100 protein-coding genes, 1 tRNA gene, 1 other RNA gene and 3 pseudogenes (1 of these 105 running past the window's edge) are annotated in these 115,343 nt (G+C 36.7%); 85 read left to right on the top strand and 20 right to left on the bottom strand.

What is annotated here, in order from left to right; genetic code table 11:
• Both ACVRZD_RS04680 and ACVRZD_RS04685 read left to right on the top strand, forming a co-directional pair.
• Positions 1-108 (top strand): annotated as a pseudogene (locus ACVRZD_RS04680) (IS30 family transposase); the annotation flags it as partial.
• A gap of 56 nt (positions 109-164) precedes the next feature.
• Positions 165-1,223, top strand: a complete 1,059-nt coding sequence (locus ACVRZD_RS04685) for an acyltransferase (RefSeq protein WP_447450311.1) — start codon at positions 165-167, stop codon at positions 1,221-1,223.
• A gap of 29 nt (positions 1,224-1,252) precedes the next feature.
• Here ACVRZD_RS04685 and ACVRZD_RS04690 read toward each other — a convergent pair whose 3' ends face one another.
• From ACVRZD_RS04690 to ACVRZD_RS04710, 5 genes are all read right to left on the bottom strand, one after another.
• Complete coding sequence (locus ACVRZD_RS04690) at positions 1,253-1,615, bottom strand: DUF956 family protein (protein WP_037625700.1); 363 nt, start codon at positions 1,613-1,615, stop codon at positions 1,253-1,255.
• A gap of 112 nt (positions 1,616-1,727) precedes the next feature.
• A complete protein-coding gene (locus ACVRZD_RS04695) occupies positions 1,728-2,639 on the bottom strand; it encodes a PTS system mannose/fructose/sorbose family transporter subunit IID (protein WP_037625698.1) in 912 nt (303 codons plus the stop codon).
• Positions 2,640-2,653: 14 nt separating this feature from the next.
• A complete protein-coding gene (locus ACVRZD_RS04700; RefSeq protein ID WP_447450334.1) occupies positions 2,654-3,463 on the bottom strand; it encodes a PTS mannose/fructose/sorbose transporter subunit IIC in 810 nt (269 codons plus the stop codon).
• A gap of 108 nt (positions 3,464-3,571) precedes the next feature.
• Positions 3,572-4,561 (bottom strand): PTS sugar transporter subunit IIB, encoded by a 990-nt coding sequence (locus ACVRZD_RS04705; RefSeq protein WP_037625696.1) that lies wholly within the window; start codon positions 4,559-4,561, stop codon positions 3,572-3,574.
• Positions 4,562-4,927: 366 nt separating this feature from the next.
• The gene (locus ACVRZD_RS04710) at positions 4,928-5,740 is read right to left on the bottom strand and encodes an HAD family hydrolase (protein ID WP_037625694.1); all 813 of its coding nucleotides are present in this window, start codon (positions 5,738-5,740) and stop codon (positions 4,928-4,930) included.
• Positions 5,741-5,962: 222 nt separating this feature from the next.
• Here ACVRZD_RS04710 and ACVRZD_RS04715 point away from each other — a divergent pair, with 222 nt between their 5' ends.
• The 4 genes from ACVRZD_RS04715 (at position 5,963) to lytR (ending at position 9,754) form a co-directional block, all read left to right on the top strand.
• Entirely contained in the window at positions 5,963-7,423 is a 1,461-nt protein-coding gene (locus ACVRZD_RS04715) for an NCS2 family permease (RefSeq protein WP_037625693.1), read from the top strand.
• An 87-nt stretch (positions 7,424-7,510) separates the two neighbouring features.
• On the top strand, positions 7,511-7,960 hold the full coding sequence (tsaE, locus tag ACVRZD_RS04720; protein WP_037625690.1) for a tRNA (adenosine(37)-N6)-threonylcarbamoyltransferase complex ATPase subunit type 1 TsaE: 450 nt from the start codon (positions 7,511-7,513) through the stop codon (positions 7,958-7,960).
• A complete protein-coding gene (locus ACVRZD_RS04725; protein WP_447450312.1) occupies positions 7,947-8,471 on the top strand; it encodes a GNAT family N-acetyltransferase in 525 nt (174 codons plus the stop codon). Before tsaE ends, ACVRZD_RS04725 begins: the two co-directional genes overlap by 14 nt.
• Positions 8,472-8,479: 8 nt before the next feature.
• Positions 8,480-9,754, top strand: a complete 1,275-nt coding sequence (lytR, locus tag ACVRZD_RS04730) for a glycopolymer--peptidoglycan transferase LytR (protein WP_037625688.1) — start codon at positions 8,480-8,482, stop codon at positions 9,752-9,754.
• A 31-nt stretch (positions 9,755-9,785) separates the two neighbouring features.
• Here the strand turns inward: lytR and ACVRZD_RS04735 are convergent, their stop codons facing one another.
• Both ACVRZD_RS04735 and ACVRZD_RS04740 read right to left on the bottom strand, forming a co-directional pair.
• Complete coding sequence (locus ACVRZD_RS04735) at positions 9,786-10,088, bottom strand: hypothetical protein (RefSeq protein ID WP_037625687.1); 303 nt, start codon at positions 10,086-10,088, stop codon at positions 9,786-9,788.
• Positions 10,085-10,504, bottom strand: a complete 420-nt coding sequence (locus ACVRZD_RS04740; protein ID WP_037625685.1) for an HIT family protein — start codon at positions 10,502-10,504, stop codon at positions 10,085-10,087. The genes ACVRZD_RS04735 and ACVRZD_RS04740 overlap by 4 nt, the downstream gene beginning before the upstream one ends.
• 252 nt (positions 10,505-10,756) lie before the next feature.
• Here ACVRZD_RS04740 and ACVRZD_RS04745 point away from each other — a divergent pair, with 252 nt between their 5' ends.
• The 11 genes from ACVRZD_RS04745 (at position 10,757) to rbfA (ending at position 20,037) form a co-directional block, all read left to right on the top strand.
• A complete protein-coding gene (locus ACVRZD_RS04745) occupies positions 10,757-11,482 on the top strand; it encodes an ABC transporter ATP-binding protein (protein ID WP_037625683.1) in 726 nt (241 codons plus the stop codon).
• A gap of 2 nt (positions 11,483-11,484) precedes the next feature.
• Positions 11,485-12,519: an ABC transporter permease gene (locus ACVRZD_RS04750; protein WP_037625681.1), complete on the top strand. Its 1,035-nt coding sequence runs from the start codon at positions 11,485-11,487 to the stop codon at positions 12,517-12,519.
• A 59-nt stretch (positions 12,520-12,578) separates the two neighbouring features.
• Positions 12,579-13,370 carry a cell cycle regulator CcrZ gene (gene ccrZ / locus ACVRZD_RS04755; RefSeq protein ID WP_447450313.1) on the top strand — a complete coding sequence of 264 codons (792 nt, stop codon included), beginning with the start codon at positions 12,579-12,581 and terminating at the stop codon, positions 13,368-13,370.
• Positions 13,370-14,005 carry a tRNA (guanosine(46)-N7)-methyltransferase TrmB gene (trmB, locus tag ACVRZD_RS04760; protein WP_037625680.1) on the top strand — a complete coding sequence of 212 codons (636 nt, stop codon included), beginning with the start codon at positions 13,370-13,372 and terminating at the stop codon, positions 14,003-14,005. Before ccrZ ends, trmB begins: the two co-directional genes overlap by 1 nt.
• A 42-nt stretch (positions 14,006-14,047) precedes the next feature.
• A tRNA-Ser gene (locus ACVRZD_RS04765) sits at positions 14,048-14,134 on the top strand.
• Between the two features lie 282 nt (positions 14,135-14,416).
• A complete protein-coding gene (gene rimP, locus ACVRZD_RS04770; RefSeq protein ID WP_037625679.1) occupies positions 14,417-14,899 on the top strand; it encodes a ribosome maturation factor RimP in 483 nt (160 codons plus the stop codon).
• 89 nt (positions 14,900-14,988) lie between these two features.
• Positions 14,989-16,143 (top strand): transcription termination factor NusA, encoded by a 1,155-nt coding sequence (gene nusA, locus ACVRZD_RS04775; protein ID WP_037625677.1) that lies wholly within the window; start codon positions 14,989-14,991, stop codon positions 16,141-16,143.
• 15 nt (positions 16,144-16,158) lie between these two features.
• Positions 16,159-16,455 (top strand): RNase P modulator RnpM, encoded by a 297-nt coding sequence (gene rnpM / locus ACVRZD_RS04780; protein ID WP_447450314.1) that lies wholly within the window; start codon positions 16,159-16,161, stop codon positions 16,453-16,455.
• Positions 16,448-16,750: a YlxQ-related RNA-binding protein gene (locus ACVRZD_RS04785; RefSeq protein WP_037625673.1), complete on the top strand. Its 303-nt coding sequence runs from the start codon at positions 16,448-16,450 to the stop codon at positions 16,748-16,750. The genes rnpM and ACVRZD_RS04785 overlap by 8 nt, the downstream gene beginning before the upstream one ends.
• Before the next feature lie 19 nt (positions 16,751-16,769).
• On the top strand, positions 16,770-19,628 hold the full coding sequence (gene infB, locus ACVRZD_RS04790) for a translation initiation factor IF-2 (protein WP_447450315.1): 2,859 nt from the start codon (positions 16,770-16,772) through the stop codon (positions 19,626-19,628).
• A gap of 58 nt (positions 19,629-19,686) precedes the next feature.
• Positions 19,687-20,037: a 30S ribosome-binding factor RbfA gene (rbfA, locus tag ACVRZD_RS04795; protein ID WP_037625671.1), complete on the top strand. Its 351-nt coding sequence runs from the start codon at positions 19,687-19,689 to the stop codon at positions 20,035-20,037.
• A 44-nt stretch (positions 20,038-20,081) separates the two neighbouring features.
• On the opposite strand, the gene ACVRZD_RS04800 is transcribed toward rbfA, so the two are convergent.
• Positions 20,082-21,083, bottom strand: coding sequence for an alpha/beta hydrolase (locus ACVRZD_RS04800; protein WP_037625669.1), 1,002 nt, complete (start codon positions 21,081-21,083; stop codon positions 20,082-20,084).
• Positions 21,084-21,281: 198 nt separating this feature from the next.
• Here ACVRZD_RS04800 and ACVRZD_RS04805 point away from each other — a divergent pair, with 198 nt between their 5' ends.
• Genes ACVRZD_RS04805 through ACVRZD_RS04815 form a run of 3 tightly spaced genes read left to right on the top strand, consistent with a single transcriptional unit; the run spans position 21,282 to position 24,155 of the window.
• On the top strand, positions 21,282-21,722 hold the full coding sequence (locus tag ACVRZD_RS04805) for a CopY/TcrY family copper transport repressor (RefSeq protein ID WP_037625667.1): 441 nt from the start codon (positions 21,282-21,284) through the stop codon (positions 21,720-21,722).
• The gene (locus ACVRZD_RS04810) at positions 21,719-23,950 is read left to right on the top strand and encodes a heavy metal translocating P-type ATPase (RefSeq protein ID WP_447450316.1); all 2,232 of its coding nucleotides are present in this window, start codon (positions 21,719-21,721) and stop codon (positions 23,948-23,950) included. The genes ACVRZD_RS04805 and ACVRZD_RS04810 overlap by 4 nt, the downstream gene beginning before the upstream one ends.
• 10 nt (positions 23,951-23,960) lie before the next feature.
• Positions 23,961-24,155, top strand: a complete 195-nt coding sequence (locus ACVRZD_RS04815) for a heavy-metal-associated domain-containing protein (protein WP_037625665.1) — start codon at positions 23,961-23,963, stop codon at positions 24,153-24,155.
• A 102-nt stretch (positions 24,156-24,257) separates the two neighbouring features.
• Here the strand turns inward: ACVRZD_RS04815 and ACVRZD_RS04820 are convergent, their stop codons facing one another.
• Complete coding sequence (locus ACVRZD_RS04820; protein WP_037625663.1) at positions 24,258-25,025, bottom strand: DeoR/GlpR family DNA-binding transcription regulator; 768 nt, start codon at positions 25,023-25,025, stop codon at positions 24,258-24,260.
• Positions 25,026-25,236: 211 nt separating this feature from the next.
• Between ACVRZD_RS04820 and ACVRZD_RS04825 the strand changes: the two genes are divergently transcribed.
• The 14 genes from ACVRZD_RS04825 (at position 25,237) to ACVRZD_RS04890 (ending at position 46,902) form a co-directional block, all read left to right on the top strand.
• A complete protein-coding gene (locus ACVRZD_RS04825; RefSeq protein WP_037625661.1) occupies positions 25,237-25,710 on the top strand; it encodes a PTS sugar transporter subunit IIA in 474 nt (157 codons plus the stop codon).
• Positions 25,703-26,008 carry a PTS sugar transporter subunit IIB gene (locus ACVRZD_RS04830; RefSeq protein ID WP_037625658.1) on the top strand — a complete coding sequence of 102 codons (306 nt, stop codon included), beginning with the start codon at positions 25,703-25,705 and terminating at the stop codon, positions 26,006-26,008. Before ACVRZD_RS04825 ends, ACVRZD_RS04830 begins: the two co-directional genes overlap by 8 nt.
• 9 nt (positions 26,009-26,017) lie before the next feature.
• Positions 26,018-27,469 carry a PTS transporter subunit IIC gene (locus ACVRZD_RS04835; protein ID WP_447450335.1) on the top strand — a complete coding sequence of 484 codons (1,452 nt, stop codon included), beginning with the start codon at positions 26,018-26,020 and terminating at the stop codon, positions 27,467-27,469.
• Between the two features lie 444 nt (positions 27,470-27,913).
• The gene (locus ACVRZD_RS04840; protein WP_037625655.1) at positions 27,914-37,438 is read left to right on the top strand and encodes a discoidin domain-containing protein; all 9,525 of its coding nucleotides are present in this window, start codon (positions 27,914-27,916) and stop codon (positions 37,436-37,438) included.
• Between the two features lie 232 nt (positions 37,439-37,670).
• A complete protein-coding gene (lacA, locus tag ACVRZD_RS04845) occupies positions 37,671-38,096 on the top strand; it encodes a galactose-6-phosphate isomerase subunit LacA (protein ID WP_037625653.1) in 426 nt (141 codons plus the stop codon).
• A gap of 15 nt (positions 38,097-38,111) precedes the next feature.
• Positions 38,112-38,627: a galactose-6-phosphate isomerase subunit LacB gene (gene lacB / locus ACVRZD_RS04850; RefSeq protein WP_037625651.1), complete on the top strand. Its 516-nt coding sequence runs from the start codon at positions 38,112-38,114 to the stop codon at positions 38,625-38,627.
• Positions 38,628-38,635: 8 nt separating this feature from the next.
• On the top strand, positions 38,636-39,595 hold the full coding sequence (locus ACVRZD_RS04855) for a tagatose-6-phosphate kinase (RefSeq protein ID WP_037625650.1): 960 nt from the start codon (positions 38,636-38,638) through the stop codon (positions 39,593-39,595).
• A complete protein-coding gene (gene lacD / locus ACVRZD_RS04860; protein WP_447450317.1) occupies positions 39,570-40,547 on the top strand; it encodes a tagatose-bisphosphate aldolase in 978 nt (325 codons plus the stop codon). The genes ACVRZD_RS04855 and lacD overlap by 26 nt, the downstream gene beginning before the upstream one ends.
• Before the next feature lie 11 nt (positions 40,548-40,558).
• A complete protein-coding gene (locus ACVRZD_RS04865) occupies positions 40,559-41,467 on the top strand; it encodes an aldose 1-epimerase family protein (RefSeq protein ID WP_037625648.1) in 909 nt (302 codons plus the stop codon).
• Positions 41,468-41,630: 163 nt separating this feature from the next.
• Positions 41,631-42,479, top strand: a complete 849-nt coding sequence (locus tag ACVRZD_RS04870) for a PRD domain-containing protein (protein ID WP_037625646.1) — start codon at positions 41,631-41,633, stop codon at positions 42,477-42,479.
• 1 nt (position 42,480) lies between these two features.
• Positions 42,481-42,792: a PTS lactose/cellobiose transporter subunit IIA gene (locus ACVRZD_RS04875; RefSeq protein WP_037625644.1), complete on the top strand. Its 312-nt coding sequence runs from the start codon at positions 42,481-42,483 to the stop codon at positions 42,790-42,792.
• A 1-nt stretch (position 42,793) separates the two neighbouring features.
• Positions 42,794-44,497, top strand: a complete 1,704-nt coding sequence (locus ACVRZD_RS04880; RefSeq protein WP_037625642.1) for a lactose-specific PTS transporter subunit EIIC — start codon at positions 42,794-42,796, stop codon at positions 44,495-44,497.
• A 62-nt stretch (positions 44,498-44,559) separates the two neighbouring features.
• Entirely contained in the window at positions 44,560-45,963 is a 1,404-nt protein-coding gene (lacG, locus tag ACVRZD_RS04885) for a 6-phospho-beta-galactosidase (protein WP_037625640.1), read from the top strand.
• A 123-nt stretch (positions 45,964-46,086) separates the two neighbouring features.
• Positions 46,087-46,902 carry a Cof-type HAD-IIB family hydrolase gene (locus ACVRZD_RS04890; RefSeq protein ID WP_037625638.1) on the top strand — a complete coding sequence of 272 codons (816 nt, stop codon included), beginning with the start codon at positions 46,087-46,089 and terminating at the stop codon, positions 46,900-46,902.
• A 54-nt stretch (positions 46,903-46,956) separates the two neighbouring features.
• Here ACVRZD_RS04890 and ACVRZD_RS04895 read toward each other — a convergent pair whose 3' ends face one another.
• Complete coding sequence (locus ACVRZD_RS04895; RefSeq protein WP_447450318.1) at positions 46,957-47,514, bottom strand: TetR/AcrR family transcriptional regulator; 558 nt, start codon at positions 47,512-47,514, stop codon at positions 46,957-46,959.
• Positions 47,515-47,645: 131 nt separating this feature from the next.
• On the opposite strand from ACVRZD_RS04895, the gene ACVRZD_RS04900 reads away from it, so the two are divergent.
• Complete coding sequence (locus tag ACVRZD_RS04900) at positions 47,646-48,491, top strand: DegV family protein (protein ID WP_037625635.1); 846 nt, start codon at positions 47,646-47,648, stop codon at positions 48,489-48,491.
• Between the two features lie 39 nt (positions 48,492-48,530).
• Here the strand turns inward: ACVRZD_RS04900 and ACVRZD_RS04905 are convergent, their stop codons facing one another.
• Positions 48,531-49,181, bottom strand: a complete 651-nt coding sequence (locus tag ACVRZD_RS04905; protein ID WP_037625634.1) for an LUC7 domain-containing protein — start codon at positions 49,179-49,181, stop codon at positions 48,531-48,533.
• Positions 49,182-49,390: 209 nt separating this feature from the next.
• On the opposite strand from ACVRZD_RS04905, the gene nagA reads away from it, so the two are divergent.
• The 35 genes from nagA to pepC all read left to right on the top strand — a co-directional run bounded on the left by nagA (position 49,391) and on the right by pepC (position 88,843).
• A complete protein-coding gene (gene nagA / locus ACVRZD_RS04910; protein ID WP_037625631.1) occupies positions 49,391-50,539 on the top strand; it encodes an N-acetylglucosamine-6-phosphate deacetylase in 1,149 nt (382 codons plus the stop codon).
• Positions 50,540-50,801: 262 nt separating this feature from the next.
• Positions 50,802-52,010: a hypothetical protein gene (locus tag ACVRZD_RS04915; RefSeq protein WP_052128125.1), complete on the top strand. Its 1,209-nt coding sequence runs from the start codon at positions 50,802-50,804 to the stop codon at positions 52,008-52,010.
• Positions 52,007-52,852, top strand: coding sequence for an alpha/beta hydrolase (locus ACVRZD_RS04920; protein WP_447450319.1), 846 nt, complete (start codon positions 52,007-52,009; stop codon positions 52,850-52,852). The genes ACVRZD_RS04915 and ACVRZD_RS04920 overlap by 4 nt, the downstream gene beginning before the upstream one ends.
• 82 nt (positions 52,853-52,934) lie before the next feature.
• Positions 52,935-53,774 (top strand): aldo/keto reductase, encoded by an 840-nt coding sequence (locus ACVRZD_RS04925; RefSeq protein ID WP_037625629.1) that lies wholly within the window; start codon positions 52,935-52,937, stop codon positions 53,772-53,774.
• Positions 53,775-53,967: 193 nt separating this feature from the next.
• Positions 53,968-54,480, top strand: a complete 513-nt coding sequence (locus ACVRZD_RS04930; protein WP_198777468.1) for an isoprenylcysteine carboxyl methyltransferase family protein — start codon at positions 53,968-53,970, stop codon at positions 54,478-54,480.
• Between the two features lie 335 nt (positions 54,481-54,815).
• Positions 54,816-55,733, top strand: a complete 918-nt coding sequence (gene glyQ, locus ACVRZD_RS04935; protein WP_037625622.1) for a glycine--tRNA ligase subunit alpha — start codon at positions 54,816-54,818, stop codon at positions 55,731-55,733.
• Positions 55,733-57,772 carry a glycine--tRNA ligase subunit beta gene (gene glyS, locus ACVRZD_RS04940; protein WP_447450320.1) on the top strand — a complete coding sequence of 680 codons (2,040 nt, stop codon included), beginning with the start codon at positions 55,733-55,735 and terminating at the stop codon, positions 57,770-57,772. Before glyQ ends, glyS begins: the two co-directional genes overlap by 1 nt.
• Before the next feature lie 19 nt (positions 57,773-57,791).
• On the top strand, positions 57,792-58,049 hold the full coding sequence (locus tag ACVRZD_RS04945) for a DUF896 family protein (RefSeq protein ID WP_037625620.1): 258 nt from the start codon (positions 57,792-57,794) through the stop codon (positions 58,047-58,049).
• A 154-nt stretch (positions 58,050-58,203) separates the two neighbouring features.
• The gene (locus tag ACVRZD_RS04950; protein WP_037625619.1) at positions 58,204-58,554 is read left to right on the top strand and encodes a PepSY domain-containing protein; all 351 of its coding nucleotides are present in this window, start codon (positions 58,204-58,206) and stop codon (positions 58,552-58,554) included.
• 147 nt (positions 58,555-58,701) lie between these two features.
• Complete coding sequence (gene glpK, locus ACVRZD_RS04955; protein ID WP_037625617.1) at positions 58,702-60,213, top strand: glycerol kinase GlpK; 1,512 nt, start codon at positions 58,702-58,704, stop codon at positions 60,211-60,213.
• Between the two features lie 11 nt (positions 60,214-60,224).
• The gene (glpO, locus tag ACVRZD_RS04960) at positions 60,225-62,054 is read left to right on the top strand and encodes a type 1 glycerol-3-phosphate oxidase (protein ID WP_037625614.1); all 1,830 of its coding nucleotides are present in this window, start codon (positions 60,225-60,227) and stop codon (positions 62,052-62,054) included.
• Positions 62,055-62,066: 12 nt separating this feature from the next.
• Positions 62,067-62,768 carry an MIP/aquaporin family protein gene (locus tag ACVRZD_RS04965; RefSeq protein ID WP_037625612.1) on the top strand — a complete coding sequence of 234 codons (702 nt, stop codon included), beginning with the start codon at positions 62,067-62,069 and terminating at the stop codon, positions 62,766-62,768.
• A gap of 92 nt (positions 62,769-62,860) precedes the next feature.
• Entirely contained in the window at positions 62,861-64,204 is a 1,344-nt protein-coding gene (locus ACVRZD_RS04970) for an NAD(P)/FAD-dependent oxidoreductase (RefSeq protein WP_037625610.1), read from the top strand.
• Positions 64,201-65,658: an AcpB/EbpR/MafR family transcriptional regulator gene (locus tag ACVRZD_RS04975; RefSeq protein WP_037625608.1), complete on the top strand. Its 1,458-nt coding sequence runs from the start codon at positions 64,201-64,203 to the stop codon at positions 65,656-65,658. Before ACVRZD_RS04970 ends, ACVRZD_RS04975 begins: the two co-directional genes overlap by 4 nt.
• Positions 65,659-65,810: 152 nt before the next feature.
• Positions 65,811-66,455 carry a fructose-6-phosphate aldolase gene (fsa, locus tag ACVRZD_RS04980; protein ID WP_447450321.1) on the top strand — a complete coding sequence of 215 codons (645 nt, stop codon included), beginning with the start codon at positions 65,811-65,813 and terminating at the stop codon, positions 66,453-66,455.
• Positions 66,456-66,621: 166 nt separating this feature from the next.
• Positions 66,622-68,607, top strand: coding sequence for a transketolase (gene tkt, locus ACVRZD_RS04985; RefSeq protein WP_447450322.1), 1,986 nt, complete (start codon positions 66,622-66,624; stop codon positions 68,605-68,607).
• Between the two features lie 141 nt (positions 68,608-68,748).
• Positions 68,749-68,997: a bacteriocin immunity protein gene (locus ACVRZD_RS04990; RefSeq protein WP_037625607.1), complete on the top strand. Its 249-nt coding sequence runs from the start codon at positions 68,749-68,751 to the stop codon at positions 68,995-68,997.
• Between the two features lie 45 nt (positions 68,998-69,042).
• On the top strand, positions 69,043-69,777 hold the full coding sequence (locus ACVRZD_RS04995; RefSeq protein ID WP_037625606.1) for an ABC transporter ATP-binding protein: 735 nt from the start codon (positions 69,043-69,045) through the stop codon (positions 69,775-69,777).
• 2 nt (positions 69,778-69,779) lie between these two features.
• A complete protein-coding gene (locus ACVRZD_RS05000; RefSeq protein ID WP_037625605.1) occupies positions 69,780-71,411 on the top strand; it encodes an ABC transporter permease in 1,632 nt (543 codons plus the stop codon).
• A 54-nt stretch (positions 71,412-71,465) separates the two neighbouring features.
• On the top strand, positions 71,466-72,269 hold the full coding sequence (gene proB, locus ACVRZD_RS05005; protein ID WP_447450323.1) for a glutamate 5-kinase: 804 nt from the start codon (positions 71,466-71,468) through the stop codon (positions 72,267-72,269).
• Between the two features lie 11 nt (positions 72,270-72,280).
• On the top strand, positions 72,281-73,531 hold the full coding sequence (locus ACVRZD_RS05010) for a glutamate-5-semialdehyde dehydrogenase (protein ID WP_037625602.1): 1,251 nt from the start codon (positions 72,281-72,283) through the stop codon (positions 73,529-73,531).
• A 78-nt stretch (positions 73,532-73,609) separates the two neighbouring features.
• Positions 73,610-74,560 carry a 16S rRNA (cytosine(1402)-N(4))-methyltransferase RsmH gene (gene rsmH / locus ACVRZD_RS05015; protein ID WP_037625600.1) on the top strand — a complete coding sequence of 317 codons (951 nt, stop codon included), beginning with the start codon at positions 73,610-73,612 and terminating at the stop codon, positions 74,558-74,560.
• Positions 74,561-74,563: 3 nt separating this feature from the next.
• Positions 74,564-74,887 (top strand): cell division protein FtsL, encoded by a 324-nt coding sequence (gene ftsL, locus ACVRZD_RS05020; RefSeq protein WP_037625599.1) that lies wholly within the window; start codon positions 74,564-74,566, stop codon positions 74,885-74,887.
• Between the two features lie 3 nt (positions 74,888-74,890).
• Positions 74,891-77,140, top strand: coding sequence for a penicillin-binding protein PBP2X (gene pbp2x, locus ACVRZD_RS05025; RefSeq protein ID WP_037625597.1), 2,250 nt, complete (start codon positions 74,891-74,893; stop codon positions 77,138-77,140).
• A 1-nt stretch (position 77,141) separates the two neighbouring features.
• Positions 77,142-78,149: a phospho-N-acetylmuramoyl-pentapeptide-transferase gene (mraY, locus tag ACVRZD_RS05030; protein WP_447450324.1), complete on the top strand. Its 1,008-nt coding sequence runs from the start codon at positions 77,142-77,144 to the stop codon at positions 78,147-78,149.
• An 82-nt stretch (positions 78,150-78,231) separates the two neighbouring features.
• Positions 78,232-79,575, top strand: a complete 1,344-nt coding sequence (locus ACVRZD_RS05035; protein WP_037625593.1) for a DEAD/DEAH box helicase — start codon at positions 78,232-78,234, stop codon at positions 79,573-79,575.
• Positions 79,576-79,707: 132 nt separating this feature from the next.
• On the top strand, positions 79,708-80,523 hold the full coding sequence (locus ACVRZD_RS05040) for a transporter substrate-binding domain-containing protein (RefSeq protein ID WP_037625591.1): 816 nt from the start codon (positions 79,708-79,710) through the stop codon (positions 80,521-80,523).
• Between the two features lie 119 nt (positions 80,524-80,642).
• Entirely contained in the window at positions 80,643-81,446 is an 804-nt protein-coding gene (locus tag ACVRZD_RS05045) for an amino acid ABC transporter permease (RefSeq protein WP_037625589.1), read from the top strand.
• Complete coding sequence (locus ACVRZD_RS05050) at positions 81,446-82,189, top strand: amino acid ABC transporter ATP-binding protein (RefSeq protein ID WP_037625588.1); 744 nt, start codon at positions 81,446-81,448, stop codon at positions 82,187-82,189. Before ACVRZD_RS05045 ends, ACVRZD_RS05050 begins: the two co-directional genes overlap by 1 nt.
• Positions 82,190-82,304: 115 nt before the next feature.
• Positions 82,305-82,529 carry a DUF4059 family protein gene (locus ACVRZD_RS05055; RefSeq protein WP_037625586.1) on the top strand — a complete coding sequence of 75 codons (225 nt, stop codon included), beginning with the start codon at positions 82,305-82,307 and terminating at the stop codon, positions 82,527-82,529.
• A gap of 64 nt (positions 82,530-82,593) precedes the next feature.
• On the top strand, positions 82,594-83,517 hold the full coding sequence (trxB, locus tag ACVRZD_RS05060; protein ID WP_037625584.1) for a thioredoxin-disulfide reductase: 924 nt from the start codon (positions 82,594-82,596) through the stop codon (positions 83,515-83,517).
• A 117-nt stretch (positions 83,518-83,634) separates the two neighbouring features.
• Positions 83,635-85,017, top strand: a complete 1,383-nt coding sequence (locus ACVRZD_RS05065; RefSeq protein ID WP_037625582.1) for an amino acid permease — start codon at positions 83,635-83,637, stop codon at positions 85,015-85,017.
• 118 nt (positions 85,018-85,135) lie between these two features.
• Positions 85,136-86,596, top strand: coding sequence for a nicotinate phosphoribosyltransferase (locus ACVRZD_RS05070; RefSeq protein ID WP_447450325.1), 1,461 nt, complete (start codon positions 85,136-85,138; stop codon positions 86,594-86,596).
• On the top strand, positions 86,593-87,417 hold the full coding sequence (gene nadE, locus ACVRZD_RS05075; RefSeq protein WP_037625579.1) for an NAD(+) synthase: 825 nt from the start codon (positions 86,593-86,595) through the stop codon (positions 87,415-87,417). The genes ACVRZD_RS05070 and nadE overlap by 4 nt, the downstream gene beginning before the upstream one ends.
• A gap of 91 nt (positions 87,418-87,508) precedes the next feature.
• Entirely contained in the window at positions 87,509-88,843 is a 1,335-nt protein-coding gene (gene pepC, locus ACVRZD_RS05080) for an aminopeptidase C (protein ID WP_037625577.1), read from the top strand.
• 34 nt (positions 88,844-88,877) lie between these two features.
• Here the strand turns inward: pepC and pbp1a are convergent, their stop codons facing one another.
• Both pbp1a and recU read right to left on the bottom strand, forming a co-directional pair.
• Complete coding sequence (gene pbp1a, locus ACVRZD_RS05085) at positions 88,878-91,100, bottom strand: penicillin-binding protein PBP1A (protein WP_447450326.1); 2,223 nt, start codon at positions 91,098-91,100, stop codon at positions 88,878-88,880.
• Positions 91,072-91,695 carry a Holliday junction resolvase RecU gene (recU, locus tag ACVRZD_RS05090; RefSeq protein WP_037625574.1) on the bottom strand — a complete coding sequence of 208 codons (624 nt, stop codon included), beginning with the start codon at positions 91,693-91,695 and terminating at the stop codon, positions 91,072-91,074. The genes pbp1a and recU overlap by 29 nt, the downstream gene beginning before the upstream one ends.
• 78 nt (positions 91,696-91,773) lie before the next feature.
• On the opposite strand from recU, the gene ACVRZD_RS05095 reads away from it, so the two are divergent.
• The 6 genes and pseudogenes from ACVRZD_RS05095 (at position 91,774) to ACVRZD_RS05120 (ending at position 96,333) form a co-directional block, all read left to right on the top strand.
• Positions 91,774-92,289 (top strand): SLOG family protein, encoded by a 516-nt coding sequence (locus ACVRZD_RS05095; protein ID WP_037625572.1) that lies wholly within the window; start codon positions 91,774-91,776, stop codon positions 92,287-92,289.
• A 122-nt stretch (positions 92,290-92,411) separates the two neighbouring features.
• Complete coding sequence (gpsB, locus tag ACVRZD_RS05100) at positions 92,412-92,735, top strand: cell division regulator GpsB (protein ID WP_037625570.1); 324 nt, start codon at positions 92,412-92,414, stop codon at positions 92,733-92,735.
• A 14-nt stretch (positions 92,736-92,749) separates the two neighbouring features.
• Positions 92,750-93,118: RNase P RNA component class B (rnpB, locus tag ACVRZD_RS05105), an RNA gene on the top strand.
• 64 nt (positions 93,119-93,182) lie between these two features.
• On the top strand, positions 93,183-94,343 hold the full coding sequence (locus ACVRZD_RS05110) for a THUMP domain-containing class I SAM-dependent RNA methyltransferase (protein WP_447450327.1): 1,161 nt from the start codon (positions 93,183-93,185) through the stop codon (positions 94,341-94,343).
• Positions 94,344-94,347: 4 nt separating this feature from the next.
• Entirely contained in the window at positions 94,348-95,862 is a 1,515-nt protein-coding gene (locus tag ACVRZD_RS05115; protein ID WP_037625568.1) for a cell division site-positioning protein MapZ family protein, read from the top strand.
• A 153-nt stretch (positions 95,863-96,015) separates the two neighbouring features.
• Positions 96,016-96,333, top strand: a pseudogene (locus tag ACVRZD_RS05120) (hypothetical protein).
• 280 nt (positions 96,334-96,613) lie between these two features.
• Here the strand turns inward: ACVRZD_RS05120 and ACVRZD_RS05125 are convergent.
• The 5 genes from ACVRZD_RS05125 to ACVRZD_RS05145 all read right to left on the bottom strand — a co-directional run bounded on the left by ACVRZD_RS05125 (position 96,614) and on the right by ACVRZD_RS05145 (position 100,693).
• Positions 96,614-97,096, bottom strand: coding sequence for an S-ribosylhomocysteine lyase (locus ACVRZD_RS05125; RefSeq protein ID WP_037625565.1), 483 nt, complete (start codon positions 97,094-97,096; stop codon positions 96,614-96,616).
• Between the two features lie 94 nt (positions 97,097-97,190).
• Positions 97,191-98,519, bottom strand: a complete 1,329-nt coding sequence (locus ACVRZD_RS05130) for a GntP family permease (RefSeq protein ID WP_447450328.1) — start codon at positions 98,517-98,519, stop codon at positions 97,191-97,193.
• Positions 98,520-98,573: 54 nt separating this feature from the next.
• Positions 98,574-99,353, bottom strand: coding sequence for a 3-hydroxybutyrate dehydrogenase (locus ACVRZD_RS05135; protein WP_037625563.1), 780 nt, complete (start codon positions 99,351-99,353; stop codon positions 98,574-98,576).
• 12 nt (positions 99,354-99,365) lie between these two features.
• Complete coding sequence (locus ACVRZD_RS05140) at positions 99,366-100,040, bottom strand: 3-oxoacid CoA-transferase subunit B (RefSeq protein WP_037625561.1); 675 nt, start codon at positions 100,038-100,040, stop codon at positions 99,366-99,368.
• Between the two features lie 2 nt (positions 100,041-100,042).
• Positions 100,043-100,693 (bottom strand): CoA transferase subunit A, encoded by a 651-nt coding sequence (locus tag ACVRZD_RS05145; RefSeq protein WP_037625559.1) that lies wholly within the window; start codon positions 100,691-100,693, stop codon positions 100,043-100,045.
• A gap of 306 nt (positions 100,694-100,999) precedes the next feature.
• Between ACVRZD_RS05145 and ACVRZD_RS05150 the strand changes: the two genes are divergently transcribed.
• The 3 genes and pseudogenes from ACVRZD_RS05150 to ACVRZD_RS05160 all read left to right on the top strand — a co-directional run bounded on the left by ACVRZD_RS05150 (position 101,000) and on the right by ACVRZD_RS05160 (position 105,128).
• The gene (locus tag ACVRZD_RS05150; RefSeq protein WP_037625557.1) at positions 101,000-101,899 is read left to right on the top strand and encodes a LysR family transcriptional regulator; all 900 of its coding nucleotides are present in this window, start codon (positions 101,000-101,002) and stop codon (positions 101,897-101,899) included.
• 130 nt (positions 101,900-102,029) lie between these two features.
• Positions 102,030-103,637 carry a ribonuclease Y gene (locus ACVRZD_RS05155; protein ID WP_037625555.1) on the top strand — a complete coding sequence of 536 codons (1,608 nt, stop codon included), beginning with the start codon at positions 102,030-102,032 and terminating at the stop codon, positions 103,635-103,637.
• A gap of 112 nt (positions 103,638-103,749) precedes the next feature.
• A pseudogene (locus ACVRZD_RS05160) lies at positions 103,750-105,128 on the top strand (IS1182 family transposase).
• Positions 105,129-105,282: 154 nt separating this feature from the next.
• Here the strand turns inward: ACVRZD_RS05160 and ACVRZD_RS05165 are convergent.
• Both ACVRZD_RS05165 and ACVRZD_RS05170 read right to left on the bottom strand, forming a co-directional pair.
• Complete coding sequence (locus ACVRZD_RS05165) at positions 105,283-105,594, bottom strand: hypothetical protein (RefSeq protein ID WP_447450329.1); 312 nt, start codon at positions 105,592-105,594, stop codon at positions 105,283-105,285.
• A 445-nt stretch (positions 105,595-106,039) separates the two neighbouring features.
• Positions 106,040-107,566 carry a helix-turn-helix domain-containing protein gene (locus tag ACVRZD_RS05170; RefSeq protein WP_037627225.1) on the bottom strand — a complete coding sequence of 509 codons (1,527 nt, stop codon included), beginning with the start codon at positions 107,564-107,566 and terminating at the stop codon, positions 106,040-106,042.
• A gap of 346 nt (positions 107,567-107,912) precedes the next feature.
• On the opposite strand from ACVRZD_RS05170, the gene ACVRZD_RS05175 reads away from it, so the two are divergent.
• The 6 genes from ACVRZD_RS05175 to rpoZ all read left to right on the top strand — a co-directional run.
• Positions 107,913-110,960 (top strand): DUF7604 domain-containing protein, encoded by a 3,048-nt coding sequence (locus ACVRZD_RS05175; protein WP_447450330.1) that lies wholly within the window; start codon positions 107,913-107,915, stop codon positions 110,958-110,960.
• A 44-nt stretch (positions 110,961-111,004) separates the two neighbouring features.
• On the top strand, positions 111,005-112,651 hold the full coding sequence (locus ACVRZD_RS05180; protein WP_447450331.1) for a SpaA isopeptide-forming pilin-related protein: 1,647 nt from the start codon (positions 111,005-111,007) through the stop codon (positions 112,649-112,651).
• A 74-nt stretch (positions 112,652-112,725) separates the two neighbouring features.
• On the top strand, positions 112,726-113,583 hold the full coding sequence (locus tag ACVRZD_RS05185) for a class C sortase (protein ID WP_447450332.1): 858 nt from the start codon (positions 112,726-112,728) through the stop codon (positions 113,581-113,583).
• 215 nt (positions 113,584-113,798) lie between these two features.
• Positions 113,799-114,002, top strand: a complete 204-nt coding sequence (locus ACVRZD_RS05190; protein ID WP_230588975.1) for a hypothetical protein — start codon at positions 113,799-113,801, stop codon at positions 114,000-114,002.
• Positions 114,003-114,590: 588 nt separating this feature from the next.
• Entirely contained in the window at positions 114,591-115,217 is a 627-nt protein-coding gene (gene gmk / locus ACVRZD_RS05195) for a guanylate kinase (protein ID WP_037627226.1), read from the top strand.
• Between the two features lie 23 nt (positions 115,218-115,240).
• Positions 115,241-115,343: the start of a DNA-directed RNA polymerase subunit omega gene (gene rpoZ, locus ACVRZD_RS05200; protein ID WP_037627228.1), read on the top strand. Its footprint extends 215 nt past the window's final position; 103 of the gene's 318 nt are visible here — the first part of the coding sequence; it begins with the start codon at positions 115,241-115,243; its stop codon lies beyond the right edge, outside the window.

A 115,343-nucleotide genomic window follows, 5' to 3' on the forward strand; every position in this document is an offset into this window, starting at 1 on the left:
AAGAATGCGACCCTAAAACAGGTCGCATTCATTGAAAATTGGATAAATAACTATCCTAAAAAAATACTAGATTATAAATCTCCTAAAGAGTTTTTACTAAATGGCTAACTTGAACTTGTAATTTGCCAATAGAATAATTATATAACTTGTGATAAACTTGTTTCATGACAACTACACGACAAAAAGAGCACCATTATGGTCTCGATTTATTACGCATTATTTCAATGTTCATGATTGTGGTGACACATGTGTTAGGTAAAGGTGGCCTTCGTTCAAGTGTTTCAGGCGAACCGGATTCATATTTTATTGTAACTTGGATTATTCAGGTTTTGGTTTATGGGGCTGTTAACTGTTACGCCTTAATTTCCGGTTACGTAGGTGCTCGCTCTACCTATAAGTATTCAAAATTACTAAATATTTGGTTACAAGTCTTCTTTTACACTTTTACGATGACACTTATTTTTGCTTTATTTGGCTTTAATGTGACTTTAGAAGATTGGCGTCACGCCTTCTTTCCGATTGTTAGTGGCGAGTATTGGTACATGACGGCTTATTTTGGACTCTTAATCTTTATGCCGATGATAAACGGGGGGCTAAAATCAATGACGGATACTCAGTTGCGAAACTTAGTTATCCTGATGGCTGTTTTCTTCTCATTTTTACCAGCTTTTATGAACAATCAGGTTACTGAATTTTCACTTAGTAAAGGGTTTGAAATGACATGGTTAATCATACTTTATATTGTTGGTGCCTATTTGTATCGTATTGATTTGACAAAATATAGTTTGAAAAAATTAATCACGATTTATGCAGTTTGTATGGTGTTTACTTACAGTATGAAATTTATTGTTGGTAATATTTGGTATTGGTATGTTTCACCAACGTTAACAATGGGTGCTATTTCCTTGTTTATTGTCTTTGCGAAGATGAAAAAACCCAAAAGTAAAGCGGTGTTGACCTTTATTACAATTGTTTCTCCAACAACATTAGGTGTCTATTTAGCCCACCTTCATCCTTTACTGGTAAGATTTGTGATTAGAGATTTTGCAGAACCATTTATCAAAGCACCTATTTTACTCTATCCTTTTTTAATTTTAGGAGTCAGTATCATTATTTACCTACTTGCATTTTTGGTCGAAAAATTACGACTCAAAATCTTCAAATTAGCTCAAGTGGCACGAATCGGCAACTGGCTAGACGATAAATTTCCATATACAGAATGATAAAAAACTGCTAGGTCTACCTAGCAGTTTTAGTTTCTTTTAAACCATTTTTTGATCATCATTTGAATCAGTGTTGGCAGTTTAACAACTTTTTCATTGCCGATATTTTCTCGCGCCAGTTTAAGGATTTTTCCTGAATCTTTTGAAGCGAACAAGAATTTGCCTTGATCGGTAAAAATCTCAAAGTGTCGACTGACTTTTTTTCCTGAAACATTTGCACCGATTGTATTGATCGAAGTCCAAGGTATTTGGATATAGTCTTCTATATTTTTATCATTGTAAAATTCAATAGCTTGATCACCAACTAGGAATTTTCCTACTTTTCCACCCATGCCTAAATAAGATACACCTGTGGTCTGAAACGCTACTTTTTTATTTAAAGATTGTGCCATAGTGATTCCTTTTTATGTTTATTTTGCTATTATAACATATCAAAAAGACTTAAGAAAGCGCCTATCATTGAAAATAATAAAACCTGAGATATGAGTCTCAGGTTTTGTAGTCTTACATGATTCCAGCAACACGAGCAAGGATACCAACTGCAAACAAAGCGATAATGATTGTAATTGGAGAAACTTTTTTCTTAAGCAACCACATACATAAGAATGTAAGTAGAAGTCCCATTAGACCAGGGATAAGTGAGTTTAATTGACCTTGTAATGTTTGTGCTTGATATTTATCAAGACTCATACCACCAATTGCGTTGCCAAGGATTCCTTTAAGTTCAGGACCTGTTACAGGACCTTTAGGGAATTCAACGTATGCACCTTTTGAAAGAAGTTTAGCAGGTAGATCAATAGTGAAGCTAATAGAAACCCAACGCTCAACTAATACAGCAAGGATAAACATACCAAGGATTGAAGCACCTTTTGTAATATCTTGAAGAATACCACCTGACATGTCTTTAGTAATTTCAGATCCAGCTTTATAGCCAAACTCTTGAGTATACCATAAGAATGCCATACGGATAAGGTTCCATCCGACGAAGAATAATAATGGTCCAACAATGTTACCAGTAGTAGCAAGTGAAGCACCAAGTGCACCAAGGATAGGACGTACAGTAAACCAGAATACTGGATCTCCGATACCTGCAAGAGGTCCCATCATACCAATTTTAACCCCTTGGATAGCAGCGTCATCAATGTCAGTACCATTTGCTTTTTCTTCTTCAAGGGCTAAAGTAACACCGATGATTGGGGCAGCAACATATGGGTGAGTATTAAAGAACTCTAAGTGACGAGAAAGCGCAGCTGCACGATCTTCTTCAGTTGTATACAATTTTTTAATTGCAGGGATTAATGCATATGCCCAACCTAAGTTTTGCATACGTTCATAGTTCCAAGAACCTTGTAAGAATTGTGAACGCCACCAAACTTTTTGGCGATCAGCTTTTGTTAATTGAATTTGTTCAGTCATTTTTAGGCCCCTTTCTAGTAGTCTTCAAGGATATCGCCGATTGGATCGTTAGATCCACCAGTTCCACCACCGTTACCACCTTGTTTTGAAAGGTTTAGGTAAATGAAAGCAATTGCGACACCGATTGTACCAAGAGCGATAAGTGTAAGGTCGCTTAAGGCTGCGAAAGCAAAACCAAGAGCGAAGAATGGCCAAACTTCACGAGTAGCCATCATGTTGATAACCATAGCATAACCAACGGCAACAACCATACCACCACCGACAGCCATACCACCGTTTAGCCAATCTGGCATCATGCCTAGGGCATCTTTAACGGCATGTGCAGGGATAGCAATAAGTAGGGCTGCAGGAATGGCAATACGAAGACCTTGTAAAAGAAGGGCTATGAAGTGAGCACGTTCAACTGCTTTAAAGTTACCAGATTTAGCAGCATTGTCAGCAGTATGTACCAAGGCAACTGAAACAGTACGAACAATCATTGTTAAGAAAAGTCCAGCAACTGCAAGAGGGATAGCTGTTGCTGTTGCAACTGCGATACCTTGAGTAGAGAAGTTACCACCTTTGATCATGATAATTGCAGCAGCAACTGAAGCTAATGCAGCATCTGGAGCAACAGCAGCACCGATATTTGCCCAACCAAGAGCGATCATTTGAAGTGAGCCACCAAGCATAACCCCAGCTTCTAAATTACCAGTAACTAAACCGATTAATGTACAAGCAACAAGTGGTTGATGGAATTGGAATTGGTCAAGGATACCTTCAAGACCAGCGAAGAAGGCAACGATAACGACCAAAACTGCAGAAATAATTGAAATATCTGACATTTTGTAATCCTTTCGAAGTAGATAATGATTTCCAATAATACTTGAAGTATAAGACGTAACAACATACTTCGTTATTAAAAATCCCATTTAGAAAATCAGTCAAGATGACTATTTAACGTTTGCTTTTTTGATTAGTTCAAATAAGTTTTTCTTTGAATCATTTGGAACTTTACGAACGTCAAACTTAACGCCAAGTTCTTGTAATTTTTCAAAGGCTGCAACGTCATCTTTATCCATTGATAATACGTTGTTAACCATTGTTTTACCAGTTGAGTGAGCCATTGAACCAACATTAAGTTCGTCGATTTGTACGCCACCTTCAACTGCGCGAAGTGCATCTTGAACAGTTTCAAAGAGGATAAGAGCTTGGGTATTACCAAAGCGAGGGTCTTTAGAAACGTCAATTAATTTGCTGATTGGCACAACGTTTGCTTTAATGCCACCAGGAGCAGCTTGTTTAATCAATTGCTTACGCAAGTCATCTTTAGCAACTGTGTCAGAAGCAACGATGATACGGTTAGCTTTTGAAGCTGGAGTCCATGCTGTTGCAACTTGTCCGTGTAAAAGACGCGTATCAATACGAGCAAGGTTGATCTTAAGTTTGCCATCTCCAATAACTGTTCCTTCTGGAATAGCACCTTGAATAGCAGGAGCAGCAGCGGCTGCAGGTGCAACCTCAACTGGGTTAAGTTCTTCAGGAAGTGCTTTAACACCATCCTTAGACTCTTTAATAATGTTTGCTGCAACTTTTTCAACGCCTGCTTCAGCATCCATAAGACGCTCAGTGTAAGCTTGAATAAGCATAGGCAAGTTTAGACCTGTGATGATTGCCATTTTACGTTCTGGATTTTCTCCCATTACGCGACTAGCTTGGTTAAATGGAGATCCACTCCAAAGGTCAGCCAGTACAAGGACTTCATCATCAGCATCAAATTGTTGGATAGCATTGTTGAAGTGTCCATATAAATCATCAGGTCCTTCGTTTGGCATAAAAGTTACAACTTGAACTTTTTCTTGTTCGCCAAAAATCATTGAACCAGATTGATGAATACCTTCAGCAAATTTGCCGTGGCTGGCAATAATAATACCGATACCCATTCTTGTTCTTCCTCCTTATTATAAAAATATTTTTCGCTAACTTGAAGAAGAATAATCTCCTTCCAAATTAAATTTGGCAATTCTTTTTCAAAAAAACGAAATTCAAGAACGTCTTTATTTTAAAACGTTTTCAATGAAAAAGCAATACCTTTTTCAAAAATTTTATAGAACATGAAAAATTTTTCAGTATTTAGTAGAATATAATCAGCTTCCGCTATAGAATAATATTATCTAATGATTTTATACATCAAGCTTTTATTGCTATGACATATAAATTCAATAGGTTTTCAGAAAATCAAATCGAATTTTGAAAAATGATTCAAAGAAAAAACCACTTAATAGCAAAAATAGTGGTTTCGTTTCAACTTATAAGAAAAGCTCTTCTAGTTTTTTTGCAACGCCATCTTCCTCATTAGAAAGTGTCAGCTGATGATCAGCATAGGGTAGAAGTACAGGACTTGCATTTTTCATAGCATAACCTGTACCAGCAAAGCTTAACATTTCTGTATCGTTATGCTCATCGCCAAAGGCAATGACATCTTTTTTGTCTTTATTGAAAATAGTGAGCAAGTAATTGAGGGCATAAGCCTTATTGATATTCTTAGAGGATACTTCCAGAATATTAAGCGGCCCTCCCCAAGAATCCACTTGGATTTCCTTATTAAAGAAGCTTTCCATTTCTTTAGCTAATGCGTATTTATCTTCATGGTGAGTCTGTGTTAATAAGGCATTGGGATTACGAGTAATTTTACTTATTTCCAGAGACATATCATTAGTGATTTCTTCAACTCCAAATAATTGAGGGTCAATTTTATCAGGATTATCCATTGTAATATAGAAGTTTTTTCGGTATTCACTAGCAATAAAGTCCATTTTAAAATCATCTTTATGTTTGAGGATATCCAATAAATAATTCTTTCCTAATGTTACATTGTGTTCGTATTTCCATTTTTGCTCTGGCATGTGTGTTAGAGCACCATTGAATGTAATCATAGGGGTCTTTAAATTGAGTTGGAGGTAGTAATCTAAGGCCATACGATAGGGTCGACCTGTTGAAATAACGACGTGATGCCCTTTATCTTGTACTTTGTTAATAATATCTTTTGTGTAATTTGAAATAGTACTATCCTGATGAAGGAGTGTGCCATCTAAATCAATTGCAATAATCTTTTTTCTCATAGCTAAATTATATCAGAAAATACGCTTATATAAAGGAAAAAATTATTTTTTCTTCATTCACAAAAATAAAACCGATAAATAATTATTGAAAATTGAACGTTTTAGTGTTATAATTGTTTTATCGTTCGTAAAACGATAAAAAATAACCACTTGAGGAAGCCCATCCGTAGTGATGATGCTTTTTTTGATTCAAGTTTATATTTTTAAGGAGATTCCATTATTATGGAGAAATTTTTTAATTTAAAAGAAAATGGGACAACTGTTTCAACTGAAATTGTTGCAGGTTTAACAACTTTCTTTGCCATGTCTTACATTTTATTTGTCAACCCAAGCATCCTTGGTGCAGCGGGTATGCCTACTAAAGCGGTGTTTCTGGCAACTATTATAGCTGCAGCTATATCGACACTTATCATGGGCTTGTTCGCCAATGTACCTTATGCACTAGCACCAGGTATGGGATTAAATGCCTTCTTTACCTATACAGTTGTCTTTGGATTAGGATTTACTTGGCAAGAAGCACTCGGAATGGTTTTCATTTGTGGATTATTTAATATCTTTATCACCGTTACAAAATTCCGTAAGAGTATCATTAAAGCTATCCCACTTAGTTTACAGCATGCCATTGGTGGTGGGATTGGAGTATTTGTTGCTTACCTTGGTTTCAAAAATGCAAATATTATTGATTTCTCATTATCAGCACAAAATATTGTTGCCGTAAATGGCGTTGACCCAGCTAAAGCAACAGCAAAAACGTTTGCTCATGGTATCTATTCTGTCAACGCAAATGGTGGCGTTGTTCCGGCCATTTCAACCTTCACAGATCCAAGTGTACTCCTAGCAATCTTTGGTTTGCTCTTGATGGCTGTACTTGTTATCAGAAATGTTCGCGGAGCCATTTTAATTGGTATCATTGTAACAACTTTGGTAGGTATTCCGATAGGTGTTGTTGACCTGTCAGCAGTTAACTTTGGGGTAAACCATATTGGTCAAGCTTTCAATGAACTTGGTACAACTTTCTTGGCAGCATTTGGTGGTATGGGATCTCTCTTTAAAGACTCAAGCCGTCTTCCATTAGTACTTATGACAATCTTTGCTTTCAGTTTATCAGATACATTCGACACAATTGGAACATTTATTGGTACCGGCCGTCGCACAGGAATCTTCTCCGAAGCTGACGAAGAAGCACTTGAAAATAGTACAGGTTTTAGTTCAAAAATGGACCGTGCACTTTTTGCGGATGCGATTGGTACATCTATTGGTGCTTTATTCGGAACATCAAATACAACCACTTATGTTGAATCTGCAGCAGGTATTGCTGAAGGGGGACGTACTGGATTAACAGCTGTTTCAACTGCTGTCTGTTTCTTACTTTCAACCTTGCTCTTGCCGTTAGTTGGGATTGTTCCAGCTGCCGCAACTGCACCAGCACTCATTATTGTCGGGGTCATGATGGTTTCATCATTCCTAGACGTTGACTGGAGTAACTTTGAAGATGCGCTTCCCGCATTCTTTGCAGCCTTCTTTATGGCTTTGTGTTATTCTATTTCTTATGGAATCGCTGGCGCATTTATATTCTATTGCTTAGTGAAAATTGTTAAAGGAAAAGCTAAGGAAGTTCATCCAATTCTTTGGGGTGCAACATTCTTATTCATCCTAAACTTTGTTATCTTAGCCATTTTATAATTAACGGGAGAGATGCTTAGGCTTCTCTTTTTTTCTGTCTCTCAAATTCTGCTTGGAAGAAAAAATGATTAGTGCTATAATAGCTTTATGTTTTATAGTAAGAATGAAAATGAGCTCATGTCATTTGGTAACACATTAGGACTGGCTCTCCAAAAAGGAGATGTCATTGTTTTAAGTGGTGACTTAGGTTCTGGAAAAACAACCTTTACTAAAGGTATCGCCAAAAGTCTTGGGATCACTCAAATGGTTAAGAGCCCAACTTATACAATTGTCCGAGAATATGAGGGGCGATTACCCTTATATCATCTAGACGTTTACCGTATTGGTGATGATCCAGATTCAATTGATTTAGATGATTTTATTTATGGGCAAGGTGTAACTGTCATTGAGTGGGGAGAATTGCTTGATAGCTCTCTTTTTAATGATTACTTAGCCATTACTATAGATAAAGTTGATTCTGGCCGTTCGCTATCACTTAGATCACATGGAAATCGTTCAGATGCGTTAGCTAAGAGGTTTTTAGATGCCAACTTATGAACTTAAAATTGAGGAAGCTCAACCTAGTGATGCGCAAGCTATTCAAGAACTCCTAAGATCAATCAGTTTGGAGTCTCATTTTTTGTCTGAAATGCAGGCTATTCTTGATATTGATGCTAAAGAACTTGGTCAATCATTGGAACGGTTAGCTCAAAGGAGTGACTCTATCTGCTTGCTAGCAAAGGTAAACAATCAATTGATTGGGTTGGTAAATATGTCAACTGGGCCATATGATGATACTAATCATATTAGTGAACTTTTTATTGCAGTTGATAAAAGGTTTAGAGGACAAGGTCTTGGCAAAGAATTGATGGCACTTGGGCTTGATTGGGCTCAACAAACGGAATCAATTAGGAAAATTGAATTAGAGGTTCAAGTTGCCAACAAAGCGGCTATCAAACTTTATCAGTCTTTTGATTTTGTAATTGAAGGACAACGTCGATTCGCAGTCAAATCTATTAATGGCAATTATTCAGATGCCTATTTAATGGGTAAATTATTAAATAAGTAAGGAAACGAATGAAAATAGGAAAAAAAATTATCCTCATGCTCTCTGCTATTTTAATAACAACAGTAGTGGCCTTAGGGGTTTATGCGACAAGTGCTTATCATTATTCAACAAATGAATTATCAAAAACCTTTAAAGATTTTTCAACCTCTGGGAAGAAAAGTACGGCAATAAAACAAACAAAGCCCTTCTCAATTTTGTTAATGGGAGTGGATACAGGGTCGTCAGAAAGAAAGTCAAAATGGGATGGCAATAGCGATTCAATGATTTTAGTGACCATCAATCCAGAAACGAAAAAAACAACAATGACCAGTTTAGAGCGTGATATCCTCATTAAACTATCTGGGCCAAAATCTAATTCAATGGACGGCGTAGAAGCAAAACTAAATGCCGCTTATGCTGCCGGTGGCGCTCAGATGGCCATTATGACAGTTCAAGACTTACTTAATATTAAGATTGACAATTATGTTCGGATTAATATGCAAGGCTTAGTTGATTTGGTTGATGCTGTCGGAGGCATTACAGTTACAAATGAATTTAATTTTCCGATTTCTATTTCAGAACATGAGCCAGAATTCAAATCAACAGTAGCTCCTGGAACCCATAAAATTAATGGGGAACAGGCACTTGTTTATGCTCGTATGCGATATGATGATCCAGAAGGAGACTATGGACGGCAAAAACGCCAAAGAATAGTCATTCAAAAAGTACTACAAAAAATCTTAGCCCTAGGTAGTGTGAGTTCTTATCGCAAAATTTTGCGTGCAGTAAGTAGCAATATGCAAACAAATATTGAAATTTCTTCGGATACTATTCCAAATCTACTAGCTTATTCGGATGCTTTGAAAAAAATTAAGGCACACCAGCTAAAAGGAGAAGATGCCACTTTAGCTGATGGTGGTTCGTATCAAATTGTTACGGAAGAGCATTTATTGACTATTCAAAATCAAATCCGTAAACAGCTAGGTCTCGCTCAGGTTACTGAGTTAAAAACAAGTGCAGTGACTTATGAGGAATTGAATGGAACGAGTCAAATTGGTAAAATTCAAGATCAATCTTCGGTTCCAAGTTCTGTAGATAATTACTCGAATTATTCAGATACTACTAATCAAGGAACATACAGTTCGGTTCCAAATAACACGACGCCCGTAGTTCCATCTGACAGTAGTGTCCCTGTTCAGACTTATCCATCAAGTTCAGCGTCGACAGCAAATAGTTCAATTCCAGCGCTGACAACACCCGTAGTTCCAAATGATGGCTCTACGTCAGTAATACCATCACAATAAAAAAAGAGATTCTTTTTGAAAAGAATCTCTTTTACTTGTCTTCAGAAGGTGTTTGGTATTTTTCCATACGCTCTTTAATCTGTAGAATTATCGGTTCGGTTTCTTTGTTAAACCTTCTCAATTTGTAGGTCAGCTCTTGGTTGATGGCTTGAATGTTAGCTGTCTCGGATTTAATCACAGCTAAATTTGCTTTAATACGGTCAAGGTCTGATTGAATGGCATTCTTGGCTTCTACAGATTCTTTAAAACTGGACTTAATTTTGTCACGATTTTCATAAGCCTTAAACGATGTATAAGCGGCTAAGCCAAAAGTTATCAGTGAATTCATTCTCATTCAACAATCTCCTTCTGGATTTTTTGGGCTAATAAAGCTAGTGCTTCAAAGTCAGGTTCGTGCGTAGTGTATGAAATAGCTATCCCATCTTCAGCACTGTAGCGCGGAATCAAGTGAATGTGGGCATGGAATACAGTTTGACCGGCAACTTCTTCATTATTGTTGATAATGTTCATAGCAGGCGCGTCGGTCGCTTTTTGTAGAGCACGCGCAATTTTTGGTAAACGTGAAAAAGTTTCACTAGCTAAATCAGCATCCATATCAAGGACGTGTCGCACATGTTTTTTGGGAACAAGTAAAGTATGTCCTGGAGTTGTTTGAGTGATATCTAAGAAGGCTAAAACCTGTTCATCCTCATAAACTTTAGAAGATGGAATCTCACCGGAGATAATTTTACAAAAAATACAATTGTCCATATTTTGTCACCTACGCTTCAAATTTGATAAATGTAACTGTTATTAGTATATCAAAATCTAGTCATAAACTGTACTATTTATATGGGAGGTTGGCATCACGTATTTTGACCTCGAATCACATTTTTTTGAAATTACAAAAAAGTGACCATGAAAACGTGTTTAATTATTACTGGTCTGGCTAATCTTTCTGTCACTATCTCGGGCTGATTTTGTTATAATGGGAGTTAGACGAAAACATTAGAAAGAGTAATTATGCTAAAAATTGAAAATCTAACAGGTGGCTATATTAATATTCCTGTTTTAAAAGACATTTCCTTTTCTGTAGAAGATGGGCAATTGGTTGGTTTAATTGGATTAAACGGTGCAGGAAAATCAACCACTATTAATGAAATTATTGGTTTATTGAGACCTTATAAAGGTAAGATTACAATTGATGGGATCTCACTTGAAGAAGATCGGGTAGCCTATCGCAAAAAAATTGGTTTTATTCCAGAAACACCAAGTCTTTATGAAGAATTAACATTGGCTGAACATATTGAGACTATTGCAATGGCTTATGATTTGTCAATTGACCAAGCACATGACAGAGCTAAACCTTTATTGAAGACTTACCGACTAGAAGACAAATTGGATTGGTATCCGATTCATTTTTCGAAAGGGATGAAGCAAAAAGTAATGATTATCTGTGCTTTTATTATAGACCCAAGCTTATTTATCCTTGACGAACCATTTCTTGGGCTCGACCCCTTGGCAATCGCAGATTTAATTGCCTATTTGGAAGAGGAAAAAAAGAAGGGCAAGTCCATTTTAATGAGCACACACGTTTTAGACTCGGCAGAGAAAATGTGTGATCAATTCGTTATCTTGCACCATGGACAGATTCGTGCTCAAGGGACATTAGAAGATTTGCGCTCTTCCTTTGGTGATGCCAAGGCTAGTCTTAACGATATTTACTTAGCCTTAACAAAAGAGGGTTAGTTATGACAGAATTGTTTAAGAAACGAAAGCAAAATTTTCAAAAACACCATCGCAAATATCTTCCCTATGTTTTTAATGATCACTTTGTCCTTGTCTTAGTCTTCCTACTGGGTTACATTCTTTATCAGTACAGTCAACTTTTACAGCATTTTCCTAAAAAAACGTGGCCGATTATGATTTGCTTATTCTTGCTAACCGTTTTCTTATTGCAGACAGGAGCGGTTGCGACTTATATTGAAGAGGCCGATCAACAGTTCTTGCTAGCCAAAGAAGATAAGCTGATCGACCACATCAAAACTGCAGGACGTCAGTCTTTCATTACTGGTGTTTTGTTCCAATCGCTTTGTTTAACCATACTATTTCCTATTTATGCAAGGCTTGGTCTATCGCTTGTGCTTTTTTTCCTCATGCTTTTAGGATTAGCAATCATCAAGTGGTTTATACAAGCAAAAAAAGTTGCTGCGCTTATGACTGAAGATAGATTAAACTGGACTGTAAGTATCAACAGTGAGAATCGACGGAAACAAAAAATCTTAAAATTTTATTCCTTATTTGTAAGTGTTAAAGGAATTACAAGTGGTGTTAAAAAAAGAACATACTTGAATCCCATTTTACAACTTGTTAGTAAAAAATCAGGTTCCCATTGGCTAAATCTTTATGCGCGTGCTTTCTTAAGAAGTTCAGATTACTTGGGATTATTTTTTAGATTAACCGTATTAGCACTCTTATCATTGATTTTTATAAGTAATACATACTTATCCTTGATGCTAGCCTCAATTTTTAATTACCTTCTTTTATTTCAATTGTTATCACTCTATCATCATTTTGATTATCATTATCTGACGCATTTATACCCTGGAGAAAATAGTCAGAAAAAGAAGGATTTATTGATATTGTTACGTGCAATTTCGGCAGTTTTGTTAGCGATTGAAATAGGTTTCTCAGGGACTCTTGTTAACGCATTGGAAATGGTTGCCTTCTTTTTAGTGATGACAGTAATCTATTTGCCTTATAAGTTAAAGAACATAATTGACTAAGTTGAGTAAAACAAGTAAAATAGGAATAAGTGATTAGAAAAGAAAAGGAGGGCGATTGCTTGACAACTACAGATCAGGACTTGACATTAACGCCCTTGAAAGGGAAGAGCGGTAAGGCCTATAAAGGAAGCTATCCTAATGGTGATAATGTTTTTATTAAATTAAATACAACACCAATCTTACCTGCCCTGGCTAAAGAACAAATTGCTCCTCAATTATTATGGGCAAAACGCCTAGGTAATGGGGATATGATGAGTGCGCAAGAATGGTTAGATGGCCGAATTTTAAATCGTGAAGATATGAACAGTAAGCAGATTGTTCAAATTTTAAGTCGCCTTCATAAATCAAAACAGTTAGTTAATCAGCTCTTGCAATTAAATTATAAAATTGAAAATCCATATGATTTATTAATTGATTTTGAACAAAATGCGCCACTGCAAATTCAGCAAAACTCTTACTTACAGGATATAGTTAAAGAGTTGAAAAAGAGTTTACCAGCTTTCAGAGCTGAAGTAGCAACAATTGTTCATGGCGATATTAAGCATAGCAACTGGGTTATTACGACTAGTGGTATGATTTACTTGTGCGATTGGGATTCTGTTCGATTGACTGATAGGATGTATGATGTAGCTTACTTGTTAAGTCATTATATTCCGCAATCCCGTTGGCCAGAGTGGTTAGCCTATTATGGTTATAAAAATAACGATAAAGTGATGAGTAAGATTGCTTGGTATGGTCAGTTATCTTATCTGACACAAATTTTGAAATGTTTTGATCAAAGAGATATGGAACATGTCAACCAAGAAATTTATGCACTCCGTCGATTTAGAGAACTGTTTAGAAAGAAATAATGCGAGTTAGAAAACGAAAAGGTGCCGAAGAGCATCTCGAAAATTATCCTAATTATGTCCTCTTGACACCAGAAGAGTCTAAGGGGCGGTGGAAGGAAGTTTTTGGAAATGATAACCCTATACATGTTGAAGTAGGTTCTGGTAAAGGTGGCTTTGTAACCGGCATGGCCCAACAAAACCCAGATATTAATTATATCGGTATTGATATCCAACTTTCTGTACTTAGTTATGCATTGGATAAAGTTATAGAGTCTGGAGTTTCCAATGTTAAGTTGTTGCGTGTTGATGGCTCAAGTTTGACCAACTATTTTGAAAATGGTGAGATTGATCTTCTTTATCTCAATTTTTCAGATCCGTGGCCAAAAACGAAACATGAGAAACGTCGCTTAACTTACAAAGAGTTTTTAGCAACATACAAGGAAATTTTACCAGAAAATGGTCAAATCCACTTTAAAACTGATAATCGTGGCCTATTTGAATATAGTTTGGCAAGTATGTCCCAGTTTGGTATGACTCTTAATCAGGTTTGGCTTGATTTACATGCCAGTGATTACCAAGGTAATGTTATGACAGAGTACGAAGCGAAATTTTCAAGTAAAGGTCAAGTTATCTACCGTTTAGAGGCGCAATTTTAATCAGTTAGTTTATGGAGTTGTTATGCTTAACAACTTCGATATGGAGAGGTCGCATAGTGGCCGAGTGCGCACGCTTGGAAAGCGTGTAGTCCTTAACCGGGCTCGGGGGTTCGAATCCCCTCCTCTCCTTTTATCCTATTGATATAATAAGGTTTTTAAGAGGTTCACCCGTTTTTCACCCGTCAAAAACTACTATATATAAACAATCTTTTCGATGAGAGGATTGTTTAGTAAATTAAGATTGACTGAAAATTACGAGGTAGAAGTGGGTTATTACTTGCGTTTTTATCATTTTATGATATAATGCTAATAACTAATACAGAAAGGTGGTGAGAAAATTCTCGCCACTTTTGTATTGAAATTAAAAAACGAGGGAGAAATCCTAAGTCCTAGAGAGTTGAAAAGGAGGTCATTACAATAGCTAATCAATCTATTATTGATACCGTTACAGAGGCGGTTGCCCCAAGCATTCAAACACCTTTTGAATTGGTTGATGTTGAATATGAAAAAATGGGAAGTGATTACGTTTTAAGTATTCTTGTTGATAAAGAGGGAGGAATTACTGTAGAAGATACTAGTTTTTTAACAGAGATTATCAGTCCTATTCTCGATCAGATTACACCTGATCCTTTTCCGGAACAGTACATGCTTGAAGTATCTAGTCCGGGTTTAGAAAGACCATTGAAAACAGTAGATAGTATAACAAATGCTATAGGTTCTTATATTAATGTTAGCCTTTATAAAGCTATCAATAAGAATAAGGTCTATCAAGGGGATTTGATCGCATTTGATGGCCAAACCTTGACAATTAACTATTTGGATAAAACGCGTCAAAAAACTGTTGAAATCCCTTATCAATCTGTCGCAAAAGCACGGTTAGCAGTTAAATTATAAAATAAACTGTTAGAATCGGTTTTTGAGAGATTTACAATTTATCTCAGAAAGGAAATTTGTTCTGTGTCTTATGACAGAACGTAAACATTATGAGCAAAGAAATGCTAGAAGCCTTCCGTATTTTGGAAGAAGAAAAACATATTAACAAAAGCGACATTATTGAGGCAGTTACAGAGTCACTAAAATCTGCTTATAAACGTCGCTATGGTCAATCAGAGTCTTGTGTTATTGAATTTAATGAAAAAACGGGAGATTTTCAAGTCTTCACAGTTCGTGAAGTTGTTGAGGAAGTCTTTGATAGCCGTTTAGAGATTGGTTTGAAAGATGCTTTAGCCATTAGTTCAGCTTATGAACTAGGTGATAAGATTCGTTTTGAAGAATCTGTTACAGAGTTTGGCCGAGTTGCTGCGCAATCTGCAAAACAAACTATTATGGAAAAGATGCGTCGTCAGATGCGTGAAGTGACATTCAATGAGTACAAAGAACATGAGGGTGAAATCATGACAGGTACTGTTGAACGTTTTGATCAACGTTTTATCTATGTTAATTTGGGATCGCTTGAAGCTCAATTATCTCACCAAGATCAAATTCCTGGTGAAACCTTTAAATCACATGATCGTATTGAGGTTTATGTTTACAAAGTAGAAAACAATCCTAAAGGTGTTAACGTATTTGTAAGTCGTAGCCATCCGGAGTTCATCAAACGCATTATGGAACAAGAAATTCCAGAGGTTTTTGATGGAACAGTGGAAATCATGAGTGTTTCTCGTGAGGCAGGTGATCGTACAAAAGTTGCAGTACGCAGTCATAATTCAAATGTTGATGCTATTGGTACCATTGTTGGACGCGGTGGAAGTAACATTAAAAAAGTTATCAGTAAATTCCATCCAAAACGTTTTGATCAAAAAACTGGCATCGAAATCCCTGTCGAAGAAAACATTGATGTTATTCAATGGGTAGAAGACCCTGCTGAATTTATTTACAATGCCATTGCACCAGCTGAGGTTGACATGGTCTTGTTTGATGAAACGGATTCAAAACGTGCAACGGTTGTTGTACCAGATAGTAAATTGTCACTTGCTATTGGTCGTCGTGGACAAAACGTTCGCCTTGCTGCACACTTAACTGGTTACCGTATTGATATCAAATCTGCTAGTGACTATGAACGTATGGAAGCTGAGCAAGAAAATCAATTAGCCGAAGTTGTAGAAGAAATAGCAACTCCTACAAACGAGGTAGAATAAGAAAAGAGGTGTTTTATGCCTAAAGAAAAAAAAATACCTTTACGCAAATCACTTGTTTCAGGAGAAACAATAGATAAACGTGATTTGCTTCGTATTGTTAAGACAAAAGAAGGGGATATTTTTATTGATCCAACTGGGAAGAAAAATGGGCGTGGTGCCTATATTAAGCTTGACAATGATGAGGCAAAACAGGCAAAGAAAAAACAGGTCTTTAATCGTAGCTTCTCAATGGAAGTCTCAGAGAGTTTTTACGATGAATTGATTGCTTATGTTGATCACAAAGTCAAAAGAAGAGAGTTAGGTCTTGAATAACTTACAGAGATTGTCAAATCTAATTGGTCTTGCGCAAAGAGCGGGGAAAATTATTTCTGGGGAAGAATTAGTTGTTAAAGCTATTCAGCAAGAAGCAGTTAAGTTAGTTTTCTTAGCAAATGATGCAGGACCAAATGTGACGAAAAAAGTAACTGATAAAAGTAAATATTATAATGTAGAAGTCTCCACAGTGTTTAGCGCACTGGAATTAAGTGCTGCACTAGGTAAACCACGTAAAGTAGTTGCAGTTGCAGACGCTGGATTTTCAAAGAAAATGAGGACTCTTATGGAATAGACGAATAGGAGGACACAAATTGTCAAAAAGAAGATTACATGAAATTGCCAAAGAAATTGGTAAAACAAGTAAAGAAGTTGTGGACCACGCCAAAAACTTAGGTTTAGACGTTAAAAGTCATGCATCAAGTGTTGAAGATAATGATGCTCAAAAAATCATTTCAAGTTTTTCAACACCAACACCAAAAGTTGAAAAAGCAGAACCAAAAGTGACTGTTAGTCAAAAAGAAACACTTTCACAGCCAGCTAAAGTTGATGGTTCAAAAGAACAAGAAGCTAAAAAGCAAGCAGTAGAAGTACCAGTGACATCACAAGCTCCAAATACACCACAAAAACCGAAAAGTCGTAATTTTAAGGCTGAACGCGAAGCTCGAGCAAAAGAACAAGCGGCAAGACAAGCTAGTGGCCAACAATCATCAAATGGTCGCCAATCAAATCAGAGAAATCAGAGACAAGGTGGTTTCTCAAACCGTGATAACCAACAACGTAATCCTAGACATGCTAATCAATCTAGGGGTAACCGTCAATCTTTTAGAGATGGAAATCACACGCAAGAAAAGAAACAAGCTTTCAAAAAAGATAATGGTAATAAAGACCATTTTCAAGGAAATCAAAGTCAAACTGCTGTGGCTAAACCCAATGCAGGTAAAATTGATTTTAAAGCCAGAGCGGCAGCTTTGAAAGCAGAACAAAATGCAGAATATACTCGTAAACGTGAGGATGACTTCAGACAAGCTAAAGAAGCTCAGCGATTAGCCGAAAAGGCTAAAGCAGAAGCAAAACGGTTAGCTGAACAAGAAGCAGTGCAAAAGGCTAAGGCTGAACAAGAAGCGCTGAAAACAAAACCTGCCACGAAAGTGACAGCTACTCCGGAAGTTGTAGTAAGTCCTGCTAAGCCTGCAGACAAGCGTCGTAAGAAATATCGTCCTGAAAAAGTTCATGATGACAATCAACGAACTGAAGACGGACCAAAGCAAACTAAGAAAAGTTGGAATAATCAGAACCAAGTGAGAAATCAAAGAAATAGTAACTGGAATAAAAAACCTAAAAAAGGTAAAAATAACAGAAATAACAATTCAGCTCCAAAACCAGTAACAGAGCGTAAATTTCATGAATTGCCAAAAGAGTTTGAATATACAGAAGGTATGACGGTTGCTGAAATTGCAAAACGTATTAAACGTGAACCAGCAGAAATTGTTAAAAAACTCTTCATGATGGGCATTATGGCCACTCAAAACCAATCTCTTGATGGTGATACAATTGAATTATTAATGGTTGATTATGGTATTGATGCAACTGCTAAAGTAGAAGTTGATAATGCTGATATTGAGCGTTTCTTCGATGATGAAACTTATCTTAACCCTGAAAACATTGTTGAACGTGCACCAGTTGTAACAATTATGGGACACGTTGACCATGGTAAAACAACACTTTTAGATACGTTACGTAATTCACGTGTTGCAACAGGTGAAGCTGGTGGTATCACTCAGCATATTGGGGCTTATCAAATTGAAGAAGCTGGCAAAAAAATCACTTTCTTGGATACCCCTGGACACGCGGCATTTACAAGCATGCGTGCACGTGGAGCTTCTGTAACAGATATTACCATCCTGATTGTAGCAGCTGATGACGGTGTTATGCCTCAAACAATTGAAGCTATTAATCACTCAAAAGCTGCTGAAGTTCCAATTATCGTTGCAATCAATAAGATTGATAAACCAGGTGCAAACCCAGAACGTGTTATCTCAGAGTTAGCTGAGCATGGTATTATTTCAACTGCTTGGGGTGGAGACTGTGAGTTTGTTGAAATTTCAGCCAAGTTCAACAAAAATATTGACGAACTCTTAGAAACAGTCTTGTTAGTTGCTGAGGTTGAAGAGCTTAAAGCTGATCCAACTGTTCGTGCTATTGGTACAGTGATTGAAGCTCGTCTTGATAAAGGAAAAGGTGCAGTCGCAACTTTACTTGTTCAACAAGGTACACTTCATGTACAAGATCCAATTGTTATTGGTAATACTTTTGGTCGTGTCCGTGCTATGACAAATGACTTAGGTCGTCGTGTGAAATTCGCCTTGCCATCAACACCAGTTTCAATCACTGGTTTGAATGAAACGCCAATGGCAGGTGATCATTTCGCAGTCTATGAAGACGAAAAAGCAGCACGTGCTGCTGGTGAAGAACGTGCAAAACGTGCACTTCTTAAACAACGTCAAAACACACAACGCGTAAGCCTTGATAACTTGTTTGATACCCTTAAAGCGGGTGAAATTAAAACAGTCAATGTAATTATTAAAGCAGATGTACAAGGTTCTGTAGAAGCTTTAGCTGCTTCTCTAATGAAAATTGAAGTTGAAGGGGTTCGTGTTAATGTTGTTCACTCAGCTGTAGGGGCAATTAATGAGTCGGATGTGACATTGGCAGAAGCTTCAAATGCTGTTATTATTGGATTTAATGTTCGTCCTACGCCACAAGCTCGTCAACAAGCTGACGCTGACGAAGTTGAAATTCGTCTTCATAGCATTATTTACAAAGTGATTGAAGAGGTAGAAGAAGCAATGAAAGGTAAACTGGATCCAGTTTACAAAGAGAAAATCATTGGTGAAGCTATTGTTCGTGAAACATTTAAGGTATCTAAAGTTGGTACAATTGGTGGTTTCATGGTTACAAGAGGAAAAATCACTCGCGACTCAAGTGTACGTGTAATCCGTGATAGTGTCGTTATTTTTGATGGGAAGCTTGAAAGTCTTAAACATTATAAAGATGATGTAAAAGAAGTTGGGAATGCTCAAGAAGGTGGATTGATGATTGAAAACTTCAATGATCTTAGAGTGGATGACAATTTAGAAGCTTACGTAATGGAAGAAGTGATTCGTAAGTGATACTGACAAAGATAACTGAGGTTACTTCTTATTAATAAGTATTAGAAAGGAATTTCATATGGCAAATCATCGTATTGATCGTGTTGGAATGGAAATTAAACGTGAAGTTAACGATATTTTACAAAAGAAAGTTCGTGACCCACGGGTTCAAGGTGTTACCATTACAGAAGTTCAAATGCTTGGTGACTTATCTGCTGCTAAAGTTTACTACACTTTGATGAGTGACTTAGCTTCAGATAATCAAAAGGCCCAAATAGGCTTAGAAAAAGCAACTGGAACAATTAAACGTGAGCTTGGTAGAAATCTAACCATGTATAAAATTCCGGATTTAATTTTTGAAAAAGATAATTCCATTGCCTATGGTAACAAAATTGACCAGTTACTACGTGAGCTTGATCATAAAGACTAATACAAAAACCTTAAAGTCATTTCGTTGACTTTAAGGTTTTTGTATTAATAGGCTTTTCGAATGGTATCAATGATTTGATATTGAGCGGTTTTGGCTTCTTCAATTGGGTAGATTGGGTAGACGTGATTCATTTTTTCTGCTTCAAATAATTGATGGGGATGATTTTTTTCAGTTAAACTCTTTTCGAATTTTTTAATATCTGGGTAGAAGATCTCATGAGTACCAACAAACATGGTAATCGGAGCTAAATTGGTGACATCACCATAAATTGGGCTTACATAAGGATGTTTACTGTTTTCTTCTCCGCGTCGTGACCAAATTTCGCCAACTTTGCGAAGTCCCCAAGCCGAAAGAATAGGGTCATTACTTTCAAATTTTTGGATGTCTGGATTTGACATGGTAACATCCAACCATGGTGATAAGAGAACGATATCTTTTGGTTGTTGAAGATTGTTGTCTTTTAAAGCAAGTGCTAAGCCAAGTGCTAAGCCTCCACCTGCGGAATCCCCCATGATGGTAATGTTTTTAGCAGCTGTGCTATTGAGGGTTTCTCGATAGAGCTCAATCAATTTAGGCATGGCAACGTCATAGGTATAAGTTGGAGCCTTAGGATAGATTGGTAGTACTATTTTAGCATCTAAGCTGGTTGATAGGGTCTTAAGCATATCAATATGGTATGTTGTAGGGTTGTTGAGATAAGAACCACCATGCAAATAAAAAATTACCTTTTGATTGGTTTTATTGTTTGGATTTTCATTCCAACTATGGACTTGCATATTATCATGGATTTTGGTCACTAAAGTGCCATTTACTTGTTCTTGCTTAAGGTTAAAGCCTTGATTAGCGGCTTCTCCAGCTGATTTAACGTATTGATCGAATTGGTAGGCATCTTGTTCTGAATAGTAACTTTTGTCCCCTTTAAGCCAAAAATATTTTTCAATAAACCAACTTTTCCAAGATCTGCTATTGGCTGTCACGGGACTTTGGCTCCCTATGGAAAAGATCAGGCCAAGCAAGACAAGAAAAAGTTTCATTTTGTTTTTCACTGGTATCTCCTTTTAATTATCATTTTTTACTCATTTTATCATATCATATATGAAATAATTGTCAATAACAATATAATAAATGAGATAAAAATGATAGCTATAAATATAAACTAATGTGATATGATTTGTTCACGAATATAGATTAATATGATATGATATATTTACAAATGTAGATTTATTAAAACAAGGGAGGTCTTAATGACTGAAATATCAGGTGCAGAATGGGAAGTTATGCGTATTTTATGGGCAGGTGGTGAAACTAAAAGTAGTGAAATGGTTGTAATCTTGCAAGAAAAGTTTGAATGGTCAGCCTCAACAGTAAAAACACTTTTAGGTCGTTTGGTAGAAAAAAATCTCGTTGAAGCAAGACGTCTAGGTAGAGCTTATCTTTATTCGGCATTGGTAGATCAGAAACTCTATCAAGAGAATAGGGTGAAAGAGAGTTTTAGTAACATTTGTCAGCGCCAGCATAGTCAATTGATTCTGACAGTTCTTGAGGATTTGCCCATGACAAAAACAGACTTAGAAGCCTTTGAGCGACTCCTTGTTCAGAAAAAACAGCATATGGTGGCTTCAGTTCCTTGTAACTGTTTGCCTGGCCAATGCCATTGTAAAAAAGAAAGGAAGGTTTTAGAGTGACAAAAAAAGTTTATTTAATCGGTGGTATGACCTGTGCCTCTTGTGCTATTGCTGTTGAAAAAGCAGTTCAAAAAGTACCAGAAGTTGAGACTGCTGTTGTTAATTTAACAACAGAAAAGCTGACGATAACACACGCAGGAGAGCTAGAGTCACAAGTCATTGAGACTGCCGTTTCAGCGGCAGGTTATCAAGCAAGTCTGTATGATCCCATGAATGTTCAACAGTCTCAAAAAGATTGGCAAAGAATCACTTTAAAAGATCAATGGCGTGCTTTTCTAACGTCAGCTTTATTTACCCTTCCCATTCTTTATTTGTCAATGGGATCAATGATAGGACTTTGGTTACCGGACATCATTTCACCAATGCATTCCCCACTCATTTTTGCCTTGGCTCAGTTCATTTTAACGCTTCCGGTTCTGGTCGTTTCTTGGCATTTTTATAGTAATGGCTTCCGCGCTTTAGCAAAGAAAAGTCCCAATATGGATAGTTTAGTCGCCCTTGCGACGAGTTTTGCTTTGCTTTACAGTTTGTATTCGTTAGGACAAATTTTAGTCGGTCAGAATCATACTGTCCATGCTCTTTATTTTGAATCAGTAGTGGTTATCTTAACTTTGATTACCTTGGGTAATTATTTTGAAAATAGATCCAAACAAGCAACCTCTAAGGCTATCGAAAAATTAATGGCTCTTAAAGTTAAGCAGGTAACAGTAATAAAAGATGGCAAACAGCTTGTATTGCCAATTGAAGCTGTTAAAAGTGGTGATATTGTACTGGTTAAGCCTGGTGAAAAAGTAGCGGTTGATGGGCAAGTTATTGATGGAAAGTCTTACATTGATGAGTCAATGCTGACGGGTGAAAGTGTGCCCTTAGAGAAAGGCCCAGGTAGCCAGGTCTATACCGGGACCATAAATGGCCAAGGTAGTATTACGATTAAAACCAGTCATGTTGGTGAGGAGACTTTCCTTGCTCAGATTATTGCCTTAGTAGAGGGAGCTCAAGAAAAGAAAGCACCGATTGCTAAAATTGCTGATAAGGTTTCAGGGGTCTTTGTTCCGATTGTCATTGTATTATCTCTGTTGACTGGACTTTTTTGGCTAGTGATAATGAAAGAGAGTGTAAGCTTTGCCCTAACTGCTGCTATATCAGTAATGATTATTGCATGTCCTTGTGCTCTTGGTTTAGCAACCCCAACAGCTATTATGGTTGGATCTGGACGAGCTGCCGAAAATGGAATTCTATTTAAAAGTGGTGAATACTTAGAAGAATTACAAAAAATGGATACCATGGTTTTTGATAAGACTGGAACGATTACACAGGGCAAACCCAAATTAACTCAAATCATTAATTTTAGTCACTCTAGTGATGAGCAATTGCTGCAAGACTTAGCCTCTTTAGAACAGAATTCTGAACATCCCTTAGCGCAAGCTATTGTCAAAAAAGCTAAAGAAAAAGAGTTAGACTTATTACCATTAACGAACTTCAACAGTTTAACTGGTTTAGGTGTTGAAGGGGATGTTGCTGGTCAGCAACTGTTAGTTGGTAATCGAGACTTATTAGGTCAAAGTGGGGTTCTAATTAGTCAAGAGGTTGACAGACAAGTTGACCATTTGGAAGGCTATGAAACGGTTCTGTATTTTGTTAAAAATGCTGAATTACAGGCACTATTTTTAGTGGCAGATCCATTAAAAGAGGATAGCAAAGAGACAATTGCTAAACTGAAGAAACTTGGTATCGAAACCATTTTGTTAACAGGTGATCAGGATAAAACGGCACAAGCAATTGCCGATGAAGTTGGTATCGAAACAGTTTATAGTCAAGTTTTGCCAGACAAAAAAGCTGGAGTGATAGCTAGTTTGCAAGCAATTGGAAAAAAAGTTGCGATGGTTGGTGATGGAATTAATGATGCGCCAGCTTTAGCCTTAGCTAATATAGGGATTTCAATGGGTTCAGGAACTGATATTGCTATAGAGTCGGCAGATATTATCCTAATGAAACCACAACTGATGGATTTAATAAAAGCCAATAGGCTTAGCCAGTTGACCTTGAAAATTGTTAAAGAAAATCTATTTTGGGCCTTTTTCTATAATATCTTAATGATTCCGGTTGCGATGGGTGTCTTACATCTCTTTGGCGGCCCCTTGCTGAACCCAATGTTAGCAGGATTAGCAATGAGCTTTAGTTCAGTTTCTGTTGTTTTAAATGCGTTACGTCTCAAAATTATTAAATAAAGGAGTTATCATGGAAAAAACTTATCGTATTACAGGAATGAAGTGTCAGGGGTGCGCCGATACAGTCACAAAAAAATTATCAGCTGTAGGAGGTGTTAAAGCCGTCCTTGTTGATTTGGAGAATAGCACTGCCCAAGTAACAGGCAAACCTCTATATTTCTCTTTAAAACAAGCTTTAAAAGGAACATCTTATAAGCTAGAGTAAATCAACTGACTAACAAGGAAGCACACTTAGAAAGTTGTGATCCTCACTAAGCTTAACTAAAAAACGAACAGAGTAGAAATCTACGATGTTCGTTTTTTGTTCTTAATTCATTTTATCGGCCACGATGAGTTCAGTTAGCTGACTGTAATCATTTTTAACTTGAGCTGTGATTGTGGAATCAGTGATAATCTTACTAATTTGATCAAGGTGATAGAAGATTGAAAAATCATAATTGTTAAATTTTTGACTATCGACCAGTAAAAATTTTTCCATAGCATTAGTCAAGGCTAATTTTTGGATATCACCTTCAGATTCGTTATAGGTAGCAATGTCATTTTCAAAAATACCATTACAACTAATAAAAGTTTTTGAAAACTTTAAGGAGTCAATTGCTTGACTAGCAATGCGACCAACAAATGCACCAGTTATTTCACGATACTCTCCCCCAATGAGAATTAAATCAACAGTTTTACTTTTTTCTAAGATTTTAAAAACAGGTAGACTATTTGTAATGATACGAATATGACGTGCTAATAGTTCTTCTGCGAAGAATTCTAATGTTGTTCCTGGGCCAATGAAAATAGTTTCGCCGTCGTTAACAAAGCGACTAGCATAGGCGGCAACTTCTTTTTTCTCTTTAGTTTGTACAGTTAGTTTCTCAGTATTTGATTTTTCTGTTTTTGAGGGACTAGCAATACTTTGTGCACCACCATGAATTCGGATGAGTTTTCCAGCCTTTTCCAACTCATCTAAATCACGTCTAGCTGTCATGTCTGAAATATGTAAGTCATCAATAATTTCACTTACAGTGATAATTCCTTTACTATTAACTTTTTCAACAATTTTTAGCAATCTTTCTCTTTTTAACATCTCTAGCCCTCCTTTCTTAATATTCTTTGTTTATCATAGCATAAAGCTATAAATAAATCAATAAAAACCACAAACAAACAAAAAAAAACATTATTTTTTAAAAAGTGTTGATTTATGATTGTTTTTAGATTATAATGTTTTTGTAAGCGATTACTTCGCAAAAATAAACAAAAATGGATGTTTTGTTAGATCATATGAAAGGAGGGATATGATGAAAGCAAACGTACTTTTTACTGAGGCTAGTAGTCTTGAGGAATTATTTGATGTCGTGTCACAACAACTGCTTGCTTTGAAATTGGTGAAACCTGATTATCAGGAAGCTATCAAAGTTAGAGAAAAGGAATTCCCAACAGGTTTAAAAATTGATTATAAAGATGGGAGTCCCATTTTGTTTGCAGCGATACCGCATACTGAAACTAAATATTGTCTGTCAAATCAAGTGGTTTATGTGCAAAATAATATGCCGATAACTGTCAAACATATGATAAACCCTGAAGAAGATTGTTTTGTCCAACATTTCTTTTTTATTGTCAATAATAAAAATGATGGTCAGACAACAATTCTATCTAACCTGATTACATTCTTTGTCACAAAGGGTAATTTAGAGCAGTTAACTGAGCTCGGTAACAACGTCGAAAAAATAAGTGAATTTTTAGAAGCAAAAGGAGTTTTAGAATATGATTAAAATTTTAGCAGCATGTGGTGCAGGTGTTAATTCAAGTCACCAAATCAAAGATGCCATCGAAACACAACTATCAGAACGCGGTTATAACGTAACATGTGATGCTGTAATGGTAAAAGATATTACAGAAGAAATGGTCTCTAAGTACGATATCTTTGCCCCAATTGCCAAAACAACTCTTGGATTTAATATGCCGATTCCAACAGTTGAAGCAGGGCCAATTTTATATCGTATTCCAGTTATGAGCGAGCCCGTTTTTGCTGAACTTGAACGCGTGATTAAAGCTAGTGATCTTAAATAAAGGGGAAAAATAATGCAAGCATTCTTAGATTTTATTAATATTTTCTTCAAACCAATTATCAAATTGGGTTCAGGTCCAGTCATGTTGATAGTTATGACTGGTCTAGCAATGGCTTTTAAAGTGAAATTCACAAAGGCTTTAGAAGGTGGTATTAAATTAGCTATCGCATTAACTGGAATTGGTGCAATTATTGGCATTTTAACAGGGGCCTTTTCAGAATCGCTTCAAGCATTTGTTAAAAACACTGGTATTAGTTTAAACATCATTGATGTTGGCTGGGCGCCTCTTGCTACAATTACTTGGGGTTCACCCTATACGCTTTACTTCTTGGTTATTATGCTAGCTGTAAATATTATCATGATTATCATGAATAAAACAGATACCCTTGATGTTGATATCTTCGATATTTGGCATTTATCTATTACAGGCTTATTAATCATGTGGTATGCTGGAAGGAATCATATTCCGATTGTTTTATCTATAATTATTGCAACAATTGCTGTTGTTATCGTTGGTGTTTTAAAAATTATCAATTCTGATTTAATGAAACCAACATTTGATGACTTATTAGGTACAGGTCCTAATTCACCAATGACTTCAACTCATATGAATTACATGATGAATCCAATCATTATGGTACTAGATAAAATTTTTGATAAGGTCTTCCCAGGTCTAGATAAATATGATTTTGATGCTGCAAAATTAAATAAGAAAATCGGTTTTTGGGGATCAAAATTCTTTATTGGGATGGTATTAGGTTTTGTCATCGGCATTATGGGGGATCCCCATTTGAAAGTTGCTTCCGTTAAACACTGGTTTGAACTAGGTTTTACAGCAGGTGCCTGCTTGGAGCTCTTTTCATTAATCGGGTCTTGGTTTATTGCAGCAGTAGAACCTTTGTCACAAGGGATTACTAACTTTGCTAATTCTAAAATGAATGGTAGACGTTTTAATATCGGTTTAGACTGGCCATTCATTGCTGGTAGAGCAGAAATTTGGGCTTGTGCTAATATTCTTGCTCCGATTATGTTAATTGAAGCCATATTGCTATCAAAAGTTGGGAACGGAATTTTACCACTTGCTGGAATTATTGCAATGGGGATGACACCAGCATTATTAATCGTAACAAGAGGTCGTTTACTAAGAATGATTATCTTTGGATCACTCTTGTTGCCGCTTTTCTTACTATCAGGAACAATGATTGCACCATTTGCTACAGAACTTGCTAAAAAAGTTGGGGCTTTCCCAGCAGGTGCTTCTGCCAATGCCTTGATTACACATTCTACTTTAGAAGGTCCTATGGAAAAGATTTTTGGTTATATGATTGGCCAAGCCACAACAGGTCAACTGGCAGCAATCTTTAGTTTGCTTATCTTCTTGGGTATTTATCTTGGCCTCTTCTTCTGGTATGCTAAGCAAATGAAAAAACGGAATAATATTTATTCAGCTAAATTAAAATAAGGTTTTCTAAGTTTTATTTCTTAGAGTAAAAATGGAAAAATCTTGATCTTACATAGAATAGATTATTAGACATTCAATTATTTATGAGAAAAGAAATATATTTAGTATGGTATTTATCAGTATATCAGTACTACATGGTTCAGTCTAAATCTATTATATGTGTTTAAATAAAACCACTTGTGAAAGTCATATTAAATTTCGACGGTAGAGAAATTATTAGAGATTAGCATAATGGTAGTCTACGAATAGATGTTAATTTATTGCGTATAGAACCATTTGTCACTTGTTCTCAGTAATCACTATTTATTTTAGAAGTTAATAGTATACAGTATTGTGAGATGAGTTGAAGTCATCAAATCTCCTAGAATACTACTTACAGGTGGTTTTTTCTTACGGAAAAATGTAACCGATTACATTTTAGGCGTTGAATTTTGGAGAAAAGTGATGATGAAAAAGGAAAAAAATAATTTAGAACGGTTATACCATTTCTCAATTCGTAAAACTAGACTTGGAGTTGGCTCTGTTATTGTCGGTATTTTTTTATCAGGGGGTCTTCTATTTCAGACAACTGCTCTTGCAGAGGAATTAAATCCTAAAGTAGAAATAGTTACTTCCTCAGAAGAAGTCAATAGAACTCAGTCCACTAATAATGACACTAATAGTGCTGTATCTAAAGAGGAATCGGTTTTTGTAACGCCTCTAAATGATGTGGCGACTTCAACAAGCTTATCTACTGAACCAGATAAATCACCAAAAAATAATGTTATGACGGCTAAAGATTCAGTTGTTGATGTAGCGATAGATAATGAGAATACTGCAACGACAAAAGAAAAGAGTGAAACAGCAAAAGCAGAGGATTTAGTTGATAAAGCTCTTATCACCAATGACACGACTTCTTCTGAAAAAACATGGCATAAGGTCAATCATTATGAAAAGACCAATGAACGTGTCAATTTTGATAATAACTGGAAGTTTACGAGGGGAGAAGTAGCGGGAGCCAGTGATACTAATTTTGATGATACCAGCTGGGTTAACTTAGATCTCCCTCATGATTTTAGTAGTGATTTGGATTATACTAAAAATGGTGAAGCTGAAAGTGCTTATAAACTAGGAGGTATCGGATGGTATCGTAAACAGTTTACTCTAGGTAAAGAGGCAGCACAAGGGCGAGTTTTCCTAGAATTTGATGGTTCTTATATGGAGACAGAAGTCTTTGTGAATGGACAGAGTTTGGGCGTTCATCCTAATGGCTACACTGCTTTTAGTTTTGATTTGACAAACTATTTAAAAAAAGACTCAGAGAATCTTTTAGCGATTAAGGTTTTGAATAAAACACCAAGTTCACGTTGGTATTCAGGTAGTGGCATTTATCGTTCAGTACATCTATCCTTTGTACCTGCCGTTCATTTAGCAGACCATGGCGTGACTTTTACAACACCAACTCTTGAAAAGGACTATAAAGATAGTCAATTTAGCACAGATGTTAAAATATCAGCACGCGTGATAAATGACTCTGAGAAAACATCAGATATTCATGTCAAAGCAACATTGTTTGAAAAACTTGCAAATGGTGAACTCAGCCTTGTCAAAGAAACAAGTTCTGCTGTTAAACAAATTAAATCACAAAATCACGCAACTATTGATATGACTTTATCTGTAGACACACCAAAATTATGGTCGACGGCTAATCCAAATCTTTATGTTTTAAAGACAGAAGTGCTTAAAGGGACAACTGTTCTTCAAAGTAGTCAACAAGAAGTAGGTTTTCGTTTCTTCACATTTGATCCAGAGATAGGGTTTAGACTCAATAACAAGGCCTTAAAATTACAAGGTGTTTGTTTGCACCATGATCAAGGTGCACTTGGATCAAGAGCGTATTACGATGCTATTGAACGACAAATTAGTATTTTGAAGGAGATGGGGGTCAACGCCGTTCGTGTAACTCATAACCCATCATCTCGTGTGATGAGAGATATTGCCAATCGTAAGGGGGTTTTACTCATTGATGAAGCATTCGATACATGGGAATATGCTAAAAATGGCAATGTTAATGATTACTCACGCTTCTTTAATGAAAAAATTGGCGACACCCTTTTAGGATTGACAAATGCTCATAAAGATCAAACGTGGGCAGAATATCACGTCAAACAAATGGTTCGTGCTGCCCAAAATGACCCTTCTGTCATCATGTGGTCAACAGGAAATGAAGTCATGGAAGGCTTTAGTGGAGATACATCTGGATATCCTAAAGTTATTGAAAAACTTGTAAAATGGATTAAAGAAGTGGATAATAGTCGTCCAACAACCTTGGGAGATAATAAGCTTAAAAATTTAAACGACACCTCCATTAGCATGGCTAATGTTCTAAGTCAGAATAAAGGAATAGTCGGATATAATTATGCCAATGGCAGTCAATACGATAAAGGCCATAAGGACCATCCTGAGTGGATGATTTATGGTTCTGAAACTGCTTCTTCTGTCAATAGTCGTAGTGTTTATGATGTTACAGGGAATGGTAATGGGCATGTTGCTAATGCAGAACACCAATTAACCTCATATGATCAAAGTAGAGTTGGTTGGGGGCACCTCGCTAGTGAAGCGTGGTATGATGTCATTACACGAAACTTCGTAGCAGGAGAGTTTGTTTGGACTGGTTTTGATTACCTTGGTGAACCTACGCCGTGGAATGGTACAGACAGTGGCTTAGTTAATGGAATTAGTTCCCTAGAAAATGCTCCAAAGAGTTCATATTTTGGGATTGTTGATACAGCAGGACTACCAAAAGATTCTTACTATTTTTATAGAAGTCAATGGAAGAAAGATGACACGACATTACATTTATTGCCTACATGGAAAGAATCTGCAATTAAAAAGGATACTCAGGGAAAAGTAGAAGTTGTTGCGTATTCTAATGCAGCTTCTGTAGAATTATTCCATGTTGATGAAACTGGTCATGAGACATCCTTGGGCAAGCAGATGTCAAAAGATATTACTCTGGATAAAACAGGACATAGCTACCGCCTTTATAATGTTGAGGATATAACAAAAGCAAGTCATAAAAATCTTTATATGACCTGGAAAGTAGATTACAAACCAGGTCACTTAAAAGCTGTGGCTTATGATGCATCTGGTCATGTGATTAAGCAGACATATGGCCGCAATGAAGTGACAAGCTATGCAGACGCTAATCATTTAAAAATGACTCTTCCAAAAATACCTAAAGAAGTAACGGACCATTCTCTTGTTTATGTTGAGGTTGATGTCCTTGATCAACAAGGGCGCCTGGTATCAGATTCAAAAGTACCAATTACCCTTAAAGTAGACGGTCCAGCTATTTTAGTGGGACTAGACAACGGTAATGCGGTGGATCATCAATCTTATCAAGATAATAATCGTAAGGCATTTGGTGGTAAATTAGTGGCTATTCTTAAAATGATGGGACAATCAGGAACGGTTACCGTAACTGCAACTAGTCCATCTCTTAAGGACGCTCGTCAAAGCTTTGCCGTTACTGCTACTAAGGCAGCAAATGCTCACAAGGTAGATAGTTATGAGACTGCACAAGTAGTTTATATGAAAAAAGGTGGTCAATTACTATTACCATCAGCAGTTCGTTTACGCTATGAAAATGGTAAAGAAGTGTCTAAACCAGTAACTATTGATCAAAAAGAATTGCAATCTAAACTTGATAAAGGAAAGAGTTTTGAGATTGTTGGCAAAGTTGAGGGATTACCTTCGGGAATTACTTACCATGTAGCAGTGATCGATCAAATTGCTGCTATTAGAACAGTCAGCAAAGCAATTGAAGAAGGCGCTCAGTTAGATTTACCACAACGTGTTCAAGCTTACTTACCAGACGGTAGCTTAATGTCAGCACAGTTCCCAGTAAAATGGCAAATACCAAACGATCTTTTAACAACAAAAGCAGGTATTATTAGCATTGAAGGTAAGGCAGATGTTCTTGGGGAAATTTATCCTGTTAGAGCTAGTGTTCGTATAGCTGCTAAAAGTAGTTTACTAGATCAAAATGTTAGCTCCTCAGCAAAATTAACACAAGATATATCAGCAGAATTACAATCTGACAAACTAGAAGCTATCAAAGATGGCAAAAAAGAGATTAATACGGACCAAACAAGATGGTCAAATTATAAAGCAGCTCAGTCAGGCAAAGCCGAAGCAAACTTGACATTTACATATGATACTGCTCAAAATATTAAGCAAATTAGAATAACTTATGCTCTAGATAAGCATTCTTTGAAATTGCCAGATAAAGTGAACTTTTCATGGAGTACTGGCGGTAGTTCAAACTTACAAACAGTTGTTGCTAAAGCTCAGAAGGCTATCGAAAAAGGGGATCTCACAGAGATTGTCTATGACCTTGACAGTGCTGTCCCAGCAGTTATCTTTAAGATTAACTTACATAGTGATACTAAACCTGTTGAGGGAAGTACAGCCAAAGCATCTGTTGGTTTGACAGAGGTAGAATTATGGACTGAGCGTACTAGTTTCAGTGTTAATCGTAATGCCTCGTTAAAAGAGATATCTATTGATGGTAGAGTCCACCGTATCCCTGTAAATAAAGAAATTAAGGTAGCCCTTAATGGTAAAAAGGCTAGTGATATTAAAATAGTTGCTCATAATAAAGACGAAAACGTCGCAGTTACAGTACTTCCGGTTAAAGATAATCAAGTCAAAATTTTCACAGAGTCTGAAGACCATATGAAAACAGATAGGTATACGGTTACCTTTACAAATAGTACAAGTACAACAGCAAGCGGTGATTACATTCCAAATTCAGAGCTAAAAGTAACAGCAAGTTCAACTCAGCAAGGAGTTGAAAGTCAAACTGATAATGCTGTTGATGGAGATTTACACACAATATGGCATTCATCATGGAGTCAAAAGCCTAAGTTTGAGGATTTATGGTTACAAGTAGATACCGGTCGTATAAGAACACTTAGTGGTTTAGGTTATGCTGCTCGTCAAACGAACGGTTCAAATGGTGCTATTGAGCGATTCAAACTTCAATCAAGTCTTGACGGTAAGAGTTGGAAAGACATTGCTTTGCCTAAGGATAGCTTTGAGAAGTCTCCAGGATGGCAAGATATTCCTTTTACTCCTGTACAAGCACAATATTTGCGCATCATCCCATTAAAAACTTACGATGATCAGGGTAAGGGAGGTAATCAGTATATGTCTGTTGCTGAACTTCGTGTGAAGGAAGTGATAAAAACAAAAACAGATATCCCTACCGAAGAATTAACTATTAAAGCAGGTTCAACAGAAACCAAAGAAGGTACAAATCAAAATGTGGAAAATCTTATCGATAAAGATGCACACAGTATTTGGCATTCAAAATGGCAACCAAGTAAAGCTATGGAAAATCTTTGGCTTGAAGTTGATGTCCAGAAAGTAAGAGAAATATCAGGACTATCTTATCTGAGTCGACAAGATGCTTATGTTAATGGTAATGTACTAGAATACAAGATTTTCACTAAAAAAGATACTTCAGAGGAGTGGAAGTTAGTTCACACTGGTCATTTTGATAAAGTTGCTAAATGGCAGGAAGTTAGCTTTGATCCAGTGGAAGCCCGCTACGTTAAATTTGAAGCTCTTAGTACCGCTGGGGAATCACCAGATTTAAATAATAAATTTATGTCTGCTGCAGAAATTCGTCTTAAAGAGCAAAGTGTAATGACAGCAGATCTGGAAACCCAAATGAAGCTAGAACGAGAAAAAGCTGAACGTCACCAGGCAGAGCTACGTGACCACATTAACAAGAAAATGAAAGTTTTGTCACTAGATGCGGGTCGTCAATATTTCACTCCAGAGCAATTGAAACAAGTTATTAACCAGGCTTACAACAGCGGCTACTCTGATGTTCACTTATTAGTTGGAAATGATGGCATGCGTTTCTTATTGGATGATATGACTGTAAGGGTGGGAGATAAAGTTTATAGTAGCGATGCTGTCAAGGCTGCTATTTATAAAGGAAATGACACTTATCGGAAACAAACAGCTGGAAATGCTCTGACTCAAGCTGATATGACAGAGTTACTAAATTATGCTAAGGAACGTGGAATCCGTATTATTCCGGCAATCAATAGTCCAGGTCATATGGACGCTATTTTAGACGCCATGGAAACACTAGGTATTGAGTCACCTAGATACAAGGACAATGGTAAGGTATCGAAAACAACTGTTGACCTAAACAATGGTGAAGCTGTGAATTTCACAAAAGCTTTATTGCAAAAATACATTGACTTCTTTGGTGGTAAGGTAGAAAGGTTCAATATTGGTTTAGACGAGTATGCCAATGATATCTATGGTGAACCCGGTTGGAATAAATTGGTTGCCACAGGACTCTATCCAAAATTTATTAGCTATACTAATAGTTTAGTAAAAATGGTTAAAGATAAAGGTATGGTACCGATTGCCTTTAATGATGGCATTTATTATAACGGCAATGTTTCTGGCGATCAATTTGATAAAGACCTAGTTGTAGCTTATTGGACAGCAGGATGGGGTAACTTTAAAGTTGCTAAACCAGAAGTTCTTGCTAAGCAAGGACATAAGATTCTTAACGTTAATGATGGGTGGTATTATGTTTTAGGGAGAGATTCTGCTAATGACAGTAGAGGCTATTCGGGACCTAAAGCATTAGAACACATGAAAACAATTGGTTTTGATTCTGTTGCGGGAGCACAATCAAAAGTTGAAACTGTAGGTAGTATGACTGCTATATGGGCTGATCAAGACGTTCCAACAGATATGGAAAAAATCTTAAATCATATTAAAGCTTTTGGGGAATCTTACTATTTCAATGAGCCTAAAGGAATCGGTACAGATGGTGACAGTAACGCCTCAAGTATTAGACAAACTGATTTTAAAGCTTATGAAGTGTTGAAAGTAGAACACGTTAACGTTGAAAAAGGTAAGGCTGTTGACCTAACAAAGCATCTTGATGAGCTGAAAAAACTTGATAAAGGAGCAACAATTTATGCTGAAATTAAAACTCCTGAACAGCTTGATAGCTTCATGAACCTCTTTTCTGTATCAACAACTGATAATGTTAAAGAACGCTTCTATCTCTATCTTACAAAAGAAGGTAAATTCGGCGTCGAAGCTTCAGATAAGAATGATAAAAAGAATGCCGTTGCAGTAGCTAAAGACCTTATAAAAGCGAATCAATGGAACTCGCTTGCTTTTGTGACAGCTCAAGATGGGTTAGCACAGTTATATGTCAATGGACAATTATCCTACACCAGCGATAAGCCGATCTTATTTATTAAGGATCTTGCGAGTCCCAAAATGGTACAACTCGGAATAACAAAACGAGGTAATGAAGATTATTGGAAAGATTCTCACTTTGAAGTTCGAAATTTGACAGTCTACAATAAACCTTTCAACGCAGATGAGGTAAAGGAACGATCTATCTTATTCTTACGAGAAAATGTTGAGAAAAAACTACCAGAAGGGGCCATCTTATCACCAAAGAACGATCTCTTTGAAAGTGGGCTTACAGAAGCAAAGAATCAAGATAAAGTCTATGGTTATCGTATTCCAGCTTTACTAAGAACTGATAAAGGAACCCTTATTGCTGGTGCAGATGAGCGTTTTGAGCACATCAAAGACTGGGGAAACATTGGAATGGTTATCCGTCGAAGCCTTAATAAAGGGCTTGATTGGGAAAAACGCCAAACTTTAGTCAATCTTAGAGACAATCCACAAGTTGATTATCACACCAAAGAATACGCAGGATCTCCAGTAAACATTGATATGGTGCTCGTTCAAGACTCATCTACAAAGCGTATTTTCTCACTCTTTGATATGTTCCCAGAAGGTAGAGGTATCTTTGGAATGCCTGAAAAAGAGTCACAACGCGAAGAGGAATATGTCAAAGTAGGTGATAAATCATATTTAAGACTGTATAAGGTTGATCAGTCCGATCAAAAAACAAATGACGTTTATACTGTTCGTGAAGAAGGGCGTGTCTATGGTCCTGATGGTAAGCCAACAAATTATCATGTGATTATAAAAACAGATACAAAGGATCATGCTGACTTAGGCGATATTTATGAGGATCAACAAAAAATAGGGAATATCTATTTCACTACTCATAAGACTTCTCCTTTCCGTATTGCTAAATCTAATTATATCTGGATGTCTTATAGTGATAATGATGGAAAAACATGGTCTTCACCACAAGACATCACAGCTAGTCTTCGTAATCCTGATTTAAAATTCTTAGGAGTAGGGCCTGGAACTGGGATTACTCTGACCTATGGAAAACATGCGGGGCGTATTATTGTGCCAGCCTATACAACGAACTGGATATCCCATCTAACAGGCTCTCAATCATCACGAGTCATTTATTCTGATGATCATGGCAAAACATGGCAATTAGGGGAAGCTGTTAATGATAATCGTCAGTTAAGCCATGGCAGAGTTATTCATTCTAAAAATATGAATGATGAGAAAGCTCAGAATACAGAATCGGTTGCAGTTGAGCTAAAAAATGGGGACTTAAAACTCTTCATGAGAAATTTGACAGGTAAATTACAAGTTGCTACAAGTAAAGATGGAGGCCAAACTTGGGAAGCTACGGTTGAAGAATACTCAGAGGTTCCTGACGCCTATGTTCAATTATCAGCTATTCGCGTTGAACATGGTGATAAAGAATACGTGTTACTAGTTAATGCCAATGGTCCTGGAAGGAATCGTGTCGCAGGGTATGCTCGCCTAGCTGAAGTTCAATCAGATGGTCGCTTGAAATGGTTACATCATCGTCTTATTCAAGATGGAAGCTTTGCTTACAACTCTGTACAGCAAGTTGACGAGGATACTTTTGGCGTACTCTATGAGCATAGAGAAGGTGGTCAAAACGATTATACTCTAAGCTTTAAGACTTTCAATTGGAACTTCTTGATAAAAGATCCACAGGTTCCAGAAGTAAAAGTAATGGCAACAAAAGTATTTGATGGTAATAAATTAGAATTGACATTTGATCATCCGATTCTTGCAGTCAAAAAACCAGATTTACGGCTAGCCAATGACTCTGTCTTAACTTTTGTTCAGCAAAAAGATTCTAGAACATTAATTTATCAAGTGTCGGATAAAAATTGGGGACAAATGATTATTTCAGAAGCTGGGGAACAACTTGTTAATGTTAGTGGACTAAAAGTGACGGTTAAGAGTCGTGTCCCAGAAAAAAAACAAACAGAATCAAACAAAGAAATTACACAATCAAAGGCTGAGTCCAAACGCTTCTCGAATGGTAATGTTGGGGTATTATTGAGTAGCACAGATGCGGAGGCAACTAAGACCATCAAAGTAATTGACTACTCAGGTAAATTCTCAGAGATATTGCCGATGGTTCCAAAAGAATTATCCTCTCAAAAAAATGCCAAGCTTTATGATATCACTCTTTATAATGGTAAGGATCAAAAAGTTGCAATTACAGATAAAGCTATCGTTGAAATTGCTGTTGATCCTAATCGAACAGTTGAGCATGTTTTTTATGTCTTGCCTTCATCGGCAGGAACGATGCTAGAAAGTTTACCTTTTAGCCTGTCTGCTAACAAGGACAAGGTAATCTTTGCTGTTGAACATTTCAGTCTTTATAGTGTGGTTTACCAATCAACAGAGACAACTCTAGCAAATCCAGTAGAAAAAAGTCATCCGATGGCTATTTTAAGACCTGCCCTTCCTACTGCGAAACATACTGTAGGAACAGAAGATTTAAAAGAGTTACCTAATGCTTCAGTGCTACCTATTAGTATGATATCTAACAAAACAAGACAAAATGATATTACAAATGAAGAAAAAGTAGTTAATAGGCAAGCTACTAATCGCTCATTGCCTGAGGCAGGTGAAAAAAATCAATCTCTACTAGTGATATTAGCTTTGATTTTGACATCAAGTTTAGGTATCCCGATAAGAAGAGCCTTGAAGAATAAAAATGACTAATCAGATAACTATCAACATTAGTATGTAATCTATGGATCTTTACAAAAAGAGTGGCTTTAAACAGTTTTAGTCTAGCAGAACAACTAACGAGAATAGTATGTAATTCTCGCTAGTTTGTTTTACAAACAAAAACAAACATAATTGAGTTGACTATATGTTTGTTTTGTTGTATTATTTATTTGTAAAAACAAAAACAAACAAAAGTTTGTTTTGTATTTGGAAGGAGTTAAATATGACTATTATTTTAGGTGCTGATGCACAGGGGAATGATTTAAAAGAAATTATCAAAGAATATCTGGTTGAACAAGGTTACACTGTAACTGATGTGACTGATTTAGAAAAAGACTTTATTGACAATACCATAGCTATTGCCAATGCTGTAAAAGCTAGCGAAGACAATCTTGGTATTATGATTGATGCTTATGGAGCAGGTCCATTTATAGTTGCTACTAAGGTAAAAGGTATGGTGGCAGCCGAAGTTTCTGATGAGCGTTCAGCTTACATGACACGTGGTCATAATAATGCACGGATGATTACAATGGGTTCAGAAATTGTAGGTGACCTACTAGCAAAAAATATTGTTAAAGGGTTTGTAACAGGAAAATATGATGGTGGCCGTCATCAAATTCGTGTTGATATGTTGAATAAAATGGCTTAAGGATAAGGAGATAATATGAAAATTGCAATTGGATGTGATCACATCGTCACAAATGAAAAAATGGCAGTATCAGATTTTTTGAAATCAAAAGGTTATGAAGTTCTAGATTTTGGAACATATGACCATACAAGGACACATTATCCTATTTTTGGGAAGCGTGTTGGTGAAGCAGTAGCAAGTGGTCAAGCAGATTTAGGTGTTTGTATTTGTGGAACTGGTGTTGGGATTAACAATGCTGTTAATAAAGTACCAGGGATTCGCTCAGCACTCGTTCGTGATATGACCAGTGCATTATATGCTAAGGAAGAATTAAATGCTAATGTTATTGGTTTTGGTGGGAAAATAACGGGCGAACTGTTAATGTGTGATATTATCGAAGCTTTTATTAATGCTGAGTATAAAGAAACAGAAGAAAACAAAAAGCTTATTGCCAAAATTGCTCATCTTGAATCACATAATGCTGATCAAGACGATCCTGATTTCTTTAATGAATTTCTTGAGAAATGGGATCGAGGAGAGTATCACGACTAGGAGTAATTATGATTTTAACAATAACACTCAATCCCTCCATTGATATTTCCTATCCTTTAGAAAGCTTTCGTCTGGATACAGTGAACAGAGTGGCACAAACAAGTAAAACTGCTGGTGGTAAAGGTTTAAATGTCAGTCGCGTTCTCAAAGAAGCTGGTCAAGACCTTTTAGCTACTGGTTTTATAGGTGGCAGGTTAGGACAGTATTTAACAGAGCAATTGGATCAGTCTGAGATAAACAATCACTTTTATCAGATTGCTGGCGAGACCAGAAATTGCATTGCTATCTTACATGAAGGTCTACAAACAGAAATTTTAGAAGCAGGTCCGACAATTAGCTCTGATGAAGCCAATGGCTTTCTTGACCATTTGAAGTTAGTAGGAGACAGCTCTGAGGTTATTACCATTTCAGGAAGCTTACCAAAAGGTTTAGAAGATAGTTATTATCAACATGTCCTTGATTGGGCAAATCGTCACCAGAAACAAGTTGTTCTGGATTGTTCAGGTGCTCCTTTAATGACAGTATTAACAGGGCAAAACAAACCAACTGTAATCAAACCTAATCTTGAGGAATTAGAAGGTTTATTAGGTCAGACAATTGAAAATAGTAATGACCAATTAAAGGATGTCTTAAGAGATAGTCTTTTTGATGGGATTGAATGGATTATCGTTTCCTTAGGTTCCAAAGGGGCTTTCGCTAAGCATAATGACCAGTTTTACAGAGTGACTATCCCTAAAATTGAGGTTATCAATCCAGTTGGTTCTGGAGATTCCACAGTGGCAGGGATTGCCTGGGGCTTATCAGTCAATGACGATGATTTGAGTTTACTCAAAAAAGCAAATGTACTAGGCATGTTGAATGCTCAAGAAGCCATGACAGGCCATATTAACATGGCCAACTATGACACATTATATAGTCAGATCACAGTAGAAGAGGTAACAAATGACATTAACAAAAAACAAACGTAAGTTTATGGAGCAATTAAGTAAAGATGGGATTATTTCAGCACTAGCTTTTGATCAACGTGGTGCCTTAAAACGGATGATGGCAGCCCATCAAACGCAAGAACCTAGTGTTGAGCAAATAGAAGCATTAAAAGTAATGGTATCTGAAGAATTAACACCTTACGCCTCATCTATTCTACTTGACCCAGAATATGGGCTACCAGCCACAAAAGTGAAAGCTGATACTGCTGGCCTCCTTCTTGCCTATGAAAAAACAGGATATGATGCGACAACGACTAGCCGCTTACCAGATTGCTTAGTGGAGTGGTCAGCAAAACGCCTCAAAGAAGCAGGGGCAGATGCTGTTAAATTTTTACTTTACTATGATGTTGATGGCGACGAAGCAATCAACTTACAAAAAAAAGCTTACATCGAACGGATTGGATCAGAATGTAAAGCCGAGGATATCCCATTTTTCCTTGAAATTCTGACTTATGATGAAAAGATTTCAGACAATTCAAGTATTGCCTTTGCCAAAGTTAAAGCGCACAAAGTTAATGGTGCCATGAAAGTCTTCTCTGATGAGCGCTTTGGTGTGGACGTGCTCAAAGTCGAAGTGCCGGTCAACATGACCTATGTCGAAGGATTCGCGCAAGGAGAAGTTGTTTTCAGCAAAGAAGAAGCTGCGGAGGCCTTCAGAGAGCAAGAAGCTGCCAGTCACTTGCCATATATCTACCTCAGCGCTGGGGTAACAGCAGAGCTATTCCAAAAAACTTTAGTCTTTGCGGCAGAATCGGGAGCAAAATTCAACGGTGTTCTTTGTGGCCGTGCAACCTGGTCAGGGTCTGTCCCAGTCTACATCGAACAGGGAGAAGAAGCGGCACGCCAGTGGCTCCGCACAGAAGGGTTCAAAAACATTAATGAGCTCAACAAAGTCCTTGAAAAAACAGCAAGTTCGTGGGCTGAGAAAGTATAAAAGGGATACAGATGGCATTAGAACTCAAAAACGATGACTTGAGGCTGTCATTTAAAGAAATAGGTGGCGAATTAAGTTCGATAAAGGATAAAGATGGTCTTGAATACTTGTGGCAAGGGGATGCGAAATACTGGAATGGTCAGGCTCCAGTACTCTTTCCTATTTGTGGGAGTCTCCGTCACAATAAAACGCTGTATGGTGCAAATGCTGCTTCTTTGAAAGAAGGTGAAATGCCTAGACATGGTTTAGTTCGAAAATTACCTTTTATTGGTGAAAAACTATCTGATAATCAAGTTGCTTTTACTTTAGTTAGTACAGACGACATGTATCATAATTATCCTTATCATTTTGAATTATCAACGGTATATACATTAATTGAAAAAACGATCACTGTAGCTTATCAGCTTAAAAATTTAGAGACAGTATATGATATGCCTTTTACAATTGGTGCTCATCCAGCCTTTAATTGTCCATTAGTTGATAATGAACACTATGAGGATTATTACCTAGAGTTTTCTGAACGAGAAAACTGCACCAGTGCAACAGTTATTGCAGAGACAGGTCTCGTCGATAGTGCAGATAGACAACCATTTTTAGCTGGGGATAATAAACTAAACCTAGATTATTCCCTATTTAAAGATGATACCATCGTACTTGATCAATTGGCATCAAAAACTGTAAGTTTGAAATCAAAAAATCACCAAAAAGGATTATCACTTAATCTCCTTGATTTTCCAAATCTGATTCTTTGGTCGACTGCTAATAAAGGCCCCTTTATTGCTCTTGAACCATGGTGTGGCATGTCAACATCAGAAACGGAGAGTGATTATTTTGAAGAAAAACAAAACATGCAATTCTTAGAGCCCTACATACAAAATCGTAAAGTCGCAAGTTATTCATATGAAATAACTATTTTGTAAAAAAAGTTTGAAAGGGTTTACAATAGTTTGTTTTTGTTGTATAATTTAGTCAAGTTAATAGAGTGGATTGTAACTAAACGAGATTTTAGGCAAGACCGCAAATGAGTTGGAAGGAGACTTCTGATTTATTTGTGGTCTTTTTCTATTAAAAATGGAGGTATATATGTTTCGGCTTATTCGGACATTGAATAATAATGCTGCATTGGTAAAAAATAACAATGGTGATCAAGCTGTCGTTATGGGGCTAGGCATTACATTTCACAAGAAAAAAGGTGATGTCATCTACGCTAATAAGATTGAAAAAATTTTTGCACTTAAAAATGAAGAAGCAAAAGAAAATTTTCTCTTACTGTTAAAAGATGTTCCGATGGATTTTATTTCCGTAACTTATGACATTATCGAATTACTAGTGAAAGAATTTCACTATCCTGTTCAAAACTATTTGTATGTCACATTAACAGACCATATTTATTGTTCCTATAAAGCCATTAAAAATGGGTCTTATCAGGAAAGTAGATTGCCAGATATTTCTAAAGAATACCCAAAAGAATATGAAATGGGAAGCATTGCTTTAACAGAATTAAGAAAACGGTTACTTAAACAATTCCCAGACGATGAAATTGCTCGTATTGCTCTGCATTTTATCAATGCTAAAGGACAAGATGAAGCTAATAGTGGGCATTTAAGGAGGGATTTTTCAAGAGAAATCTTAGAGCAGATTGAACAGGAGTTAAGTGCTCATGGGATAACGAGACAAAATTCTAATGAAAACTATTATGATCGGCTAATGATTCACCTGACCTATTTTTTAAATACTTTGGATCGTAAAGATAGCCAAAATAATTCGATTTTAAATATTGAAGATCAGGTAAAGCGAGAATACCCTACAGCATATACCATTGGGTGTGATATTTATCATTTGATTGGTCAAGCAACTGGTCAGGAATTGCAGGCTGGTGAAAAAATTTATTTAGTGTTACACATCCAACGAATAATTGATAAAGGAGAGTAAAATGACAAAAGAAGAGTTAACGATGTTAGGTTTTGAGATTGTTGCCTATGCAGGGGATGCTAGATCGAAACTATTAGAAGCTTTAAATGCAGCTCAATCAGGAGATTATACTGGTGCAGAAGAACTTTGTAAGGTAGCTAATGATTGTATTGTTGAAGCGCATAAGTCACAAACTAGCTTGCTTCAAGCGGAGTCTTCTGGGGAAGATATTGATTTTAGTGTGACATTGATGCATGGCCAAGATCATTTAATGACTACCATGTTGTTACAAGATATGATGAAACACATGATTGAACTATATAAGAGAGGGTAAAATGAATAAATTAATAGCTCAAATAGAAAAAAGAAAACCGCTTTTTGAAAAAATTTCACGAAATATATATTTACGTGCTATTCGTGACGGATTTATTGCAGGTATGCCGGTCATCCTATTTTCAAGTATTTTTATCTTGATAGCTTATGTACCAAATGCATGGGGCTTCCATTGGAGTAAAGCGGTTGAATCATTGTTGATGACTCCCTACAGTTATTCAATGGGGATTTTAGGGTTCTTTGTAGCAGGTACAACTGCTAAAGCACTAACAGACTCAATGAACAGGGAATTAGAGTCAACAAATCAAATCAATTTTATTGCAACAATGCTGGCTACAATGGTAGGCTTCCTCTTAATGGCTGCTGATCCTTCAAAAGATGGTGGATTTATTACAGCATTTATGGGAACAAAAGGTTTGCTTACAGCATTTTTAGCAGCGTTTGTAACAGTAAATGTCTATAAATTCTGTGTCAAACGTAACATCACTATTCGTATGCCAGAAGAAGTTCCACCTAATATTTCACAAGTATTTAAGGACTTAATTCCATTCACCTTATCTGTGGTATTGTTGTATGCTCTACAATTGCTTGTCAAATCCGTAATGGGTGTAAATGTTGCCCAATCTATTGGAACTTTACTAGCACCTTTATTCCAAGCAGCAGATGGTTATCTTGGTATTACATTAATTTTTGGTGCCTATGCTTTCTTCTGGTTTGTAGGGATTCATGGTCCTTCAATTGTTGAACCAGCTATTGCAGCAATCACTTATGCTAATGCTGAAGTTAACCTGAACTTATTACAAGCTGGGCAACATGCAGATAAAATTTTAACCTCTGGGACGCAAATGTTCATCGTAACAATGGGAGGTACCGGTGCTACATTAGTTGTTCCATTCATGTTTATGTGGATGACGAAATCAAAACGTAATAAAGCCATTGGTCGTGCATCAGTTGTTCCAACATTCTTTGGTGTTAATGAACCAATTCTATTTGGTGCACCACTTGTTTTAAATCCAATTTTCTTCATTCCATTTATTATGGCACCGATTGTTAATGTGTGGATTTTCAAATTCTTTATTGATGTTTTAGGAATGAACAGTTTCACGGCAAATCTACCATGGACTACGCCCGCTCCACTAGGATTACTTTTAGGAACAAATTTCCAAGTGCTAGCTTTTATTTTAGCCATAGTTCTTATTGTTGTAGATGTTATCATTTATTATCCATTCTTAAAAGTTTATGATGAACAAATTCTTGCCGAAGAAGTTACAGGTTTTTCAACTTCAGATGCCCTTAAGGAAAAAGTTGCTGCAAACTTCAATACCAAAAAAGCAGATGCAAGCTTAGATAATACTGGCGCTACTCGAGTAGATTCACCATCTATTACTGATCAAACAAACGTCCTTGTTCTTTGTGCAGGTGGTGGAACCAGTGGACTTTTAGCCAATGCTTTAAACAAGGCGGCAAAAGAATATAATGAATCCGTCTCAGCTGCGGCTGGAAGTTACGGAGCTCACCGTGAAATGTTACCTGAGTATCAATTGGTAGTTCTTGCACCACAAGTAGCTTCAAACTTCGAAGATATCAAAAAAGAAACAGATAAGCTAGGTATTAAATTAGCTAAAACTGAGGGTGCTGAATACATCAAATTAACACGTGATGGCCAAGGAGCTCTTGCCTTTGTACGTCAACAAATGATGGCTTAAACGACTACTAGAGATGGACTTGATGACATCAAGCTTATGCTCTATTATAGAAGGAGTAACTAATGAAAACTTTACCTAATGATTTTATTTTTGGTGGTGCTACAGCAGCTTATCAAGCTGAGGGTGCTACTCACACGGATGGCAAAGGTTCTGTTGCCTGGGATAACTATCTAGAGGATAATTATTGGTATACGGCAGAGCCTGCTAGTGACTTCTATCATAAATACCCAGTTGATTTACAATTGGCTGAAGAGTTCGGAGTAAATGGGATTCGTATTTCAATTGCTTGGTCTCGCATCTTCCCAAAAGGTTTTGGGCAAATTAATGAAAAAGGTGTAGCTTTCTACCATAATCTCTTTGCAGAATGTCATAAACGCCATGTTGAACCATTTGTAACACTTCATCATTTTGACACACCAGAAGCACTTCATTCAAATGGGGACTTTCTAAATCGTGATACGATTGATCACTTTGTTGAATACGCTGCCTACTGTTTCAAAGAATTTTCTGAAGTTAATTATTGGACAACCTTCAATGAGATTGGACCTATTGGTGATGGGCAGTATCTTGTTGGAAAATTTCCTCCAGGTATTACATATGATTTAGGCAAAGTATTTCAATCTCATCACAATATGATGATTGCACACGCACGAGCAGTGAAACTATATAAAGATGCAAGTTATACTGGGGAAATTGGTGTTGTTCATGCCTTGCCTACTAAATACCCATTTGATCAGTCAAGCCCTGAAGATGTCCATGCTGCGGAATTGGAAGATATTATCCATAATAAGTTTATTTTAGATGCAACTTATCTTGGTCACTATTCTTCCGAAACTTTGGCAGGCGTAATGGAAATTCTAGATGCCAATGGCGGGGAAATTGAAATAACAAAAGAGGATTTAGCAATTCTTGATGCTGCTAAAGACTTAAATGATTTCTTAGGAATCAATTACTATATGAGTGATTGGATGCGTGCATTTGATTGTGAAACAGAAATTACTCACAATGGAAAAGGTGAAAAAGGTGGTTCTAAGTATCAAATTAAAGGTGTTGGAAAACGTGAATTTGATGTTGATGTCCCACGTACAGACTGGGATTGGATGATTTATCCACAAGGTCTTTATGATCAAATGATGCGTGTTAAACGTGATTATCCAAATTATAAGAAAATCTATGTTACTGAAAATGGTTTGGGGTATAAAGATGAATTTGTCGATGGAACTGTCTATGATGATGCCAGAATTGATTACGTTAAGCAACATATAGAGGTTATTTCAGATGCTATCACCGATGGTGTCAATGTTAAAGGTTACTTTATCTGGTCATTGATGGATGTATTTTCTTGGTCAAATGGTTATGATAAACGATATGGTCTCTTTTATGTCGATTTTGATACACAAGAACGCTACCCGAAAAAAAGTGCCTATTGGTATAAAGAATTATCACAGTCAAAAAGGGTTATGTAACAAATAATATCTTCAAAATGACTTTTGTAGTTTGATTGATGCTCTAAAAATGTTACACTTATAATTAAGTTGACTTATTTATAGAAATAAGAAAAGTAACCTTTTGAGAAAGTGGGTTTAAAAATGATTAGGTTAATTGCTATAGATTTAGATGGAACCTTGTTAAATAGTAAGAAAGTCATTCCTGAAGAAAATATTAAAGCGATTCAAGAAGCGACTGCTAATGGGATTAAGATTGTTCTTTGTACAGGTCGTCCAAAAAATGGGACCAAACCGTATTTTGATCAGCTGGGCTTAGTAGAGGATGAGTTTCTCATCTTAAATAATGGGTGTAGCACCTATACCAGTATAGAGTGGAACCTTATCCACCATTATCATCTGACCATAGAACAAGTGAAACATCTGGAAAAACTAAGCCGTCATTTTGATGGTGTTGCCTTAACCTTGACGACAGAAGACAACTACTACGTTATTGGAGAACAAGTACCTGACATTGTTGCAGCTGATGGTGAATTGGTCTTTACAAAAGTCAAAACAACGACAATTGAAGCGTTAGAGCAAGGTTCGGAGATTATTTTTCAAGCTATGTATATGGGTACTAGTCAAGCTATGGATGCATTTGAAGATGCAATGCGCTCTCAACTGGTAGAAGACTTTAGTGTTGTTCGAAGTCAAGATTACATTCTTGAAGTAATGCCTAAACACGTGACAAAGGCTCATGCCCTTAAAGATTTGGCCGAGGATTTAAATTGCACAGCTAATGAAGTGATGGCAATCGGCGACGCGCCAAATGATATAGAAATGCTAAGTTTTGCAGGAACAGGCGTAGCAATGGGCAATGCCAGTGAATCCATCAAGGTATTGGCTGATCATATCACTAGTCACTGCGATCAAGCTGGAGTGGCACAAGCTATTAGAAAGTACGCATTAAATCAATAAAATAAACCAGTTAGAAGAGACTGCAACTTGCAGTTCGTTCTAACTGGTTTATTCTTATGGCAAGAGAGGCAATCCCATTTTAGCCATTTCCTCAGCGGGTGTTTTCATGCCATCTTTAATCCAAGAAGTGAGGACTGAGACAATAGCATTGCTCCAAAAAAGACGAGAGTAGTGAGATTGTCTATTCTTTTTCCACCGTTGATAGGCTTTTAAGCGTTTGGTAACCATCTGTGTCAAAAGTTGTTGCAGGTGGTGTTTAAAAATGATTTTAAAGAGAGCTTCTTCTTTTTTAGCTTCTGTAAATAAATAGAGCCAAGCCTGACTTGCTTGCGTATTTAAGTCAAATAGTTTGATGCCTTTAAAAATGCGACGTAAAACGGTTGATAAGTAACCTTCCAAAATCTCTTCTTTTGATGAAAAGTTTCGATAAAAAGCATTTCGAGATACTCCAGCCTTGGACACAAGTTCAGAAATTGAAATTTGTGTTATATTTTTTTGATTGAGGAGACTTAAAAGGGCGGTCTCTAAGGCCTCCCTGGTTAATTGACGAGTTTCTTTATTGAATTTTATTAGATTATTCAAAGAATTTTTGGCGATTACTTTATCGGTCATTACATTTGCCTTTCAACTGTTACATCGGACTATTTTTACTAGCTATTATTAGACTAATGATGATATAATTTTAGGTGAAAAGCTTTGAAATGTCAATAGATTAAAGCAAGTAGAACGAAAGAGGAAAAAGTATGACTTGGAAAATTGTAGCTGATTCTGGCTGTGATTTAACAGCCTTGACAAATGAAAACGATCAGATAGTTTATGAGCGTGTCCCTTTAACAATAAGAATTGGACAAGAGAATTTTAATGATGATTTTAATTTAGATGTAGACCAGATGATGTCTACAATGTATGCTTCTTCTGAAGCAGCAACTTCAAGTTGCCCGAGTCCAGATGCTTTTATGCAGGCATTTAAAGGGGCAGATAATGTTATTGCAATAACGATTACAGGTAGTTTGTCGGGAAGCAATAATAGTGCTCGTCTTGGAAAAGAAATGTTGCTTGAGGAAAATCCAAATTTAAACATTCACATCATAGACTCCCTATCAGCTGGTGGTGAAATGGACCTTATTGTTTTAGAGTTAGAAAGACTCATTTCTAAGGGCCTTACTTTTGATCAAGTTGTCAAAGAAATTACAGACTATCAAAAAAAGACAGGGTTACTATTTGCATTGGCTAAAGTAGATAATTTGGTTAAAAATGGTCGTGTTAGTAAATTGTTAGGAACAGTAATCGGCTTGATGAATATTCGCATGGTAGGTTGTGCCAGCGAAGAGGGGCGCCTTGAATTACTTCAAAAAGCACGTGGTCAGAAAAAGGCTGTCTTATCCATTGTAGATGAAATGAAAAAAGCAGGATATAATGGTGGTAAGGTTTTCGTTTGCCATCGCAACAATGAAAAAATATGTCATCAAATTTTAGAAAAGTTAAAAGAAAGCTTTCCGACAGCAACGATGGCTATTGCTAATAGTTCTGGCTTATGTAGTTTCTATGCAGAAGAAGAAGGTATTCTTTTAGGGTATGAAAAAGCATAAAAAAAGCTGATTCACTTCATTGAGTGAATCGGCTTTTTATTATGGATTAATGACAGCATTAGAACCAGTATTGGCTGCATTTGATGATGCTCCAGTATTTGGTACTACTGGCTGAGTTGGTTCGATTGTTGCAGGAGCTTGAGGGTAGTAATTTTCAGCAGGAGCTTGTCCATAATCTACGGTACCACTAGCTGGAATTGTAGTTGTTGAATTTGTAACAGGTTGATCAATAATTACAATAGCGTCTAATTGACTTTGTAATTCAGCTTTTTTATCTTCTAGGACAACCTTATCGATGGCCGCTTGAGCCAAGGCTTTGTTATCTGTTGTTGGGGTGTTTTTTGTATCTTCAACAGCTTTTTTAGCCTCATTATAACTTTCCAAATTCGATTTGACTTGGTCTAATTTTTTTTGCAATCGTTTTTTTGTACTTGTATCTTTTGCCTGATCAAGCATCTTTTGGGCCTGATCAATGGCTTCCTGACTAGGATTTTTCTCTGCTTCTGCTACTAAGTCAATAGCTTCAGTGAGCGGGTTATTTTTAGTAACAACACTTTGAACTGACTGTGTAGTATTGTCATTAGATTTAACATCTCCCATATCACCGAAAATAAAATAGATACCACCTGCAATAATCACGGTGATAATACTTAGAACGAGAAAAAGTCGTTCTGTTTTTGCTTGTTTCATTCCTATCTCCTAACATGTACTTGAATACTGACAAGCTCTATTATACAAGAAAAAGAAGAATTGTTAAAGATGATTTTTGTTCAAAATTTAATTAAACTAGAGCTTTTTTGAGTATTAATTTTAAGAAATGTCAAGCAAGAGAAGTGGTATATACCATTTACAAATAATCAGATTAAGCGTATAATAAAGAAAAAAAGGGAGGCAAGAAGATGACAAGCTATATTAAAGCAGATTGTTTTTACTACTCAGATCATAAAAAATGTAAGGGTTACCTAGCTGTTGCAGATGGGAAATTTGGTCAATGGTTTGAAAAGGTTGACTCTAATGCGACTATTATTGACTATTCTGGCTATCAAATTGCTCCAGGTTTAGTTGATACACATATCCATGGCTTTGCAGGTGCTGATGTTATGGATAACTCTGCCGAGGGAATTCACCAAATGAGTCAAGGACTCTTATCAACAGGAGTGACTTCATTTTTACCAACAACATTAACATCAGATTTTGAACAGCTAAAACAAGTATCTGCAACAGTTGCATCAGTGGCAGATGCTGTAAAAGGTGCGAAAATTCAAGGAATTTACTTTGAAGGACCCTATTTTACTGAGGAATACAAAGGTGCTCAAAATCCAATTTATATGAAAAACCCAAGATTGGATGAATTTGCAGAGTGGCAAGAGGCAGCAAATGGTTTAATTAAGAAAATCGCTCTTGCTCCAGAACGCGATGGCGTAGAAGAATTTGTTTCAACCATTACAAAAGACAATGTCACAGTTGCACTAGGACATTCCAATGCAACTTATAAAGAAGCAAAAGCTGCTGTTAATGCAGGAGCGAGTGTTTGGGTGCATGCCTATAACGGAATGCGTGGCTTAAATCATAGGGAACCTGGAATGGTTGGTGCTATGTATAACATTGAAGGAACTTTTGCGGAATTGATTTGCGATGGGCACCATGTCAATCCAGTGGCTTGTGACATTTTAATGCAACAAAAAGGCTATGAAAAAGTTGCCATGATTACGGACTGTATGCGTGCAGGTGGGTCATCAGATGGGGAGTATATGTTAGGTGAGTTTCCAGTTGTGGTCGAAAATGGAACGGCTCGCTTGAAAGAAAGTGGTAACCTTGCTGGCTCTATTTTGAAGTTAAAAGATGGCATAAAAAATGTGGTTGAATGGGGAATTGCTGACGCCGAACAGGCTATCCATATGGCAACATACGTACCAGCTCTTTCAGTTGGTATTGAAGATGTCTGTGGTCAAATAAAAGAAGGTTATGCTGCAGACTTTATTGTATTAGACCAAGATTTAGAATTGCAAGCAACTTATTTAGATGGTCAAAAAGTTTATCAAGCCTAAGTTGATTAGTATTCATAACAATTCTGATAAGTGATTAGTTGATAACGTATTAATCATTGCAGGATTAGAAAGTTTTGCCTCAGATTACCAGATTATTAAAGGAGATAGTCTGATAATCTGGGGCTTTTTGTCTGATCCCTCTGCGTGCTAGTTTTTTATTAATATTTTGACAATCTAATATCTTTTCTTCTGTCAGTTACTTATGCTAAAATATAAAAAAGCTAACAAAGGTTATAATGCGAAGAATGAGTGAGGAATGACTATGAGAGATAGATTAAATGAAAAGATGAGTGCTTTTTCTCATGCTTTAAAATACAGTTTTCGTCAGTTATTGCCTTTAGCTTTGCTCTTTTCATGGGTAGAACTAGTGAACAGTCTTTTTGTTGCACCGGAATCTTTCTTAGCCCAAACCAGTCACTTTAGTTTTTACAGTCAAAAATGGCTATTCATACTTTCTGGTGAGATTGAACGATTTGCTCATTTTACAATGACTATTATTGCGAGTTATTTCGTTAGCCAAATGATTACGTATTATTTAAAGAGCAAGCAAGTGGTTGTCTCTTTTTTGCCAACATTATCATTTATTTTGACATGGGTCTTTGTTTCAAATCAAAGGCAATTTGTTCAAGTGCCCCATCAGCCTTTTTGGATTCTATTAGTGGGGTTTGCAATCCTCTTGTTAGGGTTTAAAAAATATGCCCCATCTCAGACGAGGAGTCCATTTTTATGGGCTATATTATTAGCATTAATGGTCTACTTAGTTGTTTTGGTTACGAAATTAATGATAAGCCGTTTTGGTTTTGGACCAGACCAATTTCTGCAAAGTTTTGTAGCAATCCAAATAGGTGATGGGCCAAAATCATTTTTCCAAGTATTAATTTGGACTGCTCTAGCTATTGTTCTTTTAGTTTTTGGTATTTCTGTTCCAGATATTTTTCAAGGACCTGCTGGAGATTTGGTCACTACAAGCAATAATTTAAGTTCAGCACTTAGTGGTAACATAGCTCATTTACCACATCCTTTTACATTTTATACCCTAAGAGATAGTTTTGCGATGTTCGGTGGGATTGGAGTGCTTTTAGGGCTACTTATAGCCTTTCTTATAGCCAGTAGATTAATGGGTAAGAAAAGGGAATGGCAAATCGGATTACTCTGTTTAGCTCCCATGCTTTTTGATGCCAATTTTCCATTTTTAGTTGGCTTACCACTTATTTTACAACCGCTATTTATTATTCCTATGTTTTTATCAACAGTAATGGCAGAGACATTAGGGGCTATTTTACTTTCATTAAATTGGTTAACCCCAGCCGTTTATGGTGTTCCAACAGCTACACCAAGTTTATTATTTGGCTACTTGGCTTCGAATGGTGACTGGCGCTATTTAATAGTTTCAATTGTGATTATTATTTTATCGGTTCTAATTTATCTTCCATTTGTTAATCGTGTCCTTAAAAAAGGAGATCTTATATGAAAAAATCGCTAACAGGTTTCTTTTTTATCATGATGCTTTTGCTTCTTATCACTTTAGGTATACTTGGGGAAACTTATGTCCATGAAGTGACAGCAAAGAAAGTTAAACTTTATAATTCACGGATGGTACCAACCATTTTTGTCCCTGGTTCTGGTGCGACTATTAATCGCTTTAATGATATGCTTGACTACTTTAACCAAAAGGGAGCAAAGCATAGTATTTTAAAAGTAGAAGTTAGTAAAAAGGGAACCTTAACTTATCAAGGTGCTATTGCAAGTAATGATAATCATCCATTTATTGTCATCGCTTTTCAAAATAATGCAGATGGCTATGCCAATATTAAGCAACAAGCTAAATGGCTAGCTATTGCTATGGCTGATTTACAAGAACATTATCATTTTAAGCGTTTTAATGCTGTCGGGCATTCAAATGGTGGCTTAAATTGGACTCTTTTTTTGGAAAATTATTATGGGGTAGAGAATTTTCAAATGGATAAGTTAGCCACTATTGGGACGCCTTATAATTTTGAAGAAAGTAATCTTTCTAATCAAACGCAGATGTTAAAAGATTTGAGAAGTGATAATGTTGCGATACCTAAAAATCTCATTGTTTATAATTTAGCTGGAACGGATTCATTTGATGCTGATAAAATTGTTCCCTTCGCAAGTGTGGTTGCAGGTAGATACATTTTCCAAAATGTTGCTAAACATTATACCCAAGTTACGGTTACCGGAACGGATGCGACTCACTCAGATTTACCAAGTAACCCTGAAGTTATGCAGTATATTCAAGAAAAGTTGATTAGTGCATTAGATAAACCAGAAAAAGCTATGAAACAATAGGTTGACCGATAATAGGACGTTTCAAAAGCTTTAATAATAGTTGGATTATGGTAGAATAATCTTATATTAAGGAGGTATTCTTGTGGTAAAGACATTTACAATGAATAATGGGTTAGAAATCCCTCTTCTGGGCTTTGGAACCTTTAAAGCAGCAGATGGCGAAGAAGCTTATCAATCAACATTAGCTGCTATTAAAGCTGGCTATCGACATATTGATACAGCAGCTATTTATAAAAATGAAGTGAGTGTAGGAAAAGCGATAAAAGATAGTGGTGTTCCTCGTGAAGAATTATTTGTCACGACTAAACTTTGGAATGACTCCCATTCTTATCCTAAAGCTAAAGAAGCTTTAGCTGCATCGCTTCAACGGTTAGGACTAGATTATGTCGATTTATATCTGATCCATTGGCCAAATCCAAAAGCCTATCGTGATAATTGGCAAAAAGCTAATGCTGAAGCCTGGTCATATATGGAAGATGCTGTTGATGAAGGTTTGGTTAAAACAATCGGTGTCAGCAATTTCATGGTTCATCATTTGGAAGCTTTAGCTGAAACCGCTGAACTGACTCCAGCAGTCAACCAAATTCGCTTAGCGCCAGGCTGTTTTCAACCAGAAGTTGTTGATTATTGTAAAGCACATCAGATTGTCGTCGAAGCATGGGGACCACTTGGACAAGGTGATATCTTCTCAAATGAAGAAATGAAAGTTTTGGCTGATAAATATGGTAAAACAGTTGCTCAATTGGCGCTGGCTTGGTCTGTTTATCAAGGTTTCTTACCACTGCCAAAATCAGTTCATGAAGATCGTATCAAGGAGAATATGGATTTCTTTGATATTGAACTAACGGAAGAAGATGCTGAAATCATAAAAAATCTGCAAGGGATGACAGAAGTTCCTGATCCAGATACCAAAGAGTATTAAATTGAAGTTACATCAACAGATGAGACATGTTTATTTGTTATTGGTGATGAAGTATCTATCTACTTGAGTTAAAAAGTTCAGTTTTTATACTGAACTTTTTGTTATTGATTTGACTTTTCCTATCATTTTTTATTATACTCTTCTATGTAATTAATAACTAAGAAGGAGTATTGAAAAAGTGATATTAGCGATTATGTTAGGGATGTTTTTAATCCGTTTATATTTTTTAAAAATATCAATTGCTAACGAAAAACGGATTAAAGCTGAGGGAGGTAGAGAATTTGGTGTCAAAAATTCTCAATTTATTACGCTTCTTCATATCCTTATTTATTTTTTTGCAAGTCTAGAAGCTTATTTAAAGATGGTTACTTTTGATGCAATTAGCTTTTTAGGGTTGGTATTATTAATCGTTTCTGTTTTTGTCTTATACAAGGTGACTCAACTATTGACAGGCATTTGGACTGTGAAACTAATGATTGTTAAAAATCATCGTTATGTTGACCATTGGCTTTTTAGATATGTTAAGCATCCCAATTACTTTTTAAATATTTGTCCAGAGTTGATAGGTATTGCTTTGCTTTGTCATGCACAGATTACAGCTATGCTATTATTCCCGTGTTATGCAATAACCTTGACCGTTAGGATTATTGAAGAAAATCGATTAATTGAAGAAGTTATTAAGCCTAATGGCTATATGAGCAAATAATTAACAGCAACATTTGCTAGGAATAGACAAGTCAATGTAATTGTGCTAGAATTATCTATAAGAAAGAAATGAATTATGGGATTTCTCAAGCGAGTTCGGGTATGGTGTAAGCCGGATGAAAAAGATAATTTTAAGGCACTTTCGGTTACAATTAAAAATAGTAATGAAGTAAAAAACTAGGGTGGAACCGCGTATCAACGCCCCTATATCAGTATTGGTATAGGAGTTGGTGTGGTTTTACCCTTTTTCTGATATTAAAATATCACTTATTGGGATGAACCACATCTATTTGTGTAGTTCAATTTGTTAGTAAGACATATTAGAAAGAGGCAAAAATGAGTAACAAACTAACCTTTCAAGAAATTATTTTAACTTTGCAACAATTTTGGAATGATAAAGGTTGTATGCTAATGCAAGCCTATGACAATGAAAAAGGAGCTGGTACAATGAGTCCTTACACCTTTCTTCGTGCCATTGGTCCAGAACCTTGGAATGCAGCCTACGTTGAACCAAGTCGTCGTCCAGCAGATGGTCGTTATGGTGAAAATCCAAATAGACTATATCAACATCACCAATTCCAAGTTGTTATGAAACCTTCACCATCAAACATTCAAGAACTCTATTTAGAGTCACTTGAAAAACTCGGTATTAATCCTCTTGAACATGACATCCGTTTTGTTGAAGATAACTGGGAAAATCCCTCAACAGGTTCTGCAGGACTTGGTTGGGAAGTTTGGTTAGATGGTATGGAAATCACACAGTTTACATATTTCCAACAAGTCGGAGGACTAGCAACAGGTCCTGTGACTGCAGAAGTGACTTATGGACTAGAGCGACTTGCTTCTTATATACAAGAAGTGGATTCTGTGTATGATATCGAGTGGGCACCAGGTGTTAAATATGGTGAAATTTTCTTACAACCTGAGTACGAGCATTCAAAGTACTCATTTGAAATTTCTGACCAAGCAATGCTTTTAGAGAACTTTGAAAAATTTGAAAAAGAAGCTGGACGCGCCCTTGAAGAAGGACTAGTTCACCCAGCTTATGATTATGTCTTGAAATGTTCTCATACTTTTAACTTGCTTGATGCACGTGGTGCTGTATCAGTTACAGAGCGTGCAGGTTATATTGCGCGTATTAGAAATTTAGCACGTATTGTCGCAAAAACTTTTGTCGCTGAACGTAAGAAATTAGGTTTCCCATTATTGGATGAAGCAAGTCGTGCTGAATTGTTAAAAGAGGAGGCGGAGTAATGACTAAAAATTTATTAGTAGAATTAGGTTTAGAAGAATTACCAGCATACGTTGTGACACCAAGTGAACAACAATTTGGTGAGAAATTGGCAGCTTTCTTGAATGACAATAGGTTGTCATTTGAAGCAATCCAAACCTTTTCAACACCGAGACGTTTAGCTGTTAGAGTCAGTGGATTAGCTGAAAAACAAACTGATTTAACCGAAGACTTTAAAGGTCCATCTAAAAAAATTGCATTGGATGCCGAAGGGAATTTTTCAAAAGCTGCCCAAGGCTTTGTACGTGGTAAAGGATTAACTACGGAGGCTATTGAATTCCGTGAAATCAAAGGTGAAGAATATGTTTATGTGACTAAACATGAAGAAGGAAAAGTGGTAGAAGAAGTTTTACAAGCCATTCCACAGGTTCTAGCTAGCTTAACATTTCCAGTATCCATGCATTGGGCTTCAAATAGTTTTGAGTATATTCGTCCTGTGCATACCTTGACAGTCCTATTAGATGATCAAGCTTTAGAGATGAACTTTTTGGATATCTCCGCTGATCGCGTTTCTCGTGGGCATCGATTCCTAGGGGAAGAAACAACAATCTCATCTGCTAATTCATACGAACAAGACCTTGCACGTGTGTATGTTATTGCTGATGCTAAAGAACGTCAGGAGATGATTGTTCATCAAATTCATGAATTAGAAATTAAATATAATGTCACAGTTGACATTGATAACGACTTATTAAATGAAGTCTTAAATTTGGTTGAGTACCCGACAGCCTTTATGGGGACATTTGATGAGAAATATTTAGATGTTCCAGAAGAAGTTTTAGTAACGTCTATGAAAAATCATCAACGTTATTTTGTAGTCCGTGATCAATTTGGCAAGTTATTACCAAATTTCATTTCAGTTCGTAATGGTAATGATCAGCACATTGAAAATGTTGTTAAAGGAAATGAAAAGGTACTTGTAGCTCGCTTAGAAGATGGTGAATTCTTCTGGCGAGAAGATCAAAAATTAGTTATTGAAGATTTAGTTGAAAAGCTAGAGAATGTTACCTTCCATGAAAAAATTGGTTCATTAAGAGACCATATGAAGCGGACAGGTGTCATTGCTGACTATCTTGCACAGGAACTTGATTTGTCAAGTCAAGATAGCCAAGCTCTCGTTCGTGCTAGCCAAATTTATAAATTTGATTTATTGACTGGTATGGTTGGTGAGTTTGATGAGTTGCAAGGTGTCATGGGAGAAAAGTATGCGCTTCTTGCAGGAGAAACTCCAGAAGTTGCACAAGCTATTCGTGAACATTATCTGCCAAATTCTGCAGAAGGTGAGCTTCCAGAAAGCAAAGCTGGTGCTGTTCTTGCATTAGCAGATAAATTAGATACCCTATTATCATTTTTCTCAGTCGGCTTAATTCCAAGTGGTTCCAACGATCCTTATGCGCTTCGCCGTGCAACTCAAGGCATCGTTCGTATTCTTGAAGCTTTCCATTGGAATATTCCAATGGACCAATTAATTGCAGATTGCTACAGCTTACCATTTGATACTTTAACTTATGATAATCAAAGTCAAGTGATGGACTTTATCTCAGCGCGTGTTGATAAAATGATGGGCGCAGCAATTCCAAAAGACATTAAAGAAGCAGTTCTCTCAAGTTCGAATTTCCAAGTGCCACAAATGCTTGAAACAGCTAAGGCTTTGGTAGAAGCATCCAAAGGTTCTACCTATAAATCAGCTGTTGAAAACTTGTCTCGTGCCTTTAATTTAGCAGAGAAAGCTGAAGAGCAAGTTGTCGTTGATCCATCGCTACTTGAAAACGATCAAGAAAAAGCCTTGTTCCAAGCCGTGAATTCACTTGATTTACAAGGCAGTGCAGAGGAAAAAATTAATCAGTTATTTGCCTTGAACAATCTTATTGTTGCTTTCTTTGACAATACAATGGTTATGACTGATGATGACCAACTAAAAGCTAATCGTTTAGCCTTATTGTTAAGTTTAGTTGAAAAAGCTAGAAGTGTTGCTAGCTTCAATAAATTAAATACAAAATAGTAGAAGGAGGCTGTGTCATATGGATCCTAAGAAAATCGAACGTATCAATGAACTGGCTAAAAAGAAAAAAACAGTAGGTCTAACAGGCCCAGAAAAGGTTGAACAAGCAGAGCTTAGACGAGAATACATAGAAGGTTACCGTCGCTCAGTTCGTCATCATATTGAAGGAATTAAAGTGGTCGATGAAAAAGGCAATGACTTGACTCCTGAAAAATTAAAACAAGTCCAACGAGAAAAAGGACTCCATGGTCGATCATTAGATGATCCAAATTCCTGATTGTTTGAAGCCTCCACGTGAGGCTTTTTTGTTTTTACATAAATATGGGCTCACAGAGGATTCTGGCAGTATCAAGGTAGAAAAAATGTCATTATTAGAAAAAAATTATGTTTTAAGGTATAATAAAAGAAATTAATGAAAGAAGGTAATAGATATGACACTGAAAAAACTCTCAATATTTGCCATAGCAAGCCTTTCTTTACTAAGTTTGGGTGCTTGTGGTATGGATAAGGAGCAACAAGGCACTACACAGAATCAGTCAACAGGCCAAATGGCTAAAACAAAAAAAGCTAAAATTTCAGAAGAAAAAGCTAAATCAATTGCAATAAAGGATGCTTCCGTTACTGAATCTGATACTAAACTACTTACTATTAAAAAAGAAAATGACGATGGTAAGCTAGTTTATGATGTGGAATTTAATCATGGAGATAAAGAATATAGTTACATCATAGATGCTAATTCAGGAGAGATACTTGAAAAATCATCAGAACCAATTAATGACTAAATGAAGCGAGGATATCCTCGTTTTTTTTAATTTGGCTTATCTTATCATAAATTTAGTTGTAGAAAGAAATTTATGATAGTACATTTATACATTTTTTCGTTATAATAGAACTACAAAAGAAAACGCTTACTTCAGGAGGGTAAAAGAATGTCAGAAGAAAAGTACATTATGGCCATCGATCAGGGAACGACTAGTTCTCGTGCAATCATCTTTAATAAAAAAGGTGAAAAAATCAGTAGTAGCCAAAAGGAGTTTCCGCAAATCTTTCCTCAAGCTGGTTGGGTGGAGCATAATGCCAATCAAATTTGGAATTCTGTACAGTCTGTTATTGCAGGTGCATTTATTGAATCTAGTATCAAACCTAGTCAGATTGAGGCGATTGGTATCACAAATCAACGTGAAACAACAGTTGTTTGGGATAAGAAAACGGGTCTGCCTATTTATAATGCCATTGTTTGGCAATCTCGCCAAACAGCCCCTATTGCAGACCAATTAAAGCAAGATGGTTACACAGACATGATCCATGAAAAAACCGGACTTGTCATTGATGCTTATTTTTCAGCTACAAAAATCAGATGGATTTTAGATCATGTTCCAGGTGCTCAAGAACGTGCCGAAAAAGGCGAATTGCTATTTGGGACCATTGATACCTGGTTAGTGTGGAAATTAACAGATGGTGCTGTTCACGTAACGGATTATTCAAATGCTGCAAGAACCATGCTTTACAATATTAAAGATTTGACATGGGATGATGAGATTCTAGATATTTTGAATATCCCTAAAATCATGTTGCCAGAAGTAAAATCCAATTCAGAGGTTTATGGTAAAACGGCAGCCTTCCATTTCTATGGTGGTGAAGTGCCAATTTCTGGCATGGCTGGAGACCAACAAGCAGCTCTCTTTGGTCAATTAGCTTTTGAACCAGGTATGGTTAAAAACACTTATGGTACTGGGTCATTCATTATCATGAATACAGGTGAAGAAGTTCAGTTATCTGAAAATAACCTCTTAACAACAATTGGTTATGGCATTAATGGTAAGGTCTATTATGCCCTTGAAGGCTCAATCTTTATTGCTGGGAGTGCGATTCAATGGTTACGAGATGGCTTACGTATGTTTGAATCATCACCTGAATCTGAAGAACTTGCCAATGCATCAACTAGTGATGATGAAATATACGTTGTGCCTGCCTTTACTGGTCTTGGTGCACCCTATTGGGATTCAAATGCACGTGGTTCAGTTTTTGGATTGACACGTGGTTCAACAAAAGAAGATTTTGTCAAAGCAACCCTTCAGTCAATTGCTTATCAAGTACGTGATGTTATTGATACAATGCAAATTGATTCAGGAATTGATATCCAACAATTACGGGTTGATGGTGGGGCTGCAATGAACAATCTCTTAATGCAATTCCAAGCAGATATTTTAGGTAAGGATATTGCTCGCGCGAAGAATCTTGAAACCACTGCTTTAGGCGCAGCCTTCTTAGCAGGTTTGGCAGTTGGTTACTGGGAAGATTTAGATGCACTGAAAGAATTAAATGAAACTGGCCAATTATTCAAAGCAAGTATGAACGAATCACGCAAAGAAAAACTCTACAAAGGATGGAAAAAAGCCGTTAAAGCAACACAAGTATTTGCAGAAATAGATAAAGACTAAGGGAGGAAAGAATGGAATTTTCAAAAGAAACACGTCGATTAGCACTCCAAAAAATGCAAGACCGTCAATTAGATTTGTTAGTCATTGGTGGTGGTATAACAGGGGCAGGTGTAGCCTTGCAAGCAGCAGCCTCTGGACTTGAAACTGGTTTAATTGAGATGCAGGACTTTGCCGAAGGAACGTCAAGTCGCTCAACCAAGTTAGTTCATGGCGGCTTACGTTACTTGAAGCAATTTGATGTAGAAGTTGTATCTGATACGGTATCTGAACGTGCAGTTGTTCAACAAATTGCGCCACATATTCCAAAGCCAGACCCAATGCTATTACCAGTTTATGATGAAGCTGGTAGCACCTTTAGTATGTTTCGTCTAAAAGTGGCTATGGATCTCTATGATTTATTAGCTGGTGTGTCAAATACTCCTGCGGCAAATAAAGTCTTGTCTAAAGAAGAAGTCCTAGCCAGAGAACCAGATTTACAAGCTGAAGGACTTCTCGGTGGTGGTGTTTACTTAGACTTTAGAAACAATGATGCACGTTTAGTAATTGAAAATATTAAGCGGGCTAATCGTGATGGCGCCCTGATTGCCAGTCATGTTAAAGCAGAAGACTTTATTTTTGATGATCAGGGCAAAATTATTGGCGTATTAGCTCGTGACTTAATGACCGATGAGTTAATGACGATACATGCTAATGTAGTAATTAACACAACTGGCCCATGGAGTGATCAGGTTAGAAACTTTTCAAATGAAGTCGAAGCTATTCACCAAATGCGCCCAACTAAAGGTGTCCACTTGGTTGTAGACCGTAAGAAATTAAAGATTTCCCAACCAGTCTATGTTGATACTGGTTTGAATGATGGTCGAATGGTATTTGTGTTACCTAGAGAAGAAAAAACGTATTTTGGAACAACAGATACGGACTATACTGGTGATTTAGAACACCCAACGGTGACACAAGAAGATGTTGATTACCTATTAGACATTATTAATCGTCGCTTCCCAGAAGCTAACTTGCAATTAGAAGATATTGAAAGTTCTTGGGCTGGGCTTAGACCACTCTTGTCAGGCAATAGTGCCTCAGATTATAATGGGGGTAACAGTGGTAAAATTTCGGATGATAGTTTTGAAGAACTTATTCAAACTGTGCAAGACTATGTTGATGACAAATCAAGCCGTGAAGCTGTTGAAAAAGCTATCCGTTCAGTTGAATCAAGTACGTCAGAAAAAGAATTGGATCCTTCAGCTGTGTCACGTGGTTCAAGCTTTGAAAGAGATGCCAATGGTCTATTTACACTAGCAGGTGGCAAAATAACAGACTATCGTAAGATGGCAGAAGGTGCTTTGCAAGTCATCCTAACTGTATTGAAAGAAGAATTTGATCGTAGCTTTAAATTAATTAACTCAAAAACCTACCCTGTCTCTGGTGGAGAAATTAATCCTGCAAATGTTGATTCTGAGATTGAAGCCTATGCACAACTTGGTACTTTAAGTGGTCTATCAATGGATGAGGCTCTTTACTTGGCAAACTTATATGGCTCTAATGCACCAAAAGTCTTTGCTTTAGCCCGTCAAATTATTGCGGCAGAAGGGCTTACATTAGCAGAAACACTTTCTTTACACTATGCAATGGATTTTGAAATGGCTTTGAAACCCACTGACTTCTTCTTACGGAGAACCAATCACATGCTCTTTATGAGGGATCGTTTAGAAGCTTTGATTGAGCCAGTATTAAATGAAATGGCTAAACATTATCAGTGGACACAAGAAGAGAAATTAGCTGAAGAAAAAGCCTTGCGTGAGACATTAAAAGATAATGATTTAGAAGCATTGAAACAAAAATAAAAGGGGAAAATAATAGATATCTTAGGAGAGTTTTTAGGAACGGCGCTCTTGATTTTAATGGGGAATGGTGTTGTTGCAGGGGTTGTCTTACCAAAAACTAAGAATAATAATTCGGGATGGATTGTTATTGCTACAGGTTGGGGAATTGCAGTCGCGGTCGCAGTATTTATTACTGGAAAAATTGCACCAGCACATTTAAATCCAGCAGTAAGTATAGCCTTTGCAATGAATCACAGTATTTCCTGGAGCACTGCAATACTGTATATTATTGCTCAGTTTTTAGGAGCAATGCTTGGTTCCATCTTGGTTTATCTTCAATATCGTCCCCATTACCTTGTTGCTAATGAAGCCGGAGATATTCTAGCAACCATTGCTACTGGACCAGCAATCAAGGATACGAGTTCTAATCTAATAAGTGAAATTTTTGGAACCTTTGTCTTAATGCTTGGCATTCTCTCTCTGGGTCTGTACCAAATACCTCCAGGATTAGGAACCTTATGTGTAGGTGTGCTAATTATTGGTATCGGGTTATCATTAGGAGGAACTACTGGTTATGCCATCAATCCAGCCAGAGATTTAGGGCCACGAATGATCCATGCTTTGTTACCAATACCTAATAAAGGCGACTTAGATTGGTCATATGCGTGGATTCCAGTTGTCGGACCAATTATTGGTGCAAGTTTAGCTGTTCTTCTTTTTGGACCAATAGCCTAGTCAATGATAAGGATGAGAGAGTTTGAGACAAGTTGGCTCAAACTCTTTTTAAACGTTTTCATTTTTAAGGAGTGATTGTTATAATAAAGACTATGAAAGATAAAAAGAAAAAAATCGTTATTATAGGAGCTTCTTTTGCAGGATTAGCTTGTGCAAAACAACTCTCTAAACTAAAGCCAGACAATCAACTGATAATAATAGATCGTCAAGAGTATTCAAATTATATTCCAAATGGTTTAAATTTTATTTATCGTCAACAAATAGATGACTTATCTCAAGCACAATGGCAGGATGCTACATTAAGATTATCGGAAAATAGTTGTTTTATTCAAGCAGAAGTTCAGACTATTGACCCTGATACTAAGACCTTAAAACTAATGGATAACCTTGGAAATACATTTGAGGAGAGTTATGAAATCTTAGTTTGTGCAATGGGGGCAAAGGCTGAGTCTGAAAATATTAAAGGAAGTAATAGTGAAGGTGTTGTTACGACCAAATATTTTAAAGAGAGTCAACAAGCTTTAGAGAAAATTGAAAAAAGCCGCTCAATAGTTGTTGTTGGTGCTGGTGTAATAGGTTTAGACATTTCTTTTAGTCTTTCTTTGCAAGGTAAGTCAGTCACCTTAGTGGAAGCAGCAGAGACAATTAACAGTCATCAAAGTGACCCAGATATGCTTGAACCTTTGTTGCAGGAAATGGCAAAAACCTCAGTCAAATTGTTAACCAAGACTCATATTAATGAGATTAAAGAATGTCGTGAAGGGCTTTGCCTAATAACAGATGAAGGCACCCAGATTAGGTGTGATACAGTTGTTTTAGCAGTGAATTTCAGACCCAATAGTCGCCTTCTTCAAGATATTGTTGACTGTTCACTAGATAAAACGATCAAAGTAAATTCAGTGATGCAAACAAGTCAAAAAGATATTTATGCTATTGGTGACTTGGTAGCTTTAGATTCAGCGGTTTTGGGTGTTCCTTATTATAGTCCGCTAATTAATCAAGCTATCAAAACAGGGCAGTTGTTAGCCTACCATTTAGCTGGATTTGACACACCTAAACTGGTAACAGCCAAGGTTGTTGGTAGTTACTATTTTAACTATTACCATGCTACTTTAGGGCTAACCCAAGAAGAGGGATCACTATATGATAATTTAGTGGCCATTCGTTATCAAGCAAAAAGTGATAGAGAAGATCGGTCTCCTATTTGGATTAAGCTGATTGCTAATCAAGAAAAAGGACAGTTGGTAGGTGCCCAATTACTTTCCAAAGAAAATAACCTCCTTTTAGCCAATCAATTAGCACAAAGTATCGGTTTGAAGCAGACTGATTGTGATTTAGCATTTCAGGATTTTCTTTTTACAAAAGGTCATTCAGACTTAGCTTATCATTTACACCAAGCAGCTTTGGCTTTATATGAAAAGAGAAAACGATTATGAAGATAGAGCAATTAATGGGTAAAGAGAGGCAAGCACAATACCATCTATTCATGATTTTATATCAGGCAGAAGGGCCTCCAAGTGTAAAAGATTTGACACAAGCTTTGCAGTTGTCAAAGGTAACACTTTTAAAATATATCACAAATTTGAATCAATTATTTGACAAACATGGCGTTGCTTGCCAACTGATAATCGAAAATGAAAAATTGATAACGCAAGAAACAGGGCTATTCTCTTGGACAAATTGGATTTGGCTCCTCCTTCAAGATTCCATCCCTTATCAAATGTTACTGCATTTCTTTACACATCAACATGTTAATGCTACAAAACTATCCCTTGACTTAATGATTAGCGAGGCAACCTTTAATCGCCATCTAGCCTCAATTAACCAGTGTTTGGAGGAGTTTGGTATTGGGATTTCACAAGGGAAGCAGACAGGTAGTGAATTACAATGGCGTTATTTTTATTATGAATTGTTGGAAATGACTTATAGTAAAGAGGACCGAAGCAGCTTAACGGCTGAAATTGATCGCTCACACCTCAAGCATTTAACCAGTCATTTGACGCGTCAAGAATTAGAACCAGAAAAACTAGATAAGCTGTCGCTTTTTATTGCAATCTCTCAGAAACGATTAGCTTTCCAGAAAGAATCAGCAGAAGCAGAATGGCCAAATGGCGTCTATTTTCAAAATAATGTCTTTTACAATCGTTTAGAAAAAATTATGTTTCATTATTTGAGCCGTTATGCGATTGAGTTTGATAGTTTTGAAGCCAAATGTTTATTTGCATTCTTACAGTCTTATCCGATTTTACCTCTCCCAACGATATCTTATATTTTAGGATTTGGAGGACCGATAGCAGACAAGGTTTCGGAAGCAATATGGTTAATGCGTAAAGCTAATATTGTTGCTTATCGTACGAAAGAAGAAATCATCTATGGCCTCAGTCTTTTCTTTGGCAAAGCTTATTTCTTTAAAGGAGGACTAATCAGTGGAGAAAAGAATTTGGCTTTTTTAGCTGATTTGGTAGCTCCTGAAGAACAGGTGAAAATCGAGGTGTTAATGCGGCACCATATGATATTGCTAGGCGATAAAGCGTTACAAGAAACAGATCTTGCCAAGAGTCTGTCTTATAAGATGCTCGAATTATTATTATTTGCAATTGAAAGACAAACGAAGCCGTTAAAAATTGGTCTTTGTTTAGGGGCAGATTCTGTGGAGAGAGCTATCTTAGAAGTAACGATACGAAAACAATTAGATAATAACCGTAACTTTCATTTTCTTCCTTATCAAGAAAAGGGTGACTTTGATTGCATTGTTTGTTATCAAAATCGAGAAATACAATCAGATAGACCAGTCTACCAGTTAAAATATTATGGGTTTTCACATGATCTCAAAGCTTTGGAGTTGTTTTTAAAAGAGTTGTTACTCAAAAAGAATAAGCAAGAAAACTAATGTGGTTTGCTGAATCGCCTATTCCTGAACACTAAACTGTGTAATAGTTGGACTTTAAATTAAATCAGTTGACACTTATACTATAATTAGACATATTACTCTGTTCTCTTAGTGAGAACCTTACATTACATCAAATTTTTTTGGAGGATAAGATGAAATTTTTCCTAGATACTGCAAATGTTGACGCTATTAAAGCTATTAATGAACTTGGACTCGTAGATGGCGTGACAACAAATCCAAGTATAATTTCTAAAGAAGGTAGAGATTTTGAAACAGTTATTAAAGAAATCTGTGAGATTATTGATGGTCCAATTTCTGCGGAAGTGACAGGTTTAGTTGCTGATGAAATGATTGAAGAAGCTCGTCAATTGGCTAAATGGCATAAAAATGTTGTTGTTAAAATTCCAATGACAACTGAAGGGCTAAAAGCAACAAATGTTTTATCTCAAGAGGGAATAAAAACAAATGTAACACTTGTCTTTACAGTTTCTCAAGGGCTTATGGCTATGAAGGCTGGCGCAACCTATATCAGTCCATTTGTCGGCCGACTTGAAGATATTGGATCAGATCCTTATCAATTAATTGAGGATCTTCGTGAGATTATTGATTTATATGGTTTTGAAACAGAAATTATTGCAGCAAGTATCCGTAATTCAGCTCACGTTGAAGCGGTAGCCCAAATAGGTGCCCATATTGCAACAATTCCTGATAGTGTTTTTGAAAAGATGAGTGCTCACCCATTAACAACAAATGGGATTGACCAATTTATGAAAGATTGGGCTTCTTTTAAAAAATAAGTCAGAGCCTAGTTGACAAACGTCAACTAGGTTTCCTTATCAGTATATTTTTGAGTAAATTTTAAAGTAATGATTTCACAAAAATCATCAAATAAATAGATAAAATATGATACAATAGTTAGCGAAAGCAAAACATTTTGATGCAAAAACAGAAAGGTTTTTACTTATGATATTCGATGCAGTTGACCAGTTGGCAGTAAACACTGTCCGCACACTTTCAATGGACGCTATTCAAGCCGCAAACTCAGGACATCCAGGTTTACCAATGGGTGCAGCGCCAATGGCTTATGTTCTTTGGAATAACTTTATGACAGTAAATCCAAAAACCAGCCGTAACTGGACAAACCGAGATCGCTTTATTTTATCAGCAGGACATGGTTCAGCTATGCTTTACAGTTTGTTACATCTTGCAGGATATGACTTATCCATTGACGATCTTAAAAATTTCCGTCAATGGGGTTCAAAAACACCTGGACATCCAGAAGTTAACCACACTGATGGTGTTGAAGCAACAACTGGACCTTTAGGTCAAGGGATTGCTAATGCTGTCGGAATGGCAATGGCAGAAGCACATCTTGCAGCTAAATATAATAAACCAGGATTTGAGATTGTTGACCATTACACTTATACCTTGAATGGGGATGGTGATTTGATGGAAGGTGTCAGCCAAGAAGCAGCTAGTCTTGCAGGACACTTGAAACTTGGCAAATTAGTCTTGTTCTATGATTCAAATGATATTTCATTAGATGGACCAACATCACAAGCCTTCACAGAATCAGTTAAAGACCGTTTTGAAGCTTATGGATGGCAACATCTACTTGTTGAAGATGGCAATGATTTAGAAGCTATTGCAAAAGCTATCGAAGAAGCAAAAGCTGAGAGTGACAAACCAACTATCATCGAAGTTAAAACAATTATTGGTTTTGGTGCCGAAAAACAAGGAACATCTGCCGTTCATGGTGCACCACTTGGAGCTGAAGGTGTTAAATTCACTAAAAATGCCTATAACTGGACTTATGACGATTTCTTTGTACCAGAAGAAGTTAAAGCACGCTTTGCAGAAGGCTTGCAAGCCCGTGGTGAAGCAGCTGAAAATGCTTGGAATGAACTCTTTGCAAAATACGAAACTGACTATCCAGAGCTTGCTAGTGCATACAAAGAAGCTTTCTCAAATGAAGCTACCTCTGTAGAATTAGCTGCGCACGAACTTGGTTCTTCAAAAGCTAGCCGTGTATCTAGCCAAGAAGCTATTCAACAAATCTCTGAGCAAGTTGCATCGTTTTGGGGTGGGTCAGCAGACTTATCTGCTTCTAACAACACCATGGTTAAAGCTGAAACAGACTTCCAACCTGGCCAGTATGAAGGACGTAACATTTGGTTTGGTGTTCGTGAATTTGCAATGGCAGCAGCGATGAATGGTATTGCGCTTCATGGTGGAACACGTGTTTATGGAGGTACATTCTTTGTTTTCTCAAACTACCTATTACCAGCTGTTCGTATGGCGGCTCTCCAGAACTTACCAACAATGTATGTCATGACACATGATTCGATTGCAGTTGGTGAAGATGGACCAACTCATGAACCAATTGAACAGTTAGCAAGTGTTCGTTCAATGCCAAACTTAAACGTTATTCGTCCAGCGGATGGAAATGAAACAAATGCTGCATGGAAACGTGCATTAGCGGAAACAACTAAACCGACAATGCTTGTTCTTACACGTCAAAATTTACCAGTTCTTGAAGGAACTAATGAATTGGCAGAAGAAGGCCTTAATAAAGGTGCTTATATCTTATCAGAGGCAAAAGGTGAGCTAGAAGGTATTATTATTGCTACTGGTTCTGAAGTTAAATTAGCACTTGATGCTCAAGCAGCTTTAGCAGAACAAGGCATTCATGTTCGTGTGGTGTCAATGCCATCACAAAATATTTTTGATGACCAATCTGCTGTGTACAAAGAAGAAGTACTTCCAACAAACATCACAAAACGTTTAGCCATTGAAGCTGCATCAAGCTTTGGTTGGGCAAAATATGTGGGCTTACAAGGAACTACTTTAACAATTGATACATGGGGCGCTTCTGCACCAGGTAACCGTATCTTTGATGAGTATGGTTTCACTGTAGAAAATGCTGTTAACTTGTATAAATCATTATAATAATAGTAACAATGAAAGACTGGGAAACCAGTCTTTTTTGTTAGGGATGAACTTTGCTACCGTTGACAAACAAGCAAAAAAAGCATATGATACTTTTATAGAGTTGTATTAACTTAAACGTACAAAAAGGTTGGAGAGCTTATGGAAAAAGTTAGACAGAATATCTATAAACAAATTAAATTAGCATTTGATAGTCCAGAGATAAGAGAAAATAATCAAATTTCGCTCTATCTGATTACTGCTTCAAATGATTTAATCAAAAATCAAAACCCCATGTTAGTTGCTAAACAGTTGAATTATCAAGTTGATCATTATCTCGCATTAAATAACATGCAATTGCCACAGTCTCTGTTTGCTTTGAAAAAAACATTAGTAAAATATAGTGATTAATTAATAGCTTTAATCCAGATTGTAAAAATAGATTGGAATGACATTATGATAGAATTTAAACATATCTCTAAGATTTATGACCAAAAGGAAGCTTTAAGTGACTTAAACTTAACCATTAATGATGGGGAAATTTTTGGATTACTTGGTCATAATGGCGCTGGGAAAACAACAACTTTAAGTATCTTAACTTCAATTATTGAAGCATCATATGGCGACGTGTTAGTTAACGGACAACTACTTAGTGATAATCGTGATGCTATTAAAAAGCAGATTGGTTATGTACCAGATTCACCAGATGTTTTTCTCAACCTAACAGCCAATGAGTACTGGCATTTCTTAGCTAAAATTTATAATGTTCCAGCTCAAATAGCTGAAGAACGAATTAGTGAACTAAGTGAACTGTTTGATATTAAGCATGATATCAATAGTACCATTGATAGCTTCTCTCATGGCATGAGACAAAAGACCATTGTGATTGGCGCTTTAATCTCAAATCCTGCAATCTGGGTACTTGATGAGCCGTTAACGGGGCTTGATCCACAGGCTGCATTTGATTTGAAAGCCATGATGCGGGAACATGCTGATTCTGGCAATATTGTCTTGTTTTCAACCCATGTCTTGTCAGTGGCAGAGCAACTATGTGATCGTTTAGCTATCTTGAAACAAGGAAAATTAATTTTCCTAGGGACCTTGAATCAATTGAAAGAAAATTACCCAGATAAAGATTTAGAAACAATTTACCTTGAGTTAGCAGGGCGCAATGCCAAAGAGGAGGACTGATTATGCATTGGTCAACAATTTGGGAATTAGTTAAAATAAACCTTCTTTATTCCAGTCCACAAACCATGGCAGCGATTAAGAAGAAACAAGAAAAAAATCCGCAAAAACATTTTGTAGCCTATAAAGAAACACTTAAGCAGCAATCAGTTATGGTTCTTGTATTTTTATTTATTTATGCCTTCATGTTTATTGGGATAGATTTTAATAAATATCCAGGTTACTTTTCGTTTTATATTGCCCTTTTCTTCATTATGGCAACACTATCATCTTTTACGGCACTCTATACTATTTTTTATGAGAGTAACGATCTGAAGCTGTATGTGCATATGCCGATTAAATCATCTGAAATTTATATGGCAAAAGTCATCTCTTCGCTTGGTCTGGGCTCGATGTTTTTGATGCCACTTTTGTCACTCTTTATTATTGCTTATTGGCAAATACTTGGAAATTTTTGGGCTATTCCAATTGCTCTGTTCATATTTGTCATATTGTTGATTAGTTCAATTGTTTTTTCCTTATATATTAATTCTTGGGTGGGGAAGGTAATTCTTAGAAGTTCAAGGAGAAAATTGATTTCGACGATTTTGATGTCCTTGTCAGCCATAGGTTCAATTGGTTTGATTTTCTTTTTGAACTTTACAAATAATACAAGGATGCAAGTAAGTGAACTCATTGATAGAAGTCAGATTCCATTTTTTTCTGGCTACTATTATATTATTGCTTCGCCATTTTCAAGTCAGGCAGTATTGAACTTTTGGTTGCCTTTATTACTCATTCTCGCAATGATTATGGGTGTTGTCAAAAGCATTATGCCAAAATACTTTCAAGAAACCTTGTATAGTATACCAAAGACTAAAGCTAATCCTCAGAAAAAAGTTACTAACAGGAATTTTTCTGGTGAAAGTTTAAAACAAGTGATGATCAGACACCATTTGTCAACTATTCAAAATGCAAGTTTGATTATTCAAACATACCTAATGCCCTTCATTTTTATTGTATCCATGCTTGTTCCCTTATTAAAAAGCGGGGTGAACCTTGGTCAATTTTTAAGTTCCTCTTATTTTGGTTTGGCATTTCTTACGGGAATTATTCTTGCGGTAATGGGGACAAGCCAGACCACTTTTTTAGGGGTAGCTATTTCATTAGAGAAGGAAAATTTTATTTTTATCAAAGCCTTGCCATTCAATATGAAGCAATTTCTAATGCAAAAATTTATGGTACTTTATGTCCTTCAGGTCAGTCTACCGATTGTCTTCTATATCATTTTTAGCAGTCTTGTTTTAAAAGTAAATCTGTTAATGACACTGATGTTTGTCCTGGGTTACTCAGTGCAGGCCTTCATTCAAGGTCAAGTTATGTATAGAAGAGATTATCGCTACCTCAGTCTTCGTTGGCAGGATATTTCACAACTCTTCACAAGAGGTAATAGTCAGTGGCAAATGATGGGGATTATGTTCGGTGGCATGATTTTAGGCAGTGGGTTAATTGCATTGGTCGTCATATTATCACTCATTTCAAAACAAGCATTACTTATCAATGTAATCTTATTTATCGCTATAATGATTAGTTTGGCAATTTGCCAATATGTCCTCAAAATTAAATTCTGGGATAAATTAGATATTATTAAGGAATAAGAATTATAATCAGAAAAGCAGTTTTTACAGCTGTTTTTTTGATATAATCAGAATATGAAGAAACGGAATTTTGAATTAGTAAAACGTATTGTCATTAAAATTGGTACTAGCTCATTGGTCCAAGCCAATGGGAAAATAAATTTAGAAAAAATTGATCAGTTAGCTTTTGTCATTGCGACTTTGGTAAATAAAGGAAAAGAAATTATTTTAGTCTCATCAGGTGCAATGGGATTTGGACTTGATATCTTAAAAATGGACAAACGACCGAGTGATTTGGCGCAACAACAAGCCGTATCAAGTGTTGGTCAAGTGGCTATGATGAGCTTATACTCACAAATTTTTTCGCATTACCAAACCAATGTGTCTCAAATTCTCTTAACACAGGATGTGGTTATTTTTCCAGAAAGCTTACTTAATGTTACGAATGCTTTTGAAAGTTTAATTGCGATGGGCATTGTTCCAATTGTTAATGAGAATGATGCTGTTAGCGTAGATGAGATGGATCATGCCACTAAATTTGGGGATAATGATAGGCTTTCTGCAATTGTATCGAACATAACAAAAGCAGACTTGTTGATCATGCTCTCAGATATTGATGGTTTATTTGATAAAAACCCGACAATTTTTGATGATGCCATTCTTCGTCACCAGGTTAACGCCATTACAGAAGAAATCATCTCCCAAGCTGGAGGCGCAGGCAGTAAGTTTGGAACAGGTGGCATGCTAAGTAAGGTTCAATCGGCGCAAATTGTTTTTGAAAATAATGGGCAAATGATATTGATGAATGGGGCTAATCCGAGAGATATTCTAAATGTGTTAGAGGGTCAAATGATTGGAACTTGGTTTATTCAAAGTTAGGAGTATAGGATATGACTGTTATTGAAAAGCTTGGACAACAAGCAAAAGAAGCAAGCAAGCAATTGTTAAGACTTTCTAGTCAAGAAAAAAATAAATTTTTATTGACTCTGGCAGATTTCCTTGAAGCAGAAAGCCAACTAATTATTAGTGAAAATGCCAAGGATCTTGTAAAAGCACAAGATCATGGTATTTCAGAGGTTATGCGTGATCGCTTGCTATTAAACAAAGACCGTATATCCTCAATGGGGCAAGGGTTGAAACAAGTTACTGAATTAGCTGATCCGATTGGTCAGATTATTAAAGGCTATACAAATACTGATGGCTTAAAAATCATGCAAAAACGTGTGCCACTAGGTGTCATTGCAATGATTTTTGAAAGTCGACCAAATGTTACAATTGATGCGTTTAGCTTAGCTTTCAAAACTAATAATGCTATTATTTTAAGAGGCGGAAGAGATGCCTTGTATTCAAACAAAGCTTTAGTCACTCTTGTTCAAAAAGCTTTGAAGTCAGCTGGTTTACCAGAAAATGCTATTCAATTAGTCGAAGATCCTTCTCATGAGTTAGCAGAAGAACTTATGCAAGCGACAGATTATATTGATGTACTAATTCCTAGAGGAGGCGCCCATCTCATCCAGACAGTTAAGGCAAAAGCAAAAGTTCCTGTGATTGAAACGGGTGTTGGCAATGTGCATATTTATGTCGATCAGTCGGCAGATATTGATATGGCCACCCAAATTGTCATTAATGCAAAAACGCAACGCCCTAGTGTATGTAATGCTGCAGAAGGCTTGGTTATTCATGAAAAGATTGCAGCAACATTTATTCCTCGTTTAGAGGCTGAATTAGCAACAGTTCATCCCATTGAATTTAGAGCAGATGACAAGGCTCTACCTTTGTTTACAGAGGCAGTTCCTGCAAAAGAAGCGGATTTTGCGACCGAGTTTTTAGACTATGTTATGTCAGTTAAAGTTGTTTCTGATTTGGAAGAAGCTATTGAATGGATTAATCACTATAGTAGTCACCATTCAGAAGCTATTATTACTAAGGATTTAGAATCGGCAGAGCAGTTTCAAGAATTGGTTGATGCAGCCGTTGTCTATGTTAATGCCTCTACACGCTTTACCGATGGTTTTGTGTTTGGATTAGGTGCTGAAATTGGTATTTCAACCCAAAAAATGCATGCTAGAGGTCCAATGGGATTAGAAGCATTAACCAGTAGTAAATATTATATTAATGGAAATGGACAAATTAGGCAGTAAAAAAAGAACTGTTAAGTCGAGCGCTTACAGTTCTCCTTTTTGTTTTCTTAATACCTAAAATGTGTTAGAATTAAAGTTATGACAAAAGAATTCCATCATGTTACAGTCCTTCTTAATGAGACTGTTGATATGTTAAACGTAAAATCCAATGGCATCTACGTTGATGCTACTTTAGGGGGTGCTGGTCATTCAGCATATTTATTATCTCAATTAGATGATAATGGGCATTTGTATTGCTTTGACCAAGATCAAAAAGCAATTGATAATGCACAGGTCTTTTTGAAAACCTATGTTGACAAGGGGCAAGTCACCTTTATCAAGGATAATTTTAGGAATCTCAAGTCTAGATTAGCTAGCTTTGGTGTAACAGAAATAGATGGCATCTTATATGATTTAGGAGTTTCTAGTCCACAACTTGATGAAAGAGAACGTGGTTTTTCTTATCGACAAGATGCACCATTAGACATGAGGATGGATACGGATGCTGATTTAACTGCATTTGAGGTTGTTAATAATTATGACTTTAATGACTTGGTTCGTATTTTTTTCCGTTACGGTGAAGATAAATTCTCTAAACAGATTGCAAGAAAAATTGAACAAGCTAGACAAATCAAGTCTATCGAAACCACAACTGAACTTGCGGAGCTGATTAAGTCAGCAAAACCAGCCAAGGAACTTAAGAAAAAAGGGCATCCAGCTAAGCAAATTTTCCAAGCGATTCGTATAGAAGTTAATGATGAATTAGGCGCAGCAGAAGAGTCTATTCAAGATGCAATGGAGCTTTTAGCTTTAGATGGTCGTATTTCAGTCATAACTTTTCACTCTTTAGAAGATCGATTAACGAAACAATTATTTAAAGAAGCCAGCAGTATTGACGTTCCAAAGAACATTCCAATTATTCCAGAACATCTTCAACCAAAGTTTGAGTTGATTTCAAGAAAACCGATTCTGCCCAGCCCAGAGGAGTTAGAGGCAAATAATCGGGCACACTCGGCAAAATTGCGAGTCGCAAGAAAAATTCGGGTATAAACTATGAACAATGAAAAACGAAGTCAAGAAGTAACATCGGCATTGCAAAAGAGAATACAAACTTTCTCTAGAGTTGAGAAGGCTTTTTATACTGCTTTAATTGTGACAGCAATTACCATGTCTATTAGTATCATCTTTTTACAAAGCCGTAAGTTACAGTTACAACAAGATATCACATCTCTTAATAGTAAAATTGATGATAAGCAAACGGAACTTAACAATGCCAGACAAGAGGTCAATGAATTATCACGACGGGATCGCATCGTTGACATTGCTGGCAAAGGTGGTTTAAGTAACCATAACGATAATATTAAGAAGGTTAAATAGGCGATGAATAAATTGATTAAAGGTTTTATAGATTACGCTGTTCGTGATCGTAAAACACCTGTAAAAAATCGAGAACATGTTGGTCAGAACATGATGATTTTAAGTATCTTTCTCTTTTTTGTTTTTATTATCAATTTTGTTATTATTATTGGAACAGATAGAAAATTTGGGGTTAATCTTTCTGAGGGCGCAAAAAATGTTTATCAAGAAACAGTGACAGTGCAAGCAAAGCGTGGGACTATTTATGATCGCAATGGTATAGCAATAGCTGTTGACTCGACAACTTATAGTATTTATGCTGTTTTGGACAAATCATTCGTTTCGGCTACAGGTGAAAAATTATACGTTCAGCCCTCACAGTTTGATACCGTGGCTACTATTTTAAATAAACAATTAGAAATTAAGAAAAAAGATGTTATCAAACAATTAAGGCGAAGTGGCTTATTTCAAGTTTCCTTTGGCACACCAGGTTCAGGTATCTCATATAGTAAGATGACCACCATCCGAAAAGAGATGGAAGAGGCTAAAATAAAAGGTGTTGCTTTTACAACTAGTCCGGGACGCATGTACCCAAATGGAACCTTTGCTTCAGAATTTATAGGTTTAGCTTCACTCCATGAAAATAAGGATGGCAGTAAGAGTCTAGTTGGTAAAACTGGTTTAGAAGCTTCAATGGATAGTACTTTATCTGGAAAAGATGGTACGATCACCTATGAAAAAGATAGAAATGGCAATACCTTATTAGGAACAGGTAAGACAGTCAAAAAAGCTATTGATGGAAAAGATGTCTATACAACAATTTCTGAGCCAATCCAAACCTTCTTAGAAGCTCAGATGGATGTATTCCAAAAAAAAGCTAAAGGTGTACTTTCAAGTGCAACTCTTGTAAATGCTAAAACAGGTGAAATTCTTGCCACTTCTCAACGACCAAGCTATAATGCAGATACTTTAGAAGGCTTAAATAATAAAAATTATAATTGGAAAAGTGCGCTTTATCAAAACAACTTTGAACCTGGATCAACAATGAAAGTTATGACACTAGCGTCTGCTATTGATAATGGCATTTTTAAGCCCAATGATGTTTATAGCAATGCTAATGGTTTGACCATTGCAGACGCAACGATCCAAGACTGGTCAATTAATGAAGGTATCTCAACTGGTCAGTATATGACATATGCTCAAGGTTTTGCATACTCCAGTAACGTCGGAATGACCAAGTTGGAACAAAAGATGGGTGGGAAGACTTGGTTAGACTATTTGTCTAAATTCAAGTTTGGTTTCCCTACACGATTTGGGATAGGCGATGAAGAGTCAGGGATTTTCCCAGGGGATAATATTGTTACGCAAGCAATGAGTGCTTTTGGACAGGGTATTTCAGTTACAGAAATTCAAATGTTAAGGGCGTTTTCAGCTATTGCAAATAACGGTGTCATGCTAGAGCCTAAATTTATTAGTAAAATCTACGATCCTAATAATGGAAGCTATCGTACATCACGAAAAGAAGTGATAGGAAAACCTGTCTCAAAGAAAGCTGCTAGCGAGACCAGAGATTATATGGTGACCGTTGGAACTGACCCTGTTTTTGGAACTCTCTATTCGAAATCGTCTGGACCAATTATTAAGGTTGGTGATTTACCGGTCGCCGTTAAATCAGGAACGGCCCAAATTGCAGCAGAAAATGGTAGTGGTTACCTAGAAGGTGGTCAAACAAACTACGTCTTTTCAGTAGTGGCTATGGTTCCTTCTGACAACCCAGACTTTATTATGTATGTCACTGTTCAGCAGCCTGAACACTGGTCAGGTTTATTTTGGCAAGATGTAGTTAATCCTGTCTTAGAAGAAGCCTACCTCATGCAAGAAACTCTGGCTGAGCCTCCCGCTGATGCTAAAAAAGGAACAGCATATAAGTTGCCTGATTTTATTGGTCAATCTCCTGGAGCTACTGCAGATGAATTACGTCAAAATTTAGTGCAACCAATTGTTCTTGGAACTGGCAGGAAGATTGTCAAAATGTCTAAGAGTAAGGGGACTAATTTGGTAGAGAATCAACAACTTTTGATTCTGACTGATAAATTAACGACAGTCCCAGATATGTATGGTTGGACCAAATCAAATGTTGAAAAATTTGCTAAATGGACTGGAATTGAAGTAAGCTATAAGGGTTCTGGTTCTGGGAGAGTAACGAAACAGAATGCGGAAGTCGGTAAATCGCTTCATAAGATTAAAAAAATAACAATTACACTAGGAGATTAACATGTTTTTAACAATCATAGCGGCAATCATATCATTAGTATTGACTGCTCTTGTCATGCCATTTTTTATAAAGTACTATCAATTGAAAAAAATTGGTGGGCAACAAATGCATGAAGATGTTAAACAGCACTTAGCCAAAGCAGGTACACCAACAATGGGTGGGACGGTCTTCCTTCTTGTCGCAACTCTAGTGTCCTTTGTTTTTGCCTTACTATTTTACCGTCAAGGAAGTAGTTTGGGGCTCATTTCAGGAATCCTATCTGTCGTTGTTATTTATGGCTTAATTGGTTTTCTAGATGATTTTTTAAAGATATTTAAACAAAAAAATGAAGGCTTAACCGCTAGGCAAAAATTTGCTTTGCAAATTGTAGGGGGATTAATTTTCTACTTATTACATGTTTTACCAAGTGGTATAGATGCTGTCAATATATTAGGATATCAATTACCTTTAGGTGTGTTTTATGTTCTCTTTGTCTTATTTTGGGTGGTTGGATTCTCTAATGCTGTCAATTTGACGGATGGTATTGATGGTTTAGCATCGATTTCTGTCGTTATTTCACTTTTCGCCTATGGTATCATTGCCTATCTTCAACAGCAATTTGATGTTCTCTTATTGATTGGTGTTATGATTGGGGCACTAATAGGATTCTTTTTTTACAATCACAAGCCTGCCAAGGTCTTTATGGGTGATGTCGGTAGTTTAGCATTAGGTGCTATGCTTGCTGCTATCTCTATTGCTTTGCGTCAGGAATGGACCCTGCTTATCATTGGGATTGTTTACGTATTTGAAACAACTTCTGTGATGATGCAAGTTTCATATTTTAAATACACGAAGAAAAAATTTGGAGAAGGTCGTCGTATTTTTAGAATGACACCCTTTCACCATCATTTAGAACTAGGTGGACTTACTGGAAAATCAGATCGTTGGTCAGAATGGAAGGTTGATGCCTTCTTATGGTCAGTCGGTTTAGTTGCTAGTTTAATTGTTTTAGCAGTATTATATGTATAAAGTGATTTGCAGTGCAGATGATGCACTGCATTTTGCTTGTCTAAGCCTTTAATGTTATAATATGAGAGAAGAAGAGGTTACTATGTCATTTAAAGATTATAATTTTAAGCAATACATCCAAGAGGCCTTGGATGCTATCAAATTTACTGAACCAACAGACGTTCAGAAAAAACTAATACCAATTGTCAATTCAGGACGTGATTTAGTCGGTGAATCAAAAACAGGGTCAGGAAAAACACATACTTTCTTATTACCAATTTTTGAAAAATTAAATGAAAATCAATCACATGTTCAAGTTTTAATAACTGCGCCAAGCCGGGAATTAGCAACGCAGATATTTAATGCAGCAAAACAAATTGCAAGTTTCTCAGAAAAAGAAATTCGTCTTGTCAATTACGTTGGAGGTACGGATAAACAGCGCCAGATTGAAAAATTAAAAGTTTCTCAACCACATATTGTAGTTGGAACACCTGGTCGTATCTATGATTTAGTCAAATCTGGTGATTTGGAAATTCATAAAGCTACTACATTTGTCGTTGACGAAGCTGATATGACCATGGATATGGGATTTTTGGATACTGTTGACAAGATTGCGTCAGCTCTTCCAAAAGCGGTGCAAATCCTTGTCTTTTCAGCTACAATCCCTCAAAAATTACAGCCATTTTTGAAGAAATATTTGACAAACCCAGTTATTGAACAAATCAAGACGCAGACTGTGATTGCGGATACCATTGATAATTGGTTAGTGTCAACTAAAGGGCGTGATAACAATAGTCAGATTTTAGCAATTCTTCAAAATATGACTCCCTATTTAGCCATGCTATTTGTTAATACAAAAGAAAGAGCAGATGAACTACACTCTTTCCTTGTTGCAAATGGCTTAAAGGTTGCAAAAATTCATGGGGGTGTTCCGCCAAGAGAGCGCAAACGGATTATGAATCAAGTGAAAAAACTTGATTATCAATATATCGTTGCGACTGATTTAGCAGCGCGTGGGATTGATATTGAGGGTGTTAGTCATATTATTAATGATGCTATCCCACAAGATTTATCTTTCTTTGTTCACCGTGTCGGTCGTACTGGACGAAATGGGATGTCAGGTATTGCCATTACACTTTATAAACCAAGTGATGACTCAGATATCAAAGAACTTGAAAAATTAGGGATTCAATTTGTACCAAAAATGCTAAAAAATGGGCATTTTGAAGATACTTATGACCGCGACCGTCGCCAATCAAGAGAAAAATCTTACAAAAAACTTGATACGGAAATGATTGGTTTGGTTAAAAAGAAAAAGAAAAAAGTTAAACCGGCTTATAAGAAAAAAATTCAATGGGTTGTTGATGAAAAACGTCGTAAGGAACGTCGTGCAGAAGGCCGTGCCAAAGGTAGGGCTGAACGTAAAGCTAAAAAACAAACTTTTTAATAATACTATGAGGGAGTCTAAGTAGGCTCCTTTTGTGATAGGTTTTTATAATTACCCTGATAGAAAAGCTATATTAGCTAGTTAATTCATTTTTTGATAGGATAATGATATCAATACAAAGAGGTCAAAGAGATGAAAAAAATAATAACTGGCATATTAGGACTTATTTTTTTGCTTGTGGCACTTAGTGTTTCAACGGTAAAAGCTGATTCCAAGGAAAAAGTGATAGTTGCGACAGATAGTGCAACAAAACCATTTACATATAAGGATGGTAAAAAAGATACCGGCTATGATATCGAAGTCTTAAAAGCTGTTTTTAAGGGATCAAAAAAATACCAATTGGAAATTCAAACAGTTGCCTTCCCATCTATATTAACAGGAATAGATGCAGGCCGGTACCAGATTGCAGCCAATGATTTTGCCTATAGTAAAGAAAGAGAAGCAAAGTATCTTTTTTCTAGTCCCATTTCTAAATCAAATTTTGCTATCGCGACTAGAGGAAAAACTAAAATTTCAACATTAAAAGATTTGTCTGGTAAGAAAACACAAGGAATCTCTGGGGCTAATTATATGCAAGTAATGGAAAAATGGAATAAAGAGCATCCAGATAAGAAATCTATTAACTTAACTTATGCAGGTTCATCAACGCCCTATACACAGCGTTTACAAATGCTTGAAGATGGACAACTGGATTTCTTGTTATATGACGCTATTTCTTTAAAAACTGCAATCAAAGATCAAGGCTTTGACTTAAAAGTAACGAATTTAAAGGGGACGGTCGGTGATGACAAGGATGGTTTAGAGTATTTTATTTTTTCTAAAGACGACAAGGGTCAAGAACTGCAATCTTTTGTAAATCAACGCCTTAAAGTTTTGAAAAAATCAGGACAATTAACAAAACTTAGTCAAACTTTCTTTGAAGGAGATTTTGTTTCATCTCTTAAATAAATGAAAATCTTATCACATTTGGTGATAAGATTTTTCTATTGTCCCCATAGTAAATTCATATTTTACAGAAATACTAAGTAGTGATAAACTATAGTTTACTATTACCAAAAGGAGTTGTCATGTCCCACTTATATTTAGCCAGTTCTTGGGACTGGTTTCATCAATTAACAGCTAACATTCCAGAAGGAAAATTGTTTAGCTGGCGTGCAGTTTTTGATGCCATTCCTGATATCATGAATCGACTTCCGATTACCTTGTTACTTACGATTATTGGAGCAATAATTGGCTTACTGTTAGCCCTTCTTTTTGCAATTGTAAAAATCAATCGGGTTAAAGTACTGTATCCTATTCAGGCAGTCTTTGTCAGTTTTTTACGAGGGACTCCAATACTTGTTCAGTTGATGTTGACCTACTATGGCATACCGCTATTCCTAAAATATTTGAACCTTACTTATGGACTTCATTGGAACATTAATGCCATTCCTGCGTCAGTCTTTGCAATTACAGCTTTTGCCTTTAATGAGGCAGCTTACATGAGTGAGACTATTCGCGCAGCCATTCTTTCAGTAGATGAAGGAGAAATTGAAGCAGCTAAAAGTCTAGGCATGTCTAATAGGCAAGTTTATCAACGTGTGATTATCCCAAATGCTGCAGTTGTTGCTACCCCAACGTTGATTAATGGTTTGATTGGCTTAACTAAAGGAACCTCGTTAGCTTTTAATGCTGGAATTGTTGAAATGTTTGCTCAAGCTCAGATTCTTGGTGGTGCAGATTACCGTTATTTTGAGCGCTATATTTCTGTGGCCCTCATCTATTGGATGATTAGCTTTTTTATTGAACAGCTTGGTGCTTCTATTGAGCGACGAATGGCTATCAAGGCGCCGGAACAAATCAATGATAAGATGATGGGGGAATTACGCTAATGATTACCATTTCACATTTAAGTAAGAGTTTTTCAGGACAAAAGGTTCTAGATGATATTTCGTTAACGATCGAAAAAGGACAGGTTATTGCTTTAGTTGGCTCATCAGGGGCTGGAAAATCAACATTTCTTAGAAGTCTTAATTTTCTAGAAAAACCAGATAGAGGGCAACTAACAATTGGAGAAGATTTTTTTGATTTTGAAAAGATAAGTGGTGACGACATACTCTTTTTGAGACGTCGATTAGCAATGGTTTTCCAGCAATTTAATCTCTTTGAACGTAGGACTGCACTGGAAAATGTTAAAGAAGGTCTAACTGTCGTTAAAAAACTGTCTGATACTGAAGCGACAGCTATTGCTCAGGAAGAATTAGCGAAGGTTGGCTTAGCGGATCGCCAAAATCACTACCCAAGACATCTATCGGGAGGGCAAAAACAACGTGTTGCTTTGGCGCGTGCACTAGCTATGAAGCCAGATGTTTTACTACTTGATGAGCCAACTTCAGCTTTGGATCCAGAGTTGGTATTAGAAGTTGAGAAGGCAATTGCAGTTGCTGCAGAGGCAGGACAGACAATGATTTTAGTGAGTCATGATATGAATTTTGTCTATCAGGTGGCAGATAAGGTCCTATTTTTGGATCAAGGGAAAGTGATTGAATCAGGGACACCAGAAGAAATGTTCAAAGCTCCGAAAGAAGAACGGACGAAAGCTTTCTTTATGAAATCTACAAATTCCGTTTTATAATTTATTTTTTTTACAAATATTTTGATATAATAGATAAGTCTGGGTCAGCCTAGACTTTTTCTTGTGAGGCCACAAGGTAAGGAAAAAATAAACGTATTGGTAGGAGAAGGAAGCGATGTTAAAAGAATTATTTGGTCTATACGTACAAGGGCTAATATTATCATCTATAACTGTCCTTATTATTTGCTGCCTTTGGACGCTACTTAGAGCAAGAAGTAAAAAAGATAAAACAGCTTCAGAAAAGCAAACTTTTCTTTATGAAATGATTACAATTGCAATTATCTTGATTCCAATTGTATCCTTTGCATATATGAGTATTTTGATTGTCTTGAAATCATAAACTTTGCATTACATTAATAGCATTGATAAAATGATGACAGAAAACATTATAAGGAGAATTAATCATGTTTGATACATTAATTATTGGATCAGGTCCAGCGGGAATGACAGCTGCTTTATATGCAGCGAGAAGTAATCTCAAAGTTGGTATTATCGAACAAGGTGCCCCTGGTGGACAAATGAATAATACCTCTGAAATTGAAAATTATCCAGGATATGATAATATCACTGGACCTGAATTATCAATGAAAATGTTTGAACCACTTGAAAAGTTCCATGTAGAACACATCTATGGAATTGTTGAAAAGGTCGAAGATTTGGGTAATATTAAACGTGTTTGGGCTGATGATGAGCATTATGATGCTAAGACTATTATTATGGCAACTGGAGCAAAATACAAGCTCTTAGGTGTTCCTGGTGAAGAAACTTATACTAGCCGAGGCGTATCTTATTGTGCCGTTTGTGATGGTGCATTCTTTAGAAATCAAGACCTATTAGTTGTTGGTGGGGGTGATTCAGCAGTTGAGGAAGCTATCTATTTGACGCAATTCGCCAAGTCTGTAACAGTAGTACATCGCAGAGATCAATTACGAGCTCAGAAAATCTTACAAGATCGTGCTTTTGCTAATAACAAAGTTAGCTTTATTTGGGATTCAGTCGTTGACGAAATTAAAGGTAGTGATATCAAGGTTTCATCAGTAGCTATTAAAAATGTCAAAACTGGTCAAGTAACTGAACATGAATTTGGTGGAGTCTTCATCTATGTAGGAATGATACCAGTGACAAGTATGGTTACAGATTTAGGTATCTGTAATACAGAAGGTTGGATTGAGACAGATGACCATATGCGTACTAAGTCGCCAGGAATTTTTGCTATCGGGGATGTCCGGCAAAAAGATTTAAGACAAATCACAACTGCAGTCGGTGATGGTGCTATCGCAGGACAAGGCGTCTACCATTATATCGAAAATTTATCAGTAGAGAAGTAAGACTAAAGACCAGTCATTGAAGAAGTGATTGGTCTTTGCCAATATGATTTAAATATAATGTTGTCAATTTTCTGAAAATATAGTATAATAATCATATTTTATTGAACGGAGTAAAGAATGTCAAAAGAAAAACAGTCAGAACAAAATGAACTTGAAAATGGGATGGTTCGTGGTTTACAGAATCGTCATGTCCAGTTAATTGCTATTGCAGGTACAATTGGAACAGGTTTATTTATGGGGGCAGGTCGCTCAATTGCTTTAACAGGACCTTCCATTATATTCATTTATATCCTTACAGGTATCTTCATGTACTTGATGATGCGTGCTATTGGTGAAATGTTATACTATGACCCAGACCAACATACCTTTATTAACTTTATTACAAAATATATTGGACCTGGTTGGGGACATTTTTCTGGATTATCTTACTGGGTATCTTTGGTGTTTATCGGAATGGCCGATATTACAGCTGTAGGGACCTATGTTCAGTATTGGTTTCCCAACTGGCATTCTTGGTTAATTCAATTGGTATTTCTAGCAATTCTGGCTTCAGTTAATCTGATTGCGGTTCGTTTGTTTGGAGAAACTGAATTTTGGTTTGCAATGATTAAAATTGTGGCTATTCTTGCTTTGATTGCTACTGGTATTTTTATGGTAATGACTGGCTTTAAAACACCGACTGGTCATGCTAGCCTTGCTAATATTGGAAGTCACTTTTCACTTTTTCCTAATGGGATACTAAAATTTCTAATGGGATTCCAAATGGTATTCTTTGCTTATCAAGCTATTGAGTTTGTAGGGATAACAACTTCTGAAACTGCTAATCCAAGAAAAGTACTGCCAAAGGCCATTAAAGATATTCCAGTTCGTATTGTTATTTTTTATGTAGGATCTTTGATTTCAATTATGGCTATTGTTCCTTGGCATCAATTACCTGTTGAACAATCACCATTTGTTATGGTCTTTAAGTTACTAGGAATCAAATGGGCTGCGGCACTCATTAACTTTGTTGTGTTAACATCTTCAGCCTCAGCATTAAATTCTGTCTTGTATTCGACAGGACGTCATATGTATCAGATAGCAAATGAGAACCCAAATAAATTAACAACAGGTTTGAAATTAAATACATTATCAAGACAAGGTGTTCCTAGTCGTGCTATCATCTTCTCAGCCATCATTGTCGGTATTTCAGCTGTTATTAATATTATTCCAGGTATCTCAGATGCCTTTACCTTAATTGCTGCTTCGTCTTCAGGAGTTTATATAGCTATCTATGCCTTAACAATGATTGCTCATTGGAAATACCGGAAATCAGCTGATTTTATGCCAGATGGTTTCCTAATGCCAGCTTATCAAGTAACAACACCAATTACATTAGCATTCTTTGCTCTAGTTTTTGTATCCTTGTTCTTACAAAGTTCAACTTATATTGGTGCTATTGGTGCAACTATATGGATTATTGTTTTCGGTGTTTATTGTAATAAGCGTTATAATAAATAATAGAAGGGATGTTAATCATCCCTTTTTGTTGTGTTTTGCATGATATGCAATCAATGACAGCTCTGGGCAAATCAAAATTATGTTATAATAATAACAATAATTTAAAGGAGTCACCTCGATGTATAAAGATGACAGTTTGACACTTCACACTGATTTATATCAGTTAAATATGATGCAGGTTTATTTTGAGCAGGGCATCCACAATAAAAATGCAGTTTTTGAAGTTTATTTTCGTAAGGAGCCCTTTGAAAATGGCTATGCTGTCTTTGCAGGTTTAGAAAGAATAGTTAACTATCTTGAGAATTTATCGTTTTCAGAGACAGATTTAGCTTATCTAAAAGATTTAGGCTATAATCAAGCTTTTTTAGATTATTTATCTCAGATGACATTGGAGTTAAGTGTTCGCTCTGCCAAAGAGGGTGATTTGGTTTTTGCCAATGAACCTATAGTGCAAATTGAGGGGCCTCTTGGCCAGTGCCAACTTGTAGAGACGGCTTTATTGAATATTGTTAACTTTCAAACCTTAATTGCTACTAAAGCAGCGCGTATTCGTTCAGTTATTGAAGATGAGCCATTACTTGAATTTGGGACACGACGTGCTCAAGAAATGGATGCAGCTATTTGGGGAACGCGTGCAGCAGTTATTGGTGGAGCAAATGCTACAAGTAATGTGCGAGCTGGAAAACTCTTTGATATTCCTGTTTCAGGAACGCATGCTCATGCTTTAGTTCAAACTTATGGAAATGATTACCAAGCTTTTAAAGCTTATGCTAAAAGTCACAAAGATTGCGTCTTTTTGGTAGATACTTATGATACGTTACGAGTTGGTGTACCAAGTGCAATTAAAGTGGCTAAAGAATTGGGTGATGAGATAAATTTCTTAGGAGTTCGCTTGGATTCAGGAGATTTAGCCTATCTATCTAAAAAAGTTCGTCAGCAGTTAGATGAGGCTGGTTTTACTGAGGCTAAAATCTACGCATCTAATGATTTGGATGAAGAAACGATTCTTAGTTTAAAAATGCAAAAAGCTAAAATTGATGTTTGGGGTGTTGGAACGAAACTAATTACGGCATATGATCAGCCTGCTTTAGGAGCTGTTTATAAAATTGTTTCGATTGAAGATGACAAGGGTCAAATGCATGATACAATTAAGCTTTCTAACAATGCAGAGAAAGTTTCAACTCCTGGTAAAAAACAAGTTTGGCGTATCACAAGTCGGGCTAAAGGTAAATCTGAAGGAGACTATGTCACATTTTCAGATTGTGATGTAAATCAATTGGAAGAAATTGAAATGTTCCATCCAACTTATACTTATATCAATAAAGTAGTGAAAGAATTTGATGCAGTCCCACTTTTAGTTGATATTTTTGTAAAAGGAAAACGTGTTTATGACTTACCGAGTCTTCAGGATATTCAAAATTATGCCCGTGGTGAATTTGATAATTTATGGGATGAGTACAAACGTATCCTGAACCCTCAGGATTACCCAGTTGACTTGGCCCGTGATGTTTGGGAAAATAAAATGGCTCTTATTGATAAAATTCGAAAAGAAACTTTGAGAACAGGTGATTTAAAATGACATTACAAACTGAAATTATAAAGGTATTAGGCGTAAAACCATCAATTGTTCCCTTAGAAGAGATTAGGAAATCTGTAGATTTTTTAAAAGCTTATATGCAAAAACACCCTTTTTTAAAAACCATGGTATTGGGAATTTCAGGAGGTCAGGATTCGTCACTAGCTGGTCGTTTGGCTCAACTAGCGATTTCTGAATTAAGAGCTGAGAAAAATGATGACTCTTATCAATTCATCGCAGTTCGTCTACCTTACGGTGTACAATCTGACGAATCAGATGCTCAAAAGGCTTTAGCCTTTATCAAGCCCGATCAATCATTAACGGTTAACATTAAGGATGCAGTCGATTCTCAAGTCGCAGCATTAGCACAAGCAGGTATTGATATTTCAGATTTCAACAAAGGGAATATCAAGGCAAGACAACGCATGATTACCCAGTATGCCATAGCAGGACAAACAAGTGGAGCAGTGATTGGCACAGACCATGCTGCAGAAAACGTCACAGCATTCTTTACTAAGTTTGGAGATGGCGGAGCAGATATCTTACCTTTATTTCGATTAAATAAACGTCAGGGAAGAGAATTGCTTAAAGAGCTTGGAGCGAATAAATCCCTTTATGAAAAAGTACCGACTGCTGATTTGGAAGAAAATAAACCAGGAATTGCTGACGAAGTAGCATTAGGTGTGACTTATGATGAAATAGATGACTATTTAGAAGGAAAACAAATTAGTAAAGCGTCTCAAGAAAAAATTGAGGCTTGGTGGAACAAGGGCAAACATAAAAGACATTTACCAATTACTATTTTTGATGATTTTTGGAAATAAAGATAAAAAAGTTAGGGAAACCTAACTTTTTATGTTGAAGAAAAATGAATAAGTCATATAATAGAAGAGTGATAAAGAAATGGAGGATATTATGGCAGAATTAACCGAAAGTTTTACCGAAAAATTATATGAACAATATGAGGCAAATGCAAAATTTTCAGCAATAGAAAATGCGGTAACCCATAATGGTTTATTACACTCTTTAGAGACTAGACAAAGCGAAATTGAAAATGACTTTACCTTTTCAGTTGATTTAACAAAGGATAAAGTAACCAATCAAAAATCATCGGGCCGTTGTTGGATGTTTGCAGCTTTAAATACATTTCGACACAAATTAATTTCTGACTATCAATTAGAAGATTTTGAATTATCGCAGGCTCACACTTTTTTTTGGGATAAATATGAAAAATCAAACTGGTTTATGGAACAAGTCATTGCAACAGCAGATCAGCAATTATCGAGTCGCAAGGTTAAATTCCTTTTGGATGTTCCTCAACAGGATGGTGGACAGTGGGATATGGTAGTAGGATTATTTGAAAAATATGGGGTGGTTCCTAAATCAGTCTATCCTGAATCTGTTTCATCAAGCAATAGTAATGAACTCAATAGCATTCTAAACAAGCTGTTAAGACAAAATGCCCAGATTTTACGTGATATGTTTGAGGCAGGGCAAACTAATAGTGAGCTACAAACGAAGAAGGAAGAGTTATTGGCAGAAGTGTTTAACTTTTTAGCTATGAATCTGGGTTTGCCCCCTCGTCAGTTTGATTTTGCTTACCGAGATAAGAATAATCACTATCAATCAGAAAAAGGAATTAGTCCAAAAGCGTTTTACGAGAAATATGTTGGTATCAATTTATCAGACTATGTTTCTGTTATTAATGCGCCAACACGTGATAAACCATTTGGCAAAGCTTATATTGTAGAAATGCTTGGAAATGTTGTTGGTGGGCCGGAAGTTCGCTATTTAAACCTTGAAATGAATAGATTTAAGGAATTAGCTATTAAACAACTAAAGAATGGTGAGACTGTCTGGTTTGGTTCCGATGTTGGTCAAGTATCAGATCGTAAAAAAGGTATTCTAGCAACAAATACATATGATTTCACTTCGAGTATGGATATCTTATTAAGTCAAGATAAAGCTGGACGATTGGATTATAGTGAAAGTTTAATGACGCATGCTATGGTTCTAACAGGTGTTGATTTAGACCAATATGGGGCTCCGTTGAAATGGAAAGTTGAAAATTCTTGGGGTGAAAAAGTAGGTAAAAAGGGGTATTTTGTTGCCTCGGATGCTTGGATGGATGACTATACTTACCAAATTGTTGTAAGAAAAGAATTACTTTCAGAAGAAGAACTAAACGCTTATGAAGGCCGGGCACAAGTATTAGCTCCATGGGATCCAATGGGAGCTTTAGCAAAATAAAAAAAAAACGGAAATTTCCGTTTTTTTTATGTTACTAATTTGAATTATTAACACCATTACCATTTCCGTTGCCAGGAGTTGCCCCATTTGAATTATTATTTCCTGGTGGTGTATTTCCTGAATTTGCTCCCGAACTATTAGTTGAATTGGAGTTTGAAGGAGCTGATGAAGGTGTGCTACTTGAATCATTAGTAGCTGAATTAGACTGTGAGCTACTAGAGTTGCCGTAGATGTTGTTATAAACTGAGCTACCATAGTTGCTATTGCTTGTATATGTTCCACTTAAATAGAGGAAACCACCACTTCGGTAAAGTCCAGTTGGCATTAACCAGTCTTCACTATAGCCGTCAGTGACATAAGACATCATATTTCGGTAGACACTTGTAGCGACTTTTAAGCCATTGCCATATACCGGAGTTAAACGATTTCTATAACCAGTCCAAACCGCCATAGCATATTTATTGGTATAACCAACGAAGTTTTCATCGGGTGCCATAGTACCAACATAGTCAGGGTAAAGACCAGTTTCAGCTTCAATTTTAGCTAATTCTTCATCGGTATAGTTTGATGTACCAGTTTTACCAGCTTGAACAACTCCAGGAATTTGGGCATCAACCCCAGTACCATAAGTTAAAACTGTTTTCATCATATCTGTCATCATGTAAGCAGTGGTTTCTTTCATTGCACGCTTACCTTTGTTTTCTATGATCTTTTTAGTACCATCACTAAATTCAATTTTATTAACATATTGTGGTTTATAGTAGGTTCCACCATTTGCAAAGGCAGCATAGGCCATCGCCATTTTTTCACTACTTGCACCATATTTGTCACCTGACCCACTATTATTACTTGAAATCGCATTAGAATAGTTCATTTCTGGATAATCAATTCCTAAATCGTTAAGGAAAGATTTAGCAGTTTCTAAGCCAGCAGCTTCAAGTGCTCTGACGGCTGGTACGTTACGAGATTGTTGAATGGCGGTTTGGATGGTCATCCAGCCATTATAACGACGATCCCAGTTATATAGCTGGGTCTGTGTTCCTGGCCAGAAGTAAATAGAATCATTTGTAGACTGTGCTGTTGAATTGTATGCACCAGACTCAATGGCAGGACCATAGTCGGAAATTGGTTTCATTGTTGATCCCCAGTCCCTGTCAGTAAGGACAGCCTGGTTGGTACCGAATGAAACGTTTGTGTCTTGTTTTCTACCACCCAATTGGGCAATAACATGACCATTTGTTACATCAACAACTGTGGAAGCAACTTGGAATTGATCGTCTGGGTAATAAACGAAGTCTTCGGTATTATAGATATCATAAAGACGTTTTTGAGCTTCAGGGATGATGTTAGTATAGACTTTTAAACCAGATGTGAAAATATCTTTGTTGGTTTCAGAATTTACTTGATTAATGACTTGTTTTAGATAATTATCCATATATTTAGGATAACTAGAGGTTTGCTTTAAGGCTTGTAACCCATCGTTAACAGGCGTTTTAATCGCTTTGTCGTATTCAGCCTTAGTTAAATTCTTTTCAGAATACATTTGTTGTAAAACGACATTACGACGAGTTGTTGCTGCTTGTGGGTTTATATAGGGATCATACTGATTTGGAGCTTGCGGAATCCCTGCAAGCAGCGCTAATTGTGCATAAGATAAATCTTTTAAGTCTTTTCCATAGTATGCCTTAGAGGCAGTTAACATGCCATAGTTACCATTTCCCATATAAACTTTATTAATGTAGAACGTCAGAATTTCTTGCTTGGTATATTTTCGCTCCATCTTTAGAGCTAACCAAACTTCCTGAGCTTTCCTTTTTAAGGTTTGGTCAGATTCTTTAGTTGAAAAATATGCCAGTTTAATAAGTTGTTGGTCAAGAGTTGAGCCACCTTGAGTACTAGAACTAGTTAAGTTGTGGAATGCAGCACCTAAGATACGATAAAGGTCAACACCTCTATGATTAAAGAATCGTTTATCTTCAATTGAGGTAATAGCATTTACTAAATTTAAAGGAATACTGTCTGCAGTTACATTTTCACGTTTCTCAGAGCCTAAATCAGCTATTAGTTTATTGTTGGCATCATAAACCAAACTGGAGTTCGTTGATTTTAGAGATGCTTCAGAAAGCTTTGGAGCTGTGCTCACGTAGAATGCAAATAAAAGACCACCAAAAAGGATTGAAATAATAATGATACTAAGAATTCCTGCGAGTGCATATTTTAGTACTTTTTTAACTGTTGGATTTTTGATTGTAATCACCGCCTATAAAATTTTCTTCTATAATTTCTAAGTAAGGAACTTGTGGAAAAGCTCCAATTATTATCGGGAAGCTGTTTTTTTTGATATAATCAAGTGGCATTGATTTATTCCCTTTATCGATTTGATAAAAAGCAATCAATTTTTCAGCTGGCAGATAATAAGTTTCTTTCAGGGTTGAAAAGTGTAAAAGGACAAAGCAAATTCCCTTTTGTTCTATAACCGAAGCCATGTGCTCAATCTGATGCGCATGAAAATTTTTCATTGGCATAGCAGTTTTTTGCCGTGTTTCTTTGGCTTCAAAATCTATATAGTACCCTTTATAAACACCAGAGTAATCTGTTGTAGAAGCTTGTCTAAAATAGGCTTCTACAATTTTTGCTCGACTTCTTTGTGGATAGTCGACTTTTACAATTTGTATAGGTGTTGGTTTTTTATGGATAACAGCAAGATGTCTAGAAAGGTAATAATCATTTGTCGCATTGATTGCTGCTTCAAATGTCATTCCTCGATTTGCAAAATCAATTTTGGACTCTTTTTTTGTTGTTTGAACAGGGCTTGCATTTTTCCGTATAAGATGATGAGGGTAGTTAACCATAGTTCTCCTATCTTCATTGACTTAATGAGAAATTTAAGCATTCTTATTATATCATAATTTCGGAAAGGTTAACATAAAATGACTGCAATTCTAATTAGTGGCTATCGAGCATCAGACCTAGGCATTTTTCAAGATAAAGACAAACGAATTCCTTTGATCAAAAAAGCTATAAAAAAAGATATTATTGCTTATATTGAAGATGGCGTTGATTGGTTTATTTTTACCGGAAATCTTGGTTTTGAATTTTGGGTTCTTGAAGTTTGTAACGAGCTTAAAAGCGATTACCCGATAAATCTTGCAACAATTTTTATTTTTGAAGATCATGGCAAAAGTTGGAATGATACAAATCAAGAAAAATTAGTAAGATTTAATCAAGTTAATTTTGTTAAATATTGTTTTCCATCATATAAGAATCCAGAACAATTTAAACAATACAATCAGTTCTTAGCTGATAACACAGATCAGGCTTTTCTGTTTTATGATGAAGAAAATGTCACAAATTTGAAGTATTTAGTCAATTTTTTGAAAGATAGACCAAACTATTTCGTCAATTTACTAACATTTGACCGTCTTAATGAGTTAATAGAGGATTAGAAACCGTTTTTATCTTTTATTTAGTTAGTTTAATACTTGCTTTTTATTTTGTTTTTCTGTATGATTAGTATTGATATCACTATGTTGATATTATAGAAGAAAGACCGGTCGGAGAGTATAGAATGACAAGTATTATTTATAGTCCTAAGGACATTTTTGAGCAAGAATTTAAAACTAGTATGCGTGGCTTTGATAAAAAAGAAGTAGATGAGTTTTTAGATAATGTTATTAAAGATTATGAAACTTATATTGCTGAAATTGAAGCCTTAAAATCAGAAATTGAACGCTTGAAAAGAGAAGGTCATCAGGCTAGAAACAATAGTCATGAACAGCGTCAAGTTCCTGTTCAACCGACGAGAGTTGCTCAAACTGCAACTAATTTTGATATATTAAAACGCATTAGTAGACTTGAAAAAGAAGTTTTTGGCAAACAGATTATAGAGTAATCAGCTAATGTGCAATTTTTGGATAATCGCGTAGTATTTTAATACTATGAGGAAAGTCCATGCTAGCACCGGCTGTGATGCCGGTAGTGTTTGTGCTAGGCGAAAAAATAAGCCTAGGGATGTAGAAATACATTACGGCGGAAGAACGGGCTAAGTCTTAGATATGCTTTAGTATTTCTGAAAGTGCCACAGTGACGTAGTTTTTATGGAAACGTAAAAAATGGAACGCGGTAAACCCCTCAAGCTAGCAACCCAAACTTTGGTCGGGGCATGGAATAGATTGGAATCAAGAACGAGCTATTCTGACTGTTATAACGGTAGACAGATGATTATCGAAGGAAGTGATACCTAGTCACTTCTGGAACAAAACATGGCTTATAGAAAATTGCATAATAGGGTAAGCTAGCACATGCTAGCTTTTATTTAATTAAAAGAAAGAATTTTAAAATGAAAGAAAATTTTAAACTGGTTGCAACAGTTGCTGCAGGTCTTGAATCTGTAGTTGGTAAAGAAATAAAGAACCTTGGTTTTGATTGTAAAGTAGAAAATGGGAAAGTCTATTTTGAAGGTGATGTTGAGGCTATTATAACGACAAATTTATGGTTGCGGGCCGCCGACAGAATCAAAATTATAGTTGGTCAGTTCCCAGCTAGGACATTTGAAGAATTATTCCAAGGAGTTACCAATTTAGATTGGGAAAATTATATTCCCTTAGGAGCTAAATTTCCAATAGCAAAGGCGAAATGTGTCAAATCAAAATTACATAATGAACCCAGTGTTCAAGCAATTACCAAAAAAGCAGTCGTAAAAAAACTTCAGAAATACTACCATCGTCCGGAAGGGGTACCCTTACAAGAAATTGGTGCAGAATTCAAATTAGAGGTATCACTTTTAAAAGATGTAGCCACAATTATGATTGATACGACAGGTACAAGTTTATTTAAACGTGGATACCGTAGTCAAAAAGGTGGCGCACCAATCAAAGAAAATATGGCAGCTGCCATCATGGCCTTAACAAATTGGTATCCTGACAAACCTTTGATTGATCCAACATGTGGTTCTGGAACTTTTTGCATTGAAGCAGCACTCATTGGGATGAATATAGCTCCTGGTTTTAATCGTTCATTTGCATTTGAAGAGTGGAATTGGGTCGATAAAGACTTGGTTGAAAAAGTCCGAAATGAAGCAGATTTAAAAGCAAATTACGATGCTGATTTAGATATTTCAGGATTTGATATTGATGCTCGGATGATTGATATTGCAAAAGAAAATGCTCAAGAAGCTGGTTTAGCTGATGTTATTACCTTTAAACAAATGCGTTTACAAGATTTGAAAACAGATAAGGTTAATGGTGTCATAATCTCCAATCCCCCTTATGGTGAACGATTACTGGATGACAAAGCTGTTGACATTTTGTATAATGAAATGGGTCAATCCTTTGCACCACTTAAAACGTGGAGTCAATTTATTTTGACAAGTGATGAAAATTTTGAAAAGAAATTTGGGCGACAAGCAGATAAAAAACGAAAACTTTACAACGGAACTTTGAAAGTTGATCTCTATCAATTTTACGGAGAACGTGTGAAGAGAAATCTTACAGAGAGGTAATAACGTGCCAGAAGAAAATAAAGATCTCGAAATGAATCAAGAGGGACAAGCTCTCGACATGGATCGAGCTAAACATATGACTATTGGCGAAGCTGTTCGAAAAGATTCAGAGCTAAAAGCTGGTGTGACTGAAGAAGATAATATTCTTGATAAGTATATTAAGCAGCATAGAGAAGAAGTCGCATCTCAAAAATTTGATACCAAGTATTCAGATTTAGAAACTTTAGACACTGCTACCTTGGATAACTTTATTAAAAAGCAACGTGAAGAATTGGCTAAATCAGAGGAGGAGAATGTAACCAGTCAGACTCTTCTATCAGAAAGTCTGTTTGATGAAAAAACAGTTGCTGCTGATGCAACATCAGCAGCAATAGCTGACGCAAGTCTATTAGCTGAGGCCTTGGACTCAAAATCAATTGAAGCACAAGACAAAGCTGAACCTCTGTCAGAATCAACCATGACCAGAGAGAGGAGCCTACTTTCTGAAAATGAGAAGCCTGATAAATCTTCTAGCAAGACGAAAAAAATTGTAGCAAGTCTGATTGCACTTATTTTATTACTTTTGGCAGTCTTCTTTGGGGTAAACTATCTAAAAGGATCCTCAACAACTAATAAGACTGTTCAATCAAGTAAGCAAACTGAAAGTAGTAAAACTGCCTCAACTAGCGCAGCAATTGCTAAAAAGAAAAATAAAGGTTTTACAGATGCCTACGATGCTTTCTTTACAGATTCTAAAAAAGATAAGTTGAAAAATAGTTCATTTGCTAAGCTTAGCGATTTGGAAAAAACTGTAAAGGATTTGAAAGGGACTGCTTACTATGACAAGGCTAAAGAGAAGTTTGATGCCTTGAAAAAGCAGGTAACAGCTATTCAAGCGGTAAATGCTAAGTTCTCAATTGAGGCCATTAACGATGGTAAGAAGGCTGATGCAACGATTAAAGCAACTGCTAACTTTGATGATCTGAAAGGGGAGTTAACGAATACCGGTAACCCAAGTTTAGATCTTTTGATCCAATCTGTCATTAAAGATGGGCGTGATCAATTGAGTAAAAAAGTAGAAGCTGAAAAAGCCGCTGCTAGTCAGAAAGCTGAAGAAGAAAGAAAAGCTGCTGACCAAGAAGCTAACGCTGCTACATCTCAAGTTGCGGGTGAGACAGCAAATAATGCTTCTGCTGCAAACACTAACACAGGTGCACCAAGTACGCAAGTACCTTACAGTAATCATCCCGGTTTGCAACGTCATTTATCTCGTGTACCATATAATAGTGCTGTTATTGCTGACACTACTAATCCCGCATGGCTATTTAACCCAGGGATACTTGAAAAAATTGTTGCAACTTCTCAAGCGCGTGGTTACTTCTCAGGCAATAATTATATTTTAGAGCCTGTAACGATTGTAAATGGTAATGGCTATTATAATATGTTTAAAACTGATGGAACCTACTTGTTCTCAATTAATTGTAAAACAGGTTATTTTGTAGGTAATGCTAAAGGGAATGCCGATAATTTAGATTATTAATATTAAAGAGAGAAGTTTGCTTCTCTCTTTTTCTCTTTTATTGACTAATAACAGCAGAAATAAATTATTTGAAACTGCTTAACTTTTTGTTAAAAAATGATATATTTATATTATTAATTTGTTCTACATTTTGTCAAAGAAAGTGAGAATACTATGACTATTTATTACAAGAAGAAGCCAGTAAAGGTTTGGCAAATTTCAAAAGAGGGGACTCAACCAGATTAGGTTCAAGAGGCCTTTAAACGCAATTATTTCCAATGGGTTGACAATCATGTTCGCATCTTAATGGTTGGCTTTGATGCTGATTCTGTTACGAATACCAAAATTGGACTTGTAGGTTCAGTAGCAGGTGGAGGCTTTGCCGGTTACCATATGTATCAGAATGCCTATATCGGAGATTATTTTGATGCCACCAATCATAAAATTATGAGTGACAGGTATTTTAAAAAACATTATCAGAGTGATATCTAAAAAAGATAGAGAAAGTCAAGGAGTCCACTGAAAAAGTCATCAAATTTGATGGCTTTTTCAGTGGGCTCCCTAGGTCAATAGGTCTTTTCAACATGGAGTTACAAGCTGCAACAACTATATTTGTAGTCATTATGAAGCGAATTCCGACTATAATAAATCAGAAATAGAACAAAAGAAAAGAGGAATCATCCCCAATTTAGAGTGATTCCTCTTTTTCTGCCTCTATAAAATTATAGGCGATGACTTTTTTAGTGGGCTCAAAGTCAATTTCTCTATCTTTTTAAATGAGATGTCTATTAAAAGCATTATCTGAAATGCCTTGTGTTAGAATTAATTTTGCCCATTCTTTAGCAGCAAATAAGCTATGATCCTTATAGTTTCCACAGGATTCAATTGTTGTGCCGGGGACATCTTCCCAAGTAATACTTTCTGCGATTTCTTCTAAACATGATTTGATGACAGTAGCAATTTCAGTTGCAGAATGTTGATCCCACATAATCAGATGAAAACCAGTACGGCAACCAAATGGGGAGCAGTCAATCATTCCATCAATGCGTTGACGAATCAATTTAGCAAGCAGGTGTTCGATAGTGTGTAAGCCAGCCGTTTCAATCGAATTGTGATTAGGTTGAACTAGTCGAACATCAAAATTAGTAATAATATCACCTTTTGGCCCCATATCCTCGGAGATTAGACGGACATAAGGTGCAGTCACAATTGTGTGATCCAATTCAAAACTTTCTACAATAACTTCTTTTACCAAAACACTTCTCCTTCATATTTTTGATACTATCATATCATAAAAAGCTCGTTTTTTGAGTATTCTTTCATGTTTATAAGGAGGATAGCAGAGCTAGTTACAGGTAACTGGCTAAGATGATTACAATTTCTGCTAAGAAAGTACTTACTGAAACAGTAATAAATGTTTCTTTGAAGGCATTTTTATGATTTAAGCCGGTCAAGGCTAGGAAGGTTAAAAAGACACCACTTTGAGGCACAATTGTAAAGATATTTGATGCAATTGTTGCTACCCTATGAATTAATTCAGGGTCAGCTCCGCTATCAAGATAATACTGTGCAAAGTTTGGCATAACGATTCCTAGAGCTCCAGAAGAAGAGCCTGTGATGGCAGACATTGAGGCCGTTAAGACTGTTAAACTAAATAAAGGATTTCCAGGAATATTCATTATCAAGTCTGAAAATACTTTAAAGCCTGGCGCAACCATGACAAGGGCACCAAAAGCGACAGCAGAAGCAGTTGCAAAAATAGGTGCAACTGAACTACTTGCTCCCAAATTAATGACTTGAATTTTATCTGGGATAACTTTGTTAAACAAGATGAGGGCTAAGATTATCGCGGCTAGCAAAGCTACATAAATAATGTTCTTCTTTATTAATTCATTTCCAAATAGCGAGCCGGTTAATGCGATAGCGATTAATAGTAAGAGAGGAGCAATACTTGTTGAAAAATGTGGCAGGTTTTGGAAGTTGGTATCTTTGTGGGTTTCCGTCACATAAGTTGAGTAATTTTCCCCCTTTGCCACACTCTTTTGAAGGCAATGGTACATATAAATGAGACCAAAAATGATACAAACTGCTGATGCTAGTAAGCTAGGGATAGCTGCAGCGGTTAGTGATGTGTTTAAGTACTGAATTGGAATGACATTTTGGATGGCTGGTGTTCCAGGTAATATGGTCATGGTGAATGTTGCAATTCCAAGCCACAGTGGAATTTGAATAAGGTTCCAGGCTAGATCCATTTTTTGAAAGAGACTACGTGCTAGTGGGATGACTGCGAACATGACAACAAATAAACTAATCCCACCATAGGTCAATAGCGAACTAATAAGAAAGATGGCAACTAAAACACGGTAAGGATTATCGTGTCCAACTTTACTTAAAATATAGTCTGCGATAGCGGTCGTTGCCCCACTTACTTCCATTAATTTTGCAAGTATTGATCCTAGTAAAAATATGGCGAAGTAATTTAAAATGTAGGTGGCTAAGGCCCCCATATAGTTATTTCCTTCTTTTCCAAGGAGGCTTACAATAGGGTTCATCTGGTTTAAGATAATGACAGTAGCTGTTGCTAGTGGGGCTGCAACCAAGATGCTTATTTCTTTCATTGACAGGTAAATGATCAGAAAGACCCCAATCAAGACACCTAGTGATCCAATAATTTCCATTATATTTCTCCTTTTGATAAGAAAAGAGACGAAAAATCGTCCCTTTGACCTGAGTTATTGAGCAGTATAGCCGCCATCAATAATACATGCCTGACCAGTTATTCCTTTAGCTTTGTCACTTGCTAAGAAGGAAACGTAGTCAGCAATTTCTTGAACATCAATCAAACGTTTTTGTGGAACTAAGGGATAAAGTACTTGATCTAAAACTTTTTCTAGTGGAATATTTCTTGTATTTGCTAAATCTTGAAATTGTCCTCTCACTAATGGGGTATCAACATAACCTGGACAAACAGCATTAACCGTAATGCCATATTCAGCTCCCTCTAAAGCACTAACCTTTGTGAGTCCCATGACACCATGTTTGGCAGAATTATAAGCTGCTTTACCAGCAAATCCAATTACACCATTAATGGATGCCATGTTGATAATTCGGCCTTTCTTTTGTTTTTTCATATGAGGGAAGACCCGTTTTATTGCCACAAATGGTGCTGTTAACATTGCTTTAATCATAAAATCAAACTTTTCATATGGGAAATCTTCAATTAGTGAAACATGCTGCATCCCAGCATTATTCACCAAAATATCTAGACGTCCATATTTGTCAATGATTTGATCGATTGTGTGATTGATGGCTTCTTCACTAGTGACATCACAAACTAATCCAAATGCATCTAGGCCATTTGATTGAAAGTCTGTGACAACTTTGGATAATGCTTCTTGATTAATATCTGAGAAAACAACGGTCTTTCCTTCTTTTAAAAATGTTTCGCCAATTTGTTTTCCAATGCCGCTTGCAGAACCAGTAATAAATACAATTTCTTTTTCGTTTGTCATAGTTAACCTCTCTTAATTTAATGTAGGGAATTCAAATGTTTTATTTATCAGTTTAACTTCGGTTACTTCTTGGACTTGATTGAAACTATAATCAGGATGAATTTCAATGACACATAAGCCTTCTTCTCTATATTCCATAACAGCCAATTCAGTGATGATTAAGTCGACCACTCCTTTTGCTGTCAGTGGTAGACTGCATTGATTTAAAATTTTTGGCATGCCTTTGTTAGTATGTTCCATGGCAACAATAACCTTTTGAGCTCCGACTAAGAGGTCCATGGCTCCACCCATTCCTGGGACCATTTTACCTGGTATGAGGTAATTGGCGATATTACCATCTTTATCAACCTGTAAAGCACCAAGAACAGTGGCAGCAACATGACCGCCTCTAATAATGCCAAACGAAGTCGTGCTATCAAAAAATGCTCCTCCAGGACAGATTCCAACTGGCTGACCACCGGCATTGACAATAGCTGGATTATAATTCTCTTCAGTGAGACCTGTTAAACCGACAAAGCCATTTTCAGACTGCAGCATCACATTGACTCCTTGAGGAATATAATTTGCCACTTTTGTTGGTAGTCCAATTCCTAAGTTTACTAGACTATTGTTTTCCAATTCCTGTGCCACACGTCTAGCAATGCGTTCTTGAATCATTTCTTTTGATAATAAGATTTCTTTAGTCATAATTATGCTCCTTTAACAATATGATTGACAAAAATGCTTGGAGTATGGACAGCAATAGGATCGATCTGACCAACTTCAACAATTTCAGAAGCTTCAACAATTGTCTTTTTAGCATTAGCAGCCATAACATGATTAAAATTATTTTCGGATCCTTGGTATTGTAGGTTTCCCATTTTATCTGCCTTATGAGCAAAAATGAGTGCAACATCAGCTTTTAAAGGCGTTTCCAACAGGTAATCTTTATCTGAAATGCGAATGATTTCTTTGCCTTCAGCTACCAGAGTACCAATACCAGTCGGAGTTAGAAATCCGCCAAGTCCAAATGCACCAGATCGGATTTTTTCTGCTAAGGTTCCTTGAGGCACTAAATCAATAATGGTTTCTCCTTCATTCATTTGACGTCCAGCTTCACGATTGAGTCCAATATGTGATGCAATAATTTTTGAAAATTGTTTTTTGGCAACCATTTTTCCGACGCCTTTATCAGGAAAACCAGCATCGTTACAAATTAGTGTCAGATTTTTGGTTCCTTTTTCAACTAAGGCATCGATGAGTTTTTCTGGTGTCCCGTTGGTCATAAAACCACCAACCATTATGGTATCCCCATCTTTTATATATGATACAGCTTCTTCAATAGCAATTTCTTTAGACATTTTTTCCTCCTTAAATTATTAATCATTAGGTGAATAAGAATTGGTAAAAACAATCATTCCTGTTTTAAGTTATAGTTAGATTGTATAATAGCTAAGCGAAGAATGGATTAGTTTTTATTTCATAAGATTGTAGAAAGCGCTTTCTGTAAAACTAATTTATCAATATTTTTAGCAAAAAGGAAATACCCTTTTTTTATAGGCCTATAAAAAATTTTGATAGGATAGAGATAGTTTTTACCGGCGGGATATGATTTAATTAATAAAGAGATAATAACAAAATAAGATAATATTGAGAGGGGTAGTGTATTGGATATTAAACAAATTAGATATTTTATTGCAATAGTTGACTGTGATTTCAACCTTAGTCAAGCAGCGGAAATTCTCTATATTTCGCAACCGACCTTGAGTATGATGATAACTGATTTTGAAAAGAGAGAAAATTTAAAATTATTTAAAAGAGAAAAAGGACGTATTATTGGATTAACCTATATTGGTCAAAATTACTTGGTGGATGCCAAACGTGTTCTTGAAGAGTATGAGCGTATGATTGCAAATCTGCATAAGCCATCTAAAAAAGTTTCAGGGGTGATTAATATTGGTATTCCTCCCTTAATTCTTTCGGTTGTATTCTCGGAAGTGATGCCAAAATTAATTTTAGAGAACCCAGATATTCAATTTAATATTATAGAAATTGGTGCTTATCATTTAAAAAATGACTTATTATTAGGCAATATTGATATCGCAGTGCTCTTATCTCCAACTGGAATTCCAGATAATTTGATTGAAACTTATGAGATTCAAAAATCAGAGTTAGCAGTTTGCTTGTCACCAAAACATGCACTTGCAAGTAAAAAACAAATTAAATGGGATGATATCAATCATGAAAAAATGGCTTTATTTGATAAAACCTTTATGGTTAATCATTTAGTAATGAAAGCCTGTGAACGTCATCAAATAAGGCCTAAGATTGTCTTAACTTCTGCTTCGTGGGATTTTTTGATAAATTCCACAAAAATTAATCATAACCTATTAACCATTTGTCCAAAGCCAATTATTGATTTATACCCCTCAAAAGATATTAAATGCATTAGCATGAAGAACCCTGTTTCATGGAAAGTTTTATTGACTAGAATTAAGAAAAATACTTATTCTGATATTGAGTCATATATTATGGATAATCTTCTGCGATCATTTTCTAAACATTAACACAGATATATAAATTAATAGGCTACTTTTGTGAGACCTTTTAAGTATTGGAATTGTTTTCAGTTTTGTTTTATGGTAAACTTAAGTATAGCTTTCTATGAGGAAAACTAATAAAAATTGAGGTATAAAAATGGTTGATATTATTTTATTAATTGTTTGTACTCTCATTGGTTTGATACTAGGTTATGTACTTATTTCGCTTAAATTAAAATCAGCGAAAGAAAATGCAGACTTGACTCTTTTAAATGCTGAACAAGATGCTGTTAATATCAGAAGCAGGGCAGAAGAAGAAGCTTCAACAATTAAGAAAACAGCAGAACGTGAAACAAAGGCTAGTCGTAAAGAAATGCTTTTGGAAGCTAAGGAAGAAGCAAGAAAATATCGAGAAGAAATTGAACAAGAATTTAAATCTGAAAGACAAGAGCTTAAACAGTTAGAAACACGTTTAACAGAACGTGCCTTTTCTCTTGACCGAAAAGATGAAAATTTGTCAAGCAAAGAGAAAGTTCTTGATAGTAAAGAACAAAGTCTGACCGATAAATCTAAACATATTGATGAGCGTCAAACACAAGTTGAAAAACTTGAAGAAGAGAAAAAAGTTGAATTACAACGTGTTGCAGCAATGACAATTGCAGAAGCTCGCGAAGTAATCCTGATGGAAACAGAAACCAACTTATCTAAAGAGATTGCAACACGCATTCGCGATGCGGAACGTGACATTAAGGACCGTGCAGATAAAACTGCAAAAGACTTACTTGCACAAGCAATGCAAAGGATGGCTGGTGAGTATGTTACTGAGCAAACAATAACAAGTGTTCATCTTCCAGATGATAACATGAAAGGGCGCATTATTGGACGTGAGGGTCGTAATATTAGAACTCTTGAAAGTTTAACAGGTATCGATGTTATTATAGATGATACGCCTGAAGTTGTTGTCTTATCAGGATTTGACCCAATTCGTCGTGAGATTGCTAGGATGACTTTAGAGTCATTGATTGCAGATGGTCGTATTCATCCAGCACGGATTGAAGAATTAGTTGAGAAAAATCGTTTGGAAATGGATAACCGTATTCGAGAATACGGGGAAGCTGCAGCATATGAAATTGGTGCACCAAACCTTCATCCAGATTTAATCAAGATTATGGGACGTCTCCAATTTAGAACTTCCTATGGCCAGAATGTCCTTCGCCACTCAGTCGAGGTTGGGAAACTAGCTGGTATTTTGGCGGGAGAACTTGGTGAAAATGTTGCACTGGCTAGACGTGCTGGTTTCTTACACGATATGGGCAAAGCAATTGACCGTGAGGTTGAGGGTAGCCACGTTGAAATTGGTACAGAATTTGCTCGTAAATATAAAGAACATCCAGTAGTTGTTAATACAATTGCAAGTCACCATGGTGACGTAGAACCAGAATCTGTCATTGCCGTGGTTGTTGCGGCTGCGGACGCTTTAAGCTCAGCAAGACCTGGTGCACGTAATGAGTCAATGGAAAACTATATTCAACGGTTACGTGACTTAGAGGCAATTGCCAACGGCTTTGATGGAGTTCAAACTAGCTTCGCTTTACAAGCAGGGCGTGAAATTCGAATAATGGTTCAACCAGAAAAAATTAGTGACGATCAAGTTGTTATCTTATCACGTAAAGTACGTGAAAAAATTGAAAATAATTTAGATTATCCTGGGAATATTAAAGTAACAGTCATTCGTGAAATGCGAGCTGTTGATTATGCCAAATAAAAAGAGGACATGTCTTTTTTTCAGAGTGTAAACAAAGTCTCTAGAAATTCATTTTTCTAGGGCTTTTTTTGTTTTCCTAGAGTTATAATAGAACTATAAAAGAGGTCTCTCTATGTTCCACAAAGAAAATCCTACCTACAATCGCAATCAAGTTGGCTTTTATAGCCTAGATGAGTTAGTTCCTAAAGACCATATGCTTCGTCAGAGTGATCACGTCATAGATTTCTCATTTATTTATGACCTAGTGAAAGATAGTTATTGTTTTGATAATGGGCATCCTAGTTTAGACCCGGTGATGTTGGTTAAATTTCTTATTATCCAATGTCTGTTTGGCATCCGTTCTATGAGACAAACTATTAAAGAAATTGAAGTCAACATAGTTTACCACTGGTTTATTGGATAGACTTTGAAAGATAAGGTGCCCCATTTTACAACTTACGGTAAGAACTACAGCCGTCGTTTCCAATATAAACAAGTAATTGAAGCCATTTTTTCTCATATTTTAGGGTTATGTCTTAATTCTGGGGTGATTGATCCCACTGAAATTTTCGTTGACGGCACACACGTCAAGGTTGCTACCAACAATCACAAATATATTAATCAGAAAGTAGAGTCACAAGCTAAATTTATGTGTGACCAATTGGAGTTGGAAATTGCTAGAGACTGGGAGAAACATGGAAAAAAGTTGCTAGGACTTACCAAAGAAAAAGAGCCCACAAATAAGAAAGTTTCTACGACTGATCCTGAAAATGGTTGGTATCATAAAGGTGAACATAAAGATGTCTTTGCCTACACAAGTCAAGTGCATGCGATAAGAATGGTTGGGTCTTAACTTATACTGTAGATTCTGGAAATACTCATGATAGTCAGGCCTTTCCAGCACTTTGGAAGAAGATAAAAGAATTCCATCCAGACTTTATTATCGCTGATTCAGGTTACAAGACTCCTAGTATTGCCAAGTTACTCTTGGATAATGAGGTAAGACCTGTTTTCCCTTATACTAGGCCACGTGGTAAGAAAGATAAGTTAAGACCAAATGCCTTTAGTTATGATGAGTATTATGATTCTTATCTTTGTCCTGAAAACCAAGTAATGTCTTATACAACAATAAATCAATCTGGCTACCGAGAGTATAAAAGTGACCCCGAAATTTGTGCTTCTTGTCCCCTTCTAGGAATTTGTACTGACAGTAAGAATCACCAAAAGGTGGTGATCCGACAGATCTGGATATTTGTGAGGATATTCGGCATCAAAGAAGTATGAAAGAATTTTATAAGCTACGTAAGCAGAGTATTGAGTGGATTTTTGGAAGGGTTAAAGAATACCACAACCTTCGTTATACGAGAGAAATTGGACTGTCCAAAATGAAAGCTAAGGTTGGACTGACTTTGGTGTGCTTAAATCTCAAAAAAATTAGTTAAAATAATGGCAGGAAGGCTATTTTATTTTGCCTTAAAAAGCATGAGTTATCTGATTTTAGAGAAACTATAGTTAAACAATAAAAAACAAACTAGCAGTTTTACTAGTTTGTCTTCAATCTGGGTATAAAAGGTGTTACTTCTATACCTTTTTGTTCTGGATGAAGGCTTGCTGGTCAGTCTTCAGGGTCTGTTGGCTTGAATCAAGAGCGCAAGCCTTAAAAGGATCAAGTCCTAAGAGGAGCAAGTTTAGGAGAATCACGGTCCGTCCCTTTTTGGTGTGGCCTTCTTTCTACCGGAGAAGGTCTAGGTTGGTTGTAACGGCTAGCAAGAGCTTTTTCCATGTCTGCGACATAGTCTTCAAGACTGGCAAAGGAGATTTGAACGGCCTTGTTATTACTATAACCGTAGGTTTGGCTCGCCCTTAGAGATCGAACGGCTTCACTGGGCTGAGTCGGATATAAGTCTGGCGCTACGAGAGGGCTAGCAGCAAAGAGATAGGTGACAAACCACTGATACTTAAGAAATTGTTTAGCCAACTTCAAATAAAGTTGGTTTTTAAAGGCAATTTGTGAATCGGCTCCACAGACGTGAAAAACAGGAGTGATTTATTCTAATTGGGCTTCGTTAAAATCAGTTTGGATATAGGGGTGGTAAGAGCGAGCCTAGTTTTTTAGGGTGCTCGGTCTAAGCTCGTTGCCCTTCAGCAGTGATATGTAGACCTTATCGTTCAATGCCAAAGTTTGCTTCTAAAATATTAGTTTGTCTTGGTAGTTTCTGCAATAAGTCGTTTAAAATCAACTGCTGAGTCACCTTTATGTTTTTTCTTACAGTGTATAATTTTAATAGTTGAAATACAAAAATTTGACATGGCTCGGCTCATGCGAAAAAGGAACTTAACCTTGACTTAACGAAACTTTTGACCTTGTTTTTAGTCAGCTTTTGCTCGCTTGTCAATACCAAGAGGCTAGCTATTTTTGGAGATTAGAGGGAGCTGTTCTGGTCTAAAATGCTGTCTAGGGCTTTCTGATATTGCTTTTCTTTCAAGTCCCCGATGACCTGTGCTAGGTACCTAGCTTGATGTCTCAAGAAGTCAAAATTAAGACCAATTATGGTGGTTTTAGGCGGAATGGCTAGCTGTTCTTTAATGAAGGGTTTTAATTCTGATGTTGTCATAATGACATCCCAATCCTGTCGAGCAATGTTTTCTATTTCTTCGGATAAAAAGTGAAGGTGATAAATAGCTACTGAACGCGGACAAACTTCTTGGATGGCTAAACTGTATAAGATATCAATATGCTTTTTATTTATTTCAATAATTGCAATCTTTAAAGGAGGAAGGCTTTCTCTGATGAGTTGCTCCAGACGTAGGCAGAATAAGTATAGGTTAGAGCCTGTTAGCAATCCAACACCTTTGCTACACTTTCCCCAATTGTTAAGGGCTTTTTCGACGGTTTTAACTAACTGGTGGCTTCCTTGATAGTTAGAGGCGTAATAGTATTTTTCTGGAATAAAGATTTGCAACTCAAACAATGTTTTTCGCAAGTAAGGCATTAAGGATCGGATACAGTCTTTATCAAAAGAAATATATTGGCCAAATAATTGTCTGAATTGCTGTAGTAATTCTTGATAATGGGAATCTTGGTCAACAATGTCATGTAAGATTGAAAAATCCTCTTCGGACCATTGTGTCAGTAAAAAAGAGTTGTTCACAGTGAGGTAGACGAGAAAGATATAGTCAATCTCAGAGCTTGGAAAGGAGATGCCAAGCAGCTCTTTTCCTTTTGTATTGAAAAAGGAATCCAGATAGTGATAAATGCTTAAAGTTTTAAGTTGCCTAAAAATTGGCTGTCTAGGAACAGTAACTCCAAATTCTCGCCGCTTCCAAGATAGGGTCAACAATAAGTCAAAGAAGAGAAATTTCTTATCTAAAAAGGGCGAGACTTGTTTGTAATTTTTGATGGAATAAATAAGGCTGTGAATAACGTCTAAATCAGTCTGCGAGATATCATAGATAACAAGCCCGTATTTAGCGTGTAGGAGGGCAATCAAATAGCGTAAGCGCAACTCATCACCAAAGATATGATTATCTTCTAGTTTTAAGCCACATTCCTCTATGAAGGGGTTCATGGATTGAATCAGCCGATAGGCTGATGGCGTTGAAATAAAATGTTTTTTAGCAAAAGCTGAGACGGATTTGACTTTGTGATGAGGTGTTTCTGTTAACAAAAATTTTAAAACTTGGAGACGGGTAGACTGCTTATAAATAGTTGTTAAAAAATCAGACCTTTCTTTTGTCAAAACAGTACAATGAACAAGGTCCTTATTCCATTCAAAGTGGATAGCTCCTTGAAAGAGTTTTTCTAATTGTTGGAGGTAGACTTTGATTTTTGAAGGACTGAAGCCAGTTTTTTCTTGAATGCTTTGAAGGCTCATCCGATCTTTGTTAAGCAGTATGCTCAAGAGTAAAATCTGATGATTGATGATGGGTTCCAAATAGTTTTCAAGCAAAACGATTCTCCTTTTATCAGCTAGTATTAATAATATTATAACGATTTTTAATGTAAATAGAAAGTCTTTAATATTCTAATGTTCAGATTTTTCTGTCAGACTTTATTAAAATCTTGGTTAGTAGCATGGATAAAATGATAATGAAATCAGTACAAAATGGTTAAAGCATTTTTGATTTTGTGATATAGTAAAACGAGTGCCTGAACCCAGTGATATGGGAGTTGTCGAAACGTTATTTTGAGAATAAAAAGGTATGAATGAGTAAGAAGGGAGAAAGATTAGTAATAATTTTTTTATGAGAAAAACATTAAGAAAAAAGGTCTGTCACCTCGTTGTTCTTGCGGGGATGCTTGGAGGCCAATTAGGGGCTTTATCACTACCAATTAGCTATGCTGAAACAAATACTAGCATCAGTAACTCTGTTGCTAGTGATAGCAAGCCTGTAGATTCTGTAAAAAAAGACGATAGTGAGAAAACTTCTGATGTAGCTCAAAAAGAGCTAAAATCAAATAGCAGTGAAGAAGCCTCTCCTAGAGCTCAAAAAGAGCTAAAATCAGAAAATAGTGAGTTGAGTCTCTCTATCACGAGTCAGCTAGGATTTCAGTTGGATGACAGCCTTACGGCTTCCCTAAGCAACTCTAAGGAACATCATAGTTACGGTCAAGATATTGCAAAGCTTTCTCGACAATTGAGAAAAGAAGGGCGTTCCCTAGTCGATCTCCGTCTGGTTACAGTGGATGCCAAGACTCAGCAACAAGAAGGATTGGAAACGCGGCTGGACTTTAAGAATGGCTTGGCCTTGAAGGGGCTTTCCACTGGAGATAAGAATGTAAGTTTGGCTGTAGTTTCTAATAACAAGCTCCAACTCGTCAAGGCTACTGTTGAGACAGGAGGGACTAGCCAGATAAAGTCTGTTACTTATAATGCAGATCTGGGTCAACGTATTATTTTTGCCACTACGCGTGAGTTGAGGGAAACAGAAAAATTGGATTTGGGATCTTACGGTCAATTGGTGATTGATGGTGCAGTTAATAAGCGTGACAAGACTGATTCGGCCGACCGTTTGGGCGAGGCTATTACCGTGAACATACTGCTTCCTAAAAAGTCAGCCGTTGAAAGTTCACGGGATTCAGCTGATTTTGACCTTGTTCAGACTATTGACACGCTCTACACATGGGATAATCAGTTTTATGTGACAGATTTTAGTTCGACAGGCTACGAAATTGTGAAAACGGACTATCAGTCTGCCAAGGATTCGGTGCCAAGGCCACTGGATACCCCCTTTGGGGTCTATCAAGCGGAGCCATCATCAAGCGGGGCAAACACGGTGAATCTCTACCTGCGCTCGACTCTTCCCTTGACCCTAAAGCCTATGTTGGCAACGCCTCGGGGGCCGCAGCCGCGTGCCTTTAAAACGAAGGTCAAACGCGCTGCTCAACTTGCTGAGCCTAAAGGAGAACTGGAGCACCATAAGCGTATCGACTATCTGGGTGATGGGCAAAACAACCCTGATACCAGCCTAGATGATGACTCGGCTAATAAACAGGATACCTCAGACCTCTACCGTCTTTATCTGGACATGACCGGCAGCCAACAGGCTCTGGACGTTTTGGTTGTGGTGGATAAGTCTGGCAGTATGAGAGATGGGATTGGAACGGTTGACAAGTATCGTTACTATGGCTACCAGTGGAACTCTTATTATCAGTCTTGGTCTTATTATAATACTCAGGATTATGATACTTTTCAAGGTGACAGTTTTGATCAAGGGTCAATTCGCTATATTTATCAAAGTAAGGTTCAAGTTTCCTCTGGTATTCAACGTGATCAAGCCGTAAAAGATGCTTTATTGGGAGACAATGGGTTATTGCAAAAATTTATCAATATTAATCCTAAAAATAGTTTATCTGTTATTGGTTTTCAGGGTAGTATTGATTATCAGTCCGGGAAGCCTTATCAGAAGCCTAACGGAACCACCGGTTACCAACCTAGTGAAGAGACAAGCCTAGATGCAGATATATTAAAAAGCTGGAGTCAGGATGCGACCCTAGATCCAGATTTATTAACGGGATTAGATCGCAATGGTACCAATTACCATGCTGCCTTATTAAAGGCTGATCAGATGTTGCAACAGGTGGTTGGTAACGGCCGGCGTAAAATCATGGTCTTTATTAGTGATGGGGTACCGACCTTCCACTTCGGGCCAGATCATTACCGTGAGGGGAATGGTACCTTATTGGGAGATAACGTACTCAACTCTCAAGCAGGTACAAAGCTTGCCATTGATGCCTTTAAGCAGAAATACCCGGACTTGACGACTTATGCTTTAGGGGTTTCCAAAGATATTAATAGTGAGTCAGCTAGTTCTAGTCCCGTGGTCTTGAAATACTTATCAGGTGAAGACCGTTACCATGGTATTTCAGATACAAATGAACTAGAGAACACCTTAAATAAGATTATTGAAGACAGTAAGGCGTCTCAACTTGAAATATCAGATACCCTGAGTCAGTATGTTAATTATTATGAGCAACAGCCAGATGTGCTAGTGACCAGAACCTCAAAAGAAACGACGGTCAAAGAGGTTCTCTATCAGGACAATCAAGTCACAGAAGCAGGAAAAAACATCATTGATAAGGTCACCTTTACGCCTAAAACAACTGTTCAGCCATCAGGCAAGGTGACAGTAAGCTTCAAGTCCGACCATAAGGTCGATGACAAATACACCTATACCCTGTCCTTCAATGTTAAGGCCTCAGACAAGGCCTACGAAGACTACAAGGATCAAAAGGGCGTCTATGCGACAAAGGGTGAGGCAGACACTGACCATGCAGGAAATCAGACCAGCTCGGGCAAGGGTGGTTTCTATGCCAATCAGGAGGCTTCGGTGAATTACAAGGCTGATGGCCGTGACCACAAGTTGCCTTACAAACACCCTGTCATTCAGGTGAAGCCCCTACCCATCACCTTTACCAAGGTAGATGCGACGGATTCCAGCAAGCTTTTGGAAGGCGTTGCCTTTGAATTACGCAAGGCTGACAAGAAAACCGTTTGGGAAAAGGGGACAACGGACGCCAAAGGCAAGCTGACCTTTTCCTATCTTCAAAAGGGGAAAACCTATTACCTTTACGAAACCAAAGCCCGGCTTGGCTATACCCTACCGGAAAACCCATGGGAAGTAACCGTTGCCAAGGACGGCAAGCTAAGGGTGAGCCACCCGATTGAAGGCGAAGTGGCGCCTACGGCTGGTGCTTATCAGATTAAGAATCATAAGCTTTATCAGCTACCCTCGTCTGGGGGAAGGGGAAGCCAATTCTTCTTGCTCGTTGGGAGCTTGCTGATGACGGTTACCTTCTTATTGTATAGACGTCGCTTGAAACTTAAAGGGACAAGATGCTAAAACAAAATAACAATCACTTAGTTTATGAACGAAGGAGAGAGAAAGTGTTAACAAGAATAAAACGAATCCTGGTAGTCTGCTTGACTATCCTAGCCTCGGTGGGCCTGAGCGCGGCACCGGTATCGGCCGTCTCTAAAACAGACACCGCTGAATTGAAAATTACTAATATTGAAGGAAATCCAAAAGAGGTCAAGCTGTATAAGATTGCTTCAGGCGAATACAACGATGTAGGAGACTCCTTTGTAAAATTTAAATATGCTGATGGTGTAAAACTGACCGAAACTGGTCCAACCACTGCGGAAATTCAAAAGATTGCTCAAGGTCTCATTGACGGAACAATCACATCACTGGAAACGCAGACTATGAACTTATCCGGTACTGAAGCAACTAAAACTGTAACAGGTGCTGGTGTGTATATCGCTTTGATTTCTGGCTCAGTAACTCATACGTTCAATCCAATCTTATTAGCAGCTTCATATGATGGTGAAAATCCATTGAATGCTAAACCGATTTCTGCAAAATCAAGCTATCTGTTTGGGGAAACTGCTGTAGCTAAATCTTCAGAGCCAAGTATTAAAAAGGAAATTACTGGTGGTACGATAGCAGACGGTGAAAAAGCTACTGCTGGCCTTGGTGATAGGGTCGATTACAAACTTTCTGTCGTGTTGCCGAGCTATTCAACTGCCGCCATCAACAAAACGGTTTTTGTATCAGATATACTTTCGGATGGTTTGACTTTTGATTATACTTCATTAACTGTCTCTTGGAAAGGGCAAACTTTAAAGGCAAATGCATCTGGTGAATTTACCAATAGTGCCGGAAAGGTCATCGGTAAAGCGCATAATGTTGGCAATGGTTTCAATCTTGCCTTCAATTATGACAACCTTGAAACAATAGCTCCAACCATTGCTTATAGTGGAACTGTGAATGACAATGCTAAAGTAGGTTCTATAGGGAATGCTAATACTGCAGAATATTTCTATACTAATAATCCTAACAATGGTAAAACTTACGATAATCCAAATACAAAACCAGATCCTCAAACTGATGAAAGTATTACCAGAAAAGAGGATTCAAAAACAGTTTACACGTATCAATTGGCTTTCAAAAAAATTGATTCTCAGACGAAGGCACCATTGAAAGATGCAGTCTTTGGTATCTACTCAGATGCAAGTGCAAAAAACCTTATTGATATTGTAACGACTAATCAAGATGGTTATGCAATTTCAACTAAGGTTGGTAAAGGGACATACTATATCAAAGAAATTACCAGTCCAAAAGGCTACTCGTTGAATACACAAGTATATGCTGTGGAAGCTAGTTGGAGTACAGCAACTACAGAAACTTCAGCATCTTCAACTCGTAGTACTTATACCTCAACTGATAATGGACAAGGTCAAGTGGGGTGGTTAAAAAATAATGTATTTTATGCAATGAACAAATTCCAAGGAACAGAAGAGGGCGTAACGAAAGCTTACCTTAATTCTACAACTACCACTCCAACGGGAACTACTGTAACTGAGAAAAATACAGCTGGTTTGGGGACAATTCTAATTGCCGATATTCCCAACACAAAATTGGGTGAGCTGCCGTCAACTGGTAGTATCGGAACTTACCTGTTTACTGCTTTAGGGTTGGCTGTTATGGCAGGCGCTATTGGCATTTATGTGGTGAAAAGACGTAAGGCATAAGCCTAACTGACCAGACGAGCAAAAGGATTGAGACTGTCTAGCTACAGTCTCCTTTTTAAGGACAGGGAGATATTGTGACAGAAAAACTAAAAAATCTTGGTCTACTCTTCTTATTTTTAGTGGGTACTGGCATCTTTCTTTACCCTAAGTTTAGTAGCCAGTGGAATGCTTACCGTGATGGCCAATTGGTGTCCTCTTACCAGCGACAAGTCAGCCAAACAAAGCCTTCAGAGACAGACCGTATTTGGCAAAAGGCAGAGGCCTACAATAAGAAACTCGGTATCCAGCCCGTGCCAGACGCCTTTTCATTTCGAGAGGGGGTTGAGGACAAGGTCTATGAAAGCTTGCTGGGAATGGAAAAAGATGGCATGATGGGGCATGTGGAGGTTCCTGCTATTGGAATCAATCTGCCCATCTATCACTACACCAGAGATGCTATCTTATCAAAGGGGGCGGGTCATTTATTTGGCAGCGCCCTACCGGTTGGTGGTCAAGGGACGCATGCTGTTGTTTCTGCCCATAGAGGCCTTCCCTCGGCAGAGATGTTTACCAATTTAAACTTGGTAAAAAAAGGGGACATCTTTTATTTTCGTGTCCTCAACCGAACCTTGGCCTATCAGGTGGACCAAATCGCCACAGTTGAGCCAGACCAAGTGTCTCTCCTTTCTGGAGAAGTTGGCAAGGATTATGCCACTTTGGTGACTTGCACGCCCTATGGGGTCAACACCAAACGCCTGTTGGTCAGAGGGCATAGGATCCCTTATAACCACAAGCACTACCAAAAAGCCCACCAAGCCGCAAAGGGTGTGGACAAGGCTAGACTGTGGATTGAGCTACTGTGTGCCCTGATTGGCATAGTTGTCGCCCTTATCCTTGTCACCCTCTATGCCACCCTAACCAAAAGAAGAGGCAAACCATCACCCAAGGCGTGAGCCTCACTTATACCTATCAGCCCTGTTCTCTATGCCCTGATTCATGTGGCTTTGGAGATTGCAGGGCTTATGGATAAGCTATCAGGTGACGCTTGGATAAAAGTGAGCTATATTAGAGAGACTAGAACTAGCTTGATGGAAGAAGCACGCCGATGCTTGAGCAGATCAATGAATCACAAGGCGAAGGGAGACAATGATGGGGGTGGTATGCGTATATGGTAAGGGCCGGTGAACATGCAAAAGGTGATGGCGATTTATGGTTTAGCTATCTCTACAAGGTTATTCAAGACGATGGCATAGCTCTCTCTGTAGAAGATGTTGAACGCTTAGTAAAAACCGCCACCCTAAGCCCTTTTCAAAAGATTACCTTGCAAGCTGCCTTGACTGATGGCGCACATACACGTGAACACGTCTTATAGGCCAATCGAAAAAGCAAGCCCAAGGACATTTTAAAGTTCTTGAGAGAGGGAAATTATGGATAAGCCATCAATGCATTCAAACTATATTAACAAACAATTTCATGGAGAAGTCGTTTTTTAGGCTCTTTTCTACAATCAAAAAGCTCTATAATCTCTATAGTGGTTTTGCCCACTACATAAATTATAGAGCCTTTTTTTATTTAGCCAAAGGTGAGACCCGATACAGCGCTGACAGTTTTAATCTTCAGAATTTTAAGACGCTGTTTATTAAAATTAATGCTATGAAAATAATGAACTGATAAAGATATTATTCTAAAATTGTCAGTTACTGCCCTTCTTTGTGAAATAGTAATTAGAATGCTCAACACAGTAGTATTGGGTCAATTACAATCATAACTCATGGAGGATAGAAAATTGTATCCAAGATTGTTTAAAACGATGTTAGTAACATCTGCCAGATTGAAAACATAGTCTCTAGAAATTCATTTTTCTAAGCCTTTTTTGTTTTCTTAACTTAAGTGAATATTGGCTTGAAAATCACGCTTTATCGTGATAAACTATTAGAAAGCAATTATTAAGGAGAATATAATGTCCGAACGTGGTTTGTTGATCGTCTTTTCTGGACCATCTGGAGTTGGGAAAGGGACGGTTAGACAAGAGATTTTCTCAACGCCCGATCATAAATTTGAATATTCAGTTTCAATGACCACACGTGCACAAAGACCTGGTGAGGTTGATGGTGTGGATTATTATTTCCGTACTCGTGAAGAATTTGAAGAATTAATTAAGAATGGTCAAATGTTAGAGTATGCAGAGTATGTTGGTAACTATTATGGAACACCACTCAGCTATGTTAACCAAACGCTTGACAAAGGTATTGATGTTTTCTTGGAAATTGAAGTACAAGGAGCGCTACAGGTGAAGTCAAAAGTACCAGATGGTGTTTTTATTTTCTTAACACCTCCTGATTTAGAAGAATTAGAAGACCGTTTAGTTGGTCGAGGAACAGATAGTCAGGAAGTCATTGCTAAACGAATTGAACGTGCCCGAGAAGAAATTGCTTTAATGAGAGAGTATGACTATGCAGTTGTTAATGATCAAGTACCATTAGCTGCTGAACGTGTCAAACGAATTATTGAAACAGAGCATTTCAGAGTAGAGCGCGTCATCGGTCGCTACGATAAAATGATTACAAATACAAAACCGATTCGCTGATAAATAGAAAAGAGTTAATTCCTATGATGTTAAAACCTTCAATTGATACTTTACTTGATAAAGTACCATCAAAATATTCACTTGTTATTTTACAAGCAAAACGTGCACATGAACTTGAAGCAGGCG

Source organism: Streptococcus hongkongensis (assembly GCF_053206145.1).

Coding starts and splice junctions, on each gene's coding strand:
- ACVRZD_RS05055 (WP_037625586.1), top strand. CDS start 82,305: ATGTTAAAAGAATTATTTGGTCTATACGTACAAGGGCTAATATTATCA.
- ACVRZD_RS04890 (WP_037625638.1), top strand. CDS start 46,087: ATGATTAGGTTAATTGCTATAGATTTAGATGGAACCTTGTTAAATAGT.
- ACVRZD_RS04945 (WP_037625620.1), top strand. CDS start 57,792: ATGGATCCTAAGAAAATCGAACGTATCAATGAACTGGCTAAAAAGAAA.
- lytR (WP_037625688.1), top strand. CDS start 8,480: ATGAAAATAGGAAAAAAAATTATCCTCATGCTCTCTGCTATTTTAATA.
- ACVRZD_RS04825 (WP_037625661.1), top strand. CDS start 25,237: ATGAAAGCAAACGTACTTTTTACTGAGGCTAGTAGTCTTGAGGAATTA.
- ACVRZD_RS04930 (WP_198777468.1), top strand. CDS start 53,968: ATGTTAGGGATGTTTTTAATCCGTTTATATTTTTTAAAAATATCAATT.
- ACVRZD_RS04715 (WP_037625693.1), top strand. CDS start 5,963: ATGGAGAAATTTTTTAATTTAAAAGAAAATGGGACAACTGTTTCAACT.
- ACVRZD_RS04700 (WP_447450334.1), bottom strand. CDS start 3,463: ATGTCAGATATTTCAATTATTTCTGCAGTTTTGGTCGTTATCGTTGCC.
- ACVRZD_RS05070 (WP_447450325.1), top strand. CDS start 85,136: ATGTATAAAGATGACAGTTTGACACTTCACACTGATTTATATCAGTTA.
- pbp2x (WP_037625597.1), top strand. CDS start 74,891: ATGAATAAATTGATTAAAGGTTTTATAGATTACGCTGTTCGTGATCGT.
- ACVRZD_RS05130 (WP_447450328.1), bottom strand. CDS start 98,519: ATGGAAATTATTGGATCACTAGGTGTCTTGATTGGGGTCTTTCTGATC.
- recU (WP_037625574.1), bottom strand. CDS start 91,695: ATGGTTAACTACCCTCATCATCTTATACGGAAAAATGCAAGCCCTGTT.
- ACVRZD_RS04880 (WP_037625642.1), top strand. CDS start 42,794: ATGAATAAATTAATAGCTCAAATAGAAAAAAGAAAACCGCTTTTTGAA.
- ACVRZD_RS05040 (WP_037625591.1), top strand. CDS start 79,708: ATGAAAAAAATAATAACTGGCATATTAGGACTTATTTTTTTGCTTGTG.
- trxB (WP_037625584.1), top strand. CDS start 82,594: ATGTTTGATACATTAATTATTGGATCAGGTCCAGCGGGAATGACAGCT.
- ACVRZD_RS04805 (WP_037625667.1), top strand. CDS start 21,282: ATGACTGAAATATCAGGTGCAGAATGGGAAGTTATGCGTATTTTATGG.
- ACVRZD_RS04895 (WP_447450318.1), bottom strand. CDS start 47,514: ATGACCGATAAAGTAATCGCCAAAAATTCTTTGAATAATCTAATAAAA.
- ACVRZD_RS04920 (WP_447450319.1), top strand. CDS start 52,007: ATGAAAAAATCGCTAACAGGTTTCTTTTTTATCATGATGCTTTTGCTT.
- ACVRZD_RS04745 (WP_037625683.1), top strand. CDS start 10,757: ATGCTAAAAATTGAAAATCTAACAGGTGGCTATATTAATATTCCTGTT.
- ACVRZD_RS04750 (WP_037625681.1), top strand. CDS start 11,485: ATGACAGAATTGTTTAAGAAACGAAAGCAAAATTTTCAAAAACACCAT.
- pepC (WP_037625577.1), top strand. CDS start 87,509: ATGGCAGAATTAACCGAAAGTTTTACCGAAAAATTATATGAACAATAT.
- rbfA (WP_037625671.1), top strand. CDS start 19,687: ATGGCAAATCATCGTATTGATCGTGTTGGAATGGAAATTAAACGTGAA.
- ACVRZD_RS04725 (WP_447450312.1), top strand. CDS start 7,947: ATGCCAACTTATGAACTTAAAATTGAGGAAGCTCAACCTAGTGATGCG.
- ACVRZD_RS04690 (WP_037625700.1), bottom strand. CDS start 1,615: ATGGCACAATCTTTAAATAAAAAAGTAGCGTTTCAGACCACAGGTGTA.
- ACVRZD_RS05190 (WP_230588975.1), top strand. CDS start 113,799: ATGGTAAGGGCCGGTGAACATGCAAAAGGTGATGGCGATTTATGGTTT.
- tkt (WP_447450322.1), top strand. CDS start 66,622: ATGATATTCGATGCAGTTGACCAGTTGGCAGTAAACACTGTCCGCACA.
- gmk (WP_037627226.1), top strand. CDS start 114,591: ATGTCCGAACGTGGTTTGTTGATCGTCTTTTCTGGACCATCTGGAGTT.
- nadE (WP_037625579.1), top strand. CDS start 86,593: ATGACATTACAAACTGAAATTATAAAGGTATTAGGCGTAAAACCATCA.
- ACVRZD_RS04705 (WP_037625696.1), bottom strand. CDS start 4,561: ATGGGTATCGGTATTATTATTGCCAGCCACGGCAAATTTGCTGAAGGT.
- ACVRZD_RS04970 (WP_037625610.1), top strand. CDS start 62,861: ATGAAAGATAAAAAGAAAAAAATCGTTATTATAGGAGCTTCTTTTGCA.
- lacG (WP_037625640.1), top strand. CDS start 44,560: ATGAAAACTTTACCTAATGATTTTATTTTTGGTGGTGCTACAGCAGCT.
- glpO (WP_037625614.1), top strand. CDS start 60,225: ATGGAATTTTCAAAAGAAACACGTCGATTAGCACTCCAAAAAATGCAA.
- ACVRZD_RS04740 (WP_037625685.1), bottom strand. CDS start 10,504: ATGGACAATTGTATTTTTTGTAAAATTATCTCCGGTGAGATTCCATCT.
- tsaE (WP_037625690.1), top strand. CDS start 7,511: ATGTTTTATAGTAAGAATGAAAATGAGCTCATGTCATTTGGTAACACA.
- ACVRZD_RS04875 (WP_037625644.1), top strand. CDS start 42,481: ATGACAAAAGAAGAGTTAACGATGTTAGGTTTTGAGATTGTTGCCTAT.
- fsa (WP_447450321.1), top strand. CDS start 65,811: ATGAAATTTTTCCTAGATACTGCAAATGTTGACGCTATTAAAGCTATT.
- nusA (WP_037625677.1), top strand. CDS start 14,989: ATGAGCAAAGAAATGCTAGAAGCCTTCCGTATTTTGGAAGAAGAAAAA.
- ACVRZD_RS04900 (WP_037625635.1), top strand. CDS start 47,646: ATGACTTGGAAAATTGTAGCTGATTCTGGCTGTGATTTAACAGCCTTG.
- mraY (WP_447450324.1), top strand. CDS start 77,142: ATGTTTTTAACAATCATAGCGGCAATCATATCATTAGTATTGACTGCT.
- ACVRZD_RS05175 (WP_447450330.1), top strand. CDS start 107,913: ATGCTTGGAGGCCAATTAGGGGCTTTATCACTACCAATTAGCTATGCT.
- glpK (WP_037625617.1), top strand. CDS start 58,702: ATGTCAGAAGAAAAGTACATTATGGCCATCGATCAGGGAACGACTAGT.
- ACVRZD_RS05155 (WP_037625555.1), top strand. CDS start 102,030: ATGGTTGATATTATTTTATTAATTGTTTGTACTCTCATTGGTTTGATA.
- rsmH (WP_037625600.1), top strand. CDS start 73,610: ATGACAAAAGAATTCCATCATGTTACAGTCCTTCTTAATGAGACTGTT.
- lacA (WP_037625653.1), top strand. CDS start 37,671: ATGACTATTATTTTAGGTGCTGATGCACAGGGGAATGATTTAAAAGAA.
- lacD (WP_447450317.1), top strand. CDS start 39,570: ATGACATTAACAAAAAACAAACGTAAGTTTATGGAGCAATTAAGTAAA.
- trmB (WP_037625680.1), top strand. CDS start 13,370: ATGCGAGTTAGAAAACGAAAAGGTGCCGAAGAGCATCTCGAAAATTAT.
- ACVRZD_RS05135 (WP_037625563.1), bottom strand. CDS start 99,353: ATGACAAACGAAAAAGAAATTGTATTTATTACTGGTTCTGCAAGCGGC.
- ACVRZD_RS04905 (WP_037625634.1), bottom strand. CDS start 49,181: ATGAAACAAGCAAAAACAGAACGACTTTTTCTCGTTCTAAGTATTATC.
- ACVRZD_RS04855 (WP_037625650.1), top strand. CDS start 38,636: ATGATTTTAACAATAACACTCAATCCCTCCATTGATATTTCCTATCCT.
- ACVRZD_RS05050 (WP_037625588.1), top strand. CDS start 81,446: ATGATTACCATTTCACATTTAAGTAAGAGTTTTTCAGGACAAAAGGTT.
- ACVRZD_RS04950 (WP_037625619.1), top strand. CDS start 58,204: ATGACACTGAAAAAACTCTCAATATTTGCCATAGCAAGCCTTTCTTTA.
- ACVRZD_RS05140 (WP_037625561.1), bottom strand. CDS start 100,040: ATGACTAAAGAAATCTTATTATCAAAAGAAATGATTCAAGAACGCATT.
- ACVRZD_RS04815 (WP_037625665.1), top strand. CDS start 23,961: ATGGAAAAAACTTATCGTATTACAGGAATGAAGTGTCAGGGGTGCGCC.
- ACVRZD_RS04865 (WP_037625648.1), top strand. CDS start 40,559: ATGGCATTAGAACTCAAAAACGATGACTTGAGGCTGTCATTTAAAGAA.
- lacB (WP_037625651.1), top strand. CDS start 38,112: ATGAAAATTGCAATTGGATGTGATCACATCGTCACAAATGAAAAAATG.
- ACVRZD_RS05045 (WP_037625589.1), top strand. CDS start 80,643: ATGTCCCACTTATATTTAGCCAGTTCTTGGGACTGGTTTCATCAATTA.
- ACVRZD_RS04695 (WP_037625698.1), bottom strand. CDS start 2,639: ATGACTGAACAAATTCAATTAACAAAAGCTGATCGCCAAAAAGTTTGG.
- ACVRZD_RS04915 (WP_052128125.1), top strand. CDS start 50,802: ATGAGAGATAGATTAAATGAAAAGATGAGTGCTTTTTCTCATGCTTTA.
- ACVRZD_RS05145 (WP_037625559.1), bottom strand. CDS start 100,693: ATGTCTAAAGAAATTGCTATTGAAGAAGCTGTATCATATATAAAAGAT.
- ACVRZD_RS04685 (WP_447450311.1), top strand. CDS start 165: ATGACAACTACACGACAAAAAGAGCACCATTATGGTCTCGATTTATTA.
- ftsL (WP_037625599.1), top strand. CDS start 74,564: ATGAACAATGAAAAACGAAGTCAAGAAGTAACATCGGCATTGCAAAAG.
- glyS (WP_447450320.1), top strand. CDS start 55,733: ATGACTAAAAATTTATTAGTAGAATTAGGTTTAGAAGAATTACCAGCA.
- ACVRZD_RS05065 (WP_037625582.1), top strand. CDS start 83,635: ATGTCAAAAGAAAAACAGTCAGAACAAAATGAACTTGAAAATGGGATG.
- ACVRZD_RS04990 (WP_037625607.1), top strand. CDS start 68,749: ATGGAAAAAGTTAGACAGAATATCTATAAACAAATTAAATTAGCATTT.
- ACVRZD_RS05010 (WP_037625602.1), top strand. CDS start 72,281: ATGACTGTTATTGAAAAGCTTGGACAACAAGCAAAAGAAGCAAGCAAG.
- proB (WP_447450323.1), top strand. CDS start 71,466: ATGAAGAAACGGAATTTTGAATTAGTAAAACGTATTGTCATTAAAATT.
- nagA (WP_037625631.1), top strand. CDS start 49,391: ATGACAAGCTATATTAAAGCAGATTGTTTTTACTACTCAGATCATAAA.
- ACVRZD_RS04710 (WP_037625694.1), bottom strand. CDS start 5,740: ATGAGAAAAAAGATTATTGCAATTGATTTAGATGGCACACTCCTTCAT.
- gpsB (WP_037625570.1), top strand. CDS start 92,412: ATGACAAGTATTATTTATAGTCCTAAGGACATTTTTGAGCAAGAATTT.
- ACVRZD_RS04975 (WP_037625608.1), top strand. CDS start 64,201: ATGAAGATAGAGCAATTAATGGGTAAAGAGAGGCAAGCACAATACCAT.
- ACVRZD_RS04735 (WP_037625687.1), bottom strand. CDS start 10,088: ATGAGAATGAATTCACTGATAACTTTTGGCTTAGCCGCTTATACATCG.
- ACVRZD_RS04840 (WP_037625655.1), top strand. CDS start 27,914: ATGATGAAAAAGGAAAAAAATAATTTAGAACGGTTATACCATTTCTCA.
- rnpM (WP_447450314.1), top strand. CDS start 16,159: ATGCCTAAAGAAAAAAAAATACCTTTACGCAAATCACTTGTTTCAGGA.
- glyQ (WP_037625622.1), top strand. CDS start 54,816: ATGAGTAACAAACTAACCTTTCAAGAAATTATTTTAACTTTGCAACAA.
- ACVRZD_RS05110 (WP_447450327.1), top strand. CDS start 93,183: ATGAAAGAAAATTTTAAACTGGTTGCAACAGTTGCTGCAGGTCTTGAA.
- ACVRZD_RS04830 (WP_037625658.1), top strand. CDS start 25,703: ATGATTAAAATTTTAGCAGCATGTGGTGCAGGTGTTAATTCAAGTCAC.
- ACVRZD_RS04870 (WP_037625646.1), top strand. CDS start 41,631: ATGTTTCGGCTTATTCGGACATTGAATAATAATGCTGCATTGGTAAAA.
- ACVRZD_RS05095 (WP_037625572.1), top strand. CDS start 91,774: ATGACTGCAATTCTAATTAGTGGCTATCGAGCATCAGACCTAGGCATT.
- ACVRZD_RS04820 (WP_037625663.1), bottom strand. CDS start 25,025: ATGTTAAAAAGAGAAAGATTGCTAAAAATTGTTGAAAAAGTTAATAGT.
- ACVRZD_RS05000 (WP_037625605.1), top strand. CDS start 69,780: ATGCATTGGTCAACAATTTGGGAATTAGTTAAAATAAACCTTCTTTAT.
- ACVRZD_RS05035 (WP_037625593.1), top strand. CDS start 78,232: ATGTCATTTAAAGATTATAATTTTAAGCAATACATCCAAGAGGCCTTG.
- ACVRZD_RS04995 (WP_037625606.1), top strand. CDS start 69,043: ATGATAGAATTTAAACATATCTCTAAGATTTATGACCAAAAGGAAGCT.